100 protein-coding genes (2 of these 100 only partly in view) are annotated in these 114,938 nt (G+C 70.8%); 58 read left to right on the top strand and 42 right to left on the bottom strand.

Translation table 11 applies throughout. The features are described from left to right. A protein-coding gene (locus tag ACFVSU_RS12200) for an amidohydrolase family protein (RefSeq protein WP_387142857.1) crosses the window boundary here: on the bottom strand, nt 1-537 show its 5' portion. The gene continues 363 nt to the left of window position 1, outside the view; the window shows 537 of its 900 coding nt (coding positions 1-537); it begins with the start codon at nt 535-537; the stop codon falls past the left edge of the window. 237 nt (nt 538-774) lie between these two features. On the opposite strand from ACFVSU_RS12200, the gene ACFVSU_RS12195 reads away from it, so the two are divergent. Beyond that, complete coding sequence (locus tag ACFVSU_RS12195) at nt 775-1,680, top strand: siderophore-interacting protein (RefSeq protein ID WP_387142855.1); 906 nt, start codon at nt 775-777, stop codon at nt 1,678-1,680. 47 nt (nt 1,681-1,727) lie between these two features. Here the strand turns inward: ACFVSU_RS12195 and ACFVSU_RS12190 are convergent, their stop codons facing one another. Both ACFVSU_RS12190 and ACFVSU_RS12185 read right to left on the bottom strand, forming a co-directional pair. Further along, a complete protein-coding gene (locus ACFVSU_RS12190; protein ID WP_387143514.1) occupies nt 1,728-3,248 on the bottom strand; it encodes a DHA2 family efflux MFS transporter permease subunit in 1,521 nt (506 codons plus the stop codon). A gap of 71 nt (nt 3,249-3,319) precedes the next feature. Continuing rightward, on the bottom strand, nt 3,320-3,940 hold the full coding sequence (locus ACFVSU_RS12185; RefSeq protein ID WP_387142852.1) for a PadR family transcriptional regulator: 621 nt from the start codon (nt 3,938-3,940) through the stop codon (nt 3,320-3,322). 98 nt (nt 3,941-4,038) lie between these two features. Between ACFVSU_RS12185 and ACFVSU_RS12180 the strand changes: the two genes are divergently transcribed. Both ACFVSU_RS12180 and ACFVSU_RS12175 read left to right on the top strand, forming a co-directional pair. Next, nucleotides 4,039-4,392, top strand: coding sequence for a hypothetical protein (locus ACFVSU_RS12180; protein ID WP_375870132.1), 354 nt, complete (start codon nt 4,039-4,041; stop codon nt 4,390-4,392). 73 nt (nt 4,393-4,465) lie between these two features. Then, nucleotides 4,466-5,428: a phosphoribosylaminoimidazolesuccinocarboxamide synthase gene (locus tag ACFVSU_RS12175; protein ID WP_387143511.1), complete on the top strand. Its 963-nt coding sequence runs from the start codon at nt 4,466-4,468 to the stop codon at nt 5,426-5,428. Between the two features lie 22 nt (nt 5,429-5,450). On the opposite strand, the gene ACFVSU_RS12170 is transcribed toward ACFVSU_RS12175, so the two are convergent. After that, the gene (locus ACFVSU_RS12170; protein WP_387142849.1) at nt 5,451-7,028 is read right to left on the bottom strand and encodes a hypothetical protein; all 1,578 of its coding nucleotides are present in this window, start codon (nt 7,026-7,028) and stop codon (nt 5,451-5,453) included. Beyond that, a complete protein-coding gene (locus tag ACFVSU_RS12165) occupies nt 7,010-7,810 on the bottom strand; it encodes an ABC transporter ATP-binding protein (protein ID WP_387142847.1) in 801 nt (266 codons plus the stop codon). Before ACFVSU_RS12165 ends, ACFVSU_RS12170 begins: the two co-directional genes overlap by 19 nt. 122 nt (nt 7,811-7,932) lie before the next feature. Between ACFVSU_RS12165 and ACFVSU_RS12160 the strand changes: the two genes are divergently transcribed. Continuing rightward, nucleotides 7,933-9,279, top strand: coding sequence for a uracil-xanthine permease family protein (locus ACFVSU_RS12160; RefSeq protein WP_387142844.1), 1,347 nt, complete (start codon nt 7,933-7,935; stop codon nt 9,277-9,279). A 130-nt stretch (nt 9,280-9,409) separates the two neighbouring features. Further along, complete coding sequence (locus ACFVSU_RS12155; RefSeq protein ID WP_387143508.1) at nt 9,410-10,249, top strand: VOC family protein; 840 nt, start codon at nt 9,410-9,412, stop codon at nt 10,247-10,249. 105 nt (nt 10,250-10,354) lie between these two features. Here the strand turns inward: ACFVSU_RS12155 and ACFVSU_RS12150 are convergent, their stop codons facing one another. The 5 genes from ACFVSU_RS12150 to ACFVSU_RS12130 form a co-directional block, all read right to left on the bottom strand. Then, nucleotides 10,355-11,395: a LacI family DNA-binding transcriptional regulator gene (locus ACFVSU_RS12150; RefSeq protein WP_387142841.1), complete on the bottom strand. Its 1,041-nt coding sequence runs from the start codon at nt 11,393-11,395 to the stop codon at nt 10,355-10,357. A 54-nt stretch (nt 11,396-11,449) separates the two neighbouring features. Next, nucleotides 11,450-12,928: a glycoside hydrolase family 1 protein gene (locus ACFVSU_RS12145; protein WP_387142838.1), complete on the bottom strand. Its 1,479-nt coding sequence runs from the start codon at nt 12,926-12,928 to the stop codon at nt 11,450-11,452. Between the two features lie 67 nt (nt 12,929-12,995). Further along, the gene (locus ACFVSU_RS12140; RefSeq protein WP_056365228.1) at nt 12,996-13,904 is read right to left on the bottom strand and encodes a carbohydrate ABC transporter permease; all 909 of its coding nucleotides are present in this window, start codon (nt 13,902-13,904) and stop codon (nt 12,996-12,998) included. Next, nucleotides 13,901-14,932: a sugar ABC transporter permease gene (locus ACFVSU_RS12135; RefSeq protein WP_310287091.1), complete on the bottom strand. Its 1,032-nt coding sequence runs from the start codon at nt 14,930-14,932 to the stop codon at nt 13,901-13,903. Before ACFVSU_RS12135 ends, ACFVSU_RS12140 begins: the two co-directional genes overlap by 4 nt. 134 nt (nt 14,933-15,066) lie before the next feature. Beyond that, entirely contained in the window at nt 15,067-16,338 is a 1,272-nt protein-coding gene (locus ACFVSU_RS12130; protein ID WP_375870138.1) for an extracellular solute-binding protein, read from the bottom strand. Between the two features lie 273 nt (nt 16,339-16,611). Between ACFVSU_RS12130 and purS the strand changes: the two genes are divergently transcribed. Both purS and purQ read left to right on the top strand, forming a co-directional pair. Continuing rightward, nucleotides 16,612-16,860, top strand: a complete 249-nt coding sequence (purS, locus tag ACFVSU_RS12125; protein WP_310287085.1) for a phosphoribosylformylglycinamidine synthase subunit PurS — start codon at nt 16,612-16,614, stop codon at nt 16,858-16,860. Next, nucleotides 16,857-17,564: a phosphoribosylformylglycinamidine synthase subunit PurQ gene (gene purQ, locus ACFVSU_RS12120; RefSeq protein ID WP_387142833.1), complete on the top strand. Its 708-nt coding sequence runs from the start codon at nt 16,857-16,859 to the stop codon at nt 17,562-17,564. Before purS ends, purQ begins: the two co-directional genes overlap by 4 nt. 19 nt (nt 17,565-17,583) lie before the next feature. Here the strand turns inward: purQ and ACFVSU_RS12115 are convergent, their stop codons facing one another. Then, entirely contained in the window at nt 17,584-18,015 is a 432-nt protein-coding gene (locus tag ACFVSU_RS12115; protein ID WP_387142830.1) for a DUF1761 domain-containing protein, read from the bottom strand. A gap of 108 nt (nt 18,016-18,123) precedes the next feature. On the opposite strand from ACFVSU_RS12115, the gene ACFVSU_RS12110 reads away from it, so the two are divergent. Both ACFVSU_RS12110 and ACFVSU_RS12105 read left to right on the top strand, forming a co-directional pair. Next, entirely contained in the window at nt 18,124-19,056 is a 933-nt protein-coding gene (locus tag ACFVSU_RS12110; protein ID WP_387142827.1) for a 2-hydroxyacid dehydrogenase, read from the top strand. Nucleotides 19,057-19,194: 138 nt separating this feature from the next. Then, complete coding sequence (locus tag ACFVSU_RS12105) at nt 19,195-19,794, top strand: pyridoxamine 5'-phosphate oxidase family protein (RefSeq protein WP_387142824.1); 600 nt, start codon at nt 19,195-19,197, stop codon at nt 19,792-19,794. A gap of 27 nt (nt 19,795-19,821) precedes the next feature. Here the strand turns inward: ACFVSU_RS12105 and ACFVSU_RS12100 are convergent, their stop codons facing one another. Beyond that, complete coding sequence (locus tag ACFVSU_RS12100; protein ID WP_387142821.1) at nt 19,822-20,340, bottom strand: adenine phosphoribosyltransferase; 519 nt, start codon at nt 20,338-20,340, stop codon at nt 19,822-19,824. Between the two features lie 74 nt (nt 20,341-20,414). On the opposite strand from ACFVSU_RS12100, the gene ACFVSU_RS12095 reads away from it, so the two are divergent. From ACFVSU_RS12095 to ACFVSU_RS12075, 5 genes are all read left to right on the top strand, one after another. Then, nucleotides 20,415-22,097, top strand: a complete 1,683-nt coding sequence (locus ACFVSU_RS12095; protein ID WP_387142818.1) for a glycoside hydrolase family 13 protein — start codon at nt 20,415-20,417, stop codon at nt 22,095-22,097. A 36-nt stretch (nt 22,098-22,133) separates the two neighbouring features. Continuing rightward, on the top strand, nt 22,134-23,153 hold the full coding sequence (locus ACFVSU_RS12090; RefSeq protein ID WP_387142815.1) for a LacI family DNA-binding transcriptional regulator: 1,020 nt from the start codon (nt 22,134-22,136) through the stop codon (nt 23,151-23,153). A 154-nt stretch (nt 23,154-23,307) separates the two neighbouring features. Further along, nucleotides 23,308-23,691 carry a YciI family protein gene (locus ACFVSU_RS12085; RefSeq protein ID WP_387142813.1) on the top strand — a complete coding sequence of 128 codons (384 nt, stop codon included), beginning with the start codon at nt 23,308-23,310 and terminating at the stop codon, nt 23,689-23,691. After that, complete coding sequence (locus ACFVSU_RS12080) at nt 23,688-24,932, top strand: RNA polymerase sigma factor (RefSeq protein WP_387142810.1); 1,245 nt, start codon at nt 23,688-23,690, stop codon at nt 24,930-24,932. Before ACFVSU_RS12085 ends, ACFVSU_RS12080 begins: the two co-directional genes overlap by 4 nt. Nucleotides 24,933-25,026: 94 nt before the next feature. Then, on the top strand, nt 25,027-26,253 hold the full coding sequence (locus ACFVSU_RS12075) for an amidohydrolase (RefSeq protein WP_387142808.1): 1,227 nt from the start codon (nt 25,027-25,029) through the stop codon (nt 26,251-26,253). 61 nt (nt 26,254-26,314) lie between these two features. Here ACFVSU_RS12075 and ACFVSU_RS12070 read toward each other — a convergent pair whose 3' ends face one another. The 3 genes from ACFVSU_RS12070 to ACFVSU_RS12060 all read right to left on the bottom strand — a co-directional run bounded on the left by ACFVSU_RS12070 (nt 26,315) and on the right by ACFVSU_RS12060 (nt 28,739). Next, nucleotides 26,315-26,773 (bottom strand): SRPBCC family protein, encoded by a 459-nt coding sequence (locus ACFVSU_RS12070; RefSeq protein ID WP_387142805.1) that lies wholly within the window; start codon nt 26,771-26,773, stop codon nt 26,315-26,317. Between the two features lie 17 nt (nt 26,774-26,790). After that, a complete protein-coding gene (locus tag ACFVSU_RS12065) occupies nt 26,791-27,525 on the bottom strand; it encodes a hemerythrin domain-containing protein (RefSeq protein ID WP_387142802.1) in 735 nt (244 codons plus the stop codon). 113 nt (nt 27,526-27,638) lie between these two features. Then, nucleotides 27,639-28,739 carry a VanZ family protein gene (locus tag ACFVSU_RS12060; RefSeq protein ID WP_387142799.1) on the bottom strand — a complete coding sequence of 367 codons (1,101 nt, stop codon included), beginning with the start codon at nt 28,737-28,739 and terminating at the stop codon, nt 27,639-27,641. Between the two features lie 209 nt (nt 28,740-28,948). Here ACFVSU_RS12060 and ACFVSU_RS12055 point away from each other — a divergent pair, with 209 nt between their 5' ends. The 3 genes from ACFVSU_RS12055 to sufU all read left to right on the top strand — a co-directional run bounded on the left by ACFVSU_RS12055 (nt 28,949) and on the right by sufU (nt 32,783). After that, nucleotides 28,949-30,961 carry an APC family permease gene (locus tag ACFVSU_RS12055; RefSeq protein WP_387143504.1) on the top strand — a complete coding sequence of 671 codons (2,013 nt, stop codon included), beginning with the start codon at nt 28,949-28,951 and terminating at the stop codon, nt 30,959-30,961. A gap of 71 nt (nt 30,962-31,032) precedes the next feature. Beyond that, nucleotides 31,033-32,334, top strand: a complete 1,302-nt coding sequence (locus ACFVSU_RS12050) for a cysteine desulfurase (protein WP_387142796.1) — start codon at nt 31,033-31,035, stop codon at nt 32,332-32,334. After that, entirely contained in the window at nt 32,331-32,783 is a 453-nt protein-coding gene (gene sufU / locus ACFVSU_RS12045) for a Fe-S cluster assembly sulfur transfer protein SufU (RefSeq protein ID WP_387142794.1), read from the top strand. Before ACFVSU_RS12050 ends, sufU begins: the two co-directional genes overlap by 4 nt. Before the next feature lies 1 nt (nt 32,784). Here the strand turns inward: sufU and ACFVSU_RS12040 are convergent, their stop codons facing one another. Together ACFVSU_RS12040 and ACFVSU_RS12035 are read right to left on the bottom strand one after the other, a co-directional pair. Then, nucleotides 32,785-33,645: a DUF4097 domain-containing protein gene (locus ACFVSU_RS12040; protein ID WP_387142791.1), complete on the bottom strand. Its 861-nt coding sequence runs from the start codon at nt 33,643-33,645 to the stop codon at nt 32,785-32,787. Continuing rightward, nucleotides 33,645-34,139 carry a toxin-antitoxin system HicB family antitoxin gene (locus ACFVSU_RS12035; protein ID WP_387142788.1) on the bottom strand — a complete coding sequence of 165 codons (495 nt, stop codon included), beginning with the start codon at nt 34,137-34,139 and terminating at the stop codon, nt 33,645-33,647. Before ACFVSU_RS12035 ends, ACFVSU_RS12040 begins: the two co-directional genes overlap by 1 nt. 160 nt (nt 34,140-34,299) lie before the next feature. On the opposite strand from ACFVSU_RS12035, the gene ACFVSU_RS12030 reads away from it, so the two are divergent. The 7 genes from ACFVSU_RS12030 (at nt 34,300) to ACFVSU_RS12000 (ending at nt 42,343) form a co-directional block, all read left to right on the top strand. Beyond that, nucleotides 34,300-34,440, top strand: coding sequence for a hypothetical protein (locus tag ACFVSU_RS12030; RefSeq protein ID WP_157005676.1), 141 nt, complete (start codon nt 34,300-34,302; stop codon nt 34,438-34,440). Next, the gene (locus ACFVSU_RS12025) at nt 34,437-34,526 is read left to right on the top strand and encodes a potassium-transporting ATPase subunit F (RefSeq protein WP_387142785.1); all 90 of its coding nucleotides are present in this window, start codon (nt 34,437-34,439) and stop codon (nt 34,524-34,526) included. Before ACFVSU_RS12030 ends, ACFVSU_RS12025 begins: the two co-directional genes overlap by 4 nt. Beyond that, entirely contained in the window at nt 34,526-36,208 is a 1,683-nt protein-coding gene (kdpA, locus tag ACFVSU_RS12020; RefSeq protein ID WP_387142782.1) for a potassium-transporting ATPase subunit KdpA, read from the top strand. The genes ACFVSU_RS12025 and kdpA overlap by 1 nt, the downstream gene beginning before the upstream one ends. 3 nt (nt 36,209-36,211) lie before the next feature. Further along, nucleotides 36,212-38,443: a potassium-transporting ATPase subunit KdpB gene (gene kdpB, locus ACFVSU_RS12015; protein WP_387142779.1), complete on the top strand. Its 2,232-nt coding sequence runs from the start codon at nt 36,212-36,214 to the stop codon at nt 38,441-38,443. Nucleotides 38,444-38,461: 18 nt separating this feature from the next. Next, nucleotides 38,462-39,070 (top strand): potassium-transporting ATPase subunit KdpC, encoded by a 609-nt coding sequence (gene kdpC / locus ACFVSU_RS12010; RefSeq protein ID WP_387142776.1) that lies wholly within the window; start codon nt 38,462-38,464, stop codon nt 39,068-39,070. Between the two features lie 70 nt (nt 39,071-39,140). Beyond that, the gene (locus ACFVSU_RS12005; protein WP_387142773.1) at nt 39,141-41,666 is read left to right on the top strand and encodes a DUF4118 domain-containing protein; all 2,526 of its coding nucleotides are present in this window, start codon (nt 39,141-39,143) and stop codon (nt 41,664-41,666) included. Continuing rightward, a complete protein-coding gene (locus tag ACFVSU_RS12000; protein WP_310287032.1) occupies nt 41,663-42,343 on the top strand; it encodes a response regulator in 681 nt (226 codons plus the stop codon). Before ACFVSU_RS12005 ends, ACFVSU_RS12000 begins: the two co-directional genes overlap by 4 nt. Nucleotides 42,344-42,465: 122 nt before the next feature. On the opposite strand, the gene ACFVSU_RS11995 is transcribed toward ACFVSU_RS12000, so the two are convergent. Then, the gene (locus ACFVSU_RS11995) at nt 42,466-43,368 is read right to left on the bottom strand and encodes a TerC family protein (protein ID WP_387142770.1); all 903 of its coding nucleotides are present in this window, start codon (nt 43,366-43,368) and stop codon (nt 42,466-42,468) included. 121 nt (nt 43,369-43,489) lie between these two features. Here ACFVSU_RS11995 and ACFVSU_RS11990 point away from each other — a divergent pair, with 121 nt between their 5' ends. Beyond that, nucleotides 43,490-44,164 (top strand): GAP family protein, encoded by a 675-nt coding sequence (locus ACFVSU_RS11990; protein ID WP_387142767.1) that lies wholly within the window; start codon nt 43,490-43,492, stop codon nt 44,162-44,164. A 55-nt stretch (nt 44,165-44,219) separates the two neighbouring features. On the opposite strand, the gene ACFVSU_RS11985 is transcribed toward ACFVSU_RS11990, so the two are convergent. From ACFVSU_RS11985 to ACFVSU_RS11975, 3 genes are read right to left on the bottom strand one after another with little or no spacing between them, the layout of a single operon-like run. After that, nucleotides 44,220-45,098, bottom strand: a complete 879-nt coding sequence (locus tag ACFVSU_RS11985; protein WP_387142764.1) for an alpha/beta fold hydrolase — start codon at nt 45,096-45,098, stop codon at nt 44,220-44,222. 18 nt (nt 45,099-45,116) lie between these two features. Beyond that, the gene (locus ACFVSU_RS11980) at nt 45,117-46,097 is read right to left on the bottom strand and encodes an SRPBCC domain-containing protein (RefSeq protein ID WP_387142761.1); all 981 of its coding nucleotides are present in this window, start codon (nt 46,095-46,097) and stop codon (nt 45,117-45,119) included. 2 nt (nt 46,098-46,099) lie between these two features. Continuing rightward, nucleotides 46,100-46,495: an ArsR/SmtB family transcription factor gene (locus tag ACFVSU_RS11975; protein ID WP_387143501.1), complete on the bottom strand. Its 396-nt coding sequence runs from the start codon at nt 46,493-46,495 to the stop codon at nt 46,100-46,102. Nucleotides 46,496-46,639: 144 nt separating this feature from the next. Here ACFVSU_RS11975 and purL point away from each other — a divergent pair, with 144 nt between their 5' ends. The 4 genes from purL to ACFVSU_RS11955 all read left to right on the top strand — a co-directional run bounded on the left by purL (nt 46,640) and on the right by ACFVSU_RS11955 (nt 51,086). Beyond that, entirely contained in the window at nt 46,640-48,973 is a 2,334-nt protein-coding gene (purL, locus tag ACFVSU_RS11970) for a phosphoribosylformylglycinamidine synthase subunit PurL (protein WP_387142758.1), read from the top strand. A gap of 33 nt (nt 48,974-49,006) precedes the next feature. After that, nucleotides 49,007-49,144 (top strand): hypothetical protein, encoded by a 138-nt coding sequence (locus tag ACFVSU_RS11965; protein WP_181911767.1) that lies wholly within the window; start codon nt 49,007-49,009, stop codon nt 49,142-49,144. Nucleotides 49,145-49,217: 73 nt separating this feature from the next. Continuing rightward, a complete protein-coding gene (locus tag ACFVSU_RS11960; RefSeq protein WP_387142755.1) occupies nt 49,218-50,024 on the top strand; it encodes a hypothetical protein in 807 nt (268 codons plus the stop codon). Nucleotides 50,025-50,063: 39 nt separating this feature from the next. Continuing rightward, nucleotides 50,064-51,086, top strand: coding sequence for a hypothetical protein (locus ACFVSU_RS11955; protein ID WP_387142752.1), 1,023 nt, complete (start codon nt 50,064-50,066; stop codon nt 51,084-51,086). Nucleotides 51,087-51,100: 14 nt separating this feature from the next. Here ACFVSU_RS11955 and ACFVSU_RS11950 read toward each other — a convergent pair whose 3' ends face one another. The 5 genes from ACFVSU_RS11950 to ACFVSU_RS11930 all read right to left on the bottom strand — a co-directional run bounded on the left by ACFVSU_RS11950 (nt 51,101) and on the right by ACFVSU_RS11930 (nt 56,504). Continuing rightward, nucleotides 51,101-52,168, bottom strand: a complete 1,068-nt coding sequence (locus tag ACFVSU_RS11950) for a 1-acyl-sn-glycerol-3-phosphate acyltransferase (RefSeq protein ID WP_387142749.1) — start codon at nt 52,166-52,168, stop codon at nt 51,101-51,103. Then, nucleotides 52,168-53,064: a patatin-like phospholipase family protein gene (locus ACFVSU_RS11945; RefSeq protein ID WP_387142746.1), complete on the bottom strand. Its 897-nt coding sequence runs from the start codon at nt 53,062-53,064 to the stop codon at nt 52,168-52,170. Before ACFVSU_RS11945 ends, ACFVSU_RS11950 begins: the two co-directional genes overlap by 1 nt. Nucleotides 53,065-53,276: 212 nt before the next feature. Then, on the bottom strand, nt 53,277-54,164 hold the full coding sequence (locus ACFVSU_RS11940) for a glycine betaine ABC transporter substrate-binding protein (RefSeq protein ID WP_387142743.1): 888 nt from the start codon (nt 54,162-54,164) through the stop codon (nt 53,277-53,279). Nucleotides 54,165-54,180: 16 nt separating this feature from the next. Continuing rightward, entirely contained in the window at nt 54,181-55,155 is a 975-nt protein-coding gene (locus ACFVSU_RS11935) for an ABC transporter permease (RefSeq protein ID WP_387142740.1), read from the bottom strand. Then, on the bottom strand, nt 55,152-56,504 hold the full coding sequence (locus ACFVSU_RS11930) for a glycine betaine/L-proline ABC transporter ATP-binding protein (protein ID WP_387142736.1): 1,353 nt from the start codon (nt 56,502-56,504) through the stop codon (nt 55,152-55,154). The genes ACFVSU_RS11935 and ACFVSU_RS11930 overlap by 4 nt, the downstream gene beginning before the upstream one ends. 361 nt (nt 56,505-56,865) lie before the next feature. Here ACFVSU_RS11930 and ACFVSU_RS11925 point away from each other — a divergent pair, with 361 nt between their 5' ends. From ACFVSU_RS11925 to ACFVSU_RS11915, 3 genes are read left to right on the top strand one after another with little or no spacing between them, the layout of a single operon-like run. Continuing rightward, entirely contained in the window at nt 56,866-57,258 is a 393-nt protein-coding gene (locus tag ACFVSU_RS11925) for a GntR family transcriptional regulator (protein ID WP_310286994.1), read from the top strand. Beyond that, nucleotides 57,255-58,169, top strand: a complete 915-nt coding sequence (locus ACFVSU_RS11920) for an ABC transporter ATP-binding protein (RefSeq protein ID WP_310286993.1) — start codon at nt 57,255-57,257, stop codon at nt 58,167-58,169. Before ACFVSU_RS11925 ends, ACFVSU_RS11920 begins: the two co-directional genes overlap by 4 nt. Next, nucleotides 58,166-58,861, top strand: a complete 696-nt coding sequence (locus ACFVSU_RS11915; RefSeq protein WP_310286992.1) for a hypothetical protein — start codon at nt 58,166-58,168, stop codon at nt 58,859-58,861. The genes ACFVSU_RS11920 and ACFVSU_RS11915 overlap by 4 nt, the downstream gene beginning before the upstream one ends. Nucleotides 58,862-58,938: 77 nt before the next feature. Here the strand turns inward: ACFVSU_RS11915 and ACFVSU_RS11910 are convergent, their stop codons facing one another. Next, nucleotides 58,939-59,232, bottom strand: a complete 294-nt coding sequence (locus ACFVSU_RS11910) for a chorismate mutase (RefSeq protein WP_045302127.1) — start codon at nt 59,230-59,232, stop codon at nt 58,939-58,941. A gap of 134 nt (nt 59,233-59,366) precedes the next feature. On the opposite strand from ACFVSU_RS11910, the gene ACFVSU_RS11905 reads away from it, so the two are divergent. The 3 genes from ACFVSU_RS11905 (at nt 59,367) to ACFVSU_RS11895 (ending at nt 63,579) form a co-directional block, all read left to right on the top strand. Beyond that, nucleotides 59,367-60,599, top strand: a complete 1,233-nt coding sequence (locus ACFVSU_RS11905) for an AI-2E family transporter (protein WP_387142731.1) — start codon at nt 59,367-59,369, stop codon at nt 60,597-60,599. Between the two features lie 72 nt (nt 60,600-60,671). Further along, nucleotides 60,672-62,279 (top strand): LuxR C-terminal-related transcriptional regulator, encoded by a 1,608-nt coding sequence (locus ACFVSU_RS11900; RefSeq protein WP_387142728.1) that lies wholly within the window; start codon nt 60,672-60,674, stop codon nt 62,277-62,279. A gap of 208 nt (nt 62,280-62,487) precedes the next feature. Continuing rightward, nucleotides 62,488-63,579: a flavin-containing monooxygenase gene (locus ACFVSU_RS11895; RefSeq protein WP_387142725.1), complete on the top strand. Its 1,092-nt coding sequence runs from the start codon at nt 62,488-62,490 to the stop codon at nt 63,577-63,579. Nucleotides 63,580-63,727: 148 nt separating this feature from the next. On the opposite strand, the gene ACFVSU_RS11890 is transcribed toward ACFVSU_RS11895, so the two are convergent. Together ACFVSU_RS11890 and ACFVSU_RS11885 are read right to left on the bottom strand one after the other, a co-directional pair. Next, nucleotides 63,728-64,924, bottom strand: coding sequence for a lactonase family protein (locus tag ACFVSU_RS11890; RefSeq protein ID WP_387142722.1), 1,197 nt, complete (start codon nt 64,922-64,924; stop codon nt 63,728-63,730). Nucleotide 64,925: 1 nt separating this feature from the next. Further along, nucleotides 64,926-66,212: an adenylosuccinate synthase gene (locus ACFVSU_RS11885; protein ID WP_387142719.1), complete on the bottom strand. Its 1,287-nt coding sequence runs from the start codon at nt 66,210-66,212 to the stop codon at nt 64,926-64,928. Nucleotides 66,213-66,378: 166 nt separating this feature from the next. Here ACFVSU_RS11885 and ACFVSU_RS11880 point away from each other — a divergent pair, with 166 nt between their 5' ends. From ACFVSU_RS11880 to ACFVSU_RS11835, 10 genes are all read left to right on the top strand, one after another. After that, the gene (locus ACFVSU_RS11880) at nt 66,379-67,602 is read left to right on the top strand and encodes an LLM class flavin-dependent oxidoreductase (protein WP_387142716.1); all 1,224 of its coding nucleotides are present in this window, start codon (nt 66,379-66,381) and stop codon (nt 67,600-67,602) included. Next, nucleotides 67,599-68,957: an NtaA/DmoA family FMN-dependent monooxygenase gene (locus ACFVSU_RS11875; RefSeq protein WP_387142713.1), complete on the top strand. Its 1,359-nt coding sequence runs from the start codon at nt 67,599-67,601 to the stop codon at nt 68,955-68,957. Before ACFVSU_RS11880 ends, ACFVSU_RS11875 begins: the two co-directional genes overlap by 4 nt. After that, nucleotides 68,954-70,837, top strand: coding sequence for an FAD/NAD(P)-binding protein (locus ACFVSU_RS11870; RefSeq protein ID WP_387142710.1), 1,884 nt, complete (start codon nt 68,954-68,956; stop codon nt 70,835-70,837). The genes ACFVSU_RS11875 and ACFVSU_RS11870 overlap by 4 nt, the downstream gene beginning before the upstream one ends. 347 nt (nt 70,838-71,184) lie before the next feature. Then, nucleotides 71,185-72,801, top strand: a complete 1,617-nt coding sequence (locus ACFVSU_RS11865; RefSeq protein ID WP_387142707.1) for an ABC transporter substrate-binding protein — start codon at nt 71,185-71,187, stop codon at nt 72,799-72,801. 38 nt (nt 72,802-72,839) lie between these two features. Continuing rightward, nucleotides 72,840-73,796: an ABC transporter permease gene (locus tag ACFVSU_RS11860; RefSeq protein ID WP_387142704.1), complete on the top strand. Its 957-nt coding sequence runs from the start codon at nt 72,840-72,842 to the stop codon at nt 73,794-73,796. Nucleotides 73,797-73,807: 11 nt separating this feature from the next. Next, nucleotides 73,808-74,779 (top strand): ABC transporter permease, encoded by a 972-nt coding sequence (locus ACFVSU_RS11855; protein WP_387142701.1) that lies wholly within the window; start codon nt 73,808-73,810, stop codon nt 74,777-74,779. After that, nucleotides 74,776-76,485 carry a dipeptide ABC transporter ATP-binding protein gene (locus ACFVSU_RS11850; RefSeq protein WP_387142698.1) on the top strand — a complete coding sequence of 570 codons (1,710 nt, stop codon included), beginning with the start codon at nt 74,776-74,778 and terminating at the stop codon, nt 76,483-76,485. The genes ACFVSU_RS11855 and ACFVSU_RS11850 overlap by 4 nt, the downstream gene beginning before the upstream one ends. Next, nucleotides 76,482-77,861, top strand: a complete 1,380-nt coding sequence (locus ACFVSU_RS11845) for a M20/M25/M40 family metallo-hydrolase (RefSeq protein ID WP_387142695.1) — start codon at nt 76,482-76,484, stop codon at nt 77,859-77,861. The genes ACFVSU_RS11850 and ACFVSU_RS11845 overlap by 4 nt, the downstream gene beginning before the upstream one ends. 156 nt (nt 77,862-78,017) lie before the next feature. After that, complete coding sequence (locus ACFVSU_RS11840) at nt 78,018-78,890, top strand: DUF1684 domain-containing protein (protein WP_387142692.1); 873 nt, start codon at nt 78,018-78,020, stop codon at nt 78,888-78,890. Further along, entirely contained in the window at nt 78,887-79,972 is a 1,086-nt protein-coding gene (locus ACFVSU_RS11835; protein ID WP_387142689.1) for an LLM class flavin-dependent oxidoreductase, read from the top strand. The genes ACFVSU_RS11840 and ACFVSU_RS11835 overlap by 4 nt, the downstream gene beginning before the upstream one ends. Nucleotides 79,973-80,049: 77 nt before the next feature. Here ACFVSU_RS11835 and ACFVSU_RS11830 read toward each other — a convergent pair whose 3' ends face one another. Continuing rightward, the gene (locus ACFVSU_RS11830; protein WP_387142686.1) at nt 80,050-81,063 is read right to left on the bottom strand and encodes a GlxA family transcriptional regulator; all 1,014 of its coding nucleotides are present in this window, start codon (nt 81,061-81,063) and stop codon (nt 80,050-80,052) included. A 152-nt stretch (nt 81,064-81,215) separates the two neighbouring features. Here ACFVSU_RS11830 and ACFVSU_RS11825 point away from each other — a divergent pair, with 152 nt between their 5' ends. After that, a complete protein-coding gene (locus ACFVSU_RS11825) occupies nt 81,216-82,037 on the top strand; it encodes an alpha/beta fold hydrolase (RefSeq protein ID WP_387142683.1) in 822 nt (273 codons plus the stop codon). Between the two features lie 68 nt (nt 82,038-82,105). Here the strand turns inward: ACFVSU_RS11825 and ACFVSU_RS11820 are convergent, their stop codons facing one another. The 9 genes from ACFVSU_RS11820 to ACFVSU_RS11780 form a co-directional block, all read right to left on the bottom strand. Continuing rightward, on the bottom strand, nt 82,106-83,476 hold the full coding sequence (locus ACFVSU_RS11820; protein WP_387142680.1) for an FAD-binding oxidoreductase: 1,371 nt from the start codon (nt 83,474-83,476) through the stop codon (nt 82,106-82,108). Nucleotides 83,477-83,622: 146 nt separating this feature from the next. Then, nucleotides 83,623-84,465 carry a PhzF family phenazine biosynthesis protein gene (locus ACFVSU_RS11815; protein WP_387142677.1) on the bottom strand — a complete coding sequence of 281 codons (843 nt, stop codon included), beginning with the start codon at nt 84,463-84,465 and terminating at the stop codon, nt 83,623-83,625. 61 nt (nt 84,466-84,526) lie between these two features. After that, the gene (locus tag ACFVSU_RS11810; protein WP_387143499.1) at nt 84,527-84,721 is read right to left on the bottom strand and encodes a hypothetical protein; all 195 of its coding nucleotides are present in this window, start codon (nt 84,719-84,721) and stop codon (nt 84,527-84,529) included. Nucleotides 84,722-84,776: 55 nt separating this feature from the next. Further along, entirely contained in the window at nt 84,777-85,676 is a 900-nt protein-coding gene (locus ACFVSU_RS11805) for an alpha/beta fold hydrolase (RefSeq protein WP_387142674.1), read from the bottom strand. A 70-nt stretch (nt 85,677-85,746) separates the two neighbouring features. Then, nucleotides 85,747-87,015 carry a D-alanyl-D-alanine carboxypeptidase family protein gene (locus ACFVSU_RS11800; RefSeq protein WP_387142671.1) on the bottom strand — a complete coding sequence of 423 codons (1,269 nt, stop codon included), beginning with the start codon at nt 87,013-87,015 and terminating at the stop codon, nt 85,747-85,749. A gap of 172 nt (nt 87,016-87,187) precedes the next feature. Beyond that, nucleotides 87,188-88,867, bottom strand: coding sequence for an LLM class flavin-dependent oxidoreductase (locus ACFVSU_RS11795; protein WP_387142667.1), 1,680 nt, complete (start codon nt 88,865-88,867; stop codon nt 87,188-87,190). A 131-nt stretch (nt 88,868-88,998) separates the two neighbouring features. Continuing rightward, nucleotides 88,999-89,991 carry an ABC transporter substrate-binding protein gene (locus tag ACFVSU_RS11790; RefSeq protein ID WP_387142664.1) on the bottom strand — a complete coding sequence of 331 codons (993 nt, stop codon included), beginning with the start codon at nt 89,989-89,991 and terminating at the stop codon, nt 88,999-89,001. Nucleotides 89,992-90,041: 50 nt separating this feature from the next. Beyond that, nucleotides 90,042-90,833, bottom strand: a complete 792-nt coding sequence (locus tag ACFVSU_RS11785; protein WP_387142661.1) for an amino acid ABC transporter ATP-binding protein — start codon at nt 90,831-90,833, stop codon at nt 90,042-90,044. A gap of 1 nt (nt 90,834) precedes the next feature. Then, nucleotides 90,835-91,911 carry an amino acid ABC transporter permease gene (locus ACFVSU_RS11780; RefSeq protein WP_387142658.1) on the bottom strand — a complete coding sequence of 359 codons (1,077 nt, stop codon included), beginning with the start codon at nt 91,909-91,911 and terminating at the stop codon, nt 90,835-90,837. A gap of 197 nt (nt 91,912-92,108) precedes the next feature. Here ACFVSU_RS11780 and ACFVSU_RS11775 point away from each other — a divergent pair, with 197 nt between their 5' ends. The 5 genes from ACFVSU_RS11775 to ACFVSU_RS11755 all read left to right on the top strand — a co-directional run bounded on the left by ACFVSU_RS11775 (nt 92,109) and on the right by ACFVSU_RS11755 (nt 97,093). Next, the gene (locus ACFVSU_RS11775) at nt 92,109-93,164 is read left to right on the top strand and encodes an LLM class flavin-dependent oxidoreductase (protein WP_387142655.1); all 1,056 of its coding nucleotides are present in this window, start codon (nt 92,109-92,111) and stop codon (nt 93,162-93,164) included. After that, nucleotides 93,161-94,474, top strand: a complete 1,314-nt coding sequence (locus tag ACFVSU_RS11770; protein ID WP_387142652.1) for an LLM class flavin-dependent oxidoreductase — start codon at nt 93,161-93,163, stop codon at nt 94,472-94,474. Before ACFVSU_RS11775 ends, ACFVSU_RS11770 begins: the two co-directional genes overlap by 4 nt. Before the next feature lie 38 nt (nt 94,475-94,512). Next, nucleotides 94,513-95,244: a nitroreductase family deazaflavin-dependent oxidoreductase gene (locus ACFVSU_RS11765; protein WP_387142649.1), complete on the top strand. Its 732-nt coding sequence runs from the start codon at nt 94,513-94,515 to the stop codon at nt 95,242-95,244. Nucleotides 95,245-95,306: 62 nt separating this feature from the next. Continuing rightward, nucleotides 95,307-96,578 (top strand): DUF222 domain-containing protein, encoded by a 1,272-nt coding sequence (locus ACFVSU_RS11760; RefSeq protein WP_387142646.1) that lies wholly within the window; start codon nt 95,307-95,309, stop codon nt 96,576-96,578. A gap of 17 nt (nt 96,579-96,595) precedes the next feature. Next, nucleotides 96,596-97,093 (top strand): hypothetical protein, encoded by a 498-nt coding sequence (locus ACFVSU_RS11755; protein WP_387142643.1) that lies wholly within the window; start codon nt 96,596-96,598, stop codon nt 97,091-97,093. 29 nt (nt 97,094-97,122) lie between these two features. On the opposite strand, the gene ACFVSU_RS11750 is transcribed toward ACFVSU_RS11755, so the two are convergent. After that, nucleotides 97,123-98,451 (bottom strand): M20/M25/M40 family metallo-hydrolase, encoded by a 1,329-nt coding sequence (locus ACFVSU_RS11750; RefSeq protein ID WP_387142640.1) that lies wholly within the window; start codon nt 98,449-98,451, stop codon nt 97,123-97,125. A 136-nt stretch (nt 98,452-98,587) separates the two neighbouring features. Here ACFVSU_RS11750 and ACFVSU_RS11745 point away from each other — a divergent pair, with 136 nt between their 5' ends. After that, nucleotides 98,588-99,349 (top strand): Pr6Pr family membrane protein, encoded by a 762-nt coding sequence (locus ACFVSU_RS11745; protein ID WP_387142637.1) that lies wholly within the window; start codon nt 98,588-98,590, stop codon nt 99,347-99,349. A gap of 255 nt (nt 99,350-99,604) precedes the next feature. Beyond that, complete coding sequence (locus tag ACFVSU_RS11740) at nt 99,605-100,339, top strand: Pr6Pr family membrane protein (RefSeq protein ID WP_387142634.1); 735 nt, start codon at nt 99,605-99,607, stop codon at nt 100,337-100,339. Between the two features lie 60 nt (nt 100,340-100,399). Here the strand turns inward: ACFVSU_RS11740 and ACFVSU_RS11735 are convergent, their stop codons facing one another. After that, complete coding sequence (locus ACFVSU_RS11735) at nt 100,400-107,464, bottom strand: DUF5979 domain-containing protein (RefSeq protein ID WP_387142631.1); 7,065 nt, start codon at nt 107,462-107,464, stop codon at nt 100,400-100,402. 185 nt (nt 107,465-107,649) lie between these two features. Between ACFVSU_RS11735 and argG the strand changes: the two genes are divergently transcribed. Genes argG through ACFVSU_RS11715 form a run of 4 tightly spaced genes read left to right on the top strand, consistent with a single transcriptional unit; the run spans nt 107,650 to nt 112,307 of the window. Then, nucleotides 107,650-109,092 (top strand): argininosuccinate synthase, encoded by a 1,443-nt coding sequence (gene argG / locus ACFVSU_RS11730; protein WP_310286931.1) that lies wholly within the window; start codon nt 107,650-107,652, stop codon nt 109,090-109,092. A gap of 52 nt (nt 109,093-109,144) precedes the next feature. Then, on the top strand, nt 109,145-109,786 hold the full coding sequence (locus tag ACFVSU_RS11725) for a helix-turn-helix domain-containing protein (protein ID WP_387142627.1): 642 nt from the start codon (nt 109,145-109,147) through the stop codon (nt 109,784-109,786). Next, the gene (locus ACFVSU_RS11720) at nt 109,783-110,457 is read left to right on the top strand and encodes a hypothetical protein (RefSeq protein ID WP_387142625.1); all 675 of its coding nucleotides are present in this window, start codon (nt 109,783-109,785) and stop codon (nt 110,455-110,457) included. The genes ACFVSU_RS11725 and ACFVSU_RS11720 overlap by 4 nt, the downstream gene beginning before the upstream one ends. Then, nucleotides 110,454-112,307 (top strand): YhgE/Pip family protein, encoded by a 1,854-nt coding sequence (locus ACFVSU_RS11715; RefSeq protein ID WP_387142622.1) that lies wholly within the window; start codon nt 110,454-110,456, stop codon nt 112,305-112,307. The genes ACFVSU_RS11720 and ACFVSU_RS11715 overlap by 4 nt, the downstream gene beginning before the upstream one ends. Nucleotides 112,308-112,364: 57 nt before the next feature. On the opposite strand, the gene ACFVSU_RS11710 is transcribed toward ACFVSU_RS11715, so the two are convergent. Continuing rightward, the gene (locus ACFVSU_RS11710) at nt 112,365-112,706 is read right to left on the bottom strand and encodes a hypothetical protein (RefSeq protein WP_387142619.1); all 342 of its coding nucleotides are present in this window, start codon (nt 112,704-112,706) and stop codon (nt 112,365-112,367) included. Nucleotides 112,707-112,940: 234 nt separating this feature from the next. Here ACFVSU_RS11710 and ACFVSU_RS11705 point away from each other — a divergent pair, with 234 nt between their 5' ends. Then, a protein-coding gene (locus ACFVSU_RS11705) for a penicillin acylase family protein (RefSeq protein WP_387142617.1) crosses the window boundary here: on the top strand, nt 112,941-114,938 show its 5' portion. 606 nt of this gene lie beyond the right edge of the window; 1,998 of the gene's 2,604 nt are visible here — the first part of the coding sequence; the start codon lies at nt 112,941-112,943; its stop codon lies off the right edge, out of view.

Below are 114,938 nucleotides of genomic sequence, written 5' to 3'. Positions count from 1 at the left end.
GTCGACGCAGCGGGCCATGATGCCCATGTGGTCGATGATGATCTTCAGGTCGGGGTGCTTCTCGGCGATCTGGCCGAGCTCGCGCTTCCAGATGGGCGCGTGGACCATGGTCGGGATGCCGAGCTTCTCGGCGATCGGCCAGTACCAGTCGTTGGTCCCGTCGATCATCCAGTTGCGGTCCTGCGGACGGTGGAAGGTCAGGCGCGTGCCGAGGATGTAGGGGTTGTCCTTGAACTCGTGCAGCAGCCGCTCGCCCTCTTCGGGGTCGTTCTGCGGGATGCGCGCCATGATGCCGAAGCGGCCGTCGTACTGCTCGGCGGCCTCGAGGGCGTAGTCGATGCGATCGCCCTCCCATGACGGCGGCAGGATGAGGGCGCGGTTGACGCCGGCCTCGTCCATGAGCGAGACGGCCTCTTCGGCGAGGAAGGCCTCCTCGCGGTGGCCGTTGAGACGGATGCGCTCGCGAGCGCCCGGGACCCAGGGACGGTCCGGCGTCTCTTCCTTCCAGAGGTGGATCTGCGAATCGACGATGAACAACGGTCTTCCTCACGTTCGTGTGCTGCGTGCCGGTCTGCCGTGTCGGCGATGACGCGGTCACCGGCTGGGCCAGTCGGCTCCAGTGCAAGCGAACGTATCCCGGGGGCTGAGGCCTATCCAGGGTCGCGGACGCACGTTTAGGTTGACGGATCGTGCACGCTTTCCCGGGCCTGCGCGCCGCGTCGGATGGTTTGCTGAAGTGGGCGGACTCCGCCCGTCGACGTGAGGAGTGAAGACATGACGGATGCCTCGACCACGGCGCCCGAGCGGGGCGCCCGTCCCACGCGGCCGGGCGCGGACCCCGCGTCGCCTTTCTTCCGCGCGGGCGGCCGCAACCGCTTCACGGCCCGTCGCGCACGAGTCGTCTCGGTCGAGCAGGTCGCGCCGGTGCTGCTGCGCGTGCGCGTCGCCGGCCCCGACTTCGCCGACTTCACCAGCGGCGGCCCGGCCGACCACGTGCGGGTGTTCTTCCCCGACCCCGAGACCGGCGACCTGGTCGCGCCGACCGCCGTCGGCCCGGGCGAGGACGGCATCGTGCGACCGGATGCCCCCACCCGCGCCCGCGATTTCACGCCGCTCCGCGCGACGACCGTGGGCGGTGAGGTCGCCCTCGACCTGGACTTCTACCTGCACCCGTCCCCCGGTCCCGCATCCCGGTGGGCGAGCGAGGCGCGCATGGGCGACGAGCTCGTCATCGTGGGTCCGCGCGGCTCGAAGGCGGCACCGCAGGGCGTTGCGCGCCTCGTGCTCATCGTCGACGAGACGGCGCTCCCCTCCGCCACCCGCTGGGCGGCCGAGGTGCCCGCGAGCACCGCCGTCGAGCTCATCGCCGTCACCGCCGACGACGGCGCCTGGGTCGCGGACTACATGACCGAGACCTCGGGTCGGGGCGACGTCGCCGTGCACCACCTCGACAGCGCCGGCGACCCCGACGCCGTCGTGGCCGCGCTCGACACCGTGGGGGTGGATGCCTCTACCTTCGTTTTCGCGGCGGGCGAGGCATCCGTCCTCATCCCGCTCCGCCGCCACCTGCGCCGTACACTCGCCCTCTCACCTGAGCAGGTCGCCCTCTCGGGCTACTGGAAGCGCGGCACGGCCGGCTTCGACCACCACGCTCCGATCGACCCGTCCGACCCCGACTGAGACACGACAGAGCCCCTCGCGAGGCGAGGGGCTCTGTCGTGCCGAGGTCATTCGACGACGTCGGTCGCGTGCGCGGCGCGCCACTCCTCGGTGGCGCTCGCCTTCGGGCGGCGCAGGAACAGCACCGCGACGACGCCGATCAGCATGGCCGCCGCCGAGAGCAGCACCGACTGCGCCATGGCGGTCGCGAACGGCTCGGCTACGAAATCGGGCAGCGCGCCAGAGCTGAAGCTGCCGCCGGGAGCGTCGGCGGAGCCGGGGATGTTCGCCTCGATGCGGCTCTGCATAAACACGGCGATCGCGGCCGAGCCCAGCACCGAGCCGATGGTGCGCGTCGTGTTGTAGATGCCCGCGCCGGCACCGGCCTGCCGCGGGGTGAGGTTGCGCGTCGCGGTGGTCGCGAGCGGGCCCCACATGCCGGCGTTGCCGACGCCCATGATGAACGACGGGATGAGGAACACCCAGATCGGGGTGTCGAGGTTCATCAGCACCGAGTAGAGCACCAGCGACCCGGCGACCAGGAGCAGCCCCGGCACGAGAAGCACGCGCGGGTCGGTGCGATCGAGCCACCGGCCGGCGAGCGGCGACAGCACGCCGGCCGCGACGGCCATCGGGATGAGCAGCAGCGCCGACCCGGTGGGCGTGAGGCCGCGGGCGAGCTGCAGGAAGAACATCAGCGGCAGCGACATGCTCGTGACGGTGAAGCCGACGGTCGCGATGCCGATGTTCGCGACCGAGAAGTTGCGATCGCGGAACAGTTCGAGCGGCACGAGCGGTTCGCTCTTGGTCTTCGCCTGCTGCCAGATGAACAGGCCCATCACGAAAACGCCCGCGATGATGAGACCCCACACGGTGATCGGGCCCCAGATCACGCCCCAGTCGTACGTCTCGCCCTCCTGCAGGCCGAAGACGATGAGGAACAGGCCGACCGCGCTCAGGAAGACGCCGACCAGGTCGAACTTGTGCGGATGCGTCTCGAGCTTGGGCACGAGGATCCACGCGAGCACGAAGCCGACGATGCCCACCGGGATGTTGACGAAGAAGATCCACTCCCAGCCGAAGCCGTCGACGAGCAGGCCGCCCGCGAGCGGGCCGACGAGCATCGCGACGCCCGACGTCGCGCCCCACAGCCCCATCGCCGCACCGCGCTGATTGGGCGGGAAGGTGCGCGTGATGATCGCCATGGTCTGCGGTGTCATGAGTGCCGCGCCGAGGCCCTGCACCGCGCGGAAGGCGATGAGTGCGCCGAGGGTCGGCGAGAGGCCGCAGCCGAGCGAGGCGAGCGTGAAGATCGCCAGGCCGCCGAGGTACATGTACTTCGGCCCGAAGCGGTCGCCGAGACGGCCGGTGATGAGGAGCGGCACCGCGTACGCCAGCAGGTAGGCCGAGGTGACCCACACGACGTTGTCGAGGTTGTTGGTGTCCGGGTCGAGCGCCGCCTTGATGGCGGGGTTCGCGACCGAGACGATCGTCGTGTCGACGAGGATCATGAAGAAGCCGATGACCAGCGCCCAGAGGGCGGGCCAGGGGCTGCGGGGCTTGTGCCCGACGGCGTAGGCACCGGTGATCGGGCCGGCGACCCGATCGGTGGTGGATGCCGCGCCCGCCGTGCGGCGGGACTCCGGCGATTCGGGGGTGGTCACTGTCGTGCTGCCTTTCTCTGGGCGAGATAGCGTTCCGAGGGGGTCGGGGCGGGACCCCAGGCGAAGTCGGGATCGGCGATGCGCGGGAGCACCGCGTCCATCCACTCGAGCTCCGCGCGCAGGAGCGCCAGCTCGCGGTCGATCTCGATGAGGTACTGCGGGGGCACGCCCTTCTCCAGGGCGTGACGCTGGCCGTCCTCGAGGGAGCCGAGCGACGCGGCGAGCGCGTCGCGGCGAACGTCGAGCAGCTCGATCGCCTCGTCGCGATCCAGTCCGTGCACCTCGGCGAGCGCGACGCGGAACTCCGCCGGGCGGTCCACGCGCGGCAGCTCGCGACGCACCCATTCGAGCACCGCGGCGGCGCCGGCATCCGTCTGCGTATAAGTGGTGCGCTCGGGGCGGTTGCCGTCGCGGTCGACGCCGACCTCGGCGATCAGTCCGGCCCGCTCGAGCCGGCCCACCGTGTGGTAGACCGTGCCGTTCGTGATCGTGACGAGCCGGTCGTCACGGCGGAAGTGCATGAGGCGGATCATCTCGTACGGGTGCATGTCGCCCTCGCTCAGCAGCGCGAGCACGGCCACCCCGAGCGGGGTCAGGCGGGCGACGGGGTCGTTCACGATCTACTCCAGTTCGATTAGTCCACGTGGACTATACGCTTCTTCGTCGCGAGATGCACCCTCGCGCGCTGTCGTTGGGGCGTCGTACGGTGAGGGTCATGGCAGACAAGGGCGCCGCGCGCCGGGAGAAGTTCCCCGAGTCGTACGCGATCTTCGACCCGATCGTCGCTGAGTGGACCGCCCGGCCCGACGTCTCGCTCGGCGCGATGTTCGGGTCCGAGGGGCTCAACGTGCGCGGCAAGGTGTTCGCCTTCGTGACCTTCGAGGGCGCGCTGATGGTGAAGCTGCCCGAGCGCCGCGTCGGCGAGCTGGCCGAGGCGGGCGAGGCCGCGCCCGCCGTCATGCGCGGCCGGCCGATGCGCGAGTGGGCGACCGCGGGGACGGATGCCGCCGACCGCTGGCCCGCGCTGGTCGCCGAGGCGTTCGCGCACGTCGACGAGATCACGCCGTGAGCCCGCCCTCCCCCGATGCGGTCTCGCCCCGAAACCCGCCGGATTCACCCGGGATAATGGACGGGTGACGGCTATCCCCACCCCCACGACCGAGCTCCCCGGCTGGCGCCACGCCTACTCCGGCAAGGTCCGCGACCTCTACGTTCCGGCGGGCACGCCCGAGGGGGCGACGCCCGAGCGCATGCTGGTCGTCGCGAGCGACCGCGTCAGCGCGTTCGACCACGTGCTCTCGCCGGGCATCCCCGGCAAGGGCGAGCTGCTCACCACCCTGAGCCTGTGGTGGTTCGACCGGCTCGCGGGTGCGGACGGGGGTCGCAGCATCCCGAACCATCTCGCCGCCTCGCACCAGCTCACGCTCGGGGCCGACGGCGAGGCCAATACGGCCGACGACCTGAAGAGCCTGATCCCGGACGCCGTCACCGGGCGCGCGATGGTCGTGAAGAGCCTCGACATGCTGCCGATCGAGTGCGTCGTGCGCGGCTACCTCACCGGCTCGGGCTGGGCGGAGTACCGCGAGAGCGGCACGGTGTGCGGCATCGCGCTCCCCGAGGGGCTGTCGAACGGCGACCGGCTGCCTGAACCGATCTACACCCCCGCCTACAAGGCGCCGCTGGGCGAGCACGACGAGAACATCTCGTACGAGCGCACCGTCGAGCTCGTCGGCGCCGAGCGCGCCGCCGAGCTGCGCGACCTCTCGCTCGAGATCTACGCGCGCGCGGCCGCGACGGCCGAGGCGCATGGCGTGATCCTCGCCGACACGAAGTTCGAGTTCGGCCTCGACGGCAACGGCGTGCTGACGATCGCCGACGAGGTGCTCACGAGCGACTCGTCACGCTACTGGGATGCTGCGGCCTGGGCGTCCGGCACTACCCCTGACGAGCGCATGGCGAGCTTCGACAAGCAGATCGTGCGCGATTGGCTCGCCGCGAACTGGCCCGCGCCGCGCGAGAGCGAGCCGCCCGCGCTCCCGGCCGACATCATCGACCGCACCACCGCCCGCTACCGCGAACTGCTCGAGCGCCTCACCGCCGCCTGACGCCGCGGCGCGGCATCCGCGATCACGCGTTCTTCATCGCCTTCAAGCGCGCGAGCAGCACCGGTCCGGTGCGGTCGAGCATCGTGCCGCCGATGAGGATGCCGCCGACGAGCACCGCGGTGCCGCCCACGCTCCCGATGGCGAACGCGATCCAGCTCAGGGTCGGGTTCTGCGTGAAGTACCCGATGAGGCCCACGATGATCGCGGGCGCCGAGAGCGCGAGCGCGACCAGCCAGATGCCGAAGAACGCCATGCCCTGCAGGAACGTCGTGCCGGGAACGCGCTTGAACGGATTGTCGCCCGAGCCCGGAACCGGCACCACGAGCTGGGCCGACGTGACGGCGCAGACGCCGTAGCAGGTGAAGAGGATCCCGAGCGCCATGCCGAGGATGCCGGGGAACTGCGTCCACTCGCCCGCGAACGCGAACGGCAGGATCGCCGCGAGCACCACGAGCGGCACGGCCACCGCGGCGGCGGCGAGGATGCGCCCGAGCCGGTCCGCGCGACCGCGCGCTCCCGTCGCGACCTCGTTGCCGAACGCCGTGCCGTCGTACGAGATGTCGGCGTACACCACGATGCCGATGATGAACGCGATGATCGGCGCCGAGAACGCCAGCGCCACGAACGGGTCGCCGCCGCGGGCGTAGAACCACAGCAGCACCGGCACGAGCGGCACGGCGATGAGCTGGCGGAGATACCGCGGGTCGCGCGTCCAGTACGTCAGCGCCCGCGCGAAGACCGCGCCCGCAGCACCGGTCGGCACCCGGCCGAACCACCCGATCGACCCGGCCCGCACGGCGGCGGCCGACGAGAGCCGGGGCCGCACGAGGGAGCGGGCGAGCGAGGCGCGCCACAGCAGCCACAGTGCCGCGAGGGTGGCGAGTGCGATGAGCAGCTTCGCCGCGGCCGCGGCCAGATCGCCCGCGGCCGCGTCGGCCGGCACGGCCCATGCGGCGCCGAGCGGCGTCCAGCCGAGCAGCGGCACGAGCTCGGCGATGGTGTCCGCGTTCACGGTGACGCCGTTGGCGAGCCCGGCGATGATCGGCCCCGCCAGGATGAGCGGGATGAAGATGAGGATGCCGGCGACCTCGCGGAAGCGCCGACCTCCCCCGAAGCCGGAGGCGACCGTCGCGACAGCGCGTGAGGCGACCACCGCCGTGAGCACCGCCAGCGGCGTGCTCACCAGCCAGGCGACGAGCGCCGCGGGCCAGTGCGCCCACGTCGCGATCGTCGCGAGGGCGGCTGCCGACGTGATGATGCCCGGGATGCCGCAGACCGCGGCGAGGGTGAGCGCGACCATCATCCGCGAGGTCGTCATCGGGAACACGACGAGCCGGTCCGGGTCGAGCGTCGTGTCGACGCCGAACGCCACGAGAGGGATGAGGGCCCAGCCCAGCGTCACCAGTGACCCTGCACCCACGATGACGATGCCGGCGAGGCGCACGTCGGTGAATCCCAGCACCACGAGGCCGGCGACGATGCCCACGAGGAGCAGCGCACCGTAGAGGGCACCGAGGATGAACCCCACGAGCTGCCACGGGCTGCGCGCGAGCTGGTTGCCGAGGACCCGGAACCGCAGCCTCAGGAGCGTCGCAACCATTCCGGCCCTTCCGTGTGGCGGCGGCCTCCGACGAGCTCGACGAAGCGGTCCTGCAGCGACTCCCCCGCCCGCACGTCGTCGACGGTGCCCGCGACGAGCAGGCGGCCCGCCGCGACGATCGCGACGTGGTCGCACATGCGCTGGACGAGGTCCATCGAGTGGCTCGAGACGATGACGGTGCCGCCGCCGGCCACGTACCCGGCGAGGATGTCCTCGATGTTCGCCGCCGACACCGGATCGACCGACTCGAAGGGCTCGTCGAGCACGAGCAGCCGCGGGGCGTGGACCAGGGCGCACGCCAGCGCGATCTTCTTGGTCATGCCCGCCGAGTAGTCGACGACCATCGTGCCCGCGGCATCCGTCATGTCCATGAGGGAGAGGAGGTCGGCCGTACGCTGGGCGATCTCATCGTGCGGGAGACCGAACAGCAGGCCGTTGTAGGTGACGAGCTGCTCGCCGGTGAGGCGGTCGAACAGCTTGACGCCGTCCGCGAGGTTGCCGACCATCGCCTTCGCCTTCACGGGCTCGCGCCACACGTCGACGCCGTGCACGAGCGCCTGACCCGCGTCCGGCATGAGGAGCCCGGTCGCCATCGACAGGGTCGTGGTCTTACCGGCGCCGTTCGGGCCGACCAGCCCGTAGAACGATCCCGCCGGCACGCGGAGGCTGATGTCGGCCACGGCCACCTTCTCGCCGAAGCGCTTGTGGAGTCCTCGGAACTCGAGCGCGGGCGGTGTCGGCAGGGTCGCTGGGTCGGTCACGTCTCTCCGTCGGTTCGGCATCGAAGGTCCGGGTGCGAGCCGGAGTCCGTTCAGCCTCCCGGATGCCGCGTGGCCGAGGCAACTCACGCGCACCCGCTCGCTAGGGTGATCCTCGCACCATCACCCGAGCGCAAGGAGCGCGCATGCCTTTGTGGACCATTCACGGCAACGGCCGAACCGTCGAACCCGGGAAGGTGGTGAAGCCCGACGAGCGGCTCAACTGGCCCGCGACGGTCGCCATCGGCGCGCAGCACGTCATCGCGATGTTCGGCGCGACGTTCCTGGTGCCGGTGCTGACGGGCTTCCCCGTCTCGACCACGCTCCTCTTCTCGGGCATCGGAACGCTGCTGTTCCTCCTCATCACGAAGAACCGCCTCCCCAGCTACCTCGGCTCGTCGTTCGCGTTCATCGCCCCGGTCACCGCCGCGACCGCGTCGCAGGGCATGGGCTCGGCCCTCGCGGGCATCGTCGCCGTCGGCGTGCTCCTGGCCGTCGTCGGCTTCATCGTCCAGTTCGCGGGCCTCGGCTGGATCGAGAAGCTCATGCCGCCGGTCGTCGCCGGCGCCATCGTCGCCCTCATCGGCTTCAACCTCGCGCCGGTCGCGTGGCAGAACTTCCAGCAGGCGCCGATCACCGCGACCATCACCCTCGCCGCCGTGATCCTCGGCAGCGTGCTGTTCCGCGGATTCCTCGGACGCATCTCGATCTTCCTCGGCGTGATCGTCGGCTACATCGTGGCGCTGCTGCGTGGCGAGGTCGACTTCACGCAGGTCAACGAGCTCGTCGCGAACGGACAGTGGGTCGGCCTGCCGACCTTCCAGTTCCCGACGTTCGGCAACCCCGGCACGTGGAGCGTCATCGCGATGTTCCTCCCGGTCGTGCTCGTGCTCATCGCCGAGAACGTCGGACACGTGCGCGGCGTCGCGACCATGACGGAGTCGTCCGTCAACCAGTACACCGGCCGCGCGCTCATCGCGGACGGCGCGGCCACCGTGCTCGCGGGCACCTTCGGCGGTTCGGGAACGACGACGTACGGCGAGAACATCGGCGTCATGGCGGCGACCCGCGTGTACTCGACGGCCGCGTACTGGGTGGCGGGCGTCTTCGCGATCCTGCTGTCGCTGTCGCCGGTGGTCGGCGCGGTGTTCAACTCGATCCCCGCCGGCGTGCTCGGCGGCGTGACGACCGCCCTGTACGGCCTCATCGGCATCATCGGCATCAAGATCTGGGTCGACAACCGCGTGGACTTCTCGCGCCCGGTGAACCAGTACACCGCCGCCGTCTCGCTCGTCATCGCGATCGCCGGCTTCACCATGGTGTGGGGAGACTTCCAGCTCGGCGCGATCGTCATCGGCGCGGCGGCAGCACTGCTGATCTACCACCTCGGCAACGCGATCGCCCGCTGGCGCAAGACCGGCGCCGACGACGGCGGCCCGCTCCCCGCCGTCGGCCAGCTCGGCGGCGACCCGCAGGACTCGCAGGTCAAGTAGGCGCCCGGGCCGCAGCATCCGTCCCCCTTCGTCCGAGTACGGATGCGGGGGAATGGATGCTGCGGGCAAATGGTTGTAGCTACATGTGAATGAGATCGTGCACCCCGACCGCCTCGACGCCGCCACCTCGATGGGCGCCGTCACGCTCCTCGTCGGCGACCTCGACGGCATGACCGCGTTCTACCGCGACGTCATCACCCTCCAGATGCTGTCGGCCGAGGGCGACGAGGTCGTGCTCGGGCGCGCGGGCCGGCCGGTCGTCATCCTGAAGCACGAGCCCGCCCTGCGCCACGCGAGCCCCGGGGCCGCCGGGCTCTTCCACACGGCGATCCTCTTCGAGACGCAGGAGGCCCTCGCGGCCGCGCTCTACAGCGTCGCGCAGCGCGCGCCGCAGACCTTCACCGGCTCGGCGGACCACCTCGTGAGCCAGGCGTTCTACCTCACCGATCCCGAGGGCAACGGCGTCGAGCTGTACTGGGATCGGGCCCGGACCGAGTGGTCGTGGACCCACGGCAGCGTCGAGATGGCGACGCTGTACCTCGACCCCAACGGCTTCCTCCGCGAGCACCTGACGGAGCGGGCTGCGAGCGGCGGGACCGGGCAGGACGCAGCATCCGTCGGTCATGTGCACCTGTCGGTCGGCGACGTCGCGAGCGCGCGTGCCTTCTACGTCGACGCGCTCGGCTTCGACCAGACCGCGGAGCTCGGCAACCAGGCGCTGTTCGTGAGCGCCGGCGGCTACCACCACCACATGGCGATGAACGTCTGGAACTCGCGCGGCGCAGGCCCGCGGATGCCGGCGCTCGGCCTCGGCCGCGTCGACCTGGCCCTCCCCGACGCCGATTCGCTCGGCGAGCTCGCCGAGCGCCTGCGCCACCACGGCCTCGAGGTGCGAGACGACGGCCGCACGGTGGCGTTCGACGACCCGTGGCGCAACCTGCTGCACGCGACGGTCCCCGGCCGCGGCTGACCGGCGCTCGCGCGTCGAAACCCGGCCGTCGCCCCGAGACCGACGACGTCGCCCCGGGGTTTCGCCGCGAACCCGCGGTCTCGGGAAATCCCGTGGCCCTCGACGTCAGACGGATTCGCGGATGACGAGCTCGGTCTCGAGGATCGTGACGTGACGTGGATGCCGCCCCGCGAGGAGGTCGACCAGCACCGTGGCCATGCGCTCGCCCTGTGCGAACGACGGCTGGCGCATCGTCGTCAGCTGCGGGATGACGGAGGTGGCCACAGGGGAGTCGTCGAAGCCGATGATCGCGACGTCCTCGGGCACGCGGAGTCCTGCGGCCGTGAGCACCGTCAGCACGCCGCGCGCCATGAGGTCGCTGGCGACGAACACCGCGTCCGGCTGGGCGCCGGTCGCGAGCACGCGGCGCATCGCGTCGGCACCGCCATCCGCGGTGAAGTTGCCGTCCTCGACCGCGATCTCGTCGAGGTCCCACGCGGCGAGCGCGTCGCGATACCCCTGCAGCCGGTCGACGCCGGCGGGCATGTCGCGCGGGCCGGTGATCGTCGCGATGCGGCGGCGGCCGCTCTCGATCAGGTAGACCGTGGCGTCGTACGCCCCGCGGACGTTGTCGACGTCGACGTAGTAATCACGGTCGCGCTCGCGCACCGGGCGGCCGCCGTAGACGACGGGGACGACGCTCGCGATGCGATCGATGAAGGTGTCGCTGGTGTGGTGCGAGACCACGATCGCACCGTCCACCGCGCCGGAGCGCACGTAGCTCGTCGTCTTGTCGCCGGGGTCGTCGCTCGCGATGAAGAGGTTGAGCACGTAGTCCGAGCGGCTGAGCCGCGAGTTGATGCCCGACACGATCGCCGCGAAGAACGGGTCGCCGAAGAACCGGGTGGTGTCCTCGGGGACGATCAGCGCGATCGCGTGCGTCTTCTGGCTCGCCAGTGACCGCGCAGCGCGGTTGGGGACGTAGTTGAGCGCACTGATCGCGCGCGTCACCGACTCCAGGGCTTCGGGACTCACGGCGGTCGAGCCGTTCACGACGCGGGAGACCGTCGAGCGGGAGACCCCCGCCGCGGCGGCGACCTCTTCGATCGTCACGGCGTGTGCGCTGCCGGCTCCCCGCTGGGTGTGCCGCATGGCGTCGGTGCTCATTCCTGTCCCCTCCTTCCCGGATGCTACTGCGCCACGACGCCGCGCGGCGCAGTGCTACGACGCGACGGTCGCCGCGCGCGCGGACTCCAGGTCGATCGCCCGAGCGCCGATGATGCGGCTGTACTCGAGCGCGCTGTCCTTGGGTGTGCGCTCCTGGGTGTCGTAGTCCACCCGCACGATCCCGAACCGCTTCTCGTAGCCCCACGCCCACTCGAAGTTGTCGAGGAGCGACCAGTAGAAGTACCCGCGCACGTCGACGCCGGCCTCGGCCGCGTCGAGGATCGCACCCAGGTGCCCACGGAGGAACTCGACGCGGTCGGCGTCGTGCACGGCCTTCGTCTCACCCTCGACGACGAGCTCGTCGTCGTAGGCCGCGCCGTTCTCGGTGACGTAGAGCACGGTGCCCGCCTGCTGCGCATACTCGTCCCACACCCGCTCGAGGAGCGTGGTGAGCCCCTCGGGCTGCACCTCCCACTGCATCGGAGTCCGGGGCAGGCCGCGCTCGTGCCAGTAGATGCCCTCGTGCGAGGGGTACGGCGACCGGGCTGGGCGGTCGGTCGGCGCGTCGCCGCCGATCGGCGGGTTCACCGGCTCGTGGCCGCCCACGTACTCGCCGTGGTAGTAGTTCACACCGAGCGTGTCGATGGGCGTCGCGATGGTCTCGAGGTCACCCGGGCGCACGGCGGTCTCCCACGCGGCGATGGCGGCAGCATCCACCTTCCGGATGTCCTCCACGATGTCGGCGGGGTACTGCGCGCGGAAGATCGGGTCGAGGAACCAGCGGTTGAACTGGCCGTCGATGCGGCGCGCCGCGTCGACGTCGGCGGGGTCGTTCTCGTCGACCGGCTCGGCGACCGTGAGGTTCAGCGTGATGCCGAGCTTCAGCGACTCGTCGCGAGAGCGCAGCTCGCGCACGGCCTGGCCGTGGCCGAGCAGCAGGTGGTGCGCGGCGAGGACGCCCTCCTCGACGCTGTAGTGGCCCGGCGCGTGGATGCCCGCGGTGTAGCTGAGGAACGACGAGCACCACGGCTCGTTGAGCGTGGTCCACACGTTGACCCGGTCGCCCAGGGCGTCGTGCATCGTCAGCGCGTACTCGGTGAAGAGGTCCGCGGTGTCGCGGTTCGCCCAGCCGCCCTTCTCCTGCAGCGCCTGCGGCAGGTCCCAGTGATAGAGCGTCAGCCACGGGAGGATGTCGGCCCCGAGCAGCTCGTCGACCAGTCGCTTGTAGAAGTGGAGGCCCTTGAGGTTGACCGCCCCGCCGTCGGGCCGCACGCGCGACCACGACGTCGAGAAGCGGTACGTCTGCAGGCCCAGCTCTTTCATGAGCGCCACGTCATCGCCGTAGCGGTGGTAGTGGTCGCACGCCACGTCGCCGTTGTCGGCGTTGATGACGGCGCCCGGCACGCGGCAGAACGCATCCCAGATCGAGTCGCGGCGGCCGTCTTCGTGGGCGGCGCCCTCGATCTGGAAGGCGGCGGTCGCGGCGCCGAACAGGAAGTCCTGGGGGAAGGCGCGAGGGATCGCGGTCGTCATGAGGTCAATGATCCTCTCGGGGAACGTCGGTGTCAGGATGCCGAAGGCTGTGGGGAGGGGAAAGGGTCTAGCCCTTGACCGCGCCGGCCATGATGCCGCTCACCAGCTGCCGGCCCGTGAAGGCGAAGACGATGAGGAGCGGAATGGTGGCGAGGAGCACGCCGGCGAGCACGACCGAGTAGTCGACGAAGTAGTTCGACTGCAGGAGCGAGAGCGCCACCGGGAGCGTGGGGCTCTGCCGGTCGAGCACGATGAAGGGCCAGAAGAACTGGTTCCACGCGCCGACGAAGGTGAAGAGGAACAGCATCGCGGCGGCGGGGCGCGCGGCGGGCACGCCGACCGTCCAGAACGTGCGGAGCATGTTGGCCCCGTCCACGCGCGCCGCCTCGATCAGCTCGTCCGGCACGGTCTGCGACAGGTACTGCGTCATCCAGAACACCCCGAACGCGCTGGTGAGCGCGGGGATGATGATGGCGCCGATCTGCCCGGTCCAGCCCAGGTCGGAGAAGAGCAGGTAGAGGGGCACGACGCCGAGCTGCATCGGCACCGCCATGGTCGCGACCACGAAGGCCAGCAGCCACTTGCCGCCCGGGAAGCGGAGCTTCGCGAACGCCCAGCCGGCGAGGGTCGAGAACAGGACGACGGATGCCGCGATCACGGTCGAGCTGAAGATCGAGTTCCACAGCGCCTGCCAGAAGTTCACGGCAGGGTCGTTGATGACCTTCAGGGCGTTGTCGATGAAGTTGCCGCCGGGCAGCCACGACATGTTCGGGTTGTTGATGGTCGAGGCGTCGCCCGAGCCGATCAGGAACGACCAGTAGTAGGGGAAGAGCGCCGAGACGACGACGACTCCGAGACCGACGTAGACCCAGACCCCGGCGCGCACGCCGCGGATCTTCGTGGTCCGCCGGCTCCGGCGGGCGTTGGGCAGGTTCTCCTCGACGACCGCGAGGGGCGGGGTGCTGATGGCGCTCACTGCTGGGCTCCCTTCCGGCCGCGGCGGCGGCGCTGGATGACCCCGCGTCCGCCCTCGTCGCGTACGAGGGCACGGGTGATGGCGAGGTTGATGAGGCCGATCGCCAGGATGATGATGAAGAGGATCCACGCCAGGGCGGCGGCGCGGCCGAAGTTGAACTCGCCCCAGCCGATGTTGTACAGGTACAGCGTGATCGTGAGCCACTGGCCGGCGGCACCGCCGCGGCCGGTCTGGTCGAACATGCGCGGCTCGTCGAAGATCTGCAGACCGCCGATCGTCGACGTGATGATGACGAAGATCAGGGTGGGCTTGAGCGACGGAAGCGTGATGCTCCAGAACTGGCGGAAGGCGTTGGCGCCGTCGACGGTCGCCGCCTCGTAGTACTCGCGCGGCACGGCCTGCATGGCGGCGAGGAGGATGAGGGCGTTGTAGCCGGTCCAGCGGAAGTTGACCATCGTGGCGATGGCGATGTGGCTCCAGAACGGGTCCTTGTGCCACGCGATCGGGTTGAGGCCGAGGTTCGTGAGCACGTTGTTCACGAGTCCGTGGTTGTCGCCGAACAGGTTGCTGAAGATCAGCGCGACGGCGACGGGGGCCATGACGTACGGGAGCAGGACGCTCATCCGCCAGAAAGTCTTGGACCGGATGTTCTTGTCGAGCATCGCCGCGATGAACAGCGCCAGGATGAGCTGCGGCACCGACGAGAGCAGGAAGATGCTGAAGGTGTTCCGCAGGGCGATCCAGAAGTCGGCCTGGGACAGGATCCAGACGTACTGGTCCAGTCCGACGAAGGTGCCGGAGTTGCGGACGAGGTCCCACTCCTGGAACGAGATCACCGCCGTGTAGACGATCGGGAAGAGGCCCACGATCGCGAACAGGATGAAGAACGGCGAGATGTAGAGGTAAGGGGAGAGCTTCAGGTCCCAGCGGCTGAGGCGGTGGGAGAAGGAGAGGACGCGCGGCTGGCGCTCCGGATCGGGCCGATCGGCCGGCCCGGATGCCGTCGTACGGGTGGCGGTCGTGGTCACCGGTGGCTCCGATTCGGGTGTCGAGGGGTGGGCGTGGAGGCGGAGTGCGCGCGGGCCGGGGGGACCCGCACGCACTCCGCTTCTGCTGTCAGACCTGGTCCGCGGGAGCGGACCGGATCGTCAGTGTCGGCCTATCAGAAGGCCTCGACCTCGGCGACGTACGCGTCCCACGACGCCTGGGCGTCCTGGGTGCCGTCGAAGACGCGGGTGATGGCGTCCTGGAGAGCGGTGTTGTACTTGAAGTAGTCCGCGCTCTTGTACGGGGTGACCGTGATCGCCGCGGAACGGTCCGCGAAGATCGTGCCGGTCGGCGCGTCGGCGAAGTACTCGTTCTTCGAGTCGGTGATCGACGAAGCGCTCTGCGCGTCGAGCGCGCTCGGGTAGGCGCCGACGTTGACGAACGTCTTCTCCTGCTGCTCCGGAGCGGTCAGCCAGTCGGCGAGCTTGAGAGCCTCGTCGACGTTCTTGCCGTTGGCCGGAACGGTCAGGTACGAGCCGCCCCAGTTGCCGCCGCCATTCGGGAACGCGTTTGCGATCTCCCAGCCGGTGACCTCGGGCGCGTTGCCCGAGATGATGCCGAGCATCCACGGCGGGCACAGCATCGCGGCGAACTCACCGTTGGCCATCGACGCGTTCCAGTCGTCCGACCACTGGCCCGAGTAGGCCGAGTTCGGGATGCCGCGCTCGACGACGAGGTTGTACGCAGCCTCGAGGTCGGGGTTGTCGGTCGCGACGACGGTGCCGTCGGGCTCGTCGTACGGGAACTCGATCTGGTTGACGATGCCCTGGAACGCGGAGTTCGCGGAGTCGAGCATCGGCTTGCCGGTCGCGGCCTTGTACTGGTCGGCCAGGTCGAAGAACGTGTCCCAGTCGCCGTCGATCGCCGAGGCGACCTCGTCGGGCGTCGAGGGCAGGCCCGCGGCCGAGAACAGGTCGGCGCGGTAGCAGACGGCCTGCGGGCCGATGTCCGTGCCGAAGCCGACGAGACGGCCGTCGGCGTCGGTCGCGGCCTCTTCCTTCCACTCGACCCAGCGGCCCTTGGCGCTGTCGGGCACCTCGGCGAGAAGGTCGGAGTACTGCATGGCCTCGGCGAACCAGTCGACCTCGACCGCCTCGATGTCGGCGAGGCCCTCCTTGCCGAGCTTCGCGAAGAAGTTCGTGCGGGCGTCGTCGGTGATGGCCGCCTTGTTGTGGACGATCTTGATGTTCGGGTTCTCGTCCATGTACTCCTGGAGGAGTTCGTCGTCGTACCCGAAGTCGTTGAACGTGGCCAGGGTCAGCGTGATCTCGCCGTCTTCGCCACCGGCCTCGTCTCCGCTGCCACCGGCGCAGCCGGCGAGGACGATGGCCGAAGCCGAGAATGCGGCGATTGCCACGGCGCTTCTGCGGAAGGCGCGTGCGTTCACTGTCACTCCTTTGTGTTGTCAGGGTCGTGTGTGTTGCAGGATCGGCGCGGAGGGAACCGTGCCGTGGTGGTCGTGGGAGCGTTCCCATCGATCGAGACGCAACGTTATGGGATCGCTCCCACGAAGTCAAGGGAGCGCTCCCATGGATTAATCACGGTTGTGTCACGGGGTCCCACGGCGCTTCGGGCAGGGCTCCTGGACGGCCGGAGAAACGCCGCGCGCACGGCCCGTAGACTGGAGGGGACCCCTGCCCGCGACATCCGGAGCTGTCACATGCCCACCATCGTCGTCGACGTCATGCCCAAGGCCGAGCTTCTGGACCCGCAGGGGAAGGCCGTCTCGGGCGCCTTCGCCCGTCTCGGCGTCTCCGACTTCAGCGCGGTGCGCATCGGCAAGCGGTTCGAGCTCACCGTCGACGGCGAGGTCACCGACGAGGTGCTCGCCGAGGCCCAGCGCATCGCCGACGAGATCCTCTCCAACTCCGTGATCGAGGATGTCGTCGGCATCGAGGTCGTCGAATGACCGCACGCATCGGCGTCATCACCTTCCCCGGCTCGCTCGACGACCGCGACGCGCAGCGCGCGATCGAGATCGCGGGCGGCGAGGCCGTCGCCCTGTGGCACGGCTCGCACGACCTCGACGGCGTCGACGCGCTGGTCCTGCCCGGCGGCTTCAGCTACGGCGACTACCTGCGCGCCGGAGCCATCGCGGCGCTCGCGCCGATCATGGCGGAGGTGAAGGATGCCGCGGCCAAGGGCATGCCGATCCTCGGCATCTGCAACGGCTTCCAGATGCTCGTCGAGGCGCACCTGCTGCCGGGCGGCCTGATCCGCAACGCGCACCAGCAGTTCGTCCGTCGCGACCAGAAGCTGCGCGTCGAGAACAACGACACCGCGTGGACCAGCGATTTCACCTCCGGCCAGGAGATCGTGATCCCGCTCAAGAACGCCGACGGCGGCTACATCGCCTCGGAGTCCGAACTCGACCGCCTCGAGGGCGAGGGCCTCGTCGCCTTCCGCTACCTCGGCGTGAACCCGAACGGGTCGCTGCGCGACATCGCCGGCATCACCAACGAGCGCGGCAACGTGGTCGGCCTCATGCCGCACCCCGAGCACGCCGTCGAGCCGGGCTTCGGTCCGGACACGGCCGCCGCGATGCGGTCGGGCGTCGACGGCCTGTCGTTCTTCACCTCGGCCATCGCCGCCGTGGTGGGCGCCGCGGCCTGAGCCGCAGCATCCACTCGTCCTAGACCGTGCCGGCCGGCGGCCACACGCCGATGATGAGCGCCATCACGATGATCGTCACGAGCTCGTGGGAGATGTTGAGCACGGTCAGCGACGACGGCCGCCCCTCGAAGGCGTCGTGGGTGATGAAGCGCGCCGCGGTGAAGCCCGCCCAGAGGATGACGCCGGTGAGCAGCGCCGCCCAGAGGTAGCTGCCGCCGTAGAAGTGCCATGCGATCGACGAGGCGCCGGCGAGCACCCACGCGGTCACGAAGCTGACGATGACCGTGACCACGATCGGCACCACCGCGCTCGCGCCGGGCCGGTTCATGTCGACGTTCGCGAGCTTCGCCCATCGCGTGCCGAACACCTTCGGGGTGTACCAGATCGAGCCGACGACCATGCTCGACGCCGTCGCGATCAGCACCGCCCAGTAGTTGATCTCGGGAACCATGTCCGCCTCCTCCGCCCAGGCGCCGCAACGGGTCGCGGTCGCCGCTCGACGCGAGCGTAGCGCCGCCCGGTGACACCGGCCCCGCACCGCGCCGGTAGCGTGGAGCGGGTGAGCACAGACACCCGGAATCTCGTCGTCAGCGTCCCCACCGAGCAGCTCGCCGCAGACCTGGGCGCCCTGCCCGACGGCGTCGAGCTGGTGGTGTGGCCGATGGATGCTGCCGCCCTGCGTGACCGGTTCGACATCGTCGTGCCGCCGTACATGTCGATGGCGCGCGTGCTCGAGCGTCTCGAGGGCGTCGAGGTCGGCCTCGTGCAGGGCCAGTCGATCGGCTACGACGGTGTCGCCGCCATCCTGCCCGAGGGCCTCGTCTTCGCGAACGCGGCGTCGGTGCACGAGACCTCGACCGCCGAACTCGCGGTGGGTCTCGCGATCGCGGCGCAGCGCCACATCGACGCGTTCGCCGTCGACACCGCGGCCGGCCGCTGGGCCCCGGTCTTCGCGCAGAGCCTCGCCGACCGCCGCGTGCTGCTGCTCGGCTACGGCGGCGTCGGCAAGGCCGTCGCCGCGCGGCTCGAGCCCTTCGAGGTCGAGCTCATCCCCATCGCGTCGCGCGCCCGCGACGAGGACGGCGTCGCGGTGCACGGCATCGACGAGCTGCCGGAGCTGCTCCCCCAGGCCGAGATCGTGATCCTCACCCTGCCCGGCGGTGAAGCGACCCGGGGGCTCGTCGACGACGCGTTCCTGTCGGCCCTTCCCGACGGTGCGCTCATCGTCAACGTCGGCCGCGGCACCCTCGTCGACACGGACGCGCTCGTCGACCACGTGCGTCGCGGACGCATCCGCGCCGCCCTCGACGTCACCGACCCCGAGCCCCTCCCCGAGGGCCACCCGCTGTGGGCCCTTCCGGGTGTGCTCATCGCCCCGCACGTCGGCGGCGCATCGAGCGCGATGCGCCCTCGCGTCGCGAAGCTCGTGCGCACCCAGATCAAGCGCCTCGCCGCCGGCGAGCCGCCGATCAACGTCGTGCTCGGGGGCTGACGCCCACTGCTGCTGCACTTTCCTGCAGCTGCTGCGTCGCGCGACGCAGCAGTTGCAGGAATCTGCCGCGCTCGCGCAGGCGCCCTCTTCAGTTCTCCCCCGCTCTGAGGTAGACCGGAGGACGGACAGTGGTGCGCGATGAACGATTCCCCGAGCGATCCCCCGAGTGCAGACCCGCCGCCGAAGGTGGAGCGGCTTGCCGCTTCGGCGTGCTGGGAGTACCTGCAGACCGCCGAACTCGGCCGGCTCGCGGTCGACAACGCCGACGGCGCGCCCGACATCTTCCCGGTCAACTACGTCGCCCACGAGGGCGCCCTGTACATCCGTACGGCGCGCGACGCGAAGCTCCTCCACATCGCGCAGCACCCGATGGTCGCCTTCGAGGTCGACGGCGCGACCGACGACGACCACTACTGGAGCGTCGTGATCCGCGGCAAGGCGCAGCGCGTCACCCGTGACGACGAGATCCGCGACAGCGGGGTCCGTCAGCTCGCGTCGTGGAGCCCGACCGCGAAGTTCTTCGTCATGAAGGTCGTCGCGAACACCGTGACCGGGCGGCGGTTCCCCCAGCACGCGAGCCGCAGGGATCCGCTCATGCCGTTCGAAGGCGACGCCACGCTCCCGGCTCCGCCCGAGCCGCCGCGGCAGCCGCGCGCCGAACGCCCCGCACCGATCCCGCACTTCGGGCCGCGCACGGGTCCGCAGGACACGCTCCCGGAGCCCGGCTCCGACAGGTGACCGGCGATGCCGATCGCGGGCGTGACGTCAGGCGGTGAAGACCGTGTGCACGTCGCCGACGACCTCACGGCCACCGAGCGCCGTCAGCTCCATGAGCACCGCGGTGCCCACCACAACGCCGCCGAGCGTCTCGACGAGCTCGTGCGCCGCGACGAGCGTGCCGCCGGTCGCGAGGACGTCGTCGACGAGCAGCACCCGCACGCCCCCGGCGATGTCGTCGTGCGCCTCGATCGTGGCGGTGCCGTACTCGAGCGCGTAGGAGACGGATGCTGCGGGCAGAGGCAGCTTGCCCGCCTTGCGGATCGGCACCAGGCCCACGCCGGCCTCCATCGCGACGGCGCCGGCGAGCAGGAACCCGCGCGCCTCGACCCCGGCGACGACGTCGAACGACCCCTCGAACGGGGCGATCATCGCGTGGATGACGGTGCGAAGGGCCGAGGCATCCGCCAGCAGAGGCGTGATGTCGCGGAACTGCACCCCCGGCTCCGGGTAGTCGGGGATCGTGCGGATGAGGGATTCGGCGCGCGTGAGGGCTTCGGACAGCACCCGCCAACCCTACGCCCGGCCCCTGTGCGTCTTTCGTTACGAGGGAGTGTAAGCGCTTGCAGTATGCTGGCCGGATGACTTCCGCAGAGACCATCGAGCGCACGGACGCGTTCCTCACCACCGTCGGCGGCGAGTGGTGGCGCACCGCCGTCATCTACCAGATCTACCCGCGCTCCTTCGCAGACGCGTCGGGCGACGGCATCGGCGACCTCCCGGGCATCACCTCGCACCTCGACGACCTCGCGCACCTCGGCATCGACGCCATCTGGCTGAGCCCGTTCCAGCGCTCGCCCCAGAAGGACGCCGGCTACGACGTCAGCGACTACTGCGACGTCGACCCGCTCTTCGGCACCCTGGCCGACTTCGACGACATGCTGGCCGCGGCGCATGAGCGCAGCATCCGTGTCATCGTCGATCTCGTCCCGAACCACTCGTCCGACCAGCACGAGTGGTTCCAGCAGGCCCTCGCCGCCGCTCCCCACAGCGCCGAGCGCGCGCGCTACATGTTCCGCGACGGCAAGGGCGAGAACGGCGAGCTGCCGCCCAACAACTGGGAGTCCGTCTTCGGCGGCCCGGCGTGGACGCGCGTGGTCGAGGCCGACGGCCGGCCCGGCCAGTGGTACCTGCACCTCTTCGACTCGTCGCAACCCGACTTCGACTGGTCGAACGAGGAGGTGCGCGAGGAGTTCCGCCGCATCCTGCGCTTCTGGCTCGACCGCGGCGTCGACGGCTTCCGCGTGGACGTCGCCCACGGCCTGGTGAAGGCCGAGGGGCTGCCGGACTACATCCCGAACCCCGAGGCCGGCTCCATGGGCGGCGAAGCCGAGAACGTCCCGTACTGGGGCCAGGACGCCGTGCACGAGGTCTACCGCGACTGGCGCAAGATCCTCGAGGAGTACCAGGGCGACCGGGCCCTCGCCGCCGAGGCGTGGCTGCCCACCGCCGCGCGCACCGCCCAGTGGGTGCGCTCGGACGAGATGCACCAGGCCTTCAACTTCCCGTACCTCGAGACGAAGTGGAACGCCGCCGACCTCCGCGAGGTCATCGACGTGTCGCTCGACGCGTTCCCGGGCGTCGGCGCTCCCTCGACGTGGGTCCTCTCGAACCACGACGTCGTGCGCCACGCGTCGCGTCTCGCCCTCACGGCCGAGAACCCCCAGGGTCACGGCATCGGCCCGGACTCCCCCGGTCAGCCGATCCGCGAGGTCGGACTCGCCCGCGCCCGCGCCGCCACGACCCTCATGCTCGCCCTCCCGGGCTCCGCCTACCTCTACCAGGGCGAGGAGCTCGGCCTGCCCGAGGTCATCGACATCCCCGGCGACGCCCGTCAGGACCCGACGTGGTTCCGCACGAACGGCGAGCGGTACGGCCGCGACGGCTGCCGCGTTCCGATCCCGTGGAACGCGGATGCCCCGGCGTACGGCTTCAACGAGTCCGGAGCGTCGTGGCTGCCCCAGCCCGCCGAGTGGGCGACGCTCGCCCGCGACGCGCAGTCCGGCGTCGAGGGCTCAACCCTCGAGCTCTACCGCGCGCTGCTCGCCGAGCGCCGGGCACGGTCGCTCGGTGCGGGTTCGCTCGAGTGGATCGACGGGTACGGCACGGATGCTGTCGCATTCCGCAACGGGAATGTCACCGTCATCGCGAACACCGGTTCCATGCCGATCGCGCTGCCGGGCGGTATCGTGATCGCGTCCAGCGGTCCCGTCGCGGATGGCGAGCTCCCGGGCGACACGACGGTCTGGATCGAGACCGCCTGACACCCGCGCTGGTCTACGGGAAGGTACGGTGACGACGTGGTCAGCATCGACGAGGTCGCCCGCGCGGCGGGGGTCTCGACGGCGACCGTCTCGCGCGCGCTGAGCGGGCGCGGGCACGTCTCGGCGGGCGCGAAGGCGAAGGTCGAGGAGGCCGCCAAGAGCCTCGGGTACGTGGTGTCGGCGTCCGCGTCGAGCCTCGCCTCAGGGCGCACGCGCAACATCGGCGTGCTGGTGCCGTTCCTCGACCGCTGGTTCTTCTCGACCGTGCTGAGCGGGATCGCCTCGGCGCTCATGCGCCGCGGCTACGACATCACGCTCTACAGCCTCACCGCCGACCGCGGCGAGCGGCACGACATCTTCGACACGTTCCTGCGGCGCCAGCGCGTGGACGGGGTCATCGCGATCTCGCTCGAGCTCGGCCAAGAGGAGACCGAGCGTCTCGTCGAGCTCGACCTGCCGGTGATCGCGATCGGCGGACCCAATCCGCTGCTCACGACCCTCACCGTCGACGACGTCGCCGTGGCGCGGCTGGCCACCGAGCACCTGCTCGCGCTCGGCCATCGGCGGATCGCGCATATCGGCGCGAGCCCCGAGTTCGACATCGACTTCCACATCCCGACGCAGCGCCGGCAGGGGTTCGAACTGGCGCTGGCCGACGCCGGCATCGAGGTCAGCCCGTCCCTGTTCGAGCCCGCCGACTTCACCATCGAGGGCGGCTTCCGCGCCGCGAAGCAGCTGCTGGGCAAGCCCGGGAGCCGGCCGACCGCGATCTTCGCGGCATCCGATGAGATGGCGATCGGGGCGCTCCTCGCGGCCCGCGAGCTCGGCTATCGGGTTCCCGAGGACCTGTCGGTCATCGGCATCGACGGCCACGAGCTCGGCGAGTTCTTCCGCCTCACGACGGTCGACCAGTTCCCCCTCGGCCAGGGCGAGCGCGCCGCGGACGCCATCCTCGAGGCGCTGGAGTCGACCGATGCCGAGACTCCGACGCACCGGCCGGGCGAGCTGCCCTTCGAGCTCATCGTGCGAGGATCCACGGCGCGCCTGCCGCAGTGACCACGTCGCGGTCTCCTCATCGACCTCGGGATCGATCTCGGGAATAGTGTCGTATCCGAGCCTCACCGTTCGTGGATCAGGTATGCGGGCCCTTTCGGGCACCGCGACGGAGGATCCATGACGGGGTCCTCGTCCCGATGAAGAGGAGACGACAATGCCGAAGTACCTGATCGCATTCAACGACGAGTGGGTGCCCCTGCACACGGCCGACCAGCTGCGGAGCAAGAGCGAGGCCTCGCGGGCGCTGCTCGAGGAGATGACGAGCGCGGGCGTCTTCCTCTTCGCGGAGGGGGGCATCGACGCCTCGACCGCGGTCTGCAGCGTCGTCAGCGAGAACGGCGAGCCGGTCTTCACCGACGGGCCGTTCGTCGAGACGAAAGAGCATCTCGGCGGCTTCACCGCAATCGACGTGCCCGACGACGAGGCTGCCCGCTACTGGGCGGGACGACTGGCCGTTGCCCTGGACTGGCCGCAGGAAGTGCACCGCTTCCCCTCCGACATGACGGAGATCGTGGAGCGGCACGCGTCCGATTCGTGACCAGCCCCGCCGTCGCTGAGGCGATCACCCGCGCCCATCGCGAGGAGTGGGCGCGGGTGGTGGCAGGCCTCGCCCGCCGCTTCGGCGATCTCGACCTCGCCGAGGACGCCGCCGCGGAGGCGTTCACGGTCGCCGTGGAGCGCTGGCCGCGTGACGGCGTGCCCCCGAACCCGGGTGCGTGGCTCACCACCACCGCGACGCGCAAGGCGATCGACCGGCTGAGACGCGAGTCTCGCCGCGACGACAAGCACAAGGCGGCGCAGATGCTGTCCGACGACGCTCCTCCCGAGCCGACGGGACCGGTCGACGACGACCGGCTCCGGCTGATCTTCACCTGCTGTCATCCCGTCCTCGGCATGCAGGCCAGGGTCGCGCTGACGCTGCGGCTGCTGGGCGGACTCACGGTCGCCGAGATCGCCCGCGCCTTCTTCGTCCCGGAGACCACGATGGCGCGACGGATCACCCGCGCGAAGACGAAGATCGCGGCGGCACACGTCCCCTACCGGGTGCCGTCGGCGACCGATCTCCGCGAGCGGCTCGCCGGCGTGCTCGCCGTGGTCTACCTCATCTTCAACGAGGGCTACCTGGCGACCGGCGGCGACGATCCGATGCGGGCGGACCTGAGCGACGAGGCCATCCGTCTGGGCCGGCTGCTGCGCGCTCTTCTTCCCGATGAGGGCGAGGTGACCGGACTCCTCGCGCTGATGCTGCTCATCGACGCACGGCGGACGGCACGCGTGTCCCGCACGGGCGAGCTCGTGACCTTGGAAGAGCAGGATCGCGGGGCATGGAGTCGCGATCTGATCGTCGAGGGCCACGCGCTGGTCCGGGAGCGGATCGCCGCGGTCGCCGCCGGCGGGGAGCCGCCGGGGCGCTACCAGCTGCTCGCCGCGATCAACGCGGTGCACACCGCCGCCCCGTCCGCCCGCGACACCGACTGGTCGCAGATCGTCACCCTCTACGACCGCCTGCTCGGCGCCGATCCGTCCGCCATCGTGCGACTCAACCGCGCCATCGCGGTCGCCGAGATCGACGGTCCCGACGTCGCACTCGCGGAGCTCGACCGGCTCGGCGGACCTCTCGACGGGTATCACGCCTTCCACGCCGCGCGCGCCGACCTCCTCCGCCGGCTCGGGCGGAGCGAGGAGGCGCGGTCGGCCTACGACCGTGCCGTGGAGCTCGCCGGCAACCCCGCCGAACGCGCGTACCTCATCAGGCGCCGCGACCAGCTGGTGTGGTGATCCCGGCCCGCCCCGCCCCGCCCCGCCCCGCCCGGACACGATGCGGGGCGGCACCGATCCGGGGGTCCGGCACCCCGGGGATAGGCTCGACCGCATGACCCTCGACCTCGAAGCGATCTACGTCGATCTGCACCGGCATCCGGAACTGTCCTTCCAGGAGACCCGCACGGCGGGGGTGATCGCACAGCACCTGACCGGGCTCGGCGTCGAGTTCGAGGAGGGGATCGGCAAGACCGGCGTCGCCGGGGTGATCCGCAACGGCGAAGGTCCCGTCGTGTGGCTGCGGGCCGACATGGACGCGCTGCCGGTGCCCGAGCAGACCGGTCTCGACTACGCGAGCACCGCCCGCGGCACCGACCCGGCGGGCAACGACGTGCCCGTGATGCACGCGTGCGGGCACGACATGCACGTCACCTCGCTGCTCGGCGCCCTCGAGCGCCTGGTCGCCACGAAGGACGAGTGGTCGGGCACGATCGTCGCCGTCTTCCAGCCCGCCGAGGAGTACGGCGCGGGATCGCAGGCGATGATCGCCGACGGCGTGCTCGACCGCTTCCCGAAGCCCGACATCGTGCTCGGCCAGCACGTCACCCCGCTCCCCGCCGGCACCATCGGCGTGCGCAGCGGCACGCAGATGGCGGCGTCCGACGGCCTCACGGTCACGCTGCTGGGCCGCGGCGGCCACGGCTCGCGCCCGCAGGCGACGATCGACCCCGTGGTCATGGCGGCGGCCACCGTCATGCGGCTGCAGACGATCGTGTCGCGCGAGGTCGACCCGCGCGACGTCGCAGTCGTCACGGTCGGGTCGATCCACGCGGGCCTCAAGAACAACATCATCCCGGCCGAGGCGAAGCTCGAGCTGAGCCTGCGCTACCCCGACGACGAGGCTCGTGCCCGCGTGCTCGAGAAGGTGGAGCGCATCGTCCGCGCCGAGGCGCAGGCCTCGGGGGCGGAGGAGCCGCCGGTCATCGTCACCGACCACACGCTCCCCCCGACCATCAACGACGCCGAGGCGACCGCGCGCCTGACCGCCGCGTTCGACGGCGCGTTCGGCGACGGCACCGTCATCGACCCGGGCATGTTCACCGGCAGCGAGGATGTCTCGTGGTTCGCCCGCGAGGCGGGCGTGCCGCTGGTGTTCTGGTTCTGGGGCGGCGTCGACCCGGCGAAGTTCGCCGAGGCCACCGCCGCCGGCACGGTCGAGCGCGACATCCCGACCAACCACTCGCCCTTCTTCGCCCCGGTGCTCCAGCCCACGCTGAGCCGCGGCGTCGACGCGCTCGTGGTCGCCGCGCGGGAGTTCCTCGGCACGCCGACGGCGTAGACGGCGGACGGATGCTGCGGGCCGCAGCATCCGTTCCCTCCGGCCCTTCTCGCGGAGCACGTCAGGCGGGTTCGGCGACGGCTCCGGCGCGGGCATCCTCGGCGTCGAGCAGTCGCTGGAGACCGCGGAAGTCGCGCATGAGGATGCGGGCAAGGACGAACGTGGGGAGCAGCGCAACCAGCCGCAGCCACCCCGCCACGTCGCCCCCGTAGTCGGCGCGCACGCGCGTCCCGCGATCCTCGGCGGAGCAGGCGTACTCGACGCGCGAGTTCCACGGTGAGGTGGAGTGCCACACGACCCGCTCGTCGGGCTCGACGACCTCGAGCACGTCCTCGAAGTGGACGCGGAACGGGCCGATGATGTGGTCGACCGCCGTCCAGCGGCTGCCCACGCTCGCCGGCCCGTCGCCGACGCGCCGGCGGAGCTCGACCGCGGGCGCCCAGTCGTGCCACGTGCCGGGGTCGGCGAAGTACGGGAACACGCGAGCGGGCGGGTGGTCGAGATGCACGTCCAGCGTCACGCGTCTCCACATGGCCGTCACACCATCGCGGGAACCGGGCGGTCGGGGTAGAGCTCCCGCATCGCCCTGTTGTACTGCCGCTTCATCAGCAGCTGGTACAGCAGCCGGATCGGCGCGGGGACGTTCGCGCGCATCCACTCGTCGCGCTCGGCCTCAGGCACGCTAGCCACCAGCAGTCCGAGCTGGAGCGACATGATGTCCTTGCCGAGCTCCTTCCGGTGCGCCATCAGCTCGGCCCGCGTGTGCTCCTCCATCCAGTCCCACTCCTGCTGGGAGAGGACGGCGCCGGCCACCGGCATGATGTCGTCCTCCTCCTGCCCCAGATGCACCACGAGGGTGTCGCGCAGATGCTCGATGTCGCCGGCGAACGCGTCGCGGAGCGTGGCATCCGCCGTCCGGAGCCACGGCTCGAGCTGCGGCTCGATCCGGGCGAGCTGGGACGCGACTTCGGCGTGCTGCGCGCGCATCTGGTCGACGTGCAGCGCGCAGCCGGGGTCGCGCGAGACCAGCCTGTCCCACAGCGCGGCGTCCTCGGTCTCGTGGTGCATGTGCAGCGCGTAGAAGTCGAGGTGGGCGTACCGGCCGACGATCGCGGCCCGTTCGACGTCGCCCGGTGGCACGCCTCGCACGAGCTCCGGCAGCTCGCGGTAGAGCCAGCGGAAGATCCTGTGGACCAGGATCAGGCCGGACGTGTCGCAGCCGGGTTCCTGCCCCTCCGGCATGGCTCCGGAGGAGGGCAGCTTGGTCGCCATATCGCACCCCCGATCCCCGCAGCTCGTCGACACTGACGACCCCAGGCGGTGATCAGCCGGATTCTACTCCCGCGCCGCGCGTCGCCCCAGGCCTGCGCGCGCCGGCCCCGGTGTCAGCGGCCGGGGGCCGTCGCGGAACCGGGAGGCGCAGCATCCGGCTCCTCCAGCTCGCGCGCGTCGGTGAGGCGCTGACCCGACGCGAGACCGGGGAGACCGCGACGCCCGTCGGTCGTGAAGACGAGGACGATCGAGACGACGGCGAACACCGAGGCCACGAAGGTCCAGGCGCCGGGGAGCGCGTTCAGCACGAGGTAGCCGCCGATGCCGGCGACGAAGCGCAGGAAGCGCGCGAGCCCCACCGGGAGCGGCCCGCCGGTGAAACGCAGCTGCACGGCGTGATCGCCGATCGTGCCGCCGGTCGCCAGCGTCGCGACGAGCCACACGACGATCGGCACGGCGGAGCCGATGAGGTTCGCCGCGGATCCGTCGCGCACGGCGGCGTCCGCACCGAGGAGGTAGAGCACGAGCTGCACGGCGACGACCACCGTGAGGGTGAGCACCCAGGCCGCGAGCCCGTCGCACAGCATGCCCAGCAGGCGCCGGCCGCGCGTGACCGGCTGCGGCTGGTCCGCGTCGGGCAGGCGGGACGACCCGCGGTAGCGCCGCGGAACGGCGAGCGCGAGCAGCGAGCCGAGCACCGCCCCCAGGGTGTTCGTGAGCAGATCGTCGACGTCGAACACGCGGTAGGCGCAGGGGTAGAGGCCCCACACTCCGGTGAGCTGGGTGACCTCGACGAAGCCCGACAGCCCGACGCCGACGACCAGGGCGGTGATCACGCCGCGGCCTCCGAGTACGCGGAGGAAGAACCCGAGCGGCACGAAGAGCAGGACGTTAAGCAGCAGCTGCAGGACGGCGGGGTCCGTCGCGAAGCCGCTGCCGCGGCGCACGAGGGCTCCGCGGAGGTCGTCGGCGATCGCCGTCACGTCGATGTTCACGCCCGTGCACGCGATCGTGTCGGGATCGGGGAGCGGCAGGAGCGTGTAGGTCCAGATCGCCATCACGTAGACGAGCGCGGCGCCCCACACCACGAAGCGGCCGACGCCGAATCCGCCCCGGCGGCGGTAGCTGAGCGCGACGAAGGGGACGAAGAGCAGCACCCCCACGACCACCCCCAGGGTGATCGCGAGCACACCGAGGATGATCTGCTCGTCCACGCTACGAGTGTCCCAGAGAGGCACCCGTATGGATTTCGTGAGGATGGTCGTCTGGATGCATCCTCACGTTCTCCTCACGAGTAGCCTTACGGGCCGTGACGAACGAAAGCCGCGAGCAGTCGGTGGACGAGACGCCGATCGCCAAGCGCCTCATCCTCGGCGACCCGCTCGCGTCCACAGACTCCGACGAGCACCTGCTCCCGAAGAAGATGGCGCTGCCGATCTTCGCCTCCGACGCGCTCTCGTCCGTCGCGTACGCGCCCCAGGAGCTCCTCCTCATCCTCCTCACCGGCGGCCTCGCGTTCCTCGCGTTCGCGCCCTGGATCGCCGCCGCGGTCATCGTGCTGCTGATCGTCGTCGTGATCAGCTACCGGCAGCTCATCAAGGCGTATCCCTCCGGCGGCGGCGACTACGAGGTGGCGCGCAAGAACCTCGGCGAGGTCCCTGGCGTCATCGTGGCGTCCGCGCTGCTCGTCGATTACGTGCTCACGGTCGCGGTGTCGGTCGCGTCGGGCGTCGACAACATCATCTCGGCGCTGCCCGGCCTCAACCCCTGGCGCGTCGAGCTGGCCGTGGGATTCGTCATCCTGATCGTCATCGTGAACCTGCGCGGTGTGCGCGAAGCGTCGCGCGCGTTCGCGATCCCGACGTACATCTTCATCGGCTCGGTCGGGCTCATGATCCTCGTCGGGCTCTTCCAGATCGTCACCGGCAACCCGCCGGTCGCCTCGAGCGCCCAGTACGAGGTGCAGACCGAGAGCCTCACGCAGGCCGCCGTCATCCTGCTCGTGCTGCGCGCCTTCTCGAGCGGCTGTTCGGCCCTCACCGGCGTCGAGGCCGTGTCGAACGGGGTGCAGGCGTTCCGCAAGCCCAAGGTGCGCAACGCCCAGACCACGCTCGCGATGATGGGCGGCATCGCGATCCTGCTCTTCGCGGGACTGACCGCGATCGCGCTCGTCTCGGGCGTGCACTACGCCGAGAACCCCTGCGACCTCATCGGCTTCGACTGCTCCAACCCGCAGCCGAGCCTCATGGCGCAGGTCTCGTCGGCCGTGTTCGGCATGAACTCGATCCCGTTCTTCGTCATCCAGGCGGCGACGGCCGTGGTGCTGCTGCTCGCCGCCAACACCGCCTTCAACGGCTTCCCCCTGCTCGGGTCGGTGCTCGCCCGCGACGGCTACGCGCCCAAGGCCCTCAACACCCGCGGCGACCGCCTCGTCTACTCCAACGGCATGATCATCCTGGGACTGGTCGCGATCGGCGTGCTCGTCGTCTACCAGGCCAACCTCACCAACCTGATCCAGCTGTACATCATCGGCGTGTTCGTCTCGTTCACGATCGGCCAGATCGGCATGATCCGGCATTGGATGCGGGGGATCCGCGGCATCCGCGAACTCCCGGCCGAGGCGCGCCACAGCGCCTCCGCCCGCACCGAGCTCTTCGGCCTGCGCAAGGGTCTCGTCATCAACTCGCTCGGCGCCACGATGACGGCATCCGTCCTCGTCATCGTGACCATCACGAAGTTCACGCACGGCGCGTGGCTCGTGTTCCTCGCGATCCCGATCCTGTCGTTCCTCATGGTCGGCGTACACCGCTACTACCGCGACGTCGAGCACGAGATCGAGATGGACGACCAGACGCACTTCGGGTCGACGGGCGACGTCGCCCTCATCCTCGTCAACCGGCTGCAGAAGCCCGTCGTGAAGGCGGTCGACTACGCCCTCGCCGCCAAGCACGACAAGACCTTCGCCGTGCACGTCTCGGTGACGAAGGAGGACGCTGCGGCGCTCGAGGCGGAGTGGCGCCAGCACCGCATGCCGATCCCGCTCAAGATCATCGAGTCGCCGTACCGCATGTACGCGAGCCCGATCGCCGACTTCGTCAAGAAGTACCGCGAAGAGCACGGCTCCTCGGTCGTCACCGTCTACCTGCCGCAGTACATCGTCGGCCACTGGTGGGAGTCGATCCTGCACAACCGCCGCGCCCGCCGCATCGCGCAGCAGCTCATGCTCGTGCACGGCGTATCGATCACGCTCGTGCCGTGGCTCCTGGACTCGTCCGAACTCATCTACGGACGCCGGTCGCGCGTCCTGCCCGGCGACGAGCGGGCAGGACGCGTCACATCCCCCGAGGTCCATCGCGTCAGCCGCCGCGCCGTCCGCCCCGGAGGGCCGCCCGAGAAGGCGGACGCCCCCGACGCGTCGATCTCGACCAAGCCCTGACCCCGGCGCCGGGCGCCCGACCCGAACGAGCACCCGGCGCCGAGTGGCGGCATCCCGCGTAGCCTTGAGGGGTGAGCTCTGCCGCCCCCGCCCCCTCCCAGGCCGCGCCCCTGGACGCCGCCACCCTGCGCGCGGACTTCCCGATCCTCGCGCAGCGCGTGAACGGCGAGCGCCTGGTGTACCTCGACTCGGGTGCGACGAGCCAGAAGCCGCAGGCGGTCATCGACGCCGAGGTCGACTTCCTCACGCGCGCGAACTCCGCCGTGCATCGCGGCGCGCACACCCTCGCCGCCGAGGCCACCGAGTTCTTCGAAGACGCCCGCTCGACGGTGGCCGGCTTCGTCGGCGCGCGCCCCGAGCAGCTGGTGTGGACGAGCGGCGCGACCGCCGGCCTCAACCTCGTCGCCTACGCGATCGGCAACGCGTCGGTCGGACGAGGCGCCCCCGCCAGCGCGCGCTTCGCGCTGAAGCCCGGCGACGAGATCGTCATCACCGAGACCGAGCACCACGCGAACCTCATCCCCTGGCAGGAGCTGGCCGCCCGCACCGGCGCGGTGCTGCGCCACATCCCCGTCCATGACGACGGCACGCTGGACATGGATGCTGCCGCCACCCTCATCGGCGAGCGCACGCGGATCGTCGCGTTCACGCACGTGTCGAACGTGCTGGGCATCGTGAACCCGGTCGCCGAGCTCGCCGCCCGGGCGCAGGCCGTCGGTGCGGTGACCGTCCTCGACGCCTGCCAGTCGGCGCCGCACCTGCCCCTCGACTTCCCCGCGCTCGGCGTCGACCTCGCGGTCTTCTCGGGGCACAAGATGCTGGGACCCTACGGCGTCGGAGGCCTCTACGGCCGCGCCGACGTGCTCGAGGCCCTGCCGCCGTTCCTCACGGGCGGCTCGATGATCACCACCGTCACCCTCGACGAGGCGTCGTACCTGCCGCCACCGCAGCGCTTCGAGGCCGGCACGCAGCCGGTGTCGCAGGCGATCGGCCTCGCGGCCGCGGTGCGATACCTGAACGGCATCGGCATGGACGCCGTGCACGCGCACGAGAAGGCGCTCGAAGCGCGCATGGGCGACGGCCTGCGTGCGATCCCCGGCGTGCGGCTGCTCGGCGACGCGCCGGGCGCGGAGCGCGTCGGCCTCTGGGCGTTCGACGTCGACGGCGTGCACGCGCACGACGTGGGCCAGTTCCTCGACGCGCGGGGTGTGGCCGTGCGGGTCGGGCACCACTGCGCGCAGCCGCTGCACCGCCGCTTCGGGCTCACCGCCTCGGTGCGCGCGTCGTCGGCGCTGTACAACACCGCGGACGACGTCGATGTGTTCCTCGACGCGCTGTCGGGTGTGCGCGCGTTCTTCGGAGCCGGCGCATGAGCGGCCTCGAATCGCTCTACCAGGAGCTCATCCTCGACCACTCCAAGCGCCCGCACGGCAAGGGTCTCGGCGCCGAAGAGGGCCGGGTCGCGACGTCGTACCAGCGCAACCCCATCTGCGGCGACGAGATCACGCTCCGCGTGCGCCTGTCCGACGACGGCACCACCGTCGACGAGGTCACCTGGGACGGCGCCGGCTGCTCCATCTCGCAGGCGTCGGCGTCCATGCTCGCCGCGCTCATCGAGGAGGAGGGACGGATGCCGCGGGCCGAGGCATCCGCTCTCGTCGAAGGCTTCCGCGAGGCGCTGCGCTCACGCGGCGAGATCGCGCTGGATGAAGAGGTCTTCGGCGACGCCGCGGCCCTGTCGGGGGTCTCGAAGTTCACCGCGCGCGTCAAGTGCGCGATGCTCGCGTGGGTCGCCTTCGAGGACGCGACCGCCCGGGCGTGACTCAGTCGCCGCCGGCGACGGGGTGCGTGCGGTGCACCGTGATGTCGCCGTACCCGGCACGGGCGTAGAGCTCGACCGACGCCTCGCCCTCGACCGGGCCTGCGGCCGCCGAGAGCTCGTTGCGCACGACGCCGTGCTGGCTCGACGCGTCGAGCCACGCCGCCGTGCCCGAGCGGATGCCGAGGTCCACCGCGCCGTAGGAGGCCTCGATCCGTGCCGTGCCGCCGTTGAGGTCGCCGATGCGCACCGGGCCGTAGGCGGACCGCACCGTGAGCGCGGGACCCGGGTCGCCCAGGTGCACGACACCGCTCGACGTGGCGATGTCGGCGACGCCCGAGACCGAGCCGACGTCGATGCCGGCGTCCGATCCCTTGAGCCGCAGCGCCCCGTCGACGATGCCGATGCGCGCACGGCCGGACTTGATGTCGACGTCGGCGTCGCCGCGCACATGCTCGACGCGCAGCTCGCCGTGCCCGAGACCGAGGTCGGCGCGACCGGTGCGCTCGAGGGTCGCGTCGCCGTAGTCCAGCGCGATGCGCGCGGTGCCGACTGCGCCCGCGACGCGGATCGAGCCGTACTTCAGCGCGAGCGAGACGTCAGAACCGGTGGGGATCCGCACCGACACGTCGACGGAGTCACCGGAGCCGAACAGGTTGAACCGCACCGGGCCGACGATGCGCAGGTCGGAGCCTGCCTGGGTCACGCGCACCGCCTCGGCCGCACTGCGGTCGCCCGCGCGGTGCGGGTTCGCCGGCGCGACGTCGACGGCGAGGTCGCGGCGGCGTTCGGCGACGAGGTCGATGCGGCCCATCTGCAGCTCGATGCGCACGGCCGCCGGGCCCGACACCGGGAACGTGGGCATCAGCGCACCCAGCCGGTGTAGGCGGAGCTCGAACCCCGAGCCGCGGCGGGTGCGGGTTCGACGGCCGCAGCGACGGCCCGCACCAGCCACGTGTTGAGCGAGAGCCCCTCGGCGGTCGCGGCCGCCTCGGCGCGCGCCTTGAGCGAATCAGGCAGGCGCAGGGTGGTGCGTGCGGTGGCGTCATCGGGATCATCGGATGCCGCGGCCGCGAGCACGACGGGACCGCTGGGGTTCGCGGCGACCTCGGTCGCGGGCTCGGCCCGCGGCCGTGCGACGACGAAGTCGACGTCGCGCCCGCGCAGGCGCACGTCGACGGACCCCGGCGCGAGCTCCCGCGTGATCTCGCCCGCCGCCTCGGACAGCGCCTCGAGGATCACGAGCCGCACCGCGGGCTCGAGCGCCGCCGCGAGACGCGCCGTGACTTCGGAATCATCGGGGCTCGCGGCGGCGGCGAGCTGACGCTGGAGCTCCTCGACATGGGTCGCGATCTGCATGACGTCAGAGTGACATCAGTGTGGTGTCATGTCAACGCCGCGTCAGGGACCCGTGAGCGTCGGGCGCGACGGCGTTCGGATTCCGTGAGGACGGCGGCTGCAGCATCCGTCCCGGAGTTGCGTCGAATCCGCACCTGAACCGCACCCTCCAGGAGACCCTGTGCTCGATGTCATCTACCTCGCCCTGACCCTCGCGCTGTTCGCGCTCGTCGGACTCGTCGCCAAGGCGGTGGAGAAGCTGGGCCCACGCGCCCGAGGCTCCGCCCGGCGCGAAGCGACGAGCGGAGAGGCGTGGGGATGATCGTCTTCTCACTCGTCGGCGCGGCCCTCGGCCTCGCCGCGACCGTCTACCTCGTCGTCGCGCTCGTGAAGCCGGAGAAGTTCTGATGGACGCCGCCACCGTGTGGACCGGCGTCCTCCAGATCGCCACGGTCCTCCTGATCCTCGCGCTCCTCTACCGGCCGCTGGGCGACTGGATCGCCCGCATCTACACCGCGGACAAGGACTGGCGCGTCGAGCGCGGCATGTACCGGCTCGTCGGCGTCGACCCCCGCTCGGAGCAGACGTGGCAGGCCTACCTGCGCGGCGTGCTCGCCTTCTCCGCCGTTGGCGTGCTCTTCGTCTACGCGCTGCAGCGCTTCCAGGCCGTGCTGCCGTACTCGCTGGGCCTCCCCGCCGTGCCGGAGGGCCTCGCGTTCAACACCGCGGTGTCGTTCGTGACCAACACGAACTGGCAGTCCTACTCCCCCGAGCTGACCATGGGCTACACCGTGCAGCTCGCAGGCCTGGCCGTTCAGAACTTCGTGTCGGCGGCCGTCGGCATCGCCGTCGCCGTCGCGCTCGTCCGTGGTTTCGCGCGGCGCGGGTCCGCGACGATCGGCAACTTCTGGGTCGACCTGACGCGTGGAATCACTCGGCTGCTGCTGCCGCTCGCCGTCGTCTCGGCGATCGCGCTCGTGATCGCGGGCGTGGTGCAGAACGTCAACGGGTTCGTCGACGTCGGCACCGTGGCGGGCGGCACGCAGTCGATCCCGGGCGGGCCGGTCGCCTCGCAGGAGGCCATCAAGCTCCTCGGCACGAACGGCGGCGGCTTCTTCAACGCCAACTCCGCGCACCCGTTCGAGAACCCCACACCGTGGTCGAACGTGCTCGAGATCCTGCTGATCCTGGCGATCCCGTTCGCGCTGCCGCGGGCGTTCGGACGGATGGTGAACGACGACCGCCAGGGGTACGCGATCCTCGCCGTCATGAGCACGATCGCCGTCGTGTCGATCACGGCGGTGACGTGGCTCGAGTCGCTCGGGCTCGGCACCGCGCCGCAGCTCGCCGGCGCCGCGATGGAGGGCAAGGAGGCGCGCTTCGGCATCTGGGGCTCGACCCTCTTCGCCGGAGCGACCACGCTCACCTCGACCGGCGCGGTGAACTCGATGCACGACTCGTACACCGCGCTCGGCGGCATGATCCCGATGATCAACATGATGCTCGGCGAGGTCGCCCCCGGCGGCGTCGGGTCGGGCCTCTACGGCATGCTCGTGCTGGCCGTCATCGCGGTGTTCGTCGGCGGGCTCCTCGTCGGACGCACGCCCGAGTACCTCGGCAAGAAGATCGGGCCGACAGAGGTCAAGCTCGCGAGCCTGTACATCCTCGTGACGCCCGCGCTCGTGCTCGCGGGCACGGCGCTGAGCTTCGGCATCCCCGCGATCCGGTCCGACATGGAGTCGACCTCGATCTGGAACCCGGGCGTCCACGGCCTCGGCGAGGTGCTCTACGCGTTCACCTCGGCGGCCAACAACAACGGTTCGGCGTTCGCGGGGCTCACCGCGAACACCCCGTGGCTCAACACGGCGCTCGGCGTCGCGATGCTGCTCGGACGGTTCCTGCCGATCGTGCTGGTACTCGCCCTGGCCGGCTCGCTCGCCGCCCAGACGCCGGTGCCCTCGACGGCCGGCACCCTCCCCACGCATCGCCCGCAGTTCGTCGGCCTCCTCGCCGTCGTCGCGGTCGTCATCACCGCTCTCACCTACTTCCCCGTTCTCACGCTGGGTCCCCTGGCGGAAGGGCTCGTCTGAACCATGTCCACTGACGTTTCGTCTCGCTTCGCTCGCTCAACGACCGCGGAGGTGGAATCCACGGCGCATCCCATCGCGGGCACCGTCTCGCCGAAGCCGCCGAAGCCGTCCTCCCGGGCGTTCAGTGCGGCCCAGCTGTGGGCGGCCGTGCCCGGCGCGCTGCGCAAGCTCAACCCCGCGGCGCTGTGGCGCAACCCCGTCATGTTCCTGGTGTGGGTGGGTGCCGCCCTCACCACCGCGATCGCGATCGCCGAGCCGTTCCTGGGAGGCCCAGAGCAGTCCGGCGGCACCGCGGTGCCCTTCGGCTTCACGTGGGGCATCGCCGTGTGGCTGTGGCTCACGGTGCTCTTCGCGAACCTCGCGGAGTCGGTGGCCGAAGGCCGCGGCAAGGCCCAGGCCGCGTCTCTGCGAAAGACCCGCACGTCGACCATGGCGCGTCGCGTCACCGCCTACGACGGGATCGCGGATGCTGCCGCCGAGCGCACCGAGACGGTCGAGGTCTCCTCGTCCGATCTGAAGCTCGGTGACGTCGTGATCGTGTCGGCCGGCGAGCTGATCCCGGGCGACGGCGACATCGTCGCCGGGATCGCGACCGTCGACGAGTCGGCGATCACGGGCGAGTCCGCGCCGGTCGTCCGCGAGTCGGGTGGAGACCGCTCCGCCGTCACCGGCGGCACCCGCGTGCTGTCGGACCGCATCGTCGTGCGCATCACGTCGAAGCCGGGCGAGACGTTCGTCGACCGCATGATCGCCCTCGTCGAGGGCGCCGCGCGGCAGAAGACGCCCAACGAGGTCGCGCTCAACATCCTGCTCGCGAGCCTGTCGATCGTGTTCGTGATCGTGGTGCTGACCCTCAACCCGATCGCGTCCTACGCCACTGCGTCGAACGAGAGCTTCGCCGAGGGAGCGCCCGTGAGCATCCCGGTGCTGATCGCGCTGCTGGTGTGCCTCATCCCGACCACGATCGGGGCACTGCTCTCGGCCATAGGCATCGCCGGCATGGACCGCCTGGTGCAGCGCAACGTGCTGGCGATGTCCGGCCGCGCCGTCGAGGCCGCGGGCGATGTCACGACGCTGCTCCTCGACAAGACGGGCACGATCACCTACGGCAACCGCCGCGCCTCCGACTTCGTCGCGATGCCGGGCGTCGGCGAGGACGAGCTCGCACGGGCAGCCGCGCTCTCGTCGCTCGCCGACCCCACCCCCGAGGGCGTCTCGGTGGTCGAGCTGGCAGCGGTGCGCGGGATCCACGTCAGCGAGCCCGCCGGCTCCACCGTCGTCCCCTTCACTGCCCAGACCCGCATGAGCGGCGTCGACCTCGCGGACGGCACGCAGGTGCGCAAGGGCGCCGGGTCTGCCGTGATCGCGTGGCTCGCAGCATCCGGATCCGACGTCCCGACTGCGATGCGCGCTCAGCTGACGAGCGAGACCGACGCCATCGCGCAGTCGGGCGGCACGCCGCTCGTCGTCGCCGAGCTCGATCCCTCCGGCGCGGGGCGCGTGCTCGGGGTGATCCACCTCAAGGACATCGTCAAGGACGGCCTGCGCGAGCGGTTCGACGAGCTGCGGTCGATGGGCATCCGCACGGTCATGATCACGGGCGACAACCCCCTGACGGCCGCGGCCATCGCGAAGGAGGCGGGCGTCGACGACTACCTCGCCGAGGCGACGCCGGAGGACAAGCTCGCACTGATCCGCGCGGAGCAGGAGGGCGGCAACCTCGTCGCGATGACCGGCGACGGCACCAACGACGCCCCCGCGCTCGCACAGGCCGACGTCGGCGTCGCGATGAACACCGGCACCTCCGCCGCGAAGGAGGCCGGCAACATGGTCGACCTCGATTCCGACCCGACGAAGCTCATCGACATCGTGCGCATCGGCAAGCAGCTGCTGATCACGCGCGGCGCCCTCACCACCTTCTCGCTGGCCAACGACATCGCGAAGTACTTCGCGATCATCCCGGCGATGTTCATGGGGGTGTTCCCCGGCCTCGCGGCGCTCAACGTCATGCAGCTCTCGTCGCCGGCGTCGGCGGTCACGAGCGCGATCATCTTCAACGCCGTGATCATCGTGATCCTCATCCCGCTCGCGCTGCGGGGCGTGAAGTACCGCCCCGCGAGCGCCTCGCAGATCCTCAGCCGCAACCTGCTCGTCTACGGGCTCGGCGGCGTGATCGCCCCCTTCATCGGCATCAAGCTCATCGACCTCGTCGTGAGCCTCATCCCGGGCTTCTGACCCGTTAGGAGAGTCTTCGTGTCCACTCGCACCACCGTCCGCACGACCGGCGTCGCCGTCCGCGCGATGCTCGTCTTCACCCTCGTGCTCGGCGTCGGCTACACCCTGCTCGTCACCGGCATCAGTCAGCTCGTCCTGCCGTGGCAGGCCAACGGCTCGCTCGTGCAGAACTCTGCGGGCGTGACCGTCGGGTCGGCGCTCATCGGGCAGTCCTTCACGGATGCCTCGGGCGCGGCGCTTCCGCAGTACTTCCAGTCCCGCCCTTCCGCCGCCGGCGACGGGTACGACGGCGGGGCGTCGAGCGGCTCCAACCTCGGCCCGGAGAACCCCGACCTCGTCTCTGCCATCGAGTCACGGAAGGCGGCCGTCGCGGAGCTCGAGGGCGTCGACCCGTCGCAGGTGCCCGCCGACGCGGTGACCGCGTCGGGCTCGGGCCTGGACCCCCACATCAGCCCGGCGTACGCGCTGCTCCAGGTGCGTCGCGTCGCGGCGGCCCGCGGGCTCACGGAGTCCGAGATGCGGTCTCTGGTCGAGGCGCACGTCGAGCAGCGCGACCTCGGCTACCTCGGCGAGCCGCGGGTGAACGTCGTCGAGCTGAACCTCGCCCTCGACGCCCTGGGCCGTTGACCACCCGCCGGCGTTCGGATTCCGTGAGGACGGCGGTCGCGGCATCCGTCGCGGGTCATAGGGTGAGCACGTGAAGCGCGGCAAGCTGCGGGTGCTGCTCGGCGCGGCGCCCGGCGTCGGCAAGACGTACGAGATGCTCGAAGAGGGCCGCCGCCTCGCCGACGACGGGCGCGACGTCGTGATGGCGGTCGTCGAGACGCACGGGCGCGCCGCCACCGCCGCACTCATGGACGGACTGCCCGTCGTGCCCCGCACGCTGGTGTCGCACCGCGGCGTCGAGCTCAGCGACATGGACCTCGAGGGGGTCCTCGAACGCAGCCCCGAGATCGCTCTCGTCGACGAGCTCGCCCACACCAACGCGCCGGGCCTGCGGCATTCCAAGCGCTGGCAGGACGTGGCCGATCTGCTCGACGCAGGCATCGACGTCATCACGACGGTCAACGTGCAGCACATCGAATCGCTCGGCGGGGTGGTCGAGCAGATCACTGGCGTCGCGCAGCGCGAGACGGTTCCCGATGCGGTGGTCCGCGCCGCCGACCAGGTCGAGGTGGTCGACCTCTCACCCCAGTCGCTGCGCGATCGCCTCTCAGCGGGGCTCGTCTACCCCGCCGAGCGGATCGACGCGGCCCTGTCGAACTACTTCCGGCTCGGCAACCTCACGGCCCTGCGCGAGCTCGCGCTGCTGTGGCTGGCCGACGAGGTCGACAGCGCCCTCAAGTCCTACCGCGCTGAGCACGGCATCGAGGGAGCATGGCAGGCGCGCGAGCGGGTGGTCATCGCGCTCACCGGCGGCTCCGAGGGCGAGACGCTGCTGCGCCGCGGCGCGCGCATCGCCGCGCGGTCGGCGGGCGGCGAGCTGCTCGCGGTGCACGTGTCGAGCCAGGACGGCCTGCGCTCGGGCGATCCGGGCGCCCTCGCAGCGCAGCGGGCGCTCGTCGAGTCGCTCGGCGGCACGTACCACCAGGTGGTCGGCGACGACATCCCTCGCGCGCTCGTCGAGTTCGCGCGCTCGGTGAACGCCACGCAGCTCGTGATCGGCGTGAGCCGACGCGGCCGCCTCGCCACGCTCTTCACCGGCCCTGGCATCGGGGCGACGGTGATCCGCGAGTCCGGCGACATCGACGTGCACATCGTCACACACGATGCGGCGGGCGATCGGTTCCCGCTGCCGCGCGTGACCGGCGGTGCCCTGAGCGTCCGCCGCCGCGTGCTCGGGTTCGCGCTCGCACTGATCGGCGGCCCGCTCCTCACGTGGCTGCTGGTCTCGCTGCGCAGTGAGGACACGATCACCAGCGACGTGCTCGCATACCAGCTGCTGGTCGTGCTGGTCTCGCTCGTCGGCGGCATCTGGCCCGCGGTCTTCGCGGCGGTGATGTCCGGCTTCACCCTGAACTACTTCTTCGTCGCGCCCTACTACACGGTGTCGGTCGCCGATCCGCGGAACGTCTGGGCGCTCATCCTCTACGTCGTGATCGCCGTGCTGGTGAGCTTCATCGTCGATCGCGCGGCGCGCGCGGCGCGATCCGCCCGGCGCGCCGAGGCGGAGGCCGAGCTGCTCGCGAACGTCGCGGGCAGCGTGCTGCGCGGCGAGTCCGCGGTGCCTGCGCTCATCAGCCGCACGCGGGAATCGCTCGGGCTGGCCGGCGTGCGTCTGGTCGACGCCGACGGATCCGTGGTCGCGACCGACGGCGAGCCCGTGCGCGACGGCCGATACGAGGCCGTGACGGTCGCGCGCCGCAACGGGGGTCCGCCCGCGATGCTCGAGCTGCACGGCCACGTGCTCGACGCCTCCGAGCGCCGGCTCATCGACGCCGTCGCCGCCCAGCTCTCCGCGGCCCTCGAGCACACCGACCTCACCGCCACGGCACGGCAGGCCGGAGCTCTCGCCGAGACGGACCAGGTGCGCAGCGCGCTGCTGTCGGCCGTGAGCCACGACCTGCGCCGCCCGCTCGCCGCCGCGGTCGCCGCCGTCGGCGGGCTCCGCGCCGCGGGGCCGCACCTGTCGCCCGAGGACCGGGCCGAACTTCTCGCGACGGCGGATGAGTCGCTCACGACGCTGTCGGTGCTCGTCACCGACCTGCTGGACGTCAGCCGCGTGCAGGCGGGCGTGCTCGCGGTGTCGCTGCAGCCCGTCGACAGCGCCGGCGTCGTGCTGGCCGCGCTCGACGAGCTCGGCGCCGGCCCCGACCGGTTCGAGCTCGCGCTCGACCCCGACCTGCCGCTCGTCGAGGCGGACCCGGTGCTGCTGCAGCGGGTGCTCGTGAACGTGCTCGCGAACGCCGCGCGCCACAGCCCGGCGGGATCGCACGTGCGCGTCGCGACGAGCCGCCTCGGCCGCACCGCCGAGATCCGCGTGGTGGACCACGGCACCGGGGTGTCGCCGGAGCGGCGCGACGACATGTTCGTCCCGTTCCAGCGGCTCGGCGACACCGACAACACCGCGGGCCTGGGCCTCGGGCTCGCCCTGTCGAAGGGGTTCACCGAGGGCATGGGCGGTACGCTCGCCCCCGAGGACACCCCCGGAGGAGGCTTGACGATGGTCATCGCGCTGCCGGTCGCGGACGCGATCCTCGCCGACGAGGGGTCGCTGCCGTGAAGGTCCTGATCGCCGACGACGATCCGCAGCTCGTCCGCGCGCTGCGGATCACGCTGGCCGCGCACGGCTACGAGGTCGTCGCCGCTCCCGACGGCGCGGCGGCGGTGGCCCTCGCCGCCAAGGAGCATCCCGACATCGTGATGGTGGACCTCGGGATGCCGCGCCTCGACGGCGTGCAGGTGATCGAGGCGCTGCGGGGCTGGACGACGGCCCCGATCATCGTGGTCTCGGGCCGCACCGGCTCCGCCGACAAGGTCGAGTCGCTGGACGCCGGCGCCGACGACTACGTCACCAAGCCGTTCCAGATCGACGAGCTGCTCGCACGACTGCGGGCACTGTCACGACGCGTGACCGCAGCATCCGGTGTCCCCGTCGTCACGTTCGGGGACGTCGTGGTGGATCTGTCGACCAAGACGGTGACGCGCTCCGGCGAGCGCGTGCACCTCACGCCGACGGAGTGGAAGATCCTCGAGTTCCTCGCACGCAACCCCGGCTCGCTCGTGACACGGCAGGCGCTCCTCAAGGACATCTGGGGCACCGAGCAGGTGGCCGACACCGGCTACCTGCGGCTGTACATGTCGCAGCTGCGCAAGAAGCTCGAGTCCGATCCGGGCAACCCCGCACACCTGCTGACGGAGTCGGGCATGGGCTACCGCCTCCTCGCCGACGCCGCCTGACCACGCACCCACGGCCCTGGAGGGACGGATGCTGCGGCTCGCAGCATCCATCCGCGCTCGAGAACCCGCGATCCGGCCGGGAAACCGCGCGGCGCCTGGTTCACCCGCGCGCTCCCGGTTTCTCAGCCGAGGCCCTGGCGCTCCTCGGCGGCGGACGGCACCGCATCGCCCGCCACGGGCTTCGACGACAGGCCCACCGAACCCGAACCGGGGTCCTTCGACAGCGCGGCGGCCACCGCGACCGACTCGTCGACGTCGGGGTACTGGGGGCGCAGCTGCACTGGAGTGCGGCGGCGCTGCTCGCGCTTCGCCTTCGCGGCGGCGGCCCAGAGGTTGAGCGCCTCCACGAAGATCGCGAACGCCATCGGGCCGTAGATGAACGCCTTGTCGATGTGGAACCCGAAGCCCTCGGCGATGAGGAACACACCGATCAGCAGCAGGAACGACAGCGCCAGCATCTTCACCGTGGGGTGCTTGTTGACGAACGCGAAGATGAAGCGGGACGCGAAGAGCATGATGCCGAACGACAGCACGACGACGGTGATGATGATGACGAGGTTCGTGGTCATGCCGACCGCGGTGATCACCGAGTCGAGCGAGAAAACCAGGTCGAGCACCAGGATCTGCGCGATCACCGAGCCGAAGGTCACGGCCTTGCGGCCGCCGCCGCCGTGCTCCTCCTCAGAGCCCTCGAGCTTGTGGTGGATCTCGGTCACGGCCTTGTAGACGAGGAACAGTCCACCGGCGATGAGGATGATGTCCTTCCACGAGAAGCCCATCTCGCCGATGAAGAACACCTCCTCCTTGAGCGTGATGATCCAGCCTGCGAACAGCACGAGCACGACGCGCATCAGCATCGCCAGCGTGAGGCCGAGATTGCGCGCCTTGGCCTGCTGCTCCTTGGGGAGCTTGGACGCGAGGATCGAGATGAAGATGACGTTGTCGACGCCGAGCACGACCTCGAGGACGAACAGCGTCAGGAACACGGCGATCAGATCGGGCGTGAAAGCGAAGGAGAAGTCCACGCCGCCATCGTATGAGGCGGCGGTGAACGAGCCGCGACCTCTCGGCGCGCGGCGCTCCCGTGCGGCAGGATGATCTCGCACCCTCGTCTCGCCGCGAGGGGGACGGGAGTCGAGGCCGCACATGGGCACGGTGCTCTGGTACACGATCCCGATCGCGCTGGCGATCGCGTTGAGCGTGTTCCCGATCGTCTCCGTGCTGGTGCTGCTGCTCGCTCCCGATCCGATGCGGCGCAGCGTGCTGTTCACCGGCGGGTGGTTCGGGGGCCTGCTCGTCCTCGTCGCCGCGTTCACCATCGGCGCGGCCCTCGTCCCCGACGCGGCGCGGGGTCCGTTCCCGCCGTGGACGCATGTCGCCGAGATCGCGATCGGCGTCGTGCTGATCGTGATGACGCTGGTCATCGGCCGGCGAGCCCGACGGTCCGACTCGGCGAAGACCCTCGACCTCCAAGGCCTCACGACCCGGATGACGGGACCGCGCGCGTTCGCATTCGGCGTCATGATGAACGTCCGGCCGAAGAACATCGTCCTCACGATCGCCGGCGGCCTCGCGATCGGAGCCGCCGCACTCGATCTCGTCGCGACCTCGACGATCGTCGTGATCTTCACGGTCGTGGCAGCGTCCACCGTCGTCGGCCTGGTCGTCGTGTACACCGTCGGCAGAACCCGGGTGCGCCCGGGGCTCGATCGCCTGCGCGTCTTCCTCGTCGATCACGCGTCGCTGGTGCTGCAGATCTTCGGCGTCCTCGTGGGCGTGCTGCTGATCGTCATCGGCACCGTGCGGCTGATCGGCATGTGAAAGAGAGAAGACGGATGCCGCAGCATCCGTCTTCTCTCACCCCTCGGGCGCGCCCTCAGTCGAGGATCTCCCGCAAGCGTGCCGCGAAGCCGGCGGGGTCGCCGGGGTATCCCGGCTGATCCGCGAAGCCGCCGTGGTGGCTCGGGAAGTCGGTGACCGGCCGGTCGAGCACCGCGGCGACTCCGCGGGCGCCGCGCGCGGGCAGCGTGTCGCCGGACTCCACCCCCGCCGCGATCACGAGCCGGTCGCCCAGCTCCCGCAGCCGGTCGGCGTCGACGCGGTAGACGATGGTCGCCGGCATGTTCCGCAGCAGCGGGTTCGTGCGGGTGCCGTCGTCGTCCGCCGACATGCCGAACATCGCGGGGTCGGGCGCGGGCTGGTCGAGGTAGTCGTCCGGCACCGGGCCGTCGAGCATGACGAACGGGATGAAGGTCGCCATCGCGGCGCCGTCGCCCTTCTCGGCGTACGTGCGCTTCATGTGGTCGACCACCGCGAGCACCGCCTCACGGTCGGGGAGCACGTTCGCGAGCGGCGGCTCGTGCACGACGGCGATGCGCACGTCCTCGGGGTGAGCAGTGACCAGCGCGAGCAGGTTCACCGCCCCGCCACTGGTGCCGAACGCGTCGACGGGCCCGCAGTCCAGCGCCGCGATCACGCGATGCAGGTCCGACGCATGCTGCTCGACCGTGATGTCGGCCGTGCCCACCGGGTTGCGGCCGGCGCCGCGCGGGTCGTAGGTCACCACGGGGCGGTCCGCAAGCTGCCCGGCGAGCTGCGCCAGTCCGCAGGCGTCCATCGGCGCCGCGAAGAGGAACAGGGCCGGCCTCTCGGCGGTGGCCGCCGCCAGATCCCCGTGGATGTCGTACGTGATCGCGTCGTCGCCCTCACCCACGACGTGGGTGGTGACGGTCCGCTCGACGGTGTTCTCGGTCATCTTGACTGCTCCTCCGACTTAGACCTGGGCCAGGACGCCCTCGAGGCGGCCGTAGCTGGCCTCCATGCCGTCGGTCATGCCGGTGGCGAGGACGATGTCGCGCGTCTCCTTGTCGGGGTACTCGATGAGGAGCGTGATGAGGGTTGCACCGTCCTCCTCGTAGAGGTTCAGGTCGTTGAGCGTCGAGGGGAACTCGGTTCCGGTCATGTGCTCGGTGGTGACCGCGCGGCGCGGCGCCTCGGAGAGGAGGGTCTCGCCGTCGAAGCCGAACGTCTCGCCTTCGGTCCCTTCGAGCGGCTCCCACTGGTACTGGTACTTCCCGCCCACGGACGGGTCGATCTCGCACACGGACATCCGCCAGCCGTCGGGGCCGAGGAGCCACTGCTGCATGAGCTCGGGCTCCTGGTGCGCCCGCCACACGAGGTCGATCGGACCCTCGATGAGCCGCGTGATGCGCACGTGGGTGTCGTCGAGGATCTCGGTCTGCGTGCCCTTGCCGGCCGAGTAGGCGCGCAGCCCCTCGAGCACGCGGTCGAGCTGGTTGATCGCCATCGTCGAGCCCTCGACGGCGCCCATCGCGACAACCTTCTCGAGTGCCTCGGCCGAGTCGAAGTACGTGGTGTTGACCAGCCGCGACCCGGTCGGCGTCTGGGTGAACGCGAACACCATGCGCGAGGTCGGCATCTCGGCGAGCACCGTGCCCGCCGCGTCGGCGAACGAGTCGAGCGCGGTGAACGTGCGGGGTCCGTCGATCTCGAGGAACTCCCAGACCCCGTGGTACTCCTCCCCCTTCGGACTCGTCATGTGGTACCTGGCGCGGCCGCCGGCGGTGAGGTCGAATTCCGTGAAGGTGGCGGGGTACCCGGGAGGGCCCCAGAACCGCTCGAGCTGCCGCGGTTCGGTGAAGGCCTCCCACAGGCGCTCGACCGGAGCGGCGAAGTCGGCCGTGAGCGTCATCGTGAGCGCTTCGGGATCGGTGGTGACGTCGGTGACGGGCATCGTCATTCTCCTTCGTTACTGCGCGGATCGTTCTTCGGTTCTTGGGTGGTGCCGGGCGTGCCGGCGGGTTCGGCGAGCAGCGCATCGAGCCGGTCGATGCGGGCGCGCCACAGTTCCTCGTAGCGGGCGAGCAGCGCGCGGGCGCGGGCGATCATCTCGGGGTCCGCCCGGACGAGGCGCTCACGGCCTTCGGCGCGCTTGACGATGAGGCCCGCGGCCTCGAGCACGGTGACGTGCTTCTGCACCGCCGCGAACGACATGTCGTACTCGCGAGCGAGCGTCGATACGGAGTACTCGGCCGAGAGCGTCCGACGCAGGATGTCGCGCCGGGTCGCCGCCGCCAGTGCGTGGAACACGCGGTCGATCTCGTCATCGCTGAGCTCAATTCCTACAACCATTTGGTTGTACGTTAGCTCCGGTCGCAGCATCCGTCAACCCCTTTTCCGGTGACGGATGCTGCAGCCGCCGCGATCCGTCACCCCATCGCGGGCCGAACTAGACTGTTCAGGTCCGGCATCCCCGAATTTCTGGAGCTGAGCCGCGTGACCACCCCCGCTTCGACCTCTGTCGCCGACACCGTCGAGAACGCCACCGCCACGCCCGAGAAGGAGCAGCCGTACGCGGCGCTCGGTCTCAAGCCCGACGAGTACGAGAAGATCCGCGAGATCCTCGGCCGCCGCCCCACGTCGGGCGAGCTGGCGATGTACTCCGTCATGTGGTCGGAGCACTGCTCCTACAAGTCGTCGAAGATCTATCTCCGCAAGTTCGGCGAGAAGGTCTCGGACGAGATGAAGGAACGGCTCATGGTCGGCATGGGCCAGAACGCCGGCGTCGTCGACATCGGCGAGGGCTGGGCCGTCACCTTCAAGGTCGAGTCGCACAACCACCCGAGCTACATCGAGCCGTTCCAGGGTGCCGCGACCGGTGTCGGCGGCATCGTGCGCGACATCATCTCGATGGGCGCGCGCCCGGTGGCCGTCATGGACCAGCTGCGCTTCGGCGCCATCGACAACCCCGACACCGCGCGCGTCGTGCACGGCGTGGTCAGCGGCATCTCGTTCTACGGCAACTGCCTCGGCCTGCCGAACATCGGTGGCGAGACCGTGTTCGACTCCGTGTACCAGGGCAACCCGCTCGTCAACGCCCTCGCAGTGGGCGTCCTGCGCCACGAGGACCTCAAGCTTGCCAACGCCACCGGCGCCGGCAACAAGGTCGTCCTGTTCGGCGCCCGCACCGGCGGCGACGGCATCGGCGGTGCATCGATCCTCGCCTCCGACACGTTCGCCGACGGCGGCCCGACCAAGCGCCCCGCGGTGCAGGTCGGCGACCCCTTTGCCGAGAAGGTGCTCATCGAGTGCTGCCTCGAGCTCTACCGTGACGAGCTCGTCGAGGCCATCCAGGACCTCGGTGCCGCCGGCATCTCGTGCGCCACGTCGGAGCTCGCCGCCAACGGCGGCTCGGGCATGCGCGTCGACCTCGAGAAGGTGCTGCTGCGCGACCCCACGCTCACGCCGGAGGAGATCCTCATGAGCGAGAGCCAGGAGCGCATGATGGCGATCGTCGCGCCCGAGAAGCTCGACGCGTTCCTCGAGGTCGTCGGCAAATGGGACGTCGAGACGAGCGTCCTCGGCGAGGTGACCGGAGACGGCCGCCTGCAGATCTTCTGGCACGGCGAGCAGATCGTCGACGTCGACCCCTCGACCGTCGCGGTCGACGGCCCCGTCTACGAGCGCCCCGTGGCCTACCCCACGTGGATCGACGCGCTGCGTGAGGACTCGGCATCCGCTCTCCCGCGTCCGACCGACGCCGACACGCTGCGCGAGCAGTTCACGAGGCTCGTCGCGAGCCCGAACCTCGCCGACACGTCGTGGATCACGAACCAGTACGACTACTACGTGATGGGCAACACGGCGCTGTCGTTCCCCGACGACGCCGGCATGATCCGCGTCGACGAGCACTCCGGTCTCGGCTTCGCGATCGCCACCGACTGCAACGGCCGCTACTGCCAGCTCGACCCGTACCAGGGCGCGAAGCTGGCGCTGGCCGAGGCGTACCGCAACGTCGCCGTCACCGGTGCCGAGCCGACCGCCGTCACCGACTGCCTCAACTTCGGCTCGCCCGAGAACCCCGAGGTGATGTGGCAGTTCTCGCAGACCGTCGACGGCCTGTCGGACGCCTGCCTCGAACTCGGCGTCCCCGTCACCGGCGGCAACGTCTCGTTCTACAACCAGACCGGCGACCAGCCGATCTTCCCGACGCCCGTCGTCGGCGTGCTGGGAATCATCGACGACGTCGCGCGCCGCATCCCGTCGGGCTGGCAGGACGCGGGCGAGAACATCTACCTGCTCGGCGTGACCTCGACCGAGCTGTCGGGTTCGCAGTGGGCCGGCACCGTCCACGACCACCTCGGCGGTCGCCCGCCGGCGGTCGACCTCGCGCAGGAGAAGAAGCTCGCCGAGCTCATCCACGCCGGCTCGCAGCAGTCGCTCATCTCGTCGGCGCACGACCTCTCGTCGGGCGGCCTCGCACAGGCCCTCGCCGAGGCCACCATGCGCTTCGGCGTCGGCGCGCGCGTCTGGCTGAACGAGATCATGGAGCGCGACGGAGTGGATGCTGCCACCGCCCTGTTCTCGGAGTCCACGGGTCGCGTCATCGTCTCGGTCCCCCGCGAGGACGACGTGAAGTTCCGTGGTCTGTGCGAGGGCCGGGGCTACCCCGTGCTGCGCATCGGTGTGACCGACGCGGCCGCGGACGGCGACGAGCCCGCGCTCGAGGTGCAGGGTCTGTTCACGGTCCCGCTCGCGGAGCTGAGGGGCCTCTCGACGTCGACGCTGCCCGATGCCTTCGGCCCGATCATCACCGAGCACACCGCCTGATCCGCGGTCGACACGAACAATAGGATGGGTCGCATGGCGGCGGAAGACGACGAGTACAGCGGTTTCAACGACACCCGGCAGCGGCGCGTCAAGATCATCGCGTGGGTGACGATCGTCGCCCTGATCCTCGTCGGCGGCGGCGCCACCGTCTTCGCTCTCCTCTTCGGCTGAGGTCGCGGCGGGTGGCCGAGGTGTCAGCAGACTCCCGGCGACAACCGCGCTATATCGCGTTTATCATGGCAGGGTGGAGCCCATCCTCCTCATCGTCTCGAGCTGGTGGTGGATCGGTCCGGCGGCCGTGGGCGCCGGGGCGGCCACCTATGCCGGCATGACCACGCGCAGCCGCCGGGCACGACGCCTGGAACTCGATGCCGCCCGCGCGGAGGAGTCGCAGGCCTACCGCGACCTCGTCGCCGCGAAGGCGCGCCTGCATACGGCGCAGGCTGATCTGCTGACCGCCAAGTCGCGCTCCTCGGTCCCGCCCGCGCATGCCGCCGAGGCGCGGCGCGAGCTGCAGGCCGCGAGGCAGGACGAGAAGAACGCCTCCCTCGCCCTGCGCGCGAGCCGCACGCGGGTGAAGGCCGGCTACGCCCAGTACCGCGCCGCCTCCACGCACGACCCGCTTCCGATCGACCGCCTCTACGCGGCGCACGACAGCGTCAACACGCGATGGCTGGCCTACGAGACGGACGTGGACAAGGCGCTGGCGTATCCGCAGATGACCGACCCGCGGCATCCGGCGACCGTCGTCTTCCTGCGCGCTCAGCGCGAGGCCCTCGCGAAGCGCCCGACCCTGCGCGACCGCGTGACGCCGCAGCAGTTCCTCGAGTACCGGGTCGCCGTCCGCCACCTCGAGGCGACCTTCGCGGAGGCGGAGCGGCAGTCGGGCGTTCCCGGGGCACCGCGTCCGTCGTCGGCCGGAGCGACGGCCGCCGCCGGGCTCACCGCCGCGGCAGCGGTGTTGTCGGAGATCGCCGACCGCCTTCCCGCGCTCATCGCCCGGATCCCCCCGCCTCGCCAGAGCGAACCGCCCGCTGGCAGGGTGCCCTGAGCCGACCACGCGGCGGCGACCGGCCGTTAGCATGACAGTGTGCAAGCGTTCTGGGAGTTCGCGGGCAACTTCTGGTGGCTCGTCTTCCCACTCATGGGTGTCCTCGGCATGGTCGGCAATGCCTGGGAGCGTGGCGCGCGCATGCGCCACAAGCGCCGCCTGGAGATGATGCACGCGAAGGCCGAGCTCAAGGCCGCGCAGGCCGCGGCGCGCGGCAAGGCGGTGCCGGCGGCATCCCTCCCTCCGATCACCGCGCCGACGGCGACCGCGGCGTCTGCGCAGGGTGCGTCCGCGTCGCGCGAGACGCAGGTGACCCAGCTCGAGCGCCTGTTCGCCGAGCACGACGCCGTGACGACCCGCTGGCTGGAGTACGAGCTCGACGTCGCGAAGATCATCGCGTTCCCCGCCATGAGCGACGGACGCCAGCCGCTGACCGCAGCGTTCCTGCGCGCGAAGCGCATCGCCGACGGGCTGCGTCCCGCGTCGGCCAAAGCGCGGCTCTCGAAGGAGCAGCTCGCCGAGTACCGCAATGCGGTCGCCGACTTCGAGGTGGCCTTCGACGTCGCGGAGCGCGACGCACGCCGCCTGCGCGACTCGAGCTTCACCGACGACGAGCGCAAGCGCCTCGACACCGCCAAGAAGCTGCTCACCGTCGCGATCGACGAGGCCGCGACGCCCGCGGAGCGTCAGCTCGCCTACCGCCGCGTGCGCGAGGAGCTCGACGGGCTCATCTCGATCTCGGACGAGGCCATCGAGGTGCTCGAGAAGAAGGTGATGCTCGAGCTCGGGCCTGTCACCTCATCGACGATGACGGTGACGGTCCCCACGCCCACTCCAGACGCCGCTGACGCGTCGCCCGGAGCCTCCGGGCGCGTGGGCCCAGCTGCGGCCCCGCCGCGCGCGGAAGCCCCGGCCGCACCGGAGCCCGAGCTGATCGCCGACCCTCTGCCCGCGCCGAAGCGCCCGAGCACGACGCCGCCTCCCGGCGCGACGTGGCCGGTGCCCTCGCGCACGAACGGCGATTCGCCCGGCCGGGTGACACACCCCAAGCCCCACCGCTGAACACCGGTTCGAGGTCAGGCGGCGAGCTCGGGGTGGGCGTCGATCCAGCCGTCGATGCGCGCGAACCAGTCGAAGAGCCACGCGGCGCGGGCGTCGAGGTCGTCGGGGATCTCCGACCGGGGCACGCGCCAGGCGCGCATCGTGATGCCCTTGTCCATCGGCAGCTCGCGCCAGATGTCGCGCAGGGTGTGAAGTCGCTCGAGTCCGGTGTGGGCGATGAACACGACGTCGGCGTCGGGTGAGGCATCCAGCGCCGCGTGCATGCCGCCCGGCTGCGGGGCCATGACGTGCGTCATCGCCTCCGCCCGTTCAGCCATCGCCTCGCGCCCCGCGTCGCGCAGGCGCTTGATGCGCGAGCGCCGTCGCTTCGGACTCACCTGACCGCCCTCGGGGAAGATGACGAACGCGTCTTCCGGTCCGAGCCCCGTGGCGAGGTCGCGAAGCGCCGCCTCCACCGAGGCGCCGCCGCCCTTGCGACCGCCGCCGAACCCCGACGGGACGATGAAGCGCGCCGGGATCCGGTGCAGCAGGATGTCGATCGCCGGATCCCACTGCAGCGTGTACTTGAGCACGATCCGCGGCCGGCGCGCGACCTCGTTGAGCAGGGTGTGGATGAGGATGAACGAGTCGCCGGGACCGCCGTGACGGCTCGCCACCACGAGCGGGGTGCCGGGGGCGAAGAGCGCGTCGAAGGCAGCGCGGCCGGTCGCAGCATCCGCGTCGTCGGAGCCTGTCGTGGTGATCGTGAGCCGCAGCACGCCGCCGAAGATCCAGAAGAGCACGCGCAGCGCCCAGGCGCCGAGGCGGTAGTGCGCGGTGACGAAGGCGGGCCGGCGCAGCGCGTAGCCGAAGCCCGAGGCGATCCAGAGGGCGAAGAGGGCGATCACGAGCATCGCGTCCCACAGCAGGTACACGGTCACGAGCCACAGCACGCGCGGCAGCCGGAACCGTCCGGGCACGAGCGAGGTCAGCGCGAGGGCGACCAGCAGCCACAGCGGAGTGAGCACCAGCATCACGAGCGCCGCCACGATCACGAGCGGGGCGAGAAGGATGCGGCGCACCCAGGTGGGCAGCATCCGCATCAGGTCTCCTCGTCGGCTCGGGGCGTTTCGTCTCGCTTCGCTCGTTCAACGACCGGGGCGTCGCTCACGGTGCCCAGGCCGCGCTCGGCGAGGAACGCGCGGCTGGCGTCGTAGGCGGCGTCGATGCGGCGGCGGACGGTGTCCATGCGACGGTACGACATGAGCGAGTCGTCGCCGTCGAGCCCGCCGCCGCTCGGGAGCACGTGGAGCGCGACTCCTTCGGGAAGCGTCGCGACGTCGCGGGCGTAGCGGTGGCGGCGGGCGATCTCGAAGGCGACGCGTGCGGTGTCGACCGCCGACTGCGGGGCGACCAGCGGCGTCTCGATGCGGCCGACCTGCAGCACGTAGACCGTCGTCGCGCCGACCTCGACCGCCTGCTCGATCGGGATCGAGTTGACGATGCCGCCGTCGATGAAGTGCTCGTCGCCGATGCGGGTGGGCGGCAGGAGTCCCGGCACCGAGGCCGATGCGAGGATCGCCTCGATGAGCGGCCCCGACTCGAACACGTGCTCGGCCGCGCGCTCGATGCTCGCGGCGACCACGCGCAGGCGCACCGCCAGGTCGTCGAAGGTCGTGTGGGCGCCGAGGGACCGCTCGAGCAGGTGCCGCAGCGGCGCCGGCGAGTTCAAGTGCGTCTTGGTCTTCACGAGGCGCGTGAACTGGGCGAACAGCGAGTCGCCGTAGACGGCGTTCGCCTCGGGCGAGGTCCAGGCGTCGAGCAGCCGCTCGATCACGGCCGGCGTCGGGTCGCTCGCGACCAGGGCCCCGTTGATGGCGCCGATCGAGGTGCCGACCACGACATCCGGACGGATGCCGGACTCGAGCAGGGCCCGCAGCATCCCGATCTCGACGGCACCGCGCACCCCTCCGCCGCCGAGAACGAAGGCCACCGTCATGCCCACACCCTATTGCCGGTGTCCGACTCGGCCGAAGCGCCGTGCCCAGTCCCACACTCTTCCTGCGAAGTCCGGACATCGCGGGCCGCGCCCGAGCAGACCCGGACCCAGAGGTCCGGGAAACGCACCGCTTCAGCGTCACGAAACCGCGAAGTCCGGACATCGCCGTCGACGCACGCGCTCCGTCGGGGCGGCGCAATACAGGCGGCGCGTCAGCGGGTGAGGCTGTCGACGTAGTCCTGGTTGTCGGCGACCCACTTCGCGACGACGGGGCCGTACTCGTCGCCGTCGTAGGCGCCGAACATGGCGTCCTCGAGCGAGTACAGCAGCTCGTTGTCCATGCGGAACGCCTCGAGCCAGTCCGAGATCTCGGGGAACTCGTCGGCGAACGAGGTCGACGCCACGGTGTGGATGCCCTCGGCGTCGCCGAGCAGGCCGTCGGGGTCTTCGAGGTCCTTGAGCGGGAACGCGTTGTACGCCCAGTGCGGTCGCCAGAGGGTGACGGCGACGTCGCGTCCGGCGTCGGTCGCGGCCTGCAGCTCGGTGAGCATCGCGGGCGTCGACGACGTCACGAACTCCATGCCCTCGAGGCCGTAGCCCGGGATCACGTCGTTCTGCGTGACGGTCACGAGCCCCGACCCCGCCTCGATCCCGACAAGGCGGTTGCCGAACACGTCGGCGTTCGCGGCGAGCTCGGTGAGCGAGTCGATGGGGGCGTCCTCGTTCACGGCGATCGTGAGCTTGGCCTCGTCGTTCCAGGCGCCGAGGTCGACGAGCTGGTCGCCGTACGTCTCCATGTAGTCGGCGTGCGTGAGCGGCAGCCAGGTGTCGAGCGTCAGGTCGTAGTCGCCCTTCGCGATTCCGGTGTACGCCGCCGCGGGGTCGGCGTACTCGAGGTCGACGGTGTAGCCCTTCTCCTCGAGCACGGCCTTCCACAGCTCGGACGCGGCGATGCCCTCGTCCCAGCCGTTGAACACGGCGATCGTCAGGTGCCCCTTGTCGGAGCCGCCGACGCCCGTCTGCACGAGGGCGCCGTTCACGAGCAGTCCGGCGGTCCCCGCCAGGGCGAGTCCGGCGGCGATGATGCGTCGCGTGGTCATGTCGGTTCCTCTCGTGTCAGGCCGGGACGGGCTCGGGTCGCTCGGCGGGAGCATCGGGAACGGATGCTGCAGCCTGGGTCTGCGCGGGCTTCGCGGTCGCGGGTGCCGGGGTGGCAGCATCCGTGTTCCCGTTCTTGACGGTCGTGGCGCGCGGCTTGCGGGCACGCGGCTGGGAGAAGCCCGACGTGACGCGGTCGAGGATCATCGCGAGGATGACGACCGAGAGGCCGGCTTCGACGCCGAGGCCGATGTCGATGCGGCTGAGGCTCTGCACGACCTGCCCGCCCAGTCCGCCGGCGCCGACCATGCCCGCGATGACGACCATCGACAGGCTGAGCATGATGACCTGGTTGACCCCGGCCATGATGCTCGGGAGCGCGAGAGGCAGCTGGATCTGGCGCAGGATGCGTCCGGGCGAGGCGCCGAAGGCGTGGCCGGCCTCGACGATCTCGGGGTCGACGCCGCGGATGCCGAGCTCGGTGAGACGCACACCGGGGGCGAGCGCGAACGCGATGGTCGCGACCATGCCGGGCACCGGGCCGACGCCGAAGATGAGCATCGCGGGGATGAGGTAGACGAAGGCGGGCATCGTCTGCAGGAAGTCGAGCACCGGTCGCAGCGTCTTCGAGACCCGGTCGCTGCGTGCGGCCCAGATGCCGAGCGGCACGGCGATCGCGATCGCGACGACGGCGGCGAGGATCACGAGCGCGAGGGAGTCCATCGCGTTGGACCACTGGCCGACGGCCACGATCACGAGCAGGCCGAGGGCGCTGCCGACGGCGAGCACGAGACCCTTCGACCAGTAGGCGAACGCGGCGATCACGAGGATCACGGCCCAGAACGGCGGCGTCGACAGGGAGGCGTCGAGCCAGTCGTAGAGGCCGCGGAAGATCACGGCGACCACGTCGAAGAAGCCGCCGAGCGCGTCGATCACCCAACGGACTCCGGTCTCGACGACGTCGCCCAGCGGGAGGCGGATCAGGTCGTTCATCGCAGAGCTCCTTCCACGGCGGCGTGTTCGTGAGCGCCGACCTCCGTCGGCGGCGCCGCGCGGCCGGCCGGCACGGCACCCGTCTGGTCGACGACTTCGAGGGTCTCGGTCATGACGCTCGCCGGAACGGTGGCCGGCACGTCGATGATCGGGTTCTCGCGAGTCACCGGCGGCACGTCACCGAGGGCCGCGAGCAGCGTCACGCGCGGGATGGTGCCGACGAGGCGTCCGGCGTCGTCGATGACCGCGACGGGCACGGGGCTCTCGACCGCGCGCTCGACGACGTCGGTGAGCGGATCGTCGACGTGCACGGCCGGCCGGCCGTTGCGCACGAGCGAGCGCAGGTCGGTGCGGCCGTCCTTGACGGCGCGGATGACCGCGCGGTCCGTCACCGAGCCGAGGAAGCGCCGGTTCTCGATGACCGACACCGAGCCGACCTGCAGGTCGCGCATGACCCGAAGCGCGCCGCGGACGCCGGCGCTCACCGGTGTCGTGGCGACCGGCGGTGCCATGACCGATCCGGCGGTGAGCACGCGGGCGCGGTCGACGTCCTGCACGAACTGGGCGACGTAGTCGTTTGCCGGGTCGGTGAGGATCTCTTCGGGCGTGCCGTTCTGCACGATGCGGCCGTCGCGCATCACCGCGATGCGGTCGCCGAGGAACATCGCCTCGTTGAGGTCGTGCGTGATGAAGACGATCGTCCGACCGAGTTCGCGCTGCAGCTCGATGAGCTGCTCCTGCATCTCGCGCCGGATGAGGGGGTCGAGCGCCGAGAACGCCTCATCCATGAGCAGGATGTCGGTTCCCGACGTGAGCGCCCGGGCGAGACCCACGCGCTGGCGCATGCCGCCCGAGAGCTCGTCGGGCATCGCGTCGGCGCGATCGCCGAGGCCGACCTTGTCGAGGATCTCGCGCGCCCGCGCGCGGCGCTCATCGCGTCCGACGCCCTGGATCTCCAGAGCGTAGGCGGCGTTGTCGAGCACGGTGAGGTGCGGCAGGAGTGCGAAGTGCTGGAACACCATCGAGATGGAGCGCTGACGGATGCTGCGGAGCGCCTTGGCAGACGCCTTGGTGACGCTCTGCCCCTGCACGAACACGTCGCCGGCAGTCGGCGGCAGCAGCCCGTTGAGCATGCGCAGCACGGTGGACTTGCCCGAGCCCGAGAGGCCCATGATCACGAAGATCTCGCCGGGCTGAACGGTGAAGCTGGCGTCGATCACGGCGGCCGAGCCCGAATCGGCGACGTCGGCGCGCGTCGCGCCGGCACGGAGCCGTTTGACGGCGTCCTTGGGATTGCGTCCGAAGACCTTGAAGAGGTTCCTCGCCTCGATGGCAGGCGGAACGGTCACTGTGCACCTCGGCAGCTCCGGTGCAGGAGCTGCATCGGTCGCGCCCGGGTGGCGGCCGTTCCTGCAGCGGATGTCGGACCCGCGCCGCGGCCGCCGACCATACGCTCACCGGTCTGACGCTCAGGCATCACCGGAGACCGCGGACTGGTCGGGAGGGCCCGTGACGGGCCTCAACCACCGTTTCATGGGGCCGCAGGGGCTGCAAATTCGACACCGATCGGCCGTTTCGGTACCTCGCGCACGCGCGATAGCACGGGAAGCGGGGGTGGGGGCCGAAGCCCGTCCTCGAGGCGAAGGGTTGACACCGGTCCAGGCTCCATGGTTACTTAGTCAAGTAAGTAACCGACCAAGCGGAGTTGATGTGATCGAAGAAGGCCGGGCGCTGTTCCTCCAGATCGCCGAGAGCGTGGAGGACGCGATCATCGACGGCAGCCTCGCCGAAGAGGCGCAGGCACCGTCGACGAACGAGCTCGCCGCCTTCTACCGGATCAACCCCGCCACCGCCGCGAAGGGAGTCGCGATGCTGACCGACAAGGGCGTGCTGTACAAGCGACGCGGCATCGGCATGTTCGTGGCGCCGGGTGCGCGCGAACTCCTGATGAACGAACGCCGCACTGCATTCGCCGACCGCTTCGTCGAGCCGCTGCTCGCCGAGGCCCGCAAGCTCGGGCTCGGGCCCGAAGACCTGGAACTGCTCATCCGCGACCGCGCCGGGGCGCACGTCGCGACCACCACGGAAGGGAACGCACGATGACGACCGGGAACCACGTCATCGAGGTGAAGAATCTCACCAAGCGCTACCGCGACGTCGTCGCGGTGGACGACGTGAGCTTCACCATCGAGAAGGACACCATCTACGGCCTGCTCGGCCGCAACGGCGCCGGCAAGACGACGGTCATGTCGATCCTCACGGCGCAGAACTTCGCGACGTCGGGCGACGTGCGGGTGTTCGGCATGCAGCCATATGAGAACGTCAAGGTGCTCTCGCGCATGTGCTTCGTGCGCGAGAGCCAGAAGTATCCGGACGACGCGCTGCCCAAGCACGCGTTCGGCGCCGCGAAGCTCTTCTTCCCCAACTGGGACGACGAACTCGCCGCGCAGCTCATCGACGACTTCCAGCTGCCCCAGAAGACGCGCATCAAGAAGATGTCGCGCGGACAGCTCTCGGCCGTCGGCGTGATCATCGGCATCGCCTCGCGCGCCGAGATCACGTTCTTCGACGAGCCGTACCTCGGCCTCGACGCCGTCGCGCGGCAGATCTTCTACGACCGGCTGCTCGAGGACTACACCGAGCACCCGCGCACAGTCATCCTCTCGAGCCACCTCATCGACGAGGTGTCGAACCTCATCGAGCGCGTGCTCGTCATCGATCAGGGGCGCATCGTCATGGACGAGGCGACCGATGCCGTGCGCGACCGCGCCGCGAACATCGTGGGCGACGTGAGCGCCGTCGACGCGTTCGTGACCGGCCGGCAGGTGATCCACCGCGAGAGCCTGGGGAACGTGGCATCCGTCACCGTCCTCGGCGCGCTGTCCCTGGCAGACCGTGAGCGACTCGCCGCCGCCGGCCTCGACGTCGCGCCGGTCTCGCTGCAGCAGCTGATCGTGCGCACCACCCAGAACGCGGCCGGGTCCGCGGCATCCGAAGAAGGAGCGCTGCGATGAACCGCACCGTCAACGTCGTGCGCATGCAGCTGATCAACAAGCAGACGTTCGTCTGGGTGCCGCTGATCGTGCTCGGCGCCTCGTTCGCGATGTCGATCGCGATCTACGCGATCCTCAACTCTTCGGGCCTTCCCGGTCCCTTCTACGGCGGCGGCTCGCAGGCCCCGTTGTGGGTGCTGCTGTTCGTGGGGATCTCGTCGCTGACGCTGACCTTCCCGTTCTCGCAGGCGATGAGCGTCACGCGCCGGGAATTCTTCTTCGGCACGATGCTCGCCGCGGCGATGTGCGCGGCGCTGCTGGCGGTGGTGTTCGCGGTCGGTGGGCTGATCGAGGAGGCGACGAACGGCTGGGGCATCAACGGGTACTTCTTCGCCCTGGACTGGGTCGTCGAGGACGGCGCGCTCGGCGCGGCCTTCTTCTACTTCGTGATGGCGATGCTCATCTTCATGCTCGGGTTCTGGTCGGCGACGGTCTACAAGCGGTGGGGCGCGCTCCTGCTGACCGTGATCTGGGTCGGAGTCGGCGTGCTGCTGCTCGTCGCGATCTGGGCGATCACGCGCTTCGAGGCGTGGGGCGAGGTCGTCTCGTGGCTGGTCGGCCTGGGCGCCGTCGGCCTCGCGGCGTGGGGCCTGGTCCTGACCCTCGTGCTCGGCGGGATCTCCTACCTCACGCTCCGGCGCACGGTGCCCTGATCAGACGACGGAAACGGATGCTGCCACCCGGCGTGATCGCCGGGTGGCAGCATGTATGTTCCACGTGAAACGGAAGTTCAGCGGGAGTCGGCCGCCTCGGTGTGGTGGCGGATGACCTCGGCCACCACGAAGTTGAACCACTTCTCGGCGAAGGCCGGGTCGAGGTCGGCCTGCTCGGCGAGGCTGCGCAGGCGCGCGGTCTGCTGCTCCTCGCGGGCGGGGTCGGAGGCGGGCATGCCGTGCTCGGCCTTCAGGTGGCCGACCTGCTTGGTCGCCTTGAAGCGCTCGGCGAGCAGATACACCAGGGCGGCGTCGATGTTGTCGATGCTGCTGCGCAGCCGGGCCAGCGTCGTCGTGGGGTCTTCGGTCATGGCGCTCCTTCTCGCCCCTCGACGATACCCGAGCGACCGGACGCCTCCGGCGGCATGACGCCTACTCACGCGATCCGCATGAAGTTCCCGCGCGCACCTCGTCGCGCGCACCCCCCAGTCCTAGAGTGTGTCCCATGACCGATGCCTCGCCCACCCTCGGTGCCACCGCCGCCGAGGCTGCTGAACCGCTGTCCGTCGACGCTGCGGCGGGCACGGACGCCCAGCCCTCCACGACCACGTCCGTCAACGGCGCCGCCGTCGACGCCGCAGCCGAAGACGCCCCGGTGTTCACAGGCGAGGCGCCCGCGGGCAAGACGTTCTGGGCGAACCTCAACAGCCCGTTCCGATTGGGCCTGGTGCTCACGCTCGGCGGACTGGCGGCGATCGCCCTGGGGCTGGCGTTCTGGAACCTCTCGACGATCATCATCTATGTCGTCTTCGCGCTGTTCGCCGCACTCGGCCTCGACCCCGTCGTCCGGTGGTTCGGCAAGCACAACGTCTCGCGGCCGTGGGCGATCGTGATCGTGTACACGGCGTTCGCGCTGGTGCTCACGGGCATCCTCCTGCTCGTGGTGCCGACGCTGATCAAGCAGATCAGCGCGTTCTTCACGGACCTGCCGACGACCATCGCGAACTTCCAGAAGTCCGACTTCTACGGGTGGCTCAGCGACACGTTCGGCTCGCAGGTTGGCCAGATCACCGATCAGATCGAGAAGTTCCTGACCAACCCTGCGAACATCGCCGCCATCGGCGGCGGTGTCGTGAACTTCGCCGTGAGCGTGGGAACGACCATCTCGGGCCTCATCATCGTGCTGGTGCTGAGCCTGTACTTCCTCGCGGGGCTGCCCAACATGAAGGTCGCCTTCAACCGCTTCGTCGCCGCGCGCAATCGCAAGAAGGCCGCGGCGATGACCGACCAGATCACCGACTCGATCGGCGCCTACCTGATGGGCATGGTGGTGCTGGCGTTCTGCAACTCGGTCGTCGCTTTCCTGCTGCACCTCTTCCTGCAGCTGCCGTTCCCGGCACTCATGGGCGTGCTCGCGTTCCTCATCACCCTGATCCCGCTCATCGGTTCGGTGCTCTACTGGCTGACCGCGACGACGCTCGCGCTCTTCACGGGCTGGGTCCCGGCACTGATCTTCGCGGTGATCTACCTGATCTACATGCAGCTCGAGGCGTACGTCCTGACCCCGAAGGTGATGAACAAGGCGATCTCCGTGCCCGGCGCCCTCGTCGTGATCGGCGCGATGGTCGGCGGCACGCTGCTCGGCCTCCTCGGCGCGCTCGTCGCGATCCCCGTGACGGCGTCGATCCTCCTCATCATCAAGCAGGTCTTCATCCCCAAGCAGGACGCCAAGATCTGACGCTCCGAGCCCCGTGCCCGCGTCTTGGGCACGGGCCTTGTCGGCGCCCCCGGCCGCGCCCATACTGTGCGCATGGCGATCCGGGAGGCCGGCGTCGTGGACTGGACGGGCCGGTACGAGGAGCTCACGGCACGCGAGGCCGCACTGGCCGGCGATGAGCTGGACGAGCTCGGCCAGGCGGCGTGGTTCGTCGGCCGCGACGACGTCTCGGTGAGGGCGTGGGAGCGGGCGCACCTGCGCTACCTCGACGACGGCGATCTCGCGGCGGCGGTGCGGTGCGTGTTCTGGCTCGGCTTCACACTGAGCGAACACGGCGACGAGGTGCGCGCCGGAGCCTGGATGGGCCGGCTCATCGAGCTGTGCGGGCGCGCCGACGCCACGCCCGCGACCGACGCCGCCCGCGCACTGTGCGTCGCGGTCGGGACGTTCGCACGAGGCGAGGCGGCAGCATCAATCCCGCTCTTCCACGCGGCGATCGAGAGAGCGGATGCTGCGGCCGACGCCGACGGCGCGACCCTGGGGACCATGGGGCTCGGCCGCGCGCTCCTGGCGACCGGAAGGATGGAGGAGGCGTTCGCCGAGATCGATCGCGTGATGCTGCTCATCGCCGATGGCCGCGTGAGTGACCGGGCGGCGGGTCCCGCGTACTGCGCGGCGATCGCGAGCCTGCTCGGCCGCGGCGACATCGAGCGCGCCCGCGTGTGGACGCGCGAGCTCGGCGACTGGTGCGATGCGCAGCGCGGGCTCGAGCCGTTCCGCGGCGAATGCACGCTGCATCGCGCGGGCGTGCTGCAGCTCGGCGGTGAGTGGGAGGCCGCGGCGAGCTCGATCGACGAGGTGTGCGCGACCGAGAAGCGCGGCGAGACGCTGGCGAACGCGTGGTACCGCGCCGCGGACCTGCACCGGGTCGCCGGGCGAGCGGGGCCCGCGCGCGAGGCGATGCGCCGTGCCGCCTCCCTCGGCCGTGAGGTGCAGCCCGGACTCGCCCTGCTGCACCGCGACACCGGAGACCTCGGCGGCGCGTGGGCCGGACTCGAGGCCGCCCGGACGGCGCCGCACGAACCGGCGGTACGTGCGGAGCTGCTGGCGGCCGCTGTGCGCGTGGCGCTCGACCGTGGACGGGTGGCCGACGCGGCGGCCGCCGCCGAGGAGCTCCGCGCATGCGCGACGACGTTCGACACCCGCTACCTGCGGGCGCTGTCATCGCGGGCCGACGGCGAGGTCGCGCTGGCGGACGGTCGCGCCACCGACGCGCTGGCGCTCCTGCGCACGTCGTGGGCGGCATGGCGGCGGCTCGACGCGCCGTACGACGCGGCCCTCACGCGCATCTCGATCGGCGCCGCGATCCGCGACATCGGCGATGCCGAGGGCGCCGAGCTCGAGTTCGACGCGGCACGCGGAGTGCTCGAAGGGCTCGGCGCGATCCCCGACCTCGCGCGCCTCGAGCGTGTCGCCGCGGCGCGGGGCGCAGCATCCGATCCCGGACTCAGCCGGCGCGAGCGGGAGGTGCTCGCCCTCGTCGCTCGCGGCTGGTCGAACCGGCGCATCGCCGAGCACCTGTTCCTCAGCGAGCGCACGGTCGCGCGGCACGTCGGCAGCATCCTCGCGAAGCTCGGGGTGCCGAGCCGCTCGGCGGCGACGGCCTATGCCTTCGAGCACGGGCTGGCCGTCGCCACCTGAGCCCCCGACGCGGTCCTCAATTGAGGATCTGCGCCGAGATGAGGAGCCGGCCCGGCGTGTCGCTCCGCATTCCGGCAACGCTCCTCAATTGAGGATCCGTGAACCGACTCAGGCGGAGGGGGACGGATGCTGCGGACCGCGGAATTGGTCATTTCTGCCGATGCCGGCCCGGCCGCCCCGCTCCTACCGTGAGGGTGAGGAGGTCATCATGGACACCACAACACTCGACACCGTGGTCATCGGCGCGGGGGTCGCCGGTCTTCACACCGCACGTCTGCTCGCCGCCCGCGGCGTGGACTTCGAGATCATCGAGGCCGCTGACCGCGTGGGCGACACCTGGCGGGAGCGCTATCGCTCGCTGCGGCTGTTCACGCCGCGGCGCTGGGCGGAGCTGCCCGGCACGCGCCTCGACATCGGGTTCTTCGAATACCCGACGGGCGTCGAGTTCGGCGACTACCTCGAGCGCTGCGCCGCCGCGATCGGTGCGCACGTGCGGCTGTCGACGCGCGTCGAGCGGCTCGCGCTCGACGCGGACGGCAGGTTCCGGCTCGCCCTGTCGACCGGGGACGAGGTCGTCGCCGCGCACGTGGTCGTGGCCACCGGGGCTCATCACGTGCCGCTCGTCCCGCCGTTCGCCGGGGACCTCGACCCCGCGATCCACCAGCTGCACTCCCTCGACTACCGCGGTCCCGAGGACCTCGAACCGGGATCGGTGCTCGTCGTCGGCGCCGCGAACTCCGGCACCGACATCGCGCTCGAGGCGGCAGCATCCGGTCATGAGACCACGATCTCGGGGCGGCACCCGGGACAGATCCCGCCCGACATCGACACCCCGATCGGCAACCTGATGTCGGGACTGTTCCTCCGGCGGCTGCGGGCGACGACGATCGACACCGACCGCGGGCGTGCGTTCCTGGCGGCGAATCGCGGCCACGGCGTCAACCTCGTGCGCAACAAGACCCGCGACCTCGAGAGGGCGGGGATCGCACAGGTCGCCCGCGTGGCCGGGATGCGCGACGGGATGCCGCTGCTCGAATCGGGCGAGACGCTCGACGTGGCGAACGTCGTGTGGTGCACCGGCTCGACGCCGGACTTCGGCTGGATCGACATCCCCGGGGTGGTGAGCACTGACGGGGTCGCGCACCGGCGCGGAATGGTCGACGCCGTTCCCGGACTCGCCTTCGTCGGCCTGCCGTTCCAGTACTCCGTGATGTCGCCGACCCTCGTCGGCATGCGACCCGACGCCGAGTACGTGGTCGAGCACCTGCTCGCCCCGGCGGCGGTGCCGCAGGCCGCCTGAGGTCGGAGGGGGTTCCTCAGTTGAGGAGCATTGCCGAGATGCGCGCCGAAACCGCCGTCCCGCTCCTCATCTCGGCCCACGTCCTCAATTGAGGAGCGAGCCGATAGGCGGCGAGGCGACGACGGGGCGCGGCCGACCTCGGCCCGGATCAGCGGACGGGGAGGAGACAGGTCGGCGACGGGGCCTCGGTGCGGTGCCGCACGCGTCCCGGAACCCCCGTGCGCACGTCGAGCGTGAGCGACGCGACCTCGTTCGACAGCTGACCGGCGACGAGCAGGGTGTCGCGGACCACGACGTGGTGCCGCGGCCAGTCGACGCCGGCGTCGACGAGGGCGACCGGTTCGACGTACTCGCCGGCGCCCCGCACGCGGAGCGTCGCGAGAGTGTTGCTGCCGCGCACGCCGGCGTACAGGAACTCGCCGTCACGCGACGCGGCGAGCTCGGCGGCGCTGTCGCCCGGGAGGGTGCCGGCGCCCAGCGGCGTGCCGCCCACGAGGCTCCACGTGCCATCGACCGCCGGCACGAGCACGAACAGCTCGCACGAGAACTCGGTCACGACGTAGAGATGCCCGCTCGGGTGCCACACCATGTGCCGCGGCCCGCTGCCCTGGGGCAGCGCGACCTGCTGCACCTGGCGCAGCCCGGTCGCGCCGTCACGCCAGAACCGCACGACGTCATAGCCGAGATCGGTCGTCGCGATCAGCCCGCCCGGCAGGAACGCCGCCTGGTGCGCACGGGACGGACGGACCTCGGATGCTGCATCCTCGGCGCCCGGTGCCGGCTCGGCCTCTTCGCGGTCGTGGTCGGGCACGAGGTGCGCGTACTCCTCGCCGGCGGCCTCGCGCAGCGCACGGGCGGCCGCCGCGAGGTCGATGTCGCCGGCCCGTTCCGCCGCGCCGTCGGGTCCGTACGGGTCGGTCGCCGCCGGAGCGATCGCCGGCGACGAGGGACGGCCCGAGGCATCCAGGTTCATGCGGACGACGCGCCCGTCGCCCCAGCAGCTCGCGATGAGGAAGCGACCGTCGGGCGACACCGCCACGTGGCACACCGCCTCACCGGCGGCGACGGGGGCACCGAGCGGCACGAACGTCGTCTCCCCGGTGCGGCGGAAGGCCTGCACCTGCTGCCGTGCTTCGAGCGCGGCGTAGACGACGTCCCCCGGCGCCACCGTCAACGAGCCGCGGTGCGCCGCCAGCCACGAGGGCGAGTCGGTCGTCGCGACCTCGCCGGCGAACGCCAGCGCGCCGCCTGCGGAGGCGTCGTCGGCGGCGCCGGCGAGCAGCATCCCGAATCCGGACGCGCTGCCGTCCATGTCGGCGGTGTACCCGCCCAGCCAGAACCTCACGTCAGTCGACGAGGTCGTGGCGCACGATCACGGCGTCGCGGGCCGCGCCCACGCCGATCACCGAGATGCGCGTGCCGCTCATCGCCTCGAGCGCGAGGACGTACTCCTGGGCCTCGCGCGGGAGCTCGTCGAAGGTGCGGGCACCCGAGATGTCCTGCTTCCAGCCGGGGAAGTACTCGAGGATCGGCTTCGCGTGGTGGAAATCGGACTGGTTGACGGGGACCTCGTCGAACCGCTCGCCTTCGACGTCGTATGCGACGCAGACCGGGATCTGGTCGAGGCCGGTGAGGATGTCGAGCTTGGTCAGCACGAGGTCGGTGATGCCGTTGATGCGGGTCGCATAGCGCGTGATCGGCGCGTCGTACCAGCCGACGCGGCGCGGACGGCCGGTTGTGGTGCCGAACTCGAAGCCGCGCGAGCGCAGGAAGTCGCCGTTCTCGTCGAACAGCTCGGTCGGGAACGGTCCCGAGCCGACGCGCGTCGTGTACGCCTTCACGATGCCGACGATGCGGTCGAGGCGGTTGGGTCCGACGCCCGCGCCGGTCGCGGCGCCGCCGGCGGTCGCCGACGACGACGTGACGAACGGGTAGGTGCCGTGGTCGACGTCGAGCATCGTCGCCTGGCCGCCCTCGAAGACGACCACGTCGCCCGCGTCGAGGGCGTCGTTCAGGAGGAGCGACGTGTCGGCCACCATCGGGCGCAGACGCTCGGCGTACGACAGCAGGTCGTCGACGATCTCGTCGGCGGTGATCGCGCGACGGTTGAAGATCTTGACCAGCAGGTGGTTCTTCTGGTCGAGGGCGCCCTCGACCTTCTGGCGCAGGATGTTCTCGTCGAAGAGGTCCTGCACGCGGATGCCGACGCGGTTGATCTTGTCGGCGTAGGCCGGGCCGATGCCGCGACCGGTGGTGCCGATCTGGCGCTTGCCGAGGAAGCGCTCGGTGACCTTGTCGAGCGTGCGGTGGTACTGCGTGATGATGTGCGCGTTCGCACTCACGCGCAGGCGCGAGGTGTCGAGGCCGCGGGCGTGCAGCGCCTCGAGCTCGTAGAAGAGCACCTCGAGGTCGATGACGACGCCGTTGCCGATCACGGCGTTCACGCCGGGAGACAGGATGCCGGACGGCAGCAGGTGCAGCGCGTACTTCTCGTCGCCGATCACGACCGTGTGGCCGGCGTTGTTGCCGCCGTTGAACTTGACCACCCAGTCGGTGCGCTCACCCAGGAGATCGGTGGCCTTGCCCTTGCCCTCGTCTCCCCACTGGACTCCGACGATCACGATGCCTGGCATGGGCTACTCCCCCGTTATCGGACGGTTACACCCCATCCTATCCGGATGCTCCGTTACGCCTTCTGGCGCCGCGAGTCCTCCCGTGACGACCGGGGTTGGACGCACGCACGAGCCCACGGGAATCGTGAAGAGCGGATCGCCTCGTGCGAAGAAAGGACGGGTTCCCGTGACCGATCAGGTTCACCTCGCCATCGCCCTCGAACGGGCCGGCTGGCACCCCGCCGCGTGGCGCGAGGCGACGGCCCGCCCGCACGAGCTGACGTCGGCGCGCTACTGGCGCGACGTGCTGCGCACGGCGGACGACGCCGGCATCGCCCTCGCCACGATCGAGGACGCCCTCGCTCTCCCCGATCGCTTCGAGTCCGCCGAGGGACTCCGCCGCGACCGCGTTCGCGGCCGCCTCGACGCCGTGCTCATCGCGTCGTACGTCGCGCCGCTGACGCGCCGGATCGGCCTGGTGCCGACCGTCACGACCGCGCACCCCGAGCCGTTCCATGTCGCCACCGGCATCCAGACGCTCGATTTCGCCAGCCGCGGCCGCGCCGGGGTGCGGCTCGTCGCGGGCGCCTCGGCCGCCGAGCGCGCCAACTTCGGCCGCCGCACGTCGGGCGTCGACGCCATCCCCGCGTCGGGGCGCGTCGAGGACTCCCCGGAGATCCTTGCGGCGTTCCGCGAAGCCGGCGAGTTCGCCGACGTGCTGGCGCGCCTGTGGGACTCGTGGCAGGACGACGCCATCATCCGGGATGCCGCGGCGGGCCGCTTCCTCGACGCCGACCGCGTGCACAACATCGAGTTCGAGGGCGAGTTCTTCTCGATCACCGGCGCCTCGATCGTGCCGCGGTCACCGCAGGGCCGACCGCTCCTCACCGTGCTCGCCCACCAGACGGTGCCGTACCGCCTCGCCGCGGAGCACGCCGACGTCGTGTTCATCACGCCCCACGTCGAGGGCGGGCGTCCCGGCTTCGCCCTGCCCGGCATCCTTTCGGAGTTGGATGCTGCCGCTGACGACCTGCGCACGGGCGACGAGCCTCTGCGGGTCTTCGCCGACCTGCTCGTGCTGATCGAAGACACCGAGGCCCCCGCGCGCGAGGCGCTGGCGCGACTCGACGAGTGGGACGGCGAGCCGCTCACCTCCGACGCGCGTGTCGTCGTCGGCACGCCCGGCGACGTCGCCGACGCGGTGCGCGAGCTCGCGGCGCAGGGCGTCGACGGCGTGCGCCTGCGCCCCGCGCGGCAGCCCGGCGATGTCGTGGCGATCGCCGACCAGGTCGTGCCGCTGCTGCGCGCGACGGGCACCCTGCGTGAGGACGACGGAGCGGCGTCGCTGCGGACCCGCCTCGACCTCGCGCGCCCCGAGAGCCGTTACGTCCGAGAGAAGGTCACGCTGTGAGCGTCCGCCAGATCCACCTCGCCGCGCATTTCCCCGGCGTCAACAGCACCACCGTCTGGACCGACCCGGCGGCGGGTAGCCAGATCGATTTCTCGTCGTTCGAGCACTTCGCCGCGACGGCCGAGCGCGGGCTGTTCGACTACGTCTTCCTCGCGGAGGGGCTGCGCCTGCGCGAGCACAAGGGACGCGTGCACGAGCTCGACGTGCTGGGCCGCCCGAACACCCTGTCGATCCTGGCTGCGGTCGCCGCGATCACCGAGCACGTCGGCGTCGTCGGCACGCTGAACACGACGTTCAACGAGCCCTACGAGCTGGCGCGGGAGCTCGCGACCCTCGACCACCTGTCGGGCGGCCGCGCGGGGTGGAACGCGGTGACGAGCTCCGATGCCTTCCACGGCGCGAACTTCCGCCGCGGTGGATACCTCGACCACGCCGACCGCTACGAACGGGCGCGTGAGTTCGCCGCCCTCGCGAAGGAGCTGTGGGACTCGTGGAGCGAAGGGGACGTGCGAGCGGATGCCGCGTCCGGCGTCTTCCTCGCCGACGGCGTCCCCGCCCGCGTGCGCCACTCGGGCCCGCAGTTCGACGTCGACGCCCTGTTCGATGTGCCCCGCTCTCCCCAGGGCCGCCCGGTGATCGTGCAGGCCGGGGACTCGGCCGACGGGCGCGCGTTCGGCGCCGAGCACGCCGAAGTGATCTTCTCGCTGCACCAGGAGTTCGAGGACGCCCGCGCGTTCTACGACGACGTCAAGGGGCGCCTCACGCAGTACGGACGCGAGGAGGACTCCCTCAGGATCCTCCCTGCCGCGACGTTCTCCCTCGGCGACACCGACGCGGAGGCCCGCGAGCGCGCCCGTGAGGTCGCGCTGCAGCAGGTGCGACCCGAGGTGGCCCTCACGTACGTGGAGCAGGTGTGGGGCCGCGACCTGTCGGGCTACGACCCCGACGGCCCCCTTCCCGACGTCGATCCCGACACCGGGTCCGAGACCGCACGAGGCTGGGCGAACCGGCACGCGGCGGTGCGAGCCAGGATCGCGAAGCTGCGGGAGCTGTCGGAGACCGAGGGGCTCAGCATCCGTGAAACCGTCATCCGCCTGACGGCCACCCCGACCTTCGTGGGCACGCCCGCGCGCATCGCGGCCGAGATCGACCGCTACGTGCAGGAGCGCGCGACGGACGGCTTCACGATCGTCGGGCACCTGACGCCGCACGGCCTCGACGAGTTCGCCGAGCGCGTCGTGCCGCTGCTGCAGGAGCGCGGCTCGTACCGGCAGTCGTACGACGAGGGTGCGACCCTGCGCGATCTGCTCGGCCTCCCGGCTCCGGTGCAGGCACCGGCACTCGCGGCACGATGAGCGACCGCGCGCGCCTGCTGTTCGTCGGAGCCGGCCCTCGGGCGATCATGCTCCTCGAACGCGTGCTGGCGCGCGCGGACGAGCACACCCTGCTCGACATCGACCTCGTCGACCCGCATCCCCCCGGTGCTGGCCGCATCTGGCGACACGCGCAGTCGCCGCTGCTGAAGCTCAACTCGATGACCCGCGACGTCACCGTGTTCACCGACGACAGCTGCACGATCGAGGGGCCGGTGCGCTCCGGCCCCTCGCTCAGCGAGTGGCTGGACCTGTGGCGGGCGGGCGACCTGCCCGACGTCGACCTCGACAAGCTCTCGGAGGCCGAGGCGCGGGCGCTCACCCCCGAAGGCTTCCCGACGCGGCGCCTCCACAGCCATTACCTCGACTGGTTCTTCCGCCGCACCGCGGCGAGCGCGCCGGAGGGCGTGAGCATCCGCCTGCACACCGACACGGTGACGTCGGTGCGGCCCACTCCGGACGGGCGGCACGTCGTTTCGCTCGCGAGCGGTCGAGTGATCGAGACGGATGCTGTCGCCTACTGCCTCGGCCACACCGAGCGCGATCCCGACCCGGCGTCGGCGGCGCTTGCCGCCGCTTCGGCCCGCGAGAAGCTCGTGTACGTGGGCCCGGCGTTCACCGCGGATGCCGATCTGTCGAGACTCGCCCCGGGTGCCGATGTGATCGTGCGGGGCATGGGCCTGGCGGCCGTCGACCTCGTCGTGCTCCTCACCCAAGGCCGAGGCGGCCGGTTCGATCGGGGCGCCGACGGGTCGTTGCGCTATCTCCCCTCAGGGCAGGAGCCTCGGCTGCACCTCGGCTCGCGCCGCGGGGTGCCGTACCGCTCGAAGGTGACGTCGGCGCTGCAGGGCTCGCCCCCGCAGCGGGACGTGCTGACGCCGGACGTGATCGCCGCGCTCGTCGACACAGGCCGGCCGATCGACTTCGACCGCGATGTCTGGCCCCTGGTCGCCGCCGAGCTGCTGCACGGGCATTACCGCGAGCTCTTCACGGGGCATCCGGACCGGGTCTCGGCCACGTGGGACGAGTTCCGGCCGGCGCTGCGCGCGCACGCGTGGGATGACCCCGCGCTGGGCGACGCGATCGCCGCCGTCGTGCCCGACCCACTGGACCGGTTCGACGTCGCCGCGTTCGACAGGCCGTTCGCCGACGCGGAGTTCTCCGACGCCGACGACGCTCACGACCGGGTGCGCGCGCACATACTCGACGACCTCGAGCTGCGTACGACGCAGGAGCGCAGCCCCGCACAGGGCGTGTTCATCGCCGCGCTGCTGTCGTTCATGGCGCTGTCGGAGATCCCCAAGGAGCGCTTCACGGCGCGATCCCGTGCGTACACGCTGCCCGTCCGCTGGCACACCTTCTTCAGCTACCTCGCGAGCGGTCCGCCCCCGCACCGCCTCGAGGAGCTGCTCGCCCTCGCCGATGCGGGAATCGTGCGCTTCCTCGGGCCCGACGTGGACGTGGTCGTCGCGCCGCGCGGGTTCGCAGCATCCAGTCCCCGTGTGCCGGGCGAGACGGTCGCTGGCGCCCTCGTCGACGCGTGGCTGCCGGCCGCCGACGCGGAACTCAGCACCAATGCGGCGCTGCGCGAGCTCGCGACCGTGCACGGCAGCGTGCTGCACGTGACGGATGCCGAGTACTCGGGCTCGCTCGGACGCGTGCGGGTGACGGACGACGGACGTGTGCTGCGCCCCGACGGCGCGCCGCACGCCACGCTGTTCGCGATCGGCCCCTTCACCTCGCAGACCGAGGCCGGGGCCTTCACCCGTCCCGCGGCGAACTCCCTGTCGCTCCGCCAGACCGACGTCGTCGCGGGCGCGATCGCCGCGCATCTCGGCGTCGCGGTGCCCGTCGCCCCGTAGACCCGGGACCGCTCTGACACCGGCTCCCGGCCGTTGAGCGGAGGGCGCTCCAGCGCCCGCAGACGAAACGCCCTGGGTGTTCGCGGGTGTGCGCGCCGAGGGACTGCGCCGCGTCCAGGGCGTTTCGTCTCGCTCGTTCCTCGCTCGCTCAACGAGCGATCAAGGCGCTGGGAAATCCGGTGAAGCGCCCCCGATGTGACGCCGGATGACGGCGCGTGACCGTGCGCGACCGTCATTCACGCCGCGTGACATCCCCGATCGGGGCCCGCACGACCTCTCGGGGACGCTGAAGCCACGAGCCCGGCACGTCCGCCGGGGCTCGCCCGCCACAGCTTTCTGGAGACCCCATGTCGTTCACCCGACCCCGTACCGCCGCGCTTGCGGCGATCGGCGTCGTCGCGCTCTCGCTCACCGCGTGCGCGACCGGCGCCGGCGACCCCGCACCCACCGCATCCGCCAAGGCCGAGCCCGTCACGGGCGGCGACCTGACCTTCGCGATCTCGGTCGACAGCCAGTGCATCGACCCGCAGCAGGTCGGCAACAACGATGCGATCGCGATCGCCCGCCAGACCGTCGCGTCGCTGACGATCCAGGACCCCGAGACCGGCGAGATCCTGCCGTGGCTGGCCACCGACTACGAGGTGAACGACGACGCCACGAGCTTCACGTTCACGCTGCAGGACGGCCCCACGTATGCCGACGGCGAGCCCATCGACGCGGCATCCGTCAAGACGAATTTCGAGGCCATCCAGGCGCTCGGCGCCAAGGCGAGCCTCGGCTCGTCGTACCTCGCCGACCTCGAGAGCATCGAGGTGCCCGACGAGCGCACCGTCATCGTCAACTTCTCGGAGCCGAGCGCGCAGTTCCTGCAGGCGACCTCGACGTTCTCGCTCGGCCTCCTGTCGCCCGCGACCGCCGCGGTGAGCCAGGCGGATCGCTGCCTCGGCGACTACATCGGCTCGGGTCCGTTCTCGGTGCAGAGCTACACGCCCAACGAGGGCGCCGTGCTCGAGCGCCGCGAGGGTTACGAGTGGGGGCCGTCGACGGCTGCCCACACCGGCGAGGCGTACCTCGACACCATCACGTACAAGGTCGTGCCCGAGTCGGGCAACCGCACCGGCAGCCTGCAGTCGGGCCAGATCGACGCGACCACCGGCATCGCGACAGCCGACGCCGTGCTGTTCGAGGGCGAGGACTTCTGGTCGCTCAACCGCGCCAACCCCGGCTCGGTCTACAACCTGTACGCGAACCAGTCGACCGAGAAGCTCGCCGACGAGAACGTGCGCCTGGCGATCCAGAAGGGCATCGACCGCGAGCAGATCACGTCGACCCTCCTCGGCCCGGACGACCTGCCCGCCGTGTCGCCGCTCGCCTCGTCGACGCCGTACTTCACCGACCTGAGCGACGTGCTCGAGTACGACCCGAAGGCAGCCGCCGAGCTGCTCGAGGAGTCCGGCTGGACCGAGGGCGACGACGGCATCCGCGAGAAGGACGGCGAGAAGCTCAGCTTCCACGTGACCTACTGGCAGTCGCCCAAGGAGGTGCTCGAGCTCGTGCAGCAGCAGCTGCGCCAGATCGGCATCGACCTGCAGCTCACCTTCGCGAGCATCGCCGACGTGCAGGCCGCGAACGCCGACGGCACGTACGACTTCTCGTACGGCAACCTGACGCGCGCCGACCCCGACGTGCTGCGGACGGTGTTCGCGGTGAACGGCACGAACAACGCCACCAAGCGCACCGAGCCCGCCGAGATCGATGAGCTGCTCGACGAGCAGGCCGCGATCATCGACCCGGCCGCTCGCCAGAAGGTCGTCGACGAGGCCGCGGAGCTGCTCATCACGGGCGGCTACTCGATCCCGATCTACCAGCTGTCGACCACGATCACGGCCGCGTCGAAGGTGCAGGGGCTCGGCTTCGAGGCCTCCAGCCGCCTGGACTTCTACGACGCCTGGATCGCCGAGTAAGCCCGCACGGGCACAACGAGAGGGATGAGGAACGGATCATGTGGGGTCGATACATCGCCCGGAGGGTCGGGCAGGGCGTCATCGTCCTGTGGGCCGCGTACACGATCTCGTTCCTCATCCTGTACCTCCTGCCGGGCGACGCCGCGACGCTCTTCGCGGGCGGCGGCGACCAGGAGGCCATCGATCCCGAGCTCGTGGCGCAGCTGCGCAGCGAGCTCGGGCTCGACCGCCCGCTGTGGGAGCAGTACCTCGTCGCTCTGGGCAAGGCGCTGACCGGAGACTTCGGGGTCTCGACGCAGACCGGGCGCCCGGCATCCGATCTCCTCCTCGAGTCCCTCCCCCCGACGCTCGCCCTGACCGCCCTCGCGTTCGTGCTGTCGGTCGTGTTCGGCATCGTCCTCGCGCTGTCGGCCTCGCTCGCCCGCGCGCGATGGCTGCGCAACCTGCTGTCGTCGCTGCCGCCGCTGGGCGTCTCGATCCCGGTGTTCTGGATCGGCCTCCTGCTGCTGCAGGCGTTCTCCTTCCGCCTGCGCCTCTTCCCCTCGATGGGCAACGAGGGCTTCGAGAGCCTCGTGCTGCCCGCGATCACGATCGCCATCCCCTCGGGTGCCTTCATCGCGCAGCTGCTGTCGCGGAGCCTCCGCTCGACCCTCGCCCAGCCGTACGTCGAGATCGTGCGCGCCAAGGGCGCGAGCGAGCGCCGGGTGCAGCTCGGCCACGCGTTCCGCAACGCCGCGATCCCCTCGCTCACGATGGTCGGCGTGCTCATCGGCGGCCTGCTCTCGGGCGCCGTCGTGACCGAGACCGTGTTCTCGCGCCTCGGCATCGGCCGGCTCGTCGTCACCGCCGTCAACAACCGCGACGTGCCCGTCGTGCAGACCGTCGTCGTCTTCGCCGCCCTCGTCTTCGTGGTCGCGAACCTCGTCGTCGACCTCGTCTACCCCCTCATCGACCGCCGCATCACGCTCGCCCGCACGGCGTTCGTCGCCGCCTGACAGGAGCCGCCATGACCGTCGAGAACGTGCTCTCCCCGCCCGCGCGCACCCTCGAGCCGCACGACCCGTTCCTCGAATCGATCGTCGACCCCGACGCCGATCCGTCGGGCAGCCCGCACGCTGCTTCTCTTGATGAGACGGATGCTGCGACCCGCCGCTCCGCCCTGCGCCCGATCGTCGCCGTGCTGAAACAGCCGACGCTCGTGCTGTCGATCCTCGTGCTCGCGCTCGTCACGCTGTGGGCTCTCGCCCCCTCCTGGTTCACGGCGTGGGACCCGATCGTCGGCGTCCCGCAGGACCGCCTGCTGCCGCCCAGCCCGGAGCACATCTTCGGCACCGACAACCTCGGCCGCGACCTGTACGCCCGCGTCGTCTACGGATCCGCGACGTCGCTGGCCGCGACCTCGGTCGCCGTGATCGTCGGCCTCGCGGTCGGGTCGCTGTTCGGCCTTCTGGCGGGCTTCCTCCGGGGCATCGTCGACGACGCGATCATGCGCTTCATGGACGTGCTCCTCGCGATCCCGAGCCTGCTGCTGTCGCTCGCGCTGATCACGGCCCTCGGCTTCGGCACGCTCAACGTCGCGATCGCGGTCGGACTCGCGAGCATCGCCTCGTTCTCCCGCGTGATGCGGGCCGAGGTGCTGCAGATCGCCACCGCCGTCTACGTCGAAGCCGCCCACGTGTCGGGCGTGCGCTGGTACACGGTGCTGCGCCGTCACATCCTGCCGAACGCGTCGGGCCCCGTGATCGCCCTCGCCGCGCTCGAGTTCGGCGTCATGGTGCTGGCGATCTCGTCGCTGTCGTTCCTCGGGTTCGGCGCACCGCCGCCCACGCCCGAGTGGGGCTCGCTCGTCGCCGGCGGGCGCGACTACCTCGCCGTCGCATGGTGGCTCACGACCTTCCCCGGCCTCGTGATCGTCGCCGTCGTGCTGTCGGCCAACCGCATCTCGCGCGCCCTCGAGCGCAACGGAGGAGTCCGATGACCGCGCTGCTGGAGGTCTCGAACCTGTCCGTCTCGTACACTCTGGGCGGCGCGTCGCGCCCCGCCGTGCGCGACGTGAGCTTCACCGTCGACCGCGGCGAGGTCGTCGCGATCGTCGGCGAGTCGGGCTCGGGCAAGAGCACGACCGCCCACGCGGTGATCCACCTGCTCGCCTCGAACGCGTCGGTGGATGCGGGCTCGATCGTGTTCGACGGCGCCGATCTCACCGGACTCTCGCGTCGCGCGTGGCGCGAGGTGCGCGGTCGCGCGATCGGGCTCATCCCTCAGGACCCGACGACGAGCCTGAACCCCGTCAAGCGCGTCGGTCGGCAGGTGGGCGAGCCGCTCGTGATCCACGGACTCGCCTCGCGCCGCGGCGCCGACGCGCAGGCCGTCGAGCTCCTGCGCCTCGCGGGTATCGGCGAGCCCGAGGCGCGCGCCAAGCAGTTCCCGCACCAGTTCTCGGGCGGCATGAAGCAGCGCGCGCTCATCGCGACGGCGCTGGCCGCCGAGCCGAAGCTCGTGATCGCCGACGAGCCGACCAGCGCCCTCGATGTGACCGTGCAGAAGCAGATCCTCGACCACATCGACACACTGGCGGCGACGCTCGGCACCGCGGTCCTGCTCATCACGCACGACCTCGGTGTCGCTGCCGACCGCGCCGACCGCATCATCGTGATGCAGAACGGCGAGATCGTCGAGACGGGCGCGGCCCGCCAGGTGCTCGAGGATCCGCAGCATCCGTACACCCGTGCGCTCATCGCCGCGGCGCCCGGACTTCGCGGCGGGACGGTGCGCGTGTCCGAGCGACCGCTTCGGACGGAACAGGTCCCCACGCCCCCTCCAGGCGCCGCTAGCGCGTCGCCCGGAGCCTCCGGGCGCGTGGGCCCAGCTGCAACCCCGGCACTCCTCGAAGTCGCGGGTCTCCGCAAGGAGTTCCCGCTCCCCGGCCGCGAAAAGCTCCTCGCCGTCGACGACGTCACGTTCCGCGTCGACCGCGGCGAGACGCTCGCGATCGTGGGCGAGTCGGGGTCGGGCAAGAGCACGACGGCGCGACTGGCGCTGCGTCTCGAGAAGCCGTCGGCGGGCAGCATCCGATTCGACGGAAACGATCTCGTCTCCGCGAGTCGAGAGGAGCTTCGCGCGCTGCGCCGGAGGTTCCAGCTCGTCTACCAGAGCCCGTTCGCATCGCTCGACCCACGCTTCACGATCGCCGAGGTGATCGACGAGCCACTGCGGGCGTTCGGCGTCGACAAGGCCGAGCGGACGCGCCGCGTGCGCGAGCTGATCGATCAGGTCGCGCTGCCGGCGAGCACCGCGTCGCGGCGACCTGCCGAGCTCTCAGGCGGCCAGCGGCAGCGTGTGGCCATCGCCCGCGCGCTCGCGCTGCGTCCCGACCTCGTCGTGCTCGACGAGGCGGTGTCGGCGCTCGACGTGTCGGTGCAGGAGCAGATCCTCGACCTCCTCGCCGCGGTGCAGCGCGACGTCGGAGTGTCGTACCTGTTCATCAGCCACGACCTCGCGGTGGTCCGCGAGATCTCGGACCGCGTCGCCGTGATGCAGCACGGCAGGATCGTGGAGCAGGGCGCGACCGCCCAGGTGCTCCGCGCACCCCGCGAGGAGTACACCCGACGGCTCATCGACGCGATCCCGGGGTCGACGCTGCCGGTGCCGGTGCCGGCACTCGTGGAAGAGGTGGTCGCGTGAGCATTCGAGGAACCCTGGCCCAGCAGACGACCGAGCTGCTGCAGGAGCTGATCCGCAACGCGGCCGTCAACGACGGCACGGCCGACTCCGGTCACGAGCACCTGCAGGTGCGGACGCTGCAGCGCTTCTTCGAGGGCTCCGGGCTCGAGGGCGTCCTCGTCGAGCCGCATCCGGGCCGCCAGTCGCTCATCGTGCGCATCGAGGGCTGGGACGCGAGTGCGCCGTCGCTCGCGCTCGTCGGGCACACCGACGTCGTGCCGGTCGAGCCGTCGGGCTGGTCGCGCGACCCGTTCGCCGGCGAGATCGTCGACGGCGTGCTGTGGGGCCGCGGCGCGATCGACATGCTCAACCTCACCGCCGCCTACGCGGTGGTGACGCGCGCCATCGCGACGGGCGCATTCCGGCCGCGCGGCGACCTCATCTTCGCCGCCGTCGCCGACGAGGAGAACGGCAGCCGCTTCGGGGTCGGGTGGCTCACCGAGCACCGGCTCGACCTCATCGACGCCGACTACGTGCTCACCGAGTCGGGCGGTGCCCACGCCGGCGAGCGCCCGCACCTCGGTGTCATGGTGGGCGAGAAGGGCGGAGCCGGACGCCTCCTTCGCGTGAGCGGGGCGCCCGGTCACGGCTCGGCGCCGTGGGGCTCGCGCAACGCCGCGGTCATCGCGGCCGAGGCCGTCACCCGCCTCGCGCGGCACCGCGGAACCACCGTCATCACGCCGCAGTGGCGCGCATACGCCGAGGCGCTCGACCTCGACCCCGAGGCCCGCGCCGCCGTCACCGACGCCGACCGGTTCTACGACGGCCTGCCGCACCTCGGCACCCTCGACGGGTTCGCCCACGCCTCGACGCACACCACGATCTCGCCGACCATCGTGCGCGCCGGCGAGAAGGGCAACGTCATCCCGGGCACCGCGACCGTGCAGCTCGACATCCGGATCCTCCCCGATGTCACACGCGAGGACGTCGAAGGTCTCATCCGCGACGCGCTCGGCGACCTCATCGAGCACATCCAGATCGAGGGCGACTGGTTCGGCGAGTCGACGCAGTCGCCCATCCACACCCCGCTCTTCGATGCGCTCGGCAGCGCCGTGCGCCGCGCGTACCCGAGTGCCGAGCTGCTGCCGATGCTCGGCGTCGGCGGCACCGACGGGCGCTTCTACCGTCGCCGCGGCATCCCGGCCTACGGGTTTGGCGTGCTCAGCGAGCGCTGGGATTACGGCACCTTCCGCCGCCTCTTCCACGGCAACGACGAGCGCATCGACCTCGACTCGATCGCGCTCACGGTCGACGCGCTCGACCACGCCGTGCGCACCTTCCACGCCGACACGAGCACCGCCACCAGCACCCGCACACCCGAGGCGGCGAAAGCATGAGCCCGCGACCTGCGGCACGAACTCCTCAGTTCTTCGACGTTCGCGCGCACGACGTCGAGATGTCCGCAGAATCCCCGGTTTCTGAGGAGTTGCGGCTGCCGTCGGCAGCCGGTGCCTCAGCATCCGATCCCCATCCACCCCACCGAGGAGGACACCATGACCACCACCCTCAACTCCGATGTCGATCGCGCCGTGTTCGGGCGCGAGTGGGAGGACTGGCACCGCACGCATGAGACGCGGCGCGCCGACTCCCTCGGCTTCTTCGCGATCACCGGCCTGCACTGGCTCGGCAGCGACCCCACGACGCTTCCGGGTGCGCCCGGCACGTGGCGTCTCGGCCCCGACGGCGTGGTCGTCGAGCTCGCCGACGGCGAGAGCCTCACGCTCGACGGCGTGACGATCACCGGCACGCACGCGTTCGGCGAGATCGCCGAGCGGGGCAGCATCACACCCACCTTCACCGACGGCGACGTCGCCGGTGCGGTCGAGATCGCGATCCGCGGCGGGCACACGATCCTGCGCCCGCGCCGTGCCGATCACCCGTTCCTCGCGGAGTACTCGGGCACTCCGACCTACGTGCCCAACCCTCGCTGGCGGGTCGCGGCGCGCTTCCGCCCCTTCGATGCGCCCGTGCCTACAGAGGTCGGCGCCGCCGTCGACGGGCTCACCCACGTCTACGACGCACCCGGCGTGCTGGAGTTCTCGTGGCGCGGTGAGGAGTTCTCGCTCATCGCGTTCGAGGGCAAGGCGCCCGGGGACCTGCTCGTGCTCTTCACCGACGCGACGAGCGGCATCACCACGTACGCCGCGAACCGGTCGGTCGGCGTCGACGCCCCGGACGCCGACGGCTGGACCACGATCGACTTCAACCGCGCCGTCAACCTGCCCTGTGCGTACACGGACTTCGCCACGTGCCCGCTGCCGCCAGAGGGCAACCGCCTGCCGATCGGCATCGAGGCGGGCGAGAAGACGCCGCTCGCCCGCGTGATCTCGCACGCCGAGCTCGTCGCGCCGGAGGTGGCCGCATGAGGTTCCAGCTGCTCGACATCGTCCCCTACCGCGCCGATCCGATCACCGGCCATCAGGTCTCGCCCGCCGAGCGGTTCGCCGAGACGCTCCAGCAGGCGATCCGCGCGGAAGAGCTCGGATTGGATGCTGTGGCCATCGGCGAACGCCACGCCGGGCATTTCATCTCCTCGTCGCCGACGGTGCTCTTGGGTGCGATCGCGGCCCGGACGCGCAGCATCCGTCTCAATTCCGGCGTGACCGTCCTCTCGGTGCTGGATCCGGTGCGCGTCGCCGAGGACTACGCGACCATCGACCAGCTCTCGGGCGGACGACTCGACATCACGATCGGGAAGGGCAACGAGGTCGCCCAGTTCCCGCTGTTCGGGCTCGACATCGACGACCAGTGGGAGCTGCTCGCCGAGAAGTACGAGCTGCTGCGCACGCTCTGGCGCGAGGAGGACGTCACGTGGCCGGGCACCGAGTTCACCCGCACCTTGACCGGCGTCACCACGCTGCCGCGACCCTTCGCCGGGGCGCCGCGCGTGTGGCACGGCTCGGCGACCACCCTCTTCTCGGCGGGACTCGCGGCGAAGTTCGGCGACCCGCTGTTCAGCGCGAACGCGATCCAGCCGCTCGAGAACTACGGGGTGCTCGTCGACCACTACCGCTCGGAGTACGCGCGCCACGGCCACGATCCGGCGGGCGCATTCGTCGCCGCGGGCTCGGGGGCGCTCTTCATCGCCGACACCACGCAGGAGGCGATCGCGCAGTACGGTCCGGTGTACAACGCGATCGTCGCCGCCACCAACGTGCCCGGGAACAACACCCCGTTCCGCGACATCGAGCACGCCGTCGCCGAGGGTCCGGCCCTCGTCGGCACGCCGCAGCAGGTGATCGACAAGATCGCCCGGTTCCACGGCCGGCTCGGGCACGACCTGCAGTCCATCAGCCTGCCGACGACGGTGCCCTTCGCGCAGCAGCTCGAGATCCTCGAGCGCTTCGCCGTGGAGGTCGCTCCGGTCCTGCGGCGGGAGTTCCCGACGGCGCTGTGGACCCAGGCCGACCCGCTCGGTCAGCGGGAGCGCGAGCTCACGACCGCATGAGTCCCGCACGCGCGGCCGGTGGCGTTCGGGCGCACGGGCACTCGCGCGGAAGCCGCGGACCCGAGCCTCCGACCCGGTCAGGACGCGAGGTCGAATCCGCCTTCCGCGCGGCGGTCGTGAGTCGCCGGGAGCGCGGACCGGAACCGCCGCTGATACTGCGACGGAGAGATGCCGAGGCGGGCGATGAACGCGCGGCGGAGCGCCTCCGCGCTCCCGTAACCCGTCTGCGCGGCGGTCTCGGTCACGTTCGCACCCGCCTCGAGGCGGACGCGGGCGAGATCGAAGCGCACCGCGGTGACGTACTCCGTCGGCGAGTGACCCAGCTCCTCGCGGAAGCGGCGCGTCAGATGCCGTGAGCTGACCGCCACGAGCCCGGCGAGTTCCGGCACGGTCCACGCGCGCGCGGGATCCGCGTCGACGAGGTCGGTGGCGCGCCGCACGATCGAGGCGGGCTGCGCGCGGGCGCGCAGCGGCACCGAGTACTGCGACTGGCCGCCCGAACGCTGCAGGTAGACCAGCAGCAGCTGCGCGACCTGGCGTGAGACATCGGCGCCGTGGTCGTCCTCGACGAGGGCGAGCGCGAGGTCGATGCCGGCTGCGACACCCGCCGACGTCGAGACGTCACCGTCGCGCACGAAGATCGCGTCCGGTTCGACCCGCACGCGCGGGTAGCGGCGCTCCAGCTCCGGCGCGAACTTCCAGTGCGTCGTCGCCCGCTTGCCGTCGAGCGCGCCGACCTCGGCGAGCACGAAGGCGCCGCTGCAGATGGAGACGATACGACGAGCGCGCGCGGCGAGGGCGGCCGCAGCATCCGTCAACGGCGCTCGCGCGAATTCGTGCGGAGGCAGCTCGCTGCCCGGCACGATCACGGTGTCGACGTCGCCGGCATCGCCCGCCGCGCCGTGCACCGAGACCGTGCTGCCGAGCGAGGTCATGACGTCGCGCCCGTCGGGCGAGAGCAGGACCACGTCGTACCCCTGCACGGCCTGGTTCGCCTCGACGAACACCTCGGCCGGACCGACGTAATCGAGGGTCTTCACCCCGTCGAACAGCAGGAACGCGATTCGCCGTCGGGCGGGGGTCGGGTGCATCCCTCCATCCTTGTCCTGAATCGTGGGATGCGAGGCCGTTCGAGCGGGGCGCCGCGGCCGCAGATCGTCGAGGCTCGAGGGTGGCGCCGTCGCCCGTGACGGCTCCGGCGAGTGGGGCGACGGGTCGGCCCGATGATCGCAAGGAGTCCGCCATGCCGACGTTCACCACCTCCGACGGCACCGAGATCCACTACACCGACTGGGGCACCGGGAAGCCGGTCGTGCTGAGCCACGGCTGGCCGCTGAGCTCCGACGCGTGGGCCGTCGAGTCCAAGCTGCTGGCAGACGCGGGCTACCGCGCCATCGCCCACGACCGCCGCGGTCACGGCCGCTCCACCAACACCGACCGCGGGCACGACATGGACACCTACGCCCGTGACCTCGCCGAGCTCATCGAACACCTCGACCTCACCGACCTCGTCGTGATCGGGCACTCGACCGGCGGCGGCGAGGTCGTGCGCTACGCGGCGCAGCACGGCAAGGGCCGCGTCCGCAAGGTCGTCACGGCCGGCGCCGTGCCGCCGATCATGGTGAAGTCCGACACGAACCCCGAAGGCACCCCCATCGAGGCCTTCGACGGAATCCGCGCCGGCGTGCTGGCCGACCGCTCGCAGTTCTACAAGGACCTCGCGGTGCCGTTCTACGGCTTCAACCGCGACGGCGCCGCTGTCTCGCAGGGCCTGATCGACGACTTCCAGCGCCAGGGCATGCTCGCCGGGCTCGCCGCGGCGTACGAGTGCGTCAAGGTCTTCTCCGAGACCGACTTCACCGAGGACCTGAAGGCTCTCGACGTGCCGATCCTGCTCGCGCACGGCTCGGACGACCAGATCGTGCCGATCGCCGCCGCGGCCGAGAAGTCGATCGGTCTCGTCTCGAACGGCACGCTCAAGGTCTATGAAGGCGCGCCGCACGGCATCGCCGGCGAGTACCAGAAGGCGCTGATCACCGACATCCTCGCGTTCATCGCGGACTGACCGCGGCACCGGCCCAGGGGCTCCGTCCTTCGACGGGCTCCTGGGCCGGGATCAGGCGCGTCCCGCCGCTACGGCACGATGTTCTGGTTGAGGTGGAACAGGTTGTCGGGGTCGTACGCGCGCTTCACCGCACGCAGCCGGTCGTAGTTCGCACCGTAGTTGCTGGACACCTTCGACTGATCGTCCTGCGACGCGAAGTTGACGTACCCGCCCGCCTGCGAGAAGGGCTCGATCGCCGCGTAGTAGTCCTTCACCCACGCGGTGTTGGCGGTGTTCTGCGTCGGATCCGGCCACATGCCGGCGATCACCAGCGCGAAGTTCGCGTCGCGGTGCCCGAACGCGGTCGCGTCGGACGCCACCTCGTGGCACGCGCCGTTGATCGGGTAGAAGTGGACCGTCGAGTTGACCGTCGGCAGGAGCGGGCCGTGCTGAAGGTGCGCATCCAGCGACTCCGCTGAGATGTCGTCGAGGAAGGCCGCCTTCCAGTAGTGCTGCAGGCCGGGAGGAACGAGTCCATCGAAGAGACCGTTCATCGCCGGGTAGGGCATCGGACCCACCATCTCGGCAACCGGCTTCGCGACGTCGCGGAACCCCTGGACCATCTTCTCGGCCTCCGACGCCGGGCCGTTGATGCAGAAGACCACCGCGACGAACGGCTCCCCGGCGCGGTCCTCCGGCACGAACGGCAGCGGAGGAGCGATCTGGAACGCGGGGAACCCGCCGAACTCGCGCGGTGCGTTCCGTACATAGTCGGCGAAGTAGGCCAGAATCGCCGGACCGTCCGCGAGCTCGAAGAACATCGGACCGCCGTAGATCTCGGACACGGGGTGCAGCTGGAAGGTGAACTTGGTCACGACGCCGAAGTTCCCTCCCCCGCCGCGCAGAGCCCAGAACAGGTCGGGCTCCTCGTCCGCGCTGGCGGTGACGATCTGGCCGTCGGCGAGCACGACCTCGGCCGCGAGCAGGTTGTCGCACGAGAAGCCGTAGCCGCGGGCGAGATAGCCGATGCCGCCCCCGAGCGTGAGGCCGCCGACGCCCGTCGTCGAGATGATGCCGCCGGTCGTCGCGAGGCCGAATTGCGCCGCCGCCTCGTTGAACATCCCCCAGGTGGCCCCGCCACCCACGTCGGCGGTCGAGGAGCCCGGGTCGACCGCCACCGAGGTGAGGTCTCCCAGATCCGCGACGAGCGCGCCGTCGGCGGTGCCGAACCCCGGCACGCTATGGCCTCCGCCTCGCACCGCGAGGCCGCTCCCATCCTCCGCGGCGGCACGGACGACAGCCGCGACATCCGCGGCATCGTGACACCGCACGACCGCGGCGGGTCGGCGGTCGATCATCGCGTTGTAGACGACCCGCGCCTCGTCGTATCCGTCGTCGCCTTCTTCGACGAGCGAACCCTTCACGCTGCCCCGCAGCGAATCCATCACCTTCATGGACATGGTCGACCTTCCCATCGACACAAACGGGCACAGCGACCGCACGGTGCGTGCGGGCGTCGGCACCGGTTTGAATCGACGGTCCTCGCGTTCGAGGGCACTGTCAAGACGGTCGCTACCCGCGGGGTGAGGCAGCGGAACCCTGGTCGTCAGCCGATCCGCGCCGCCGCTCCCGAAACGACGATCCCGCCCGTCTCGGGGATGTCGACGGTGAGCTCGCTCGGCCGGCCGACGTGGCTGCCCTGCAGGATCACGACGCGTGCCGGGGTCTCGATCGCGCCGGTGGCGCGGAGGTATCCGCCGGTCGCGGCCGCCGCGGCTCCGGTGGCCGGATCCTCGATGATCGGGCCGACCGGGAAGACGTTGCGGGCGTGCCACGTGCCGGTGCCTTCGGGCCAGAGCACGATCATTGTCGCCGGCCATCCCCGCGCGTCGAGCACCGCGCGGGCGCGGTCGGGATCGATCGCGAACCCGTCGAAGACCTCCCGGTCGGCGAGGACGACGAGCGGGTGCCAGTTGCCGCCGAACGCCTGCGCGGGGGCGAAGTCCGGGTGCAGGTCACGCTCCGAGAGCCCGATCGCCCCGAGCACGTCGGCCAGGGCGTCCGCGGGCAGCGGGGCCGTGTCGGGCTCGACGCTGGTGAAGGACACCCGCCGCTCCCCGGAGTCCGTCGCCGTGACGATCTCGACGACGCCGACCGGGGTCTCGAACGCGATCGCGCCGTCGCCGTCGGCCTCCGCGATCGCTGCCGCCGCGGCGACGGTGGCGTGACCGCAGAACGGCACTTCGGCGAGCGGCGAGAAGTAGCGGATGGCCCGACGGCCGTCGTCACCGGCGACCACGAACGCCGATTCGGCATACCCGAGGTCTGCGGCGATGCCGAGCATCGCAGCATCCGTCAGTCCACCGGCGTCCAGCACGACACCGGCGGGATTCCCTCCCGCGGGTTCGGAGGAGAAGGCCGTCCATCGCTGGATGTCGATCGCGCTCATCCGGTCACGATAGGTCACCGCGGTGCGGCGCGGTCGCCAGGCACCGACCGATTCCTGCCGATCAGGGGGTACGCCGACGGCGGCGGGCGATCCCGATGCCGATCAGCACAACCCCCACGACGAGCACGATCGGCCCGATCGTCGCCCACAGCGTCGACCCGGTCATCGCCGATCCCTGCAGCACCCCGGCGCCCTGCAGCGTCCACACCAGCCCCACCGCGGCGAGGATCACGCCGGGCACGAGGAACGGCCACATTCGCTTCACGGCCCCGACCCTAGTCCGGCCGCGTGCCCTGCGACAGAGCCTCCATTCACCCGTCGCCGCGCAGCCAGCTCACCACGTACGACGGCGCGGTGTCGGCGGCCTCGAGGGCGATCGCGACGTGCGACCCGTCCATCCAGTAGAGCTCCGAGCCGGCGATGCGCGCGTGGGCGTACTCGGCGTTGGCGGGCGGTGCCATCCGGTCCGACCGCGCGTGCACGATCAGCGTCGGACAGGTGATCCGCTCGAGCGCCGCCGGCACGAGCTCCGTGTAGTCGTTCTTCATCCCCGCGCGGCGCCGCTTCGCACCGAGCGATGCCCGAAGCGTCGCCTCCACCGTGTCGGTCCGTCCGGGAATCGCGGCGAGCTCCTTCGCCCGCGCCGACACGACGGCACGGCTCTCGGTGCCGGCGCCGCCCATGAGCGCGCCGAGTGTCTGCTTCGATGCATGCCGCAGGAACCACAGCTGCATCTTGGCGGCCCAGTCCCAGGCGAGAAGGTTCGATGCCAGACGAGGAGGTCGGCCCGGGATGCAGATGGCATCGACCTCCACAAGCCTGCTCACCCGATCGGGGTGCCGTGCGGCGAGCTCATAACTCGCCGGCCCGCCGCCCGACGCGGCGAACACGATGATGCGGTCGATCCCGAGTGCGTCCAGCAGCGCCGCCAAGGCGTCGCCCTGCTCGGGGAAGCTGCGTCCCGTCGACAGCGGCGTTCCGAGATACCCGGGCCTGCTGGGTGCGATGACCCGGAACCCGCTCCGGCGCAGGAACTCCGCCGCGACGAGCCCCTGATCCCAGCCGCCGAGCGTGCCGTGCACTGCGAGGATCGGCTCACCGGTCCCCCGTTCGGCGTACTCGACGGGTCCCGCCGCCGTGGCGACGGTGCGCGGAGTCTCTGCCATGCACGCGAGGTAGTCCTCCCGCGTGGGCATCGGCGCAGTGGCCATAGTCCACTATCCCAACCGGCGGGCCGGCCGAACAGGGTGGCAGTATCGAAGCGTGGTCGGCGGTCGCACGCTACTCCCCGCCGAGCTCCCCCGGGTGCGTGAGCCGCCACGAGTCCGTCGGCGGAACGATGGTGCCCTCGATCTCGATCGGCACCGTCACCGTGTTCGGGCCCGCGGTCCACGTGATGCTCCCGACCTCTTCGCCGTCGGCGTAGGTCTTCGGCGTGGTCGTCGTCATCTCGACGGTGATCGGGGTGTCGGACCACGTGAAGATCGTCGCGTAGTCCGAGACGACGATCTGCGCCGACGCGCCCCATCTCGTCGTGATCGTGCCGACCGGCTGATCGCGTTTGGCGAGCGGCACCTCATGGAAGCCGGCACGGATGCTGTCGATCAGCGTCATCACGTCGTGATTGACGTTCGCGCGCGTGAAGCCGCCGAGAACCACGCCGGTCACGCTGAGCGGCTGCGCCGTTCCGACGGGGACGGATGCGGTGAACAGCAGGTTGTACGTGCCCTCGCCCAGGTTGCCCGTCTTCAGGCCGGTGATCCCGTTGCTGCCGAGGAGGTCGTTGGTGTTCTGCATCGCGCCGGGACCGGGCAGCGCCAGCGAGCGCGTCGCGGTGATGCTCGAGATCACGGGATTCGCGGCGGCGAGCTTGCCGAGCGCGATGAGGTCGGCCGGGGTGCTGGTGTTGCGCGCGTCGAGGCCGGTCGGCTCGACGATCGTCGTGCCGGTGAGGCCGTTCGCGGCGAGCCACCGCTGGGTTGCCCCGCGGAAGGCGTCCTGCGAGCCGAACGCCCACGTCGAGACGGCCTCCGCGTAGTTGCTCGCCGACGGGATGAGCATCGTCGCGAGCGCATCGTGCAGCGACATCGAGCTGCCCGTCGGCATCGCCGCGATGGTCGCGCCGCGCACGTAGTACTGGTCGTAGAGGTCGTGGTCGGCCTTGCTGAAGGTGATCGTCGGCCCGGGATCCGCAGCATCCGCCAGGGGATGACGATCGAGGATCACGAGCGCCGTGATGACCTTGGTGATGCTCGCGATCGACTGCGGCTCGCTCGTGCCGCTCGTCGCCCAGATGCCGCTCGCCTCGGCCCCGAGGTACTCGTCGCCGCCGGCGACGGCGATCGCCGAGGAGCCGGTGGAGGGAAGGGCGACAGCGGCAGCCGCCGGCACTGTCACGGGCGGCTTCTGCGACTCGACGTGCGGCGCGCTCACCGGTGCCGTCAGGGCCCACCACACGTAGCCGCTGGGAACGGCGAGCAGCACCACGAGCACGATCGCCGTGATGATCCAGCCGATGCGCCGCCGGCGGCGGCGTACCTGGGGATCCACCCACCGCCGAGCGAGCGGCTCCCGCTCGTCGCTCAGCAGCTCGGTGAGGTCGAAGAACTCGTCGGTGGGCTGCTGCGGCGTGGAAATGGAAGGCTCCCCTCGAGATGCTGAGCCCCATCATGCATCATTTGAAACTCCCCGTCTCACTGATGTGCGAACGGGAAGCTCGCCATCACACCGGTGAAGTCGCCGCGGGCTCGGGAGCGAGGTCGTAGCCGAACGTGTACAGCTCGATCCAGCGGCCGGGCTGCACCTCCTTGAGCCCTTCGCGCTCCGGCAGCCGATCGAAGCCGAGCTTCGCGTACAGCGCGTGTGCACCGGTCATCTCGGGACCGCTGTTCATCACGACCCGATGCGAGCCGCGCTCACGCGCGAGGTCGATCACGTGACGCGTGAGCGCCGCCCCGATGCCCCGCCCGCGGGCGGCAGGAGCCACCGCGAGCTGCCGGAAGTCCGTCTCGCCGGGCTGCGCCATCTCGGCGAGCGGACGGTTCGGCTGCGCGACCCAGACGGTGCCGAGGATCTCGCCGCCGGCCTCGACCGCGACCCACACGTCCCCGCCGCGTACGCGGCTCGCGACGTCGCGCAGCGAGGCGACGTACTCGTCCGAGAGCGTGTCGTAGCTCGACAGGTAGGCGTCGGCGGTGACGTCGCCGGCGCGCTCGTACTCCTCATCTCGGACGAGCCGAATCGTCCATTCGGATGAAACGGATGCTGCGTCCCCTGCGTCCACGGCCGGCTCGGGGGCGTCCGCGTCCCACGCCTCGGCCAGCAGTTCGTACGAGTGCACCCGGTCCACAGGGTCGTGCGTGACCGTCGTGACGAGGAGCTCGTCGGCACCGGTCACGCGCTGCAGCGTCTCGAGGCGCTCGACCACGGTCTCCGCCGATCCGACGAACTGCGTGTCGAGGCGGTCCCGGACGACCGCGAGCTCCTCGGCCGTGAGCGGGTCGGCCGCGGCCTCGTCGGGCGAGGGGAAGGGGACGGCGCCCTGGCCGGCGCGGATGCTGTGCACCCATCGACCGTAACCCGCGGCGAGACGGCGGGCCGCGGCATCCGTCTCTCCGACGACGGCGTCGACCGACACGATGACATACGGCTCGGCGAGGCGGCCGGGGCGGAACGCGGCACGGTACTCGGCGATCGCCTCGAGCACGAAGCCCGGTGCGACGTGGTAGTTCGCGCCGAACGGCAGTCCGAGTTCTCCCGCGAGTCGGGCGCTCGGCCCCGCGGTGGAGCCGTGGATCCACACGGCGACGTCGGCGCCCTCGGCGGGCGTGACACGGATCGGCACGTCCCCGGGCGGCGAGAACGAGCCGTCGAAGAACGACAGGATGTCGGCGACGTCGTCGGCGAACCGGTCGGCGTCGGCGTCGGTGCGGCCGAGGAGCCGCGCCTGCACGACGAAGCGCTCCGCGTCGAACCCGGCGAACGGGCGCGCGGCCGGGAGCAGCAGGCCGTCGACGACGCGGTCCTCCGGCGCGGCAGGCAGCGCGGTCGCGGCGACGCTGCGCGAACCCGAGCGCCCGATGCCGAGGTCGAAGCGGCCGGGGTGCAGCTGCGCCACGACGCCTGCGGCCTCGGCGACCTGCGCCGGCGAGTAGTTGCCGATGATCGTGGCGGCGGTGCCGATACGGATGCTGTGCGTCACCGCCGCGACGGATGCCAGAAGCACGTGCGGCGCGGCGCCGGCGATCCCGGGGTTGAAGTGGTGCTCGGCCACCCAGTAGCGCCGGTAGCCGAGGCGCTCGGCCGCGCGCGCGAGCCCGATGCTGGCGCGGAGGCCGTCGGCGGGAGTCTGCCCCGAGCCGAACGGCGACAGGTCGAGGACGGACAGCGGAACGCGGGACATGGGTGCTCCCTAGGCGTGGTGCAGGCGTGGAGAACGAGGGCGCAGAATCGGAGGTTCTCGGTGACACGCCGGGTGGCAGCATCCACCGCCGGCGTGTCGTCCGAGACCTCCGATTCTGTGCTCGCGAGCGGTCAGGACTTGGGGAGTCCCGGCGGGTTGATGAGGCTCTCGTCGACGCGCTCGGACTCGAGGTCCCAGATCTTGAGGACCTCGTCGTACTGACCGTTCTCGATGAGGTAGTTGAGGGCGATGGCCACGGGCTCGATGAGGCCGTTGCCCTTGGCGGTCGCGGCGGCGATGTTCGCGGTCAGCGGCCAGCCGCCGGGCACGAGGCCGACGAGCTTGGTGTCACCGGTCTCGCGGGCGGCCCACGCCGACGTCGCGTTCGGTCCGAACGTCGCGTCGATGCGGCCCGACTGCAGCGCCAGCACGGTCGCGGCGTTGTCGTCGAAGTACTGCAGCTCAGCCGGCTCCTCGCCCGCGGCCTCGAGCTCCTCGTTCCACGCGAGCAGCACCTGCTCCTGGTTCGTGCCCGAACCGACCGCGATGGTCAGGCCCGAGATGTCGGCGGCCTCCTCGATCTTCTCGATGTCGCTGTCGCTCTTCACGTAGAAGCCGAGCAGGTCTTCGCGGTAGCTCGCGAAGTCGTAGAGCTCCTTGCGCTCCTCGGTCACGGTGACGTTCGAGGTGATGAGGTCGTACTTGCCGGACTGGATGCCGAGAGGCCAGTCCGCCCACGCGACCACGACCGGGTTGTACTCGAGGCCCAGCGCGTCGGCGATCAGCGCGCCGATGTTCGGCTCGGTGCCGGCGGCCTCGGTCTCGCCCTCGGGGATGTAGCCGAGCGGCGGGACGTAGGCGGAGTGCGCGACGGTGAGCTTGCCCGGCTCGACCGGCTCGAAGCCGCTCGCCTCGAGCGCCTCGACGGCCTCGGCGACGGGCTCGTCGAGACGCACCCACTGGATGTCGTCGGTCGCGACGTTCGCCGACTCCTCGGTCGCCGCGGGTGCGGCCGCCTCCGCGGGCTGGTTCTGGTTGACGCCCCAGACGACGCCGCCGACGATCGCGGCCACCGCGACGACGCCGACGCCGATCGCGATGCCCTGCTTCTTACTCAGTGCCATGTGATTGCTTCCTTTTCTCGGGTGAGGACTCTGTGGAGAACTCGGATGGGTCAGGCCAGGACCTTCGCGAGGAAGTCCTGGACGCGGGGGTGCTGCGGGCGCACGAGGACCTCGGCGGGCGGGCCCTGCTCGATGACACGGCCGCCGTCGAGGAACACGACGCGGTCCGCGACCTCACGGGCGAACCCGACCTCGTGCGTGACGATGACGAGGGTCGTGCCGAGCTGCGCGAGGTCGCGGATGACGTCGAGCACCTCGCCGACGAGCTCCGGGTCGAGCGCACTGGTCGGTTCGTCGAACAGGATGACCTTGGGCTTGAGAGCCAGGGCCCGGGCGATCGCGACGCGCTGCTGCTGGCCGCCCGACAGCTGCCGGGGGTAGTGCTCGGCCTTGTCGGCGAGCCCGACGCGATCGAGCAGGCCGAGCGCGAGCTCGCGGGCATCGTCCTTCGAGAGCCGGCCGAGGGCGATCGGCGCCTCGGTGACGTTCTCGAGCGCGGTCAGGTGCGGGAAGAGGTTGAAGTTCTGGAAGACGATGCCGATCTGCGTGCGGCGCTCGAGCACCTCGCGCTCGCGCAGCTCGTAGAGCCTGCCGCCGCGCAGCTCATAGCCGATGAGCTGACCGTCGACCGTGACCGATCCGCGGTCGACGCTCTCGAGGTGGTTGATGGTGCGCAGGAGCGTCGACTTGCCGGAACCGCTCGGCCCGAGGATCGCGACGACCTCCCCGGGCTCGACGGTGAGGTCGATGCCGCGCAGCACCTCGACGCCGCCGTAGCTCTTGTGGACGTTGTGGATCTCGACGAGGCCCTTGGTCGGGGTTTCGGTGATCGTGGTGCTCATGTCAGCGCCCTCCGAACTTCGCGTCGTCGCCGTTGCTGTGCTGTGCCGCAGGGGGAAGGGGCGCAGCATCCGCTCCCTCCAGAGGAGGTGGTGACGAATCCGAGTCGCCGAGACGTGCCCACTGCACGGCGATCCAGTGGCGCGCCCGCTGGACGGGCGTCGGGGGCAGCACGCGCACGGTGCCGCGGGCGTAGTGCCGCTCGATGTAGTACTGCGCGATACTCAGGATCGTGGTGATGATCGTGTACCAGACCACCGCGACGAGCAGCAGTGGGATCACGCGGCTGTTGCGGTTGTAGATGACCTGCACGGCGTAGAACACCTCGGGCAGCGCGATCACGAACACGACCGACGCGCCCTTCACGAGCCCGATGACCTCGTTGGTGGCGTTGGGAACGATCGAGCGCATCGCCTGCGGAAGGATGATGCGGGTCAGCCGGCGGCGGGGAGGGATGCCGAGTGCCGCAGCCGCCTCGAGCTGGCCCTGGTCGACCGACAGCAGGCCGCCGCGGATGATCTCCGCCGAGTACGCCGCCTGGTTGAGGCTGAGGCCCAGGATCGCCGCCGCGAACGCGCTGATGAGTTGAACCGTGGGGAACTCGACGATCCAGAAGTCGGTCGTGAACGGGGTGCCGAGGCCGAGGGTCGGATACAGGTAGCCGAGGTTGTACCAGACGATGATCTGCACCACGAGCGGCACCGAGCGGAAGAACCAGATGAACAGCCAGGCCGCCGAGTTCAGGAGGGGGGACTTCGCGAGACGGGCGAGAGCGAGCAGCGTGCCGAGGAAGAAGCCGATGGATGCCGACACCACCGTCAGCAGCAGCGTCAGGCCCACGCCCTGCAGCACCGGCTCCGACAGGAAGTAGTGCGCGAAGACGTCCCATTCGTAGTTCTCGTTCGTGACGAGCGACCACGCGAACTGCGCGACGACGAACAGCACGACGATGCCGATCGACCAGCGGAACCAGTGGCGGGTGTGGACCACGCGGAGGTCGCCGAGGTCGACGCGCGACGCCGCGGGCGTCGGCGGCGCGGCTTCTGCGGCGCCTGCCTGGCGCGGGAGGGTGTCGGTCATGAGGGGCTCCTCGGTCGGCGGCGCGGGGTCTGCGGGATGCGCCGGTAGGCCGAAGGTAGGGCGGACCTCGCCGTCCTGCCGAGCCGTGGCAGCCCCCGGCCGACACGGATCGTGACGGTGTGCAACGCGGCGTCACACTCCGGAATCGGGCGACGCACGCGGGGTCGGCATCGGCGCGGAGACCTACCGTGGCTCGCATGTCCGACACCCCGTTCGCCGTCGCCCTCGAGCTGGACGCCGACGGCGCCCACCCCGCTGCCGGCGCCGCACCGCCCGGCGCCCTCTCGGCGCGTCGCCTGGCCTCCCGCGCCGCGAGCGCCGAGCGCCTCGGCTTCACCGCTGTGACCTTCGACGACGCTCCGCTGCCGGCCGGCGACGTCGCCCGCCTCGACGCGGTGCAGCGCGCCGCGTTCATCGCTCCCCTCACGTCGGCGATCGGTCTCGTGCCCGTCGCGCACACGACGTACAGCGAGCCGTTCCACGTGGCGACGCAGCTCGCGAGCCTGGACTGGGCGTCCCACGGTCGCGCGGGCTGGATCGCCGCGGCCTCCGGCACCGCCCGCGAAGCCGCCGCGTACGGCCGCGAGGCGCTGTCGGGCGACGAACTCCGCCGCGAGCGCGACGACGTCATCGAGGTCGCGCGTCGGCTCTGGGACTCGTGGGAGGACGACGCCGTCATCCAGGACGTCCCGACCGGCCGCTACCTCGACGCCGACCGCCTCCACTACGTCGACTTCGAGGGCGAGCGCTTCTCGGTGAAGGGCCCGCTCATCACGCCGCGCCCGCCGCAAGGGCAGCTGGTCGTGGTCGCGCCGGTGGGCACGACGGGTGCGGATGTCGCGCTGGTCTCGGGCGCCGATCCGGCGGAGATCGCGGATGCTGCCGCCCGCGCGCGTGCGGCGGGCGCGGCGCTCGTCTGGGCCGAGGTCGAAGTGGTGCTCGATGCCCGGGGCGTGTCCGCGGCCCGACGGCTGTCGGCGCTGGGGCCGTGGCCGGCTTCCGGGCTGCTGCGCTACGCGGGTGGAGCGGACGGTCTGGTCGCGCTGGTCGCGGAGCTCGCAGCATCCATCGACGGCGTCCGCCTGCGGGTCGCGGAACTCGATGTCGACCTCGAGGAGGTGGGTCGCGCGGTGCTTCCGGCGCTGCGGGAGCGGATCGGGTTCCGCTCGCCGCGCGCCGGGGAGACCTTGCGCGACGCGCTCGGACTCGACAGGCCCGTCAATCGCTATGCCGCTGTGAAGGAGTTCGCATGACCACGTCCCGTCGCATCCAGTTCGGAGTCTTCTTCCAGGGGGTCAACTTCGGAACCATCTGGTCGAGCGAGCGCAGCGGCTCGCAGTACGACTTCGAGTCGTTCCGCCGCATCGCGCAGACCGCCGAACGCGGGCTCTTCTCGGCGTTCTTCCTCGGCGAGGGCCTCCGGCTTCGTGAGCACTTCGGCCGTGTCCACGACCTCGACATCGCCGGCCGGCCGGACGCGCAGACGCAGCTCGCGGCGCTGGCCGCCGTCACCGAGCGCATCGGCCTCGTGGCGACGCAGAACACCACGTACAACGACCCCTACGACCTCGCGAAGCGCCTGAACTCGCTCGATCTGCTGAGCGACGGTCGCGCCGGCTGGAACATCGTCACGACCGACAACGCCTGGACCGGCGCGAACTTCCGTCGGGGCGGCTACCTCGAGCACGCCGACCGCTACCGACGGGCGGCGCAGTTCGTTGCCGCGGCGCAGCGGCTGTGGGACGCCGGGGGCGACGGCGTCGGGACGCCCGTCAAGGTGGGCGATCAGCTGGTGTCGTTCGAGGGCCCCGCGCCACTCCCGCCGAGCGCGCAGGGCCGGCCGGTGCTCTTCCAGGCGGGCGACTCCGACGAGGGCCGCGAGTTCGCCGCGGCGAGCGCGGACGTCATCTTCTCGGGGCATCCGGGTCTGGAGGACGCCGTGGCGTTCGCCGCCGACGTGCGGCGCCGGCTGCCGCGTCACGGCCGGAGCGAGGACGACCTCAAGTTCTTCCCGGGTGCGCAGTTCATCCTGGGCGCGACCGACGCCGAGGCCCGCGAGAAGGCGGAGTGGGTCACGCGGGCGCAGGTGTCGCCGCAGACCGCGATCCGCTTCCTCGAGCCGGTCTGGGGCCGCGACCTCTCGGAGTTCGACGCCGACGGTCCGCTGCCCGACATCGACCCCGTCGTCGACGAGGTGGACGGGCAGCGCGGGTCGCTGTTCCAGGGCCGCCGCGCGGTCGAGACGGCGCGCGAGTGGCGCGAGAGCGCGGCCAGCGAGGGCCTTTCGATCCGCGAGTTCGTCATCAAGCGGTCGTCGCTGCGCACCTTCGTGGGCGGATACTCGACGATCGCGGACAGGATCGGGCAGTACGTCGACGCCGGTGCCGTCGACGGGTTCAACGTCTCGCCGTACCTCGTGCCCGAAGGGCTCGACGACATCGTCGACGGGCTCATCCCGGAGCTGCAGGAACGCGGGATCTACCCGACCGGGTACGTGGGCACGACGCTGCGGGAGAACCTCGGGCTGCCGGAGGCCGGCGAGCGGGCGGAGCTCGCGGCTTAGACCGTGTTGCGGCAGGCCGATCGCCGTAGGGTGGGCGTGTGCCGGTCAGGTCGGTCGTCAGAAGCGCCGTCGGCGCCGCGTTGCTCGTCAACGCTGTGCCCCACGGGGTGAGCGGTGTGCAGGGACGGCCGTTTCCCAGCCCGTTCGCCGATCCTCCGGGTGTCGGTCTGTCGTCGCCGCGGGTGAACGTGGCATGGAGTGCGGGCAACGCGCTCGCGGGGCTGCTGCTGTTGCGACGGGGCATCCGATCGCGCGGCGAGGCCGTCGGCGCGGCTATCGGCGGGGTTGCGATGGCTCTCACGATCTCGCACCACTTCGGCGACGTGCTCGCCGGAGGCCGCGGCCTTCGCGGCTTCTCGATGCGGCGGTCAGCAGGAGGCTCCGGACCACCGCGCGCGCTCGTGAAGGCCACGGAACCCCTCGCGAACGCCCTCGCCGGTCGCCGCTGGTTCCCGCTGTGGGCGGTGCTGCACCATCGTGGGCGCAAGAGCGGCACGGCGTACGCGACGCCCGTCGCGATGGTGCCGACGGTGGATCCGGCGCTCGTGATGATCGGCCTGCCGTGGGGCCGGAACACGAACTGGGCGCGCAACGTCGTGGCGGCGGGATCCGCTGAGCTCACGTGGTCGGGCGCGACCCACTCCGTGTCGTCGCCGCACATCGTCGACCCGGCGGAGGCGGCGGATCTCGCGAAGCCGCTGTTCCGCTCCATCGTGAAGCGGATGCCGGCGGCGATCGTGCTCCGGCGTTCGCCCGGGTCGGTTGCCTGACGTCGGCTTCAGGAGTCGCTCGCACCTTCGGCGATGTCGTAGGTATGTTCTAAAGTCGAAGCATGTTCATCGACCCGGCCCTGCCTGACCAGGTGCTTCCCGATGAGCTCGATCTCGTGGTCGAAGCGGCCGACATGATGACCGTTTTCGCCGCGCACCGGCTGGTGCGCATCGACGTGATGCGGCGCGATGCGCTGCGCGATGCGACCCGCAACGGCCGGGTTCTCACCGAGGTCGTCGAGCGCAGCGTGCGGCTGGAGCTCGCGGCGGCGCTGCGGATCACCGAACACGCGGCCGGTGACCTGCTGGGCTTCGCGGAAGCGCTGGTGCATTCCTACCCGGTGGTGCTGGCGTCGATGGAGCGGGCTCGCATCACGGAGCGGCACGCCGAGATCCTGGTCGGCGCGGTGAACGAGCTCGAACCGGAGTTCCGCACGCGGGTGCTCGAGCCGGGCCTCGCGCTGGCCGAGGCGGAGCCGGTCGGCACGTTCCGCCGCAAGCTGCGCGCTCTCATCGACACCGTGCGGTCGGCGACGCAGACCGAACGATACGAGCGGGCCGTGACGAAGCGGCGGATCGCGGTCGAGCCCGACGACGACGGGATGGGGTGGCTGCACCTCTACGCGCCCATGGTCGCGATCACCGCAGCGCAGTCACGGGCGACCGCGATGGCCAAGGCGATCAAGGTGGGCGACGGCGACACCCGCACCCTCGACCAGGCTCGCGCAGATGTCGTGCTCGACCTCCTCATCGACGGCGCTGTCCAAGCTCATCCCGAGCAGGCCCGCGGTGTGCAGGCGACGGTGTTCGTCACCGTCCCGGTGCTCGCTCTCCTCCACGAGTCCGACGCCTCCCGAGCGGCCGCCGGCATCGACCCGCCGGTGGTCGAAGGGATCGGGCCGATCCCGCTCCCCGTGGCGCGCGAACTCGCTGGCGGCGCACCCGGGTGGACGCGGGTGCTCACCCACCCCGAGACCGGAATGGTTCTCTCGGTCGGCCGCGATCAGTACCGACCACCGCCGGCGCTGGCGAAGCTCGTGAAGTGGCGGGCGGATCGGTGCATGGGACCGGGGTGCGGGATGCCGGCCTCCCGGTGCGACATCGATCACAACGTCGACTGGGCGCTCGGCGGAACGACAGAACTGACGAATCTGGGGCCGCTGTGCGAAGGTCACCACACCGTCCGGCATCACACCGACTGGACGATCGAGCAGGTCGCCGGTTCGGGCGGTGCGATCCGGTGGACGTCGCCCTCGGGCCGCCGGTACCTGGTCGAGCCGGAGCGCACCGTGCCCGTGTTCCGGGCCGTGGACTGCGGCGACGCTCCGTTCTGACCGTTAGCCTGCTGTCGATGAGTTTCGATGTGGAGACCTGCAGCGCGAACGCGGTGGCCTGGGCGCTCGGGCACGAGGGTTCGAACGAGTACGCGACGCGCTGCCTGGCGTTCGTCGAGGACGCGATCGAACGCTCGAACGACCTCGAGATGTTCGGCGGCGACGACGCGGCGGAGTCCGCCCGTCTGTACGGTGCGTCGGCGAACACGGGGGCGCCGCCCGCCGACGCGTTGGTGTTCTACGAGAGCGTGGGCGAGCTCTTCGGCGAACGGCGGGATTGGGGCCACGTCGGCCTGAGCCTCGGTGACGGCCGCGTCGTGCACGCGTGGGATCGTGTGCGCGTCGACGAGTACCGCGCCCTCGAGGCCCAGACACCGGCGCCCGGCTGGGAGCCGCTGCGCTGGGTCGGCTGGGTGCCGCTCAGCCGCGCGCTCGAGGGCGCCCGCCCGCGGACGTGGGACGAGGATCCCGCTGCGGCCGCCGCGAGGATGCAGGCCGAGCGCTTCGGCGGCTGACGGGCCTCAGCCCGCGTCGGCTCGGTCGATCACGCCGTGCGCAGGATCCGCTCTGTGACCCGCGCCGAGAAGTACAGCGCATCGACGGGCACGCGCTCGTCGGCGGCGTGGAACTGCGCGAAGACATCGAAGTCGCGGGGCACGCGCAGCGGGACGAACCCGTAGCCGTGGATGCCGAGCTTCGCGAAGTGCTTGTTGTCGGTGCTGGCCGGCAGCAGGTACGGCACGACGACACCGTCGGGGTCGTCGACCGAGATCGCGTCCTGGAGGACGCCGATGATCGGAGCGTCGACCGGCGCCTCGGTCGCCGACCACCAGCGGCCCTCGCGGATGTCGATGTCGTCGCCCACGAGCTCGCGCAGACCCTCGCGCAGCGCATCGTCCTGGCCGGGGAGGATGCGGATGTCGAGCCGCGCCGCGGCCTCAGCCGGGATGATGTTCGTCTTGTCACCGGCGTCGAGCACGGTCGGGGTGGCGGTGTTGCGCGTCGTCGCGCCGACGAGCGACGAGACGAATCCGAGGCTCTCGAGGTCGTCGGCGAGCGACTCGTCGGTGAACGCGAGACCGCGCGCCTCCCCGAACACGTCGAGCAAGCGCTGCAGCGCGGGCGTGCGCACCACGGGGAAGCGGTGCTCGCCGACGGCGGCCACGGCCCGAGCGAGACGCACCACGCTGTTGTCGGCGGTGGGCCGCGAACCGTGCGCTGCGCGCCCACGAGCGCGCAGCGTCGACCACGCGACGCCCTTCTCGCTCGTCGCCACGAGGTACGCACGACGATCGTCTCCCGGCTCGTCGGTCAGCGGCACCGAGAAGCCGCCGACCTCGCTCAGCGCCTCCGTGACGCCCGCGAACAGGTCGGGCCGGTTCTCGACGAGCCAGCCGGCACCCCACACACCGCCGCTCTCCTCGTCGGCAAGGAACGCGAACACCAGGTCGCGCCGCGGCACGATCCCCTCGCGGGCGAAGTGCCGCGCCACCGCGAGGATCGTGCCCGCGTAGTTCTTCATGTCCACGGCGCCGCGGCCATAGAGGTAGCCGTCCTCGATGTCGGCGCCGAACGGCGGGTGGGTCCAGTCCTTCTCCTCGACCGGCACGACGTCGAGATGCGCGTGCACGAGCAGGGCACCGGCATCCGGATCGCTCCCGGCGAGGCGCGCGACGAGGGACCCGCGACCCGGGCGCGACTCGACGAGCTCCGAGGCGATGCCGACGTCGGCCAGACGCCCCTGCACCCATCGCGCCGCCCGGGTCTCGCCGTCGCCGATGGTAGCGGCGACACCGGTGTTCACGGTCTCGATGCGGATCAGGTCGCGCACGAACTGCAGCGCCTCGTCCTCCAGCAGCGTCGGCACGGGCATCCTCCTCGGATAGGGCAGGGCGGACGACCCGCCGCGGCCGAGGTTAGCCCGACTCGTCCCCGCGGCGCGCCGACCCGCGCCACGCGGAGTCACACCCTGACGCACCGCGACACACCTCACTCGATATGGTGAGCCCATGACGCGCACGCGGGGATGGGCGACAACCTGGACGCTGCTGCGACTCGCGATGGCGGGGGTGACGATCGCGGCGATCGTGGCGCAGCTGACGAAGTCCATCGGCACGGCGATCGAGCTCGGCCGCGACGTCACGACGACGATCGCGAACTTCTTCAGCTTCTTCACGATCCTCTCGAACGCCGCCGCCGCGGTCGTGCTGGCCTGGATCGCGCTCTGGTACCTCTTCAAGGGACGCCGACGCGACACGGATGCCGAGCCCCACGGCCTTGCGGTGGCGCTGGCGTGCGTCAGCACATACATGATCATCACCGGCATCGTCTACAACACCCTGCTGCGCAACATCGAGCTGCCCCAGGGCAGTGCGCCGATCCCGTGGTCGAACGAGGTGCTGCACCTGATCGGCCCGATCTTCCTGCTGCTCGACGTCTTCCTCGGACCGCTCCGCCGAGCCCTCCCCTGGCGCAGCCTGTGGGCGGTGGTGGCGTTCCCGATCGTCTGGGTGATCTACACGATGATCCGCGGACCCCTCGTCACCAACCCGGTGAGCGGCGATCCGTTCTGGTACCCGTACCCCTTCCTCAACCCGAACAACCCCGGCGGATGGCTCTCGGTGGTCTTCTACGTCATCGGGATCGCGGCCGCGATCGTCGCCGTCGGAGCCTTCGTCGTGTGGTGGGGACGACGCCGGGGCGCAGTCGTCGGTGCATCGGATGACGCCGGGGCGGCGGCATCCGTCCCCTCCTCCGTCGCGTCGGACTGACGCCCGAGCAGCCGTCTACAGGGGCTGAATCGTGTCCCCCGAACGGCGGACACGCCCGGATTTCCGGGGCTTTTGTCGAGGTTGTCCACCAAACGGTGGACACGTTGTAGGTTCCTGACAACGCCGGGGATCGGGCGCGCGTTTTCCACACGTTGCCGACACAAAGGTTTGATACACCCCCGTATCGACAGGAGTACATCTGTGCTCGGGGCAGGAAGCGACACGCACTACGCGTGATGTCGAAAGGGGTGGGACATGCACTGGGCATGGTTTCGAATCGCCGCGGCACTCACCGGGATCTCCGGGGTGATCGCTGGATTCATCGTCAACGTAGACCGCGCAGCGCGCCAGGGGCAGGGCCTCGGCGACGTGCTGGCGAACTACTTCAGCCTGTTCACGATCGTGTCGACGCTGCTCAGCATCGTCACGCTGTTCGTGGCCGCATCATGGGCGATGCGGCACCCGGGCTCCGAGCGCGAGCCGTTCGGCATCGCGCTCGCCCTCGCGGCGGTCACGGGACCCGTGCTGCTGCTCGGGCTGGTCTACAACGCGCTGCTGCGCGGACTGCCGTCGGCCATCGCGCTCGGCGACTCCGCCGGGATCGCGATGCTCGACAAGTACGCGGCCGAGGTGCTGCACGTGGTCCTGCCGATCTACTTCGTGCTGGACCTGCTGCTGGCCCCGCGCCGGCGGGCGCTGCCCTGGTGGTCGCTCGCGGTGCTCGTCGGCTACCCGCTGGCATGGACGACGTACACGATGGTCCGCGGCGAGCGCGTCGCGAACCCCGACGGCACCACACCGTGGTGGTACCCGTACCCGTTCCTGGACCCGCACGGCGCAGGCGGCTACTCGTCGGCGTTCACCTACATCGGCGTGATCCTGGTCGGCTTCCTGGCGATCGGCTCGATCATCATCCTGATCGGCCGGTACCGCCAGAAGCGGTCCACACGCCACGGCGCACCGGCCGCGCGCCACACGCTGCTGATCTGATCAGCGCCACCGGGGGGTGGCGGAGATGGGCGGGTGCGATGAAGCACCCGCCCATCGTCGTCAGACGCTCCGGCTCCGGCGACGCACGACCACCATCGCGAACACGCCCGCGAGGATCGCCAGTGCACCGATCGCCCCGAGCCCCGCGAGTCGCGCGCCGTCCGCACCCGTCGCCGGCAGCGGGCTGTGGAACCGGTTGTCGATGGTGATGGATGCTGCGCCCTCGCCGCCGACCGTCACGACGGCGCGGTTCGCACCATCGGGATCCGCCGGCGTGTACGTGACGGCATCGGCTCCGCCGTTCGAGGTCTCGCTCACTGCGCACTCGGCGCCGACGGGGAGGTCCTCGTAGACCACCGGCGCGGCCATCGTGAGTGCGCGCACGGCGCCGCCGGGCACGTCGATCGCGGAGCCGTTCCACGTGCACGATGCGGTCACTTCGAACGTGCTGTTCCGGTGCAGCGACGCGTCGCCGCCCGACACCGTCTTCACGACCTCGATCTGCCCGACGTCGAACGTGTTGGTCACCGTGACGTCCGTCTCACCCTCGACGATCTCGATGGTCTCGACGGGCTCGCCCTCGGCATCGGTGATCGTCGTCGCGTGCGCGCCGCCGGTGTCGGTCTCGGTGATCGTGCACTCCAGGCCGATGAGCAGCGGCTCGTAGGTGTGGGTGTAGTCGTTGTCCGCGCTCAGCACCTGCTCGGCGTCCGGGACCTCCACCGGCTCGCCGTCCTCGTCGACGCACGCGAGCACGACGGTGAACGGCCCGGCGCCCCACAGCTCGGCGCCCTCGCCGTCGATCACCTTGGTGACCGTGAGCGACCCGGCGTCGAACGTGTTGACCGCGGTGACCACCACCGGGTCGCCCGACCCGATCTCGAACCGCGGACGATCGATGGACACGGATGTCGCGCCGCCGTTCTCCGTCTCGCGCACGGTGCAGCTCGCGCCCTCGGCGACGTCGTCGACCTGCACCTCGTAGCCGTTGCCCGCGTCGAGGGTCAGGAAGCCCGCCCACACGATGCGCGGGATGCCGCCGCCGGTGTCGAGCGTGCAGACCACCGCGAACTCGAACGGACCGGCGCCGAAGTCCTCGGCGGCATCGCCGGTGCGCTCCTTCTCGATGCGGAACGACCCCGCGCCGAACGAGTTCGTCGCCAGGACCTGCACTTCGGTGTCCTCCTGGATGGTGACGTCGACCGAGGTGCCCTCGACGGGCTCCCCGGTCGCCCCGTCCACCGTGACCTGCATCGTGGTGCTCTCGGCGCCGAGGTCGTCGGTCTCCTCGACCGTGCACGTCGCGTTGACGGGCAACCCGTCGAGCGCCCACGTCTGCTCGGGGGTGATCTCCTCGATCATCGGAACGTCCGGTCCGTAGCCGTCGGCATACGCCGGCTGGCCGTTGAGCTCGCACGTGACCTCGAAGGTGAACGGACCGTACGCGATCGGATCCCCGCCGCTGTCCACAGCATCCGTGTCCACCGCCTTGCTGATGCGCAGCGAGGCGACGTCGTAGATGTTCTCGACCGTGACGAGGCCGATGTCCTCGGTGTCGAGGGTGACCGTGGCGGTGCCGATGTCGGTCTGGGTCTGACCCCACTGATCCTCGGTCGCAGTGCACTCAGCGCCCAGCGGCAGCCCGTCGATGACGGTCGGATCCGCGCCGGGCACGAGGTCGACCTCGGGCAGGCCCTCGATCGGCTCGCCGTCGATCGTGCACACCAGCTGCACCGGGAACGAGTCGGGCGCGAACTCCGAGGCCGGACCCGAGACGATCTTCTCGAGAGCGATCGAGCCTGTCGGATACGCGACGCCGACCCGGCGACCCTCGGTGGCCGGCACGAGCACCGTCGCGTCGCCGCTCAGAGCGGCCCCGCCCGTCGAGATCGTGTTGTACGCGGTCGGCTGGTCCTTCACGACCTGTCGGTTCGGGGTGGTGCGCGTCTTGAACTGGAGGGTGAGCGAGTCGCCCGGCTCGAACTTCTCCTCGCCGGGGAAGTCGACCGCCACCTTGATGCTCCGCACGACGGCCGGGTCGACGGTGTCGTCGAGCGGCAGCCACGCACCGGGGATGCACGGGGTGCCCACCGGGTTGAGGTCGGCGGTGCAGGGCACCGCCGCCGTCGAGTAGAACAGCGAGATCTGCGCGTTGGTCGGCGTCGTCGGGTCGACGATCAGCGCCACCTCACCCGCGTACGTCGGCTGCCACTCGCTCCCGCGCGGGATCACCACGATCAGACCCTGATCGCCCGGCGTCGGCAGGTTGTCGATCGAGACGAGCTTCGAGATGGGCACCGTGCCCGCGTTCGTGACGTGCAGGCGCCACGTCTCGGTGTCGCCGGGCAGCGTCAGCGGCACACACGGGTAGCGGTAGAAGCCGTCGGCGTCCGCGCTGCCCTCGCATGCGAAGTTCGCGTCGTCGCTGCGGACGTTCGGCACGTCCGGCAGGTTCGGCGGGTTGTCGGCGCGCACGAACTTGACCGTGCTCAAGGCGGGAACCGCGAGCGGCCTCACCGTGGCCGTGTCGGCGCACAGGCCCGTGGCCTCGTCGTAGCTCGGCACGCACTCGTCGAGCGGTTCGGCCACGTCGATCGTCGCCGTGTTGGTCACGGAGTCGTTCGGCGTGAGGCCGGGTCGCAGCATCATGCGCAGCGTGATCGTGTAGGTCTGGCCGGGCTCGAGGACCGACCCCTCGGGCATCGTGAAGACGATGCTGGTGCCGAGGTCCTGGACGTCGACGTCGTCGGGGTCCGTGGGCAGCGGGTCTCCGCCCGGTGGCGTCGGCGCGGCACCCGTGAGCGCGAAGGACCACGGCGGCACGCTGGGATCGCGATCGGGGTTGAAGATCAGCTGGGGTTCGCCGGTCGCGGTCAGCGGCAGTTCGTCGGTGAAGACGACGTCCGTCAGCGCCCGCTCGCCGGTGTTCGTGTACGCGAGGGTGAACGGGATCTCGACGCCCGGACGCACGTCGCCCGTGGGCGATTTCACGACATTGACGGATGCCTCGAGGTGGAGGTTGCGGTACTCCGCCTCGGCCGTGTCGTCATCGGTGAGGCGCTGCCCGATCCCGATCTCGGCGGAGACGCCGTCGACCGTCACCGTGTCGAAGAAGACGCCGGCATCCTGCTCGCCGGGGGCGGGAACCTGGTCGCTCCGCGTGGTCGGCGTCGGCTCTCCGGTGCGAAGGTCGGTGCGCCGCTCCACGAGGAACGGCACGTTGATGATCGGGTTGACCGGGTTCAGCCAGCCGAGCTCGGCGGACGACCAGAACTGGAAGCTGAGGCCGTGCAGCGTGCTCGGGGCGCCGTCGAGGAACGCGATCGCGGCCGCGACGGAAAGGTCGCCGTTTCGCGGCATGCAGGTCCAGTCACCGCCGACGTCGTCGGCGACCACATTCGCGTCGGTGAAGTCGCCGCCGTCGAGGTAGCAGACCTGCACCTTCGCCACGGGCGGGGGCAGCTGCCACAGCGGGTCGGGGCCGACGAAGTCCATCGCGTTCCAGAACGTGGGGTCGTCGTCGGTCATCGTCATCGTGTAGGCGCGGGCGGACCCGCCGGGCTGACCGGTCAGGGTCACCGTGACGGGCGAGAAGTCGTTCTCCTTCTGCGCGCTCGGCGAGATCGTCTTGCCCGCGCTCACCGAGAAGCTCGGCTCCTCGAGAGCGATGGATGCACCCGCGTCGTCACAGGCGAACCGGTCGCCCTCATGCGGGGGGCACTCGAAGAACGGATCGACGTCGGCGATGACTCCCTCGGCGGTGTTGGCGATCGGCGAATCGCCGACCGACACGCGTTCGGTCGTGCCCTGCCAGAACGGACGCAGCCGCAGGTCGAACTCGACCACTCCCGCGGCGTTGGAGGCGATGCGGCCCGTGTAGGTCACCTGCACGCCCGAGACGTCGCACGGCATCGTGTTGGGCCCCAGGGCGAGCGCGTCGGCCCGCGTCAGCTCGATCGGGTCGCCGCCGAAGCAGGACAGCGTGACCACCGTGTCCGTCGCCCCCGCAGGCACATCGATGCGGACGAAGTTGTTGAACGTGAATGCCTGGAACGGGTCCTGTCGGCGGTCGGTCACCGAGCCCGGGGCCGTGTCGGTGATCTGCAGCATGTCGACCTTGGCCGGCGTCGTGTTGCGCGTGGTCACGGTGACGCGGCTGAGCGGGTACTGGCTCGGGAGGATGTTGGGGTCGTTCGGCACCGCGAGCGGGCCGCCCTGCCAGTTCTTGTCGGTCGTCGTCGTCAGCGGCACGTCGACGATGATGACGTCGTCCTGGTCGTTCGCCGAGAGCGGGTCGCGGCCGTCGGCCGGGAACCCGGTCGCGTTGGCGGTGTTGCGCACGACTCCGTCCGTCGGGAGGTTGTAGAGCTCGTCGCCGAGCACCGCGGTGCCGTCGCTGCGGCGCTCGTCGCGCACCTGCCACACGAGCGTCACGGGCCGGTCGTTCGCGAACGAGCGGGCGACGCCCGACCCGACGGGCGGCGCCGTCGGGTCACCGGCTGACGCGGCCGCGCGGTCAGGGCTCTCGACGAAGGTCAGCTTCACGCCCACGGTCGAGGCGCGCTCGGCCGTCGTGAGGTTCATGCCCGGGAACTGCCCGACGCAGAGCGGGTTGCACGGGTTGTTCGTCGCCGTCACCCACGCGGTGCCGTTGTAGAGCTGCACGGCCTGCACGGCGTCGTACTTGATGAGGGGGTCTGTCGCGGTCGTGATCGAGTTGACGCGCGTCAGGTCGAAGGCGTTGAACAGCGACGCCGTGATCGCCGTGGTCTCGGGAGCGGCGATGTCGGTGATCTCGACGCGCTCGAGGTTGGAGTACCCGCCGGTCGACCAGCGCAGCGTCGAGGGGATCGTGTCTCCCGAGCGCGCGATGACCGACTTGATGCCGCCCGAGCTCGAGGTCCCGAAGGACTTGTCGATCAGATCGGCGTTGCCGGGGTCCGGCGGAATGAGCTCGAGGACGGGGCAGTCGTCGGGCGGGAGCACGGCCTGCCCGTCGGGCACACTCGGGTTCGCGCTCGAGGCATCCGTCTGCGCACAGTTGGGCACGAAGGTGCTCTCGTCATCGCTGAACGGCGGCACCTCCGTATAGCGGCCGTCAGCACGGAGCGACGAAGTGAAGTTCGGCGAGAAGTCGGTGCCGGGCGCGAAACCGCCCGCGTCACCCGTGTAGTCGTAGACGAACCGCACGCCGCCCGCGACGTCACTGATGTCGGACGGCACCTGCTGCGAGTAGATCGTCGGTCCGGCGATCGGTCCGGCGAGGGTCTCCCACGTGCCGGTCGTCGTGTCGTAGTACTCGATCGTCAGCGTCGAATCGGCGGGCACCGGCGTCTGCGTGATCGCGGTCAGGTCGAACGCGTTCCACCACGGGTCGCCCTCCACGGGGTCCTCGGGATCCTGGATCACGACCTGCTGCGCACGACCCGTGGTGCCGGTGGGGTTGTCCGGCGGCGAGGGACGTTCGGTGAGACCGCCGTTCAGCGTGACCGTGACGACCTCGCCGGGCACCGCGAGGATCGGCGTGGGCCGGATCTGCTTCGAGATGTACGGCTCGATCACCTCGTCGTAGATGTAGAGGTCGTCGGACGCCTCCGCGGAGTCGGTCGTGCCCGCGTTCTCGCCCTCGACGGCGATGAGGTTGGGCACGGTGAGCGGCAGCCCGGTCAGATCGGGGTCGGTGTCGACCGAGAACGGGATCTCGGTCTCGCCGCCGGGGACGATGTCGCCGCTGAAGGTGACCTCGAACGCGACGATGTCGGCCGGGTCGACACCGTCGGGAAGGGCCGGAACGGTGTTGTCCGCGAACGGCACCGTGACGGTTCCCCCGCCGGCGAGCGTGTAGACGACCTCACCCGACGTCGCGCCGGCCGGCCAGTCCACCGGACCCGTGAAGCCTCCGAACGTGTACGCCGCGGGGAAGGTCCCGGTCGCGGGCTCGCGGATCGTCAGCGTGTCGATCGGGATCGTCGAGGCGTTGCGCCCGCCGATGGTGACCGTGGTCGACTCGCCCGCGATCACGAGGTCGGGGTCGAAGGACTTGCTCGCAGCCACCGTCACGGTGTTCTGCCGCAGGGTGAACTGGGCGTCGGCCTCGCCGGTGGCGGTCGCGTCGCCGATCGCGACGGTCGACAGCACGTCGTTGGCCACCGTGGATCCGTCAGGCTCGTTGGCCGCAGCATCCGTCACCGTCAGATCCAGTGCGACGGAGCCCGTGGCGCCCGCGGGGATCGCCCCGTGGAACGTCACGCGCGTGCCCTTGACCTCGTCTGGCGTGACACCGGCGGGGAGCGTTCCGCCGGGCGCCGATACCCATGCGCCGTCCACATACACCTCGTAGGTGGTGAGGGCGGGGTCGGCTCCCGCCGGAGGCGTCACCGTGCCGAACGAGGCGAAGGCGAGCGAGTCGAAGGGGTTCGGCGAGGCCTCGGGGTCGACGGGGTCCTGGATCGACAGCGACTCGACGGTCGCGTTCGAGGTGTTCGTGCCGCCGAGGGCGGCCGACACCACGGCTCCGGGCGTGGCGATGGCCTCGGTCGGGGTGAAGGTCTTGGTCGCGGTGGTCGCGAGCTCCAGCGGCACGATCGGCGTCACCGGTGCGACGGCGTCCTGATCGGCGAAGTTCACGCCCTCGATCGTCGCTTCGTTGATCACCGGCGTTCCACTGACGTCGTACGAGGCGTCCGCGGGCAGCTGCGCCGTGATCTCGACGATGCCGGTGGTGTTGTCGAGGATGCCGACCGTGCCGTCGCCCAGCGGGGTCGTCCACGTCACCGTGACGGTGTTGCCGTCGATGACCGGCTCGGCGGCGGTGTTGACTCCGCCGCCGACGACAGCCTCCACGACGACGAACGGCGCGGGCACCACATCGGTGAGCACCGCACCGCGGCAGCCGAGGTCGGTGATGGCCGAACAGCCGACCGTCAGCGTGTAGGTGAAGGTCTCTCCCGGTGCGACCTCGGTGACCGACGCGCTCTTGTCGAGCGTCGCCACCGCGGTGATGTCGGCCGGCTGCGGGTCGGGCAGGATCGGAGCGGCCACCGCGGCCGGTGCGATCAGCGTCGCGGCGGCGACGGCCAGGATCGTGACGGCTGCCGCGATGCGTGAGCGCGCTGTGGAGAACAAGTGACCCCCCGGTCCATGTCACTGCTACGAATGGGCCGGTCACACTTCAGAAGTCACGACCGGATTCATACCTCGCGGTCAGCCTAGCCAGGCTCGTCGGCGCGCCGCCAGTGTTGCTGGCGTTACTGGTGTGACGGCCGACGCATCGCGGGGCGGCATCCGTCCCCTTAACTAGACTTGAGGGCATGTCGAAGGTCCTCCAGTCCCTGCCCGTCGGCGAGCGCGTCGGCATCGCCTTCTCTGGGGGACTTGACACCTCCGTCGCCGTCGCGTGGATGCGCGACAAGGGCGCGATCCCGTGCACCTACACCGGCGACCTCGGTCAGCCCGACGAGGACGACATCGACGCGATCCCGAGCCGTGCGCTCGAGTACGGCGCCGAGGTCTCGCGCCTCGTGGACTGCAAGCCCGCGCTCGTCGAGGAGGGCTTCGGCGCCCTCGCGTGCGGCGCGTTCCACATCCGCTCGGGTGGGCGCACCTACTTCAACACCACGCCGATCGGCCGCGCCGTCACCGGAACGCTCCTCGTGAGGGCGATGAAGGAGGACGGCGTCGACATCTGGGGCGACGGCTCCACCTACAAGGGCAACGACATCGAGCGGTTCTACCGCTACGGCCTGCTGGCGAACCCGGCCCTGCGCATCTACAAGCCCTGGCTCGACGCCGACTTCGTCACCGAGCTCGGCGGCCGCCAGGAGATGAGCGAGTGGCTCGTCGAGCACGGCTTCCCCTACCGCGACTCCGCCGAGAAAGCGTACTCGACCGACGCGAACATCTGGGGCGCGACGCACGAGGCGAAGACCCTCGAGCACCTGAACGTGTCGCTCGAGACCGTCGAGCCCATCATGGGCGTGCGCTTCTGGGACCCCTCGGTCGAGATCGAGACCGAGGACGTCACCGTCACGTTCGAGGCGGGCCGCCCCGTCGCCCTCAACGGCGTCGAGTTCGCCGACCCGGTCGCGCTCGTCTTCGAGGCGAACCGCATCGGCGGCCGCCACGGGCTCGGCATGAGCGACCAGATCGAGAACCGCATCATCGAGGCGAAGTCCCGCGGCATCTACGAGGCGCCGGGCATGGCGCTGCTGTTCACCGCGTACGAGCGCCTGGTCAACGGCATCCTGAACGAAGACACGCTCGCGACGTACCACGAGCAGGGCCGCCGCCTCGGTCGCCTCATGTACGAGGGCCGCTGGCTCGAGCCGCAGTCGCTCATGCTGCGCGAGTCGATCCAGAAGTGGGTCGGTTCGACGATCACCGGCTCGGTGACGCTGCGCCTGCGCCGCGGCGAGGACTACACGATCCTCGACACCACCGCCCCGCGCCTGTCGTACCACCCCGACAAGCTCTCGATGGAGCGCGTCGGCGACGCCGCGTTCGGTCCCACCGACCGCATCGGCCAGCTGACCATGCGCAACCTCGACATCGCCGACTCGCGCGTGCGCCTCGAGTACTACGCCTCGAAGGGTCTCATCGGCGGTGCGACGGGCGAGCTCGTCGGTCACCTCACGCAGGGTGAGGCCGGCGAGATCACCGAGCGCGCCGAGAACTACAGCGCCGCGCAGGAAGAGCTCGCAGAGGCGACGGATGCTGCGAACGAGGCGTCCGCGTTCGACCTGGGAACCGACTGAGTCATCGTGGATTAACTTGCACACCACTGTGCAAGTTATCTAACGTGGAGGCATGACCTCCCCGATCGATGCTGCTCGCCGTCCGCGGCGCGACGCCCTCGAGAACCGCGCGGGCATCCTCGCCGCGGCTCATGTCGCCCTCGCGCACGACCCCCGCGCGTCCGTCGACGCCATCGCCCGCCAGGCCGGCCTCTCGCGCCGGGCGCTGTACGGCCACTTCGACGACCGCGACGCCCTCGTGCGCGAACTGGTCGCCCAGGGCGCCGCGCGCTTCAACGCCGTCGCCGCCGCGATCGACGACGCCGACGCGCGGGTCGCACTCGCCCGTCTCGCCGCCGCCCTGTGGAACGAAGCCGCGCACGTGCAGGTGCTGGCGGCGATCGCCCTCGACGAAGCCCATCTCGAAGAGACGGCGACGGCCCTCGCACCACTGCGCCGCACTGTCGTGCGCATCGTGCGCGACGGGCAGGACGCCGACGTGCTGCGCACCGACGTCGCCGCCCCGACGCTCGCGCGACTCGTCGAAGAGACCGCGCGCACCGTCATCACGCGCATCGACGCGTCGTCGCCCGCAGCCCGCGACCTCGCGGTGCGCGCCGTGCTGAGCATCGCCGGGCTGTCGTGGCGCCAGGCCGACGCGCTGCTCCACGAGCACCCCGAGATCGTCGCGACTCCCAAGGCGGCGAGCGCGTGAAGGTCGTGCTCGACGCGGTCGGCAAGGGCCGCCGCGAGCACGCGCTGCCGGCGACCTCGGCCGTCTTCGAGTGCGGCGTCGCGACACTGGTCGCCGCCGAGACCGAGCAGCGGCCGACGGTGCTCGGACTCATCGCGTCGGGCCGCATGCGCCCCGACACCGGCGGGGTGACGCTGGACGGCAAGACGGATGCCTCGGGCCTGCGTCGCCGGGTCGCCCTGGTGGATGCCCCCGAAGTGTCGGAACCCGAGCCGAACGTCACGCTCGCCGGCGTGGCCGCCGAGGAGCTCATGTTCGCCGGGCGCCGGTCGGACCCCGTTGCGGTACGGCGCTGGCTCGATGAGCACGGCCTCGGGGACGAGGCATCCGTCCCCGTCTCGAACGTGGATCCCGCCGGCCGCGTGCGTGCGCTGTGCGAGCTGGCGGTGCTGCGCAAGGGCGTCGAGGCGATCGTGCTCGTCTCCCCCGACCGCCATGGTGGAGAGCCCGCCGCGTGGTGGAGCATCGCTTCGGACTTCGCCGCTCGCGGCTATGCCGTGCTCGTGATCGCGGGGCAGGCCTCGCAGGGAGTGGCGCGATCGTCGCTCGGTGAGCGAGACGAAACGCCCCGGGCCCTCGGACGACCCCGTGTTCGCAGGCTCACCGCGCCGACGAACGGGGGCCGGGTATGAAGGTCCCCCAGATGATCCTCGCCGAGCTCCGGCGGCTCGCGTCGACCCGCATGTCGCTCATCGCGCTGATCGCCCTCATGGTCGTGCCGATCCTCTACGGCGGCCTGTACCTGTGGGCGAACCGCGACCCGTACGGCCAGCTCGACCAGGTGCCGGTGGCGCTCGTCGTCGCCGACACCGGCGCCGAGCTCAACGGCACCGACCGCAACCTGGGCGACGAGGTGGCGCAGGAGCTCATCGAGGACGGCACCTTCGACTGGCAGCTCGCCACCGCCGAGGAGGCCGACGCCGGACTCGACGACGGCAGCTATGACTTCGCGATCGAGCTGCCCGCCGACTTCACGGCCGCCATCGCGTCGATCACCACGGGCGAGCCGCGGACGGCCGACATCGTGCTGCACACGAGCGACGCGAACAACTATCTCGCCTCGACGATCGGCACGCAGGCGGTCGAGCGCATCCAGGCGACGATCACCGAGAAGGTCGTGGCCGAGGCGGGTCTCACGATGCTCGACGCCCTCGACACCATCCGTGTCCAGTTGACGGATGCCGCTGCCGGCGCCTCGCAGCTGGTCGACGGTCTCGCGCAGGCCGGCGACGGCGCGTCGCAGCTCTCCTCCGGTGCCGGGCAGCTCGCGGACGGCACCGCTCAGCTCCGCGACGGCGCGGCCCAGCTCTCCGCCGGCGCAGCGCAGGTCGCGGACGGCGCCTCCCAGGTCGCCGGAGGCACCGCACAGCTCGACGCCATCGCCGACCGGATCGGCGCCGCGTCCTCGTCCGCGATCTCGGCGCTGCCGGAGGTGCGCGACGACATCGCCGTGAAGCTCGGTGAAGCGGGCCTCGACCAGGCCCAGATCGACGACGTGCTCGCCACGCTCGACCCGGTCGGAGAGCGGCTGGATGCCGTCGACGACCGCGTGCAGGGAGCCGTCGCGCAGATCGACCGGCTGAACTCCGGCGCGCAGCAGGTCTCGGCGGGTGCGGCATCCGTCGCGGCAGGGTCGTCGACCCTCGCCTCGGGCACCGCGACGGCCGCCGACGGCGCCGCACAGCTGCGCGATGGCGCGGTGACGCTCGACGGCGGGCTCACCCAGCTCCAGGACGGCGCGACGCAGCTGCGCGACGGGCTCTCCGCGGGCGCCGCCCAGCTGCCGTCGTACGACGCCGACACGCGCCACGCGCAGGCCGACACCCTCGCGGCCCCCGTCGAGGTCGAGCGCTCGTCGCTCACGCAGGCGCAGAACTACGGCGCCGGCCTCGCGCCGTTCTTCGCCGCCCTCGCGGGCTGGATCGGCATCTACGCGCTGTTCCTCATCGTCAAGCCGGTCTCGAAGCGCGCGGTGACGGCCCTGCACTCGCCGATCCGCATCACGCTGGCCGGGTGGGCCACTCCTGCCCTCCTGGGCGGCGTGCAGATGCTCGGCCTCTTCGGCGTGCTCTCGCTCGCGCTCGGCTTCTCGTTCGCACACCCGCTCGCGACCCTCGGCATCCTGCTGCTCGCCTCGGCGACGTACGCCGCGATCGTGCTCGCGCTCAACGTGTGGCTCGGCTCGGTCGGACAGTTCCTCGGCCTCGTGCTCATGGTGCTGCAGCTCGTGACCGCCGGCGGAACGTTCCCGTGGCAGACGCTGCCCGCGCCGCTGGCGGCGCTGCACCACGTGCTGCCGATGGGCTACGTCGTCGACGCGATGCGCCAGGTCATGTACGGCGGCAGCGCCGACCGCGTCTGGCTCGACCTCGCCGTGCTGCTCGCCTGGCTCGTCGGCGCGGGGCTGATCGCCGCGATCGGCGTCACCCGCATGACCCACTTCCGCACTCTGCGCGACCTGCAGCCGAGCGTCATCGGATAGCGGGCACTCTCCGGAGACGGATGCCGCGCCCCGCGGCATCCGTCTCAGAAGTGCTTCTCAGCCGACGCCGCCGCCGTCGCAGGTGCCGTCGCCGATCTGCGACGCGTCCCCGTTGCCGGGGAACCACAGCACCTCGCCGTGACGCTCGTACCAGAAGGCCGGGATGATGTCCTCGTCATCCTGGTGCTTCTCGTGGGCGCGTACGACGGCGAGCTTGTCGGTCTCGATGTAGACGTACGGATTCTTCGCACTGTGCGTCGCGTGACAGTACGCGACCTTGTGCGTGCCGTCAGCGGGCTTGGATGCGAATGCGGGTGCGGCGCTCCCGAGCGCGACGACCGCGGTGAGTGAGACGGCGGCTGCAAGGGCAGCCGCTCTGCGCGAGGCGCGCGTGTGCATGGGCATAGTGGATCTCCCCCAGTTGAGATCGGCCATTGACGGGAAGAGTCTGACAGCGCACAGCGCTCCCGACAAGAGCCCGGTCGCGCGGTGAAAATCCGACGCGATTCGGCGCGAGGCACGACTCGGGGTTAGCATGCGGAATGGTGCCGTTGCGACCCGAACGCGCGTGACACCGAATGTCGCGGTGTCCGGCACCGCGGATCCCCCCACCCCGCCCGGAAAGCCCTTTCAATGACGAAGCCCCAGCCCTCTCCGTACGCCGTCGACGACACCCTGCATCGCCGGTCTGCGGGGAGGACGATCGGCATCGTCCTGTTCAGCATCCTCGCGGCCGTCGTGGTGCTCGCCCTCATCGCGGTGGGCTTCGTCACGTACACGGCGCAGCGCTCGTTCCCGCAGCTGAGCGGCGAGGTGAAGGCCCCCGGCCTGGAGGCCGAGGTGACGGTGCAGCGCGACGTGCTCGGCATCCCGACGATCACCGCGGACTCGTCGCACGACCTGTTCTTCGCGCAGGGCTACGTGCACGCGCAGGACCGCTTCTGGGAGATGGACTTCCGCCGGCACGTCACGAGCGGGCGCCTCTCGGAGATGTTCGGCGCGTCGCAGCTCGGCACCGACAAGTTCCTGCGCACCCTCGGCTGGCACGACATCGCCGAGCAGGAGGTCGACGCGCTCGACGCCACCCAGCGCGCGTACTACGACGCGTACGCCGACGGCGTGAACGCGTACCTCGCCGATCACCAGGGCGCCGACGCGTCGTTCGAGTACGCCGTGCTGGGCCTGCAGAACTCCGACTACGAGATCGAACCCTGGACGCCGGCCGACTCGGTCGCGTGGCTCAAGGCGATGGCCTGGGACCTCCGCAGCAACATCGAGAGCGAGACCGAGCGCGCGGTCGTGGCGCCGGACTTCACCGAGGCCGAGATCGACCAGCTGTACCCGGCGTACCCGTTCGACCGGAACCCGGTGATCGTGCCCAAGATCTCCACGGTGCCGGCGGTCGGCACGGCTCCCGACCTCCCCGAGGAGACCGACGCCTCCACCTCGTCGATCGAGTGGACCGAGGTCGGCAGCGTGATCGAAGCCGTCGGCGAACTCGTCGGCGACGCCGGAGAGGGCATCGGCTCGAACTCGTGGGTGGTGTCGGGGAGCGTCACCGACACGGGGATGCCGCTGCTCGCCAACGACCCGCACCTCGGCGCATCGCTGCCGAGCGTGTGGCACCAGATCCAGCTGAAGTGCTCGACGGTCACCGAGGAGTGCCCCTTCGACGTCGCCGGATTCGGCTTCTCGGGGCTTCCCGGCGTCGTGATCGGCCACAACGAGCGCATCGCGTGGGGCTTCACCAACCTCACAACGGATGTGACCGATCTGTACCTCGAGAAGGTCGAGGGCGACTCGTACTGGTACGACGGCGCCCTCGTGCCGCTCGAGACGCGCACCGAGACGTTCAAGGTCGCGGGCTCCGAGGATGTCGAGCTCGAGGTGCGCTCCACGGTGAACGGGCCGATCGTCTCGGGACTCACCGACGACTTCACCTCCATCGCGGAAGCTCCGTACACCGGGACGGGCGGCACCGTCACCGAGGCACCGGCCGATGCCCCCGAGGGGGACTACGCGGTGAGCCTGCGCTGGACCGCGCTGCAGCCCGGGACCACGGCATCCGCCATCTTCGCCCTCAACACCGCGAAGGACTTCGACGACTTCCGCGGGGCCGCTGCCCTGTTCGACGTACCGGCGCAGAACCTCATCTACGCCGACGTCGACGGCAACATCGGCTACCAGACCCCGGGCAAGCTCCCGATCCGCGGCGCGGGCGACGGCTCGATGCCGCAGCCGGGGTGGGATTCGGCGTACGCGTGGCAGGGATATATTCCGTTCGAGGCACTTCCTGTCTCGTACAACCCCACCGAGGGCTACATCGTCACCGCGAACAACGCGATCGTCACGCAGGACTACACCTACCCGCTCACGCGGGACTGGGACTACGGCTGGCGCGCAGCTCGCATCACCGAGCTGATCGACCGCGCGATCGCCAAGGGACCGGTGACGGCGGACGACCTCAACGCGATCCAGGCCGACAACTATTCCTTCATCGGCATGCGCCTCACGGCGGCCTACGCCGACATCACCACGGGCGATGACGAGACCGATGCGGCGCTCGACCTGCTGCAGGAATGGGACGCGCAGAACAGCGCCGACTCGGCGGCCGCCGCGTACGCCAACATG

Source organism: Microbacterium sp. NPDC058062 (assembly GCF_042885375.1).
GTDB classification, from domain to species: Bacteria; Actinomycetota; Actinomycetes; order Actinomycetales; family Microbacteriaceae; genus Microbacterium; species Microbacterium trichothecenolyticum_C.
This window is presented reverse-complemented; position numbering and strand designations above follow the sequence as displayed.

Bases quoted from the DNA above. Each gene is read 5' to 3' on its own strand.
- ACFVSU_RS12195 (WP_387142855.1), top strand. From the start codon at position 775: ATGACGGATGCCTCGACCACGGCGCCCGAGCGGGGCGCCCGTCCCACG.
- ACFVSU_RS12180 (WP_375870132.1), top strand. From the start codon at position 4,039: ATGGCAGACAAGGGCGCCGCGCGCCGGGAGAAGTTCCCCGAGTCGTAC.
- ACFVSU_RS12170 (WP_387142849.1), bottom strand. From the start codon at position 7,028: ATGGTTGCGACGCTCCTGAGGCTGCGGTTCCGGGTCCTCGGCAACCAG.
- ACFVSU_RS12165 (WP_387142847.1), bottom strand. From the start codon at position 7,810: ATGCCGAACCGACGGAGAGACGTGACCGACCCAGCGACCCTGCCGACA.
- ACFVSU_RS12160 (WP_387142844.1), top strand. From the start codon at position 7,933: ATGCCTTTGTGGACCATTCACGGCAACGGCCGAACCGTCGAACCCGGG.
- ACFVSU_RS12155 (WP_387143508.1), top strand. From the start codon at position 9,410: ATGGGCGCCGTCACGCTCCTCGTCGGCGACCTCGACGGCATGACCGCG.
- ACFVSU_RS12150 (WP_387142841.1), bottom strand. From the start codon at position 11,395: ATGAGCACCGACGCCATGCGGCACACCCAGCGGGGAGCCGGCAGCGCA.
- ACFVSU_RS12145 (WP_387142838.1), bottom strand. From the start codon at position 12,928: ATGACGACCGCGATCCCTCGCGCCTTCCCCCAGGACTTCCTGTTCGGC.
- purS (WP_310287085.1), top strand. From the start codon at position 16,612: ATGCCCACCATCGTCGTCGACGTCATGCCCAAGGCCGAGCTTCTGGAC.
- purQ (WP_387142833.1), top strand. From the start codon at position 16,857: ATGACCGCACGCATCGGCGTCATCACCTTCCCCGGCTCGCTCGACGAC.
- ACFVSU_RS12115 (WP_387142830.1), bottom strand. From the start codon at position 18,015: ATGGTTCCCGAGATCAACTACTGGGCGGTGCTGATCGCGACGGCGTCG.
- ACFVSU_RS12105 (WP_387142824.1), top strand. From the start codon at position 19,195: ATGAACGATTCCCCGAGCGATCCCCCGAGTGCAGACCCGCCGCCGAAG.
- ACFVSU_RS12095 (WP_387142818.1), top strand. From the start codon at position 20,415: ATGACTTCCGCAGAGACCATCGAGCGCACGGACGCGTTCCTCACCACC.
- ACFVSU_RS12085 (WP_387142813.1), top strand. From the start codon at position 23,308: ATGCCGAAGTACCTGATCGCATTCAACGACGAGTGGGTGCCCCTGCAC.
- ACFVSU_RS12075 (WP_387142808.1), top strand. From the start codon at position 25,027: ATGACCCTCGACCTCGAAGCGATCTACGTCGATCTGCACCGGCATCCG.
- ACFVSU_RS12065 (WP_387142802.1), bottom strand. From the start codon at position 27,525: ATGGCGACCAAGCTGCCCTCCTCCGGAGCCATGCCGGAGGGGCAGGAA.
- ACFVSU_RS12055 (WP_387143504.1), top strand. From the start codon at position 28,949: ATGGCGCTGCCGATCTTCGCCTCCGACGCGCTCTCGTCCGTCGCGTAC.
- sufU (WP_387142794.1), top strand. From the start codon at position 32,331: ATGAGCGGCCTCGAATCGCTCTACCAGGAGCTCATCCTCGACCACTCC.
- ACFVSU_RS12040 (WP_387142791.1), bottom strand. From the start codon at position 33,645: ATGCCCACGTTCCCGGTGTCGGGCCCGGCGGCCGTGCGCATCGAGCTG.
- ACFVSU_RS12035 (WP_387142788.1), bottom strand. From the start codon at position 34,139: ATGCAGATCGCGACCCATGTCGAGGAGCTCCAGCGTCAGCTCGCCGCC.
- ACFVSU_RS12025 (WP_387142785.1), top strand. From the start codon at position 34,437: ATGATCGTCTTCTCACTCGTCGGCGCGGCCCTCGGCCTCGCCGCGACC.
- kdpA (WP_387142782.1), top strand. From the start codon at position 34,526: ATGGACGCCGCCACCGTGTGGACCGGCGTCCTCCAGATCGCCACGGTC.
- kdpB (WP_387142779.1), top strand. From the start codon at position 36,212: ATGTCCACTGACGTTTCGTCTCGCTTCGCTCGCTCAACGACCGCGGAG.
- ACFVSU_RS11990 (WP_387142767.1), top strand. From the start codon at position 43,490: ATGGGCACGGTGCTCTGGTACACGATCCCGATCGCGCTGGCGATCGCG.
- ACFVSU_RS11985 (WP_387142764.1), bottom strand. From the start codon at position 45,098: ATGACCGAGAACACCGTCGAGCGGACCGTCACCACCCACGTCGTGGGT.
- ACFVSU_RS11980 (WP_387142761.1), bottom strand. From the start codon at position 46,097: ATGCCCGTCACCGACGTCACCACCGATCCCGAAGCGCTCACGATGACG.
- ACFVSU_RS11975 (WP_387143501.1), bottom strand. From the start codon at position 46,495: ATGGTTGTAGGAATTGAGCTCAGCGATGACGAGATCGACCGCGTGTTC.
- ACFVSU_RS11965 (WP_181911767.1), top strand. From the start codon at position 49,007: ATGGCGGCGGAAGACGACGAGTACAGCGGTTTCAACGACACCCGGCAG.
- ACFVSU_RS11950 (WP_387142749.1), bottom strand. From the start codon at position 52,168: ATGCGGATGCTGCCCACCTGGGTGCGCCGCATCCTTCTCGCCCCGCTC.
- ACFVSU_RS11945 (WP_387142746.1), bottom strand. From the start codon at position 53,064: ATGACGGTGGCCTTCGTTCTCGGCGGCGGAGGGGTGCGCGGTGCCGTC.
- ACFVSU_RS11940 (WP_387142743.1), bottom strand. From the start codon at position 54,164: ATGACCACGCGACGCATCATCGCCGCCGGACTCGCCCTGGCGGGGACC.
- ACFVSU_RS11935 (WP_387142740.1), bottom strand. From the start codon at position 55,155: ATGAACGACCTGATCCGCCTCCCGCTGGGCGACGTCGTCGAGACCGGA.
- ACFVSU_RS11920 (WP_310286993.1), top strand. From the start codon at position 57,255: ATGACGACCGGGAACCACGTCATCGAGGTGAAGAATCTCACCAAGCGC.
- ACFVSU_RS11915 (WP_310286992.1), top strand. From the start codon at position 58,166: ATGAACCGCACCGTCAACGTCGTGCGCATGCAGCTGATCAACAAGCAG.
- ACFVSU_RS11910 (WP_045302127.1), bottom strand. From the start codon at position 59,232: ATGACCGAAGACCCCACGACGACGCTGGCCCGGCTGCGCAGCAGCATC.
- ACFVSU_RS11905 (WP_387142731.1), top strand. From the start codon at position 59,367: ATGACCGATGCCTCGCCCACCCTCGGTGCCACCGCCGCCGAGGCTGCT.
- ACFVSU_RS11900 (WP_387142728.1), top strand. From the start codon at position 60,672: ATGGCGATCCGGGAGGCCGGCGTCGTGGACTGGACGGGCCGGTACGAG.
- ACFVSU_RS11895 (WP_387142725.1), top strand. From the start codon at position 62,488: ATGGACACCACAACACTCGACACCGTGGTCATCGGCGCGGGGGTCGCC.
- ACFVSU_RS11885 (WP_387142719.1), bottom strand. From the start codon at position 66,212: ATGCCAGGCATCGTGATCGTCGGAGTCCAGTGGGGAGACGAGGGCAAG.
- ACFVSU_RS11870 (WP_387142710.1), top strand. From the start codon at position 68,954: ATGAGCGACCGCGCGCGCCTGCTGTTCGTCGGAGCCGGCCCTCGGGCG.
- ACFVSU_RS11865 (WP_387142707.1), top strand. From the start codon at position 71,185: ATGTCGTTCACCCGACCCCGTACCGCCGCGCTTGCGGCGATCGGCGTC.
- ACFVSU_RS11860 (WP_387142704.1), top strand. From the start codon at position 72,840: ATGTGGGGTCGATACATCGCCCGGAGGGTCGGGCAGGGCGTCATCGTC.
- ACFVSU_RS11855 (WP_387142701.1), top strand. From the start codon at position 73,808: ATGACCGTCGAGAACGTGCTCTCCCCGCCCGCGCGCACCCTCGAGCCG.
- ACFVSU_RS11850 (WP_387142698.1), top strand. From the start codon at position 74,776: ATGACCGCGCTGCTGGAGGTCTCGAACCTGTCCGTCTCGTACACTCTG.
- ACFVSU_RS11840 (WP_387142692.1), top strand. From the start codon at position 78,018: ATGACCACCACCCTCAACTCCGATGTCGATCGCGCCGTGTTCGGGCGC.
- ACFVSU_RS11835 (WP_387142689.1), top strand. From the start codon at position 78,887: ATGAGGTTCCAGCTGCTCGACATCGTCCCCTACCGCGCCGATCCGATC.
- ACFVSU_RS11830 (WP_387142686.1), bottom strand. From the start codon at position 81,063: ATGCACCCGACCCCCGCCCGACGGCGAATCGCGTTCCTGCTGTTCGAC.
- ACFVSU_RS11825 (WP_387142683.1), top strand. From the start codon at position 81,216: ATGCCGACGTTCACCACCTCCGACGGCACCGAGATCCACTACACCGAC.
- ACFVSU_RS11820 (WP_387142680.1), bottom strand. From the start codon at position 83,476: ATGTCCATGAAGGTGATGGATTCGCTGCGGGGCAGCGTGAAGGGTTCG.
- ACFVSU_RS11815 (WP_387142677.1), bottom strand. From the start codon at position 84,465: ATGAGCGCGATCGACATCCAGCGATGGACGGCCTTCTCCTCCGAACCC.
- ACFVSU_RS11810 (WP_387143499.1), bottom strand. From the start codon at position 84,721: ATGTGGCCGTTCCTCGTGCCCGGCGTGATCCTCGCCGCGGTGGGGCTG.
- ACFVSU_RS11805 (WP_387142674.1), bottom strand. From the start codon at position 85,676: ATGGCCACTGCGCCGATGCCCACGCGGGAGGACTACCTCGCGTGCATG.
- ACFVSU_RS11795 (WP_387142667.1), bottom strand. From the start codon at position 88,867: ATGTCCCGCGTTCCGCTGTCCGTCCTCGACCTGTCGCCGTTCGGCTCG.
- ACFVSU_RS11790 (WP_387142664.1), bottom strand. From the start codon at position 89,991: ATGGCACTGAGTAAGAAGCAGGGCATCGCGATCGGCGTCGGCGTCGTC.
- ACFVSU_RS11785 (WP_387142661.1), bottom strand. From the start codon at position 90,833: ATGAGCACCACGATCACCGAAACCCCGACCAAGGGCCTCGTCGAGATC.
- ACFVSU_RS11780 (WP_387142658.1), bottom strand. From the start codon at position 91,911: ATGACCGACACCCTCCCGCGCCAGGCAGGCGCCGCAGAAGCCGCGCCG.
- ACFVSU_RS11775 (WP_387142655.1), top strand. From the start codon at position 92,109: ATGTCCGACACCCCGTTCGCCGTCGCCCTCGAGCTGGACGCCGACGGC.
- ACFVSU_RS11770 (WP_387142652.1), top strand. From the start codon at position 93,161: ATGACCACGTCCCGTCGCATCCAGTTCGGAGTCTTCTTCCAGGGGGTC.
- ACFVSU_RS11760 (WP_387142646.1), top strand. From the start codon at position 95,307: ATGTTCATCGACCCGGCCCTGCCTGACCAGGTGCTTCCCGATGAGCTC.
- ACFVSU_RS11755 (WP_387142643.1), top strand. From the start codon at position 96,596: ATGAGTTTCGATGTGGAGACCTGCAGCGCGAACGCGGTGGCCTGGGCG.
- ACFVSU_RS11750 (WP_387142640.1), bottom strand. From the start codon at position 98,451: ATGCCCGTGCCGACGCTGCTGGAGGACGAGGCGCTGCAGTTCGTGCGC.
- ACFVSU_RS11745 (WP_387142637.1), top strand. From the start codon at position 98,588: ATGACGCGCACGCGGGGATGGGCGACAACCTGGACGCTGCTGCGACTC.
- ACFVSU_RS11740 (WP_387142634.1), top strand. From the start codon at position 99,605: ATGCACTGGGCATGGTTTCGAATCGCCGCGGCACTCACCGGGATCTCC.
- argG (WP_310286931.1), top strand. From the start codon at position 107,650: ATGTCGAAGGTCCTCCAGTCCCTGCCCGTCGGCGAGCGCGTCGGCATC.
- ACFVSU_RS11725 (WP_387142627.1), top strand. From the start codon at position 109,145: ATGACCTCCCCGATCGATGCTGCTCGCCGTCCGCGGCGCGACGCCCTC.
- ACFVSU_RS11715 (WP_387142622.1), top strand. From the start codon at position 110,454: ATGAAGGTCCCCCAGATGATCCTCGCCGAGCTCCGGCGGCTCGCGTCG.
- ACFVSU_RS11710 (WP_387142619.1), bottom strand. From the start codon at position 112,706: ATGCACACGCGCGCCTCGCGCAGAGCGGCTGCCCTTGCAGCCGCCGTC.